This window comes from Campylobacter canadensis, assembly GCF_013177655.1.
Classification (GTDB): domain Bacteria; phylum Campylobacterota; class Campylobacteria; order Campylobacterales; family Campylobacteraceae; genus Campylobacter_E; species Campylobacter_E canadensis.
Genome location: NZ_CP035946.1, coordinates 1,730,145 through 1,845,487 on the forward strand (window position 1 = coordinate 1,730,145; position 115,343 = coordinate 1,845,487).

General features: G+C 28.3%; 108 protein-coding genes, 6 tRNA genes, 5 rRNA genes and 2 pseudogenes (2 of these 121 cut by a window edge). 46 read left to right on the top strand and 75 right to left on the bottom strand.

Annotation, left to right across the window (positions count from 1 at the left end):
- The 7 genes from CCANL266_RS08325 to CCANL266_RS08355 form a co-directional block, all read right to left on the bottom strand.
- Positions 1–12, bottom strand: partial view of an ABC transporter permease gene (locus tag CCANL266_RS08325; RefSeq protein ID WP_172233951.1) — the 5' portion only. The gene continues 1,272 nt to the left of window position 1, outside the view; only the first 12 of its 1,284 coding nucleotides appear in the window; it begins with the start codon at positions 10–12; its stop codon lies off the left edge, out of view.
- A 3-nt stretch (positions 13–15) separates the two neighbouring features.
- Complete coding sequence (locus CCANL266_RS08330; protein ID WP_172233952.1) at positions 16–1,422, bottom strand: Fe-S-containing protein; 1,407 nt, start codon at positions 1,420–1,422, stop codon at positions 16–18.
- A 41-nt stretch (positions 1,423–1,463) separates the two neighbouring features.
- Positions 1,464–2,000 (bottom strand): iron transporter, encoded by a 537-nt coding sequence (locus tag CCANL266_RS08335; RefSeq protein ID WP_172233953.1) that lies wholly within the window; start codon positions 1,998–2,000, stop codon positions 1,464–1,466.
- Positions 1,997–4,087 carry an FTR1 family iron permease gene (locus CCANL266_RS08340; protein ID WP_172233954.1) on the bottom strand — a complete coding sequence of 697 codons (2,091 nt, stop codon included), beginning with the start codon at positions 4,085–4,087 and terminating at the stop codon, positions 1,997–1,999. Before CCANL266_RS08340 ends, CCANL266_RS08335 begins: the two co-directional genes overlap by 4 nt.
- Positions 4,088–4,170: 83 nt before the next feature.
- Positions 4,171–5,532, bottom strand: coding sequence for a sodium-dependent transporter (locus tag CCANL266_RS08345; protein WP_172233955.1), 1,362 nt, complete (start codon positions 5,530–5,532; stop codon positions 4,171–4,173).
- 126 nt (positions 5,533–5,658) lie between these two features.
- Positions 5,659–6,663: a UDP-glucose 4-epimerase GalE gene (gene galE, locus CCANL266_RS08350; protein ID WP_172233957.1), complete on the bottom strand. Its 1,005-nt coding sequence runs from the start codon at positions 6,661–6,663 to the stop codon at positions 5,659–5,661.
- Entirely contained in the window at positions 6,660–7,946 is a 1,287-nt protein-coding gene (locus tag CCANL266_RS08355) for an adenosylmethionine--8-amino-7-oxononanoate transaminase (RefSeq protein ID WP_172233959.1), read from the bottom strand. The genes galE and CCANL266_RS08355 overlap by 4 nt, the downstream gene beginning before the upstream one ends.
- A gap of 27 nt (positions 7,947–7,973) precedes the next feature.
- On the opposite strand from CCANL266_RS08355, the gene CCANL266_RS08360 reads away from it, so the two are divergent.
- From CCANL266_RS08360 to CCANL266_RS08370, 3 genes are read left to right on the top strand one after another with little or no spacing between them, the layout of a single operon-like run.
- Positions 7,974–9,083: an aminotransferase class I/II-fold pyridoxal phosphate-dependent enzyme gene (locus CCANL266_RS08360; RefSeq protein WP_172233961.1), complete on the top strand. Its 1,110-nt coding sequence runs from the start codon at positions 7,974–7,976 to the stop codon at positions 9,081–9,083.
- Positions 9,080–9,679: a pimeloyl-ACP methyl esterase BioG family protein gene (locus CCANL266_RS08365; protein ID WP_172233963.1), complete on the top strand. Its 600-nt coding sequence runs from the start codon at positions 9,080–9,082 to the stop codon at positions 9,677–9,679. Before CCANL266_RS08360 ends, CCANL266_RS08365 begins: the two co-directional genes overlap by 4 nt.
- Complete coding sequence (locus CCANL266_RS08370) at positions 9,658–10,359, top strand: methyltransferase domain-containing protein (RefSeq protein ID WP_172233965.1); 702 nt, start codon at positions 9,658–9,660, stop codon at positions 10,357–10,359. Before CCANL266_RS08365 ends, CCANL266_RS08370 begins: the two co-directional genes overlap by 22 nt.
- On the opposite strand, the gene CCANL266_RS08375 is transcribed toward CCANL266_RS08370, so the two are convergent.
- The gene (locus tag CCANL266_RS08375) at positions 10,331–11,422 is read right to left on the bottom strand and encodes an amidohydrolase (protein ID WP_172233967.1); all 1,092 of its coding nucleotides are present in this window, start codon (positions 11,420–11,422) and stop codon (positions 10,331–10,333) included. The genes CCANL266_RS08370 and CCANL266_RS08375 overlap by 29 nt on opposite strands.
- Before the next feature lie 73 nt (positions 11,423–11,495).
- On the opposite strand from CCANL266_RS08375, the gene CCANL266_RS08380 reads away from it, so the two are divergent.
- Together CCANL266_RS08380 and CCANL266_RS08385 are read left to right on the top strand one after the other, a co-directional pair.
- The gene (locus tag CCANL266_RS08380; RefSeq protein WP_172233969.1) at positions 11,496–12,137 is read left to right on the top strand and encodes a hypothetical protein; all 642 of its coding nucleotides are present in this window, start codon (positions 11,496–11,498) and stop codon (positions 12,135–12,137) included.
- Complete coding sequence (locus tag CCANL266_RS08385; protein WP_172233971.1) at positions 12,134–12,592, top strand: YjiG family protein; 459 nt, start codon at positions 12,134–12,136, stop codon at positions 12,590–12,592. The genes CCANL266_RS08380 and CCANL266_RS08385 overlap by 4 nt, the downstream gene beginning before the upstream one ends.
- On the opposite strand, the gene CCANL266_RS08390 is transcribed toward CCANL266_RS08385, so the two are convergent.
- Genes CCANL266_RS08390 through CCANL266_RS08400 form a run of 3 tightly spaced genes read right to left on the bottom strand, consistent with a single transcriptional unit; the run spans position 12,589 to position 14,340 of the window.
- A complete protein-coding gene (locus CCANL266_RS08390) occupies positions 12,589–12,882 on the bottom strand; it encodes a metal-sulfur cluster assembly factor (RefSeq protein WP_172233973.1) in 294 nt (97 codons plus the stop codon). The two genes, CCANL266_RS08385 and CCANL266_RS08390, sit on opposite strands and share 4 nt — an antisense overlap.
- Positions 12,875–14,014, bottom strand: coding sequence for a hypothetical protein (locus tag CCANL266_RS08395; RefSeq protein ID WP_172233975.1), 1,140 nt, complete (start codon positions 14,012–14,014; stop codon positions 12,875–12,877). The genes CCANL266_RS08390 and CCANL266_RS08395 overlap by 8 nt, the downstream gene beginning before the upstream one ends.
- Positions 14,014–14,340: a hypothetical protein gene (locus CCANL266_RS08400; protein ID WP_172233977.1), complete on the bottom strand. Its 327-nt coding sequence runs from the start codon at positions 14,338–14,340 to the stop codon at positions 14,014–14,016. The genes CCANL266_RS08395 and CCANL266_RS08400 overlap by 1 nt, the downstream gene beginning before the upstream one ends.
- 121 nt (positions 14,341–14,461) lie before the next feature.
- On the opposite strand from CCANL266_RS08400, the gene CCANL266_RS08405 reads away from it, so the two are divergent.
- The gene (locus CCANL266_RS08405) at positions 14,462–15,346 is read left to right on the top strand and encodes an LpxL/LpxP family acyltransferase (RefSeq protein ID WP_172233979.1); all 885 of its coding nucleotides are present in this window, start codon (positions 14,462–14,464) and stop codon (positions 15,344–15,346) included.
- The gene (waaF, locus tag CCANL266_RS08410) at positions 15,343–16,233 is read left to right on the top strand and encodes a lipopolysaccharide heptosyltransferase II (RefSeq protein WP_172233981.1); all 891 of its coding nucleotides are present in this window, start codon (positions 15,343–15,345) and stop codon (positions 16,231–16,233) included. The genes CCANL266_RS08405 and waaF overlap by 4 nt, the downstream gene beginning before the upstream one ends.
- Here the strand turns inward: waaF and ribD are convergent.
- From ribD to ccoG, 6 genes are read right to left on the bottom strand one after another with little or no spacing between them, the layout of a single operon-like run.
- Positions 16,225–17,175 (bottom strand): bifunctional diaminohydroxyphosphoribosylaminopyrimidine deaminase/5-amino-6-(5-phosphoribosylamino)uracil reductase RibD, encoded by a 951-nt coding sequence (gene ribD / locus CCANL266_RS08415; RefSeq protein WP_172233983.1) that lies wholly within the window; start codon positions 17,173–17,175, stop codon positions 16,225–16,227. The two genes, waaF and ribD, sit on opposite strands and share 9 nt — an antisense overlap.
- A complete protein-coding gene (locus CCANL266_RS08420; RefSeq protein WP_172233985.1) occupies positions 17,168–18,502 on the bottom strand; it encodes a TolC family protein in 1,335 nt (444 codons plus the stop codon). Before CCANL266_RS08420 ends, ribD begins: the two co-directional genes overlap by 8 nt.
- Positions 18,495–21,632 (bottom strand): efflux RND transporter permease subunit, encoded by a 3,138-nt coding sequence (locus CCANL266_RS08425; RefSeq protein ID WP_172233987.1) that lies wholly within the window; start codon positions 21,630–21,632, stop codon positions 18,495–18,497. Before CCANL266_RS08425 ends, CCANL266_RS08420 begins: the two co-directional genes overlap by 8 nt.
- 2 nt (positions 21,633–21,634) lie before the next feature.
- Complete coding sequence (locus tag CCANL266_RS08430) at positions 21,635–22,777, bottom strand: efflux RND transporter periplasmic adaptor subunit (protein ID WP_172233989.1); 1,143 nt, start codon at positions 22,775–22,777, stop codon at positions 21,635–21,637.
- 54 nt (positions 22,778–22,831) lie between these two features.
- Positions 22,832–23,416: a TetR/AcrR family transcriptional regulator gene (locus CCANL266_RS08435; RefSeq protein ID WP_172233991.1), complete on the bottom strand. Its 585-nt coding sequence runs from the start codon at positions 23,414–23,416 to the stop codon at positions 22,832–22,834.
- Positions 23,389–24,732 carry a cytochrome c oxidase accessory protein CcoG gene (gene ccoG / locus CCANL266_RS08440; RefSeq protein ID WP_172233993.1) on the bottom strand — a complete coding sequence of 448 codons (1,344 nt, stop codon included), beginning with the start codon at positions 24,730–24,732 and terminating at the stop codon, positions 23,389–23,391. Before ccoG ends, CCANL266_RS08435 begins: the two co-directional genes overlap by 28 nt.
- Positions 24,733–24,850: 118 nt before the next feature.
- Here ccoG and rpsU point away from each other — a divergent pair, with 118 nt between their 5' ends.
- The 4 genes from rpsU to CCANL266_RS08460 are packed head-to-tail and all read left to right on the top strand — an operon-like array spanning position 24,851 to position 26,555.
- Positions 24,851–25,063 (top strand): 30S ribosomal protein S21, encoded by a 213-nt coding sequence (gene rpsU, locus CCANL266_RS08445; RefSeq protein ID WP_172233995.1) that lies wholly within the window; start codon positions 24,851–24,853, stop codon positions 25,061–25,063.
- A 43-nt stretch (positions 25,064–25,106) separates the two neighbouring features.
- Complete coding sequence (locus tag CCANL266_RS08450) at positions 25,107–25,541, top strand: helix-turn-helix domain-containing protein (protein ID WP_172233997.1); 435 nt, start codon at positions 25,107–25,109, stop codon at positions 25,539–25,541.
- Complete coding sequence (locus CCANL266_RS08455) at positions 25,541–26,095, top strand: Cj0371 family chemotaxis-regulating polar lipoprotein (RefSeq protein ID WP_172233999.1); 555 nt, start codon at positions 25,541–25,543, stop codon at positions 26,093–26,095. Before CCANL266_RS08450 ends, CCANL266_RS08455 begins: the two co-directional genes overlap by 1 nt.
- Before the next feature lie 37 nt (positions 26,096–26,132).
- Entirely contained in the window at positions 26,133–26,555 is a 423-nt protein-coding gene (locus tag CCANL266_RS08460; protein WP_172234001.1) for a methylated-DNA--[protein]-cysteine S-methyltransferase, read from the top strand.
- Positions 26,556–26,657: 102 nt separating this feature from the next.
- Here CCANL266_RS08460 and CCANL266_RS08465 read toward each other — a convergent pair.
- The 6 genes and pseudogenes from CCANL266_RS08465 to CCANL266_RS08490 all read right to left on the bottom strand — a co-directional run.
- A pseudogene (locus CCANL266_RS08465) lies at positions 26,658–26,822 on the bottom strand (type I restriction enzyme HsdR N-terminal domain-containing protein); the annotation flags it as partial.
- 32 nt (positions 26,823–26,854) lie between these two features.
- The gene (locus tag CCANL266_RS08470) at positions 26,855–28,927 is read right to left on the bottom strand and encodes a heavy metal translocating P-type ATPase (RefSeq protein ID WP_172234003.1); all 2,073 of its coding nucleotides are present in this window, start codon (positions 28,925–28,927) and stop codon (positions 26,855–26,857) included.
- Positions 28,905–29,453, bottom strand: a complete 549-nt coding sequence (locus CCANL266_RS08475; protein WP_172234005.1) for a hypothetical protein — start codon at positions 29,451–29,453, stop codon at positions 28,905–28,907. Before CCANL266_RS08475 ends, CCANL266_RS08470 begins: the two co-directional genes overlap by 23 nt.
- Positions 29,453–29,686, bottom strand: a complete 234-nt coding sequence (locus CCANL266_RS08480) for a hypothetical protein (protein WP_172234007.1) — start codon at positions 29,684–29,686, stop codon at positions 29,453–29,455. Before CCANL266_RS08480 ends, CCANL266_RS08475 begins: the two co-directional genes overlap by 1 nt.
- Before the next feature lie 10 nt (positions 29,687–29,696).
- Entirely contained in the window at positions 29,697–30,140 is a 444-nt protein-coding gene (locus CCANL266_RS08485) for a hypothetical protein (RefSeq protein ID WP_172234009.1), read from the bottom strand.
- Positions 30,130–30,435: a hypothetical protein gene (locus CCANL266_RS08490; RefSeq protein WP_172234011.1), complete on the bottom strand. Its 306-nt coding sequence runs from the start codon at positions 30,433–30,435 to the stop codon at positions 30,130–30,132. Before CCANL266_RS08490 ends, CCANL266_RS08485 begins: the two co-directional genes overlap by 11 nt.
- Positions 30,436–30,585: 150 nt before the next feature.
- Here CCANL266_RS08490 and CCANL266_RS08495 point away from each other — a divergent pair, with 150 nt between their 5' ends.
- From CCANL266_RS08495 to CCANL266_RS08510, 4 genes are read left to right on the top strand one after another with little or no spacing between them, the layout of a single operon-like run.
- Positions 30,586–31,362: a M23 family metallopeptidase gene (locus CCANL266_RS08495; RefSeq protein WP_172234013.1), complete on the top strand. Its 777-nt coding sequence runs from the start codon at positions 30,586–30,588 to the stop codon at positions 31,360–31,362.
- Entirely contained in the window at positions 31,359–32,270 is a 912-nt protein-coding gene (locus CCANL266_RS08500) for an SAM-dependent methyltransferase (protein WP_172234015.1), read from the top strand. Before CCANL266_RS08495 ends, CCANL266_RS08500 begins: the two co-directional genes overlap by 4 nt.
- Positions 32,271–32,312: 42 nt before the next feature.
- Positions 32,313–33,095 carry a bifunctional hydroxymethylpyrimidine kinase/phosphomethylpyrimidine kinase gene (gene thiD / locus CCANL266_RS08505; protein WP_172234017.1) on the top strand — a complete coding sequence of 261 codons (783 nt, stop codon included), beginning with the start codon at positions 32,313–32,315 and terminating at the stop codon, positions 33,093–33,095.
- A 39-nt stretch (positions 33,096–33,134) separates the two neighbouring features.
- Positions 33,135–34,067, top strand: coding sequence for a WYL domain-containing protein (locus tag CCANL266_RS08510; RefSeq protein ID WP_172234019.1), 933 nt, complete (start codon positions 33,135–33,137; stop codon positions 34,065–34,067).
- 50 nt (positions 34,068–34,117) lie between these two features.
- Here CCANL266_RS08510 and CCANL266_RS08515 read toward each other — a convergent pair whose 3' ends face one another.
- The 11 genes from CCANL266_RS08515 to gatC are packed head-to-tail and all read right to left on the bottom strand — an operon-like array spanning position 34,118 to position 42,491.
- A complete protein-coding gene (locus tag CCANL266_RS08515; RefSeq protein WP_172234021.1) occupies positions 34,118–34,984 on the bottom strand; it encodes a DMT family transporter in 867 nt (288 codons plus the stop codon).
- The gene (locus tag CCANL266_RS08520) at positions 34,981–35,349 is read right to left on the bottom strand and encodes a YraN family protein (RefSeq protein WP_396021662.1); all 369 of its coding nucleotides are present in this window, start codon (positions 35,347–35,349) and stop codon (positions 34,981–34,983) included. The genes CCANL266_RS08515 and CCANL266_RS08520 overlap by 4 nt, the downstream gene beginning before the upstream one ends.
- Positions 35,330–36,079 carry a shikimate dehydrogenase gene (locus CCANL266_RS08525; RefSeq protein ID WP_172234024.1) on the bottom strand — a complete coding sequence of 250 codons (750 nt, stop codon included), beginning with the start codon at positions 36,077–36,079 and terminating at the stop codon, positions 35,330–35,332. The genes CCANL266_RS08520 and CCANL266_RS08525 overlap by 20 nt, the downstream gene beginning before the upstream one ends.
- The gene (locus CCANL266_RS08530) at positions 36,069–36,836 is read right to left on the bottom strand and encodes an SPOR domain-containing protein (protein WP_172234026.1); all 768 of its coding nucleotides are present in this window, start codon (positions 36,834–36,836) and stop codon (positions 36,069–36,071) included. Before CCANL266_RS08530 ends, CCANL266_RS08525 begins: the two co-directional genes overlap by 11 nt.
- Positions 36,837–36,847: 11 nt before the next feature.
- Positions 36,848–37,393: a DUF1882 domain-containing protein gene (locus tag CCANL266_RS08535; RefSeq protein ID WP_172234028.1), complete on the bottom strand. Its 546-nt coding sequence runs from the start codon at positions 37,391–37,393 to the stop codon at positions 36,848–36,850.
- Positions 37,387–38,613: a serine hydroxymethyltransferase gene (gene glyA, locus CCANL266_RS08540; RefSeq protein WP_172234030.1), complete on the bottom strand. Its 1,227-nt coding sequence runs from the start codon at positions 38,611–38,613 to the stop codon at positions 37,387–37,389. Before glyA ends, CCANL266_RS08535 begins: the two co-directional genes overlap by 7 nt.
- Before the next feature lie 12 nt (positions 38,614–38,625).
- On the bottom strand, positions 38,626–40,107 hold the full coding sequence (lysS, locus tag CCANL266_RS08545) for a lysine--tRNA ligase (RefSeq protein ID WP_172234032.1): 1,482 nt from the start codon (positions 40,105–40,107) through the stop codon (positions 38,626–38,628).
- A 12-nt stretch (positions 40,108–40,119) separates the two neighbouring features.
- Positions 40,120–40,572, bottom strand: coding sequence for a Fur family transcriptional regulator (locus tag CCANL266_RS08550; RefSeq protein ID WP_172234034.1), 453 nt, complete (start codon positions 40,570–40,572; stop codon positions 40,120–40,122).
- A 3-nt stretch (positions 40,573–40,575) separates the two neighbouring features.
- Positions 40,576–41,136, bottom strand: a complete 561-nt coding sequence (locus CCANL266_RS08555) for a CvpA family protein (RefSeq protein WP_172234036.1) — start codon at positions 41,134–41,136, stop codon at positions 40,576–40,578.
- Positions 41,133–42,200 carry a type IV pilus twitching motility protein PilT gene (locus CCANL266_RS08560; protein ID WP_172234038.1) on the bottom strand — a complete coding sequence of 356 codons (1,068 nt, stop codon included), beginning with the start codon at positions 42,198–42,200 and terminating at the stop codon, positions 41,133–41,135. The genes CCANL266_RS08555 and CCANL266_RS08560 overlap by 4 nt, the downstream gene beginning before the upstream one ends.
- A 15-nt stretch (positions 42,201–42,215) precedes the next feature.
- Positions 42,216–42,491, bottom strand: coding sequence for an Asp-tRNA(Asn)/Glu-tRNA(Gln) amidotransferase subunit GatC (gatC, locus tag CCANL266_RS08565; protein ID WP_172234040.1), 276 nt, complete (start codon positions 42,489–42,491; stop codon positions 42,216–42,218).
- Between the two features lie 111 nt (positions 42,492–42,602).
- On the opposite strand from gatC, the gene CCANL266_RS08570 reads away from it, so the two are divergent.
- The 7 genes and pseudogenes from CCANL266_RS08570 to CCANL266_RS09850 all read left to right on the top strand — a co-directional run bounded on the left by CCANL266_RS08570 (position 42,603) and on the right by CCANL266_RS09850 (position 49,600).
- The gene (locus CCANL266_RS08570) at positions 42,603–43,112 is read left to right on the top strand and encodes a hypothetical protein (RefSeq protein WP_172234042.1); all 510 of its coding nucleotides are present in this window, start codon (positions 42,603–42,605) and stop codon (positions 43,110–43,112) included.
- Entirely contained in the window at positions 43,112–44,056 is a 945-nt protein-coding gene (locus CCANL266_RS08575; protein WP_172234044.1) for a hypothetical protein, read from the top strand. Before CCANL266_RS08570 ends, CCANL266_RS08575 begins: the two co-directional genes overlap by 1 nt.
- On the top strand, positions 44,053–44,664 hold the full coding sequence (locus CCANL266_RS08580) for a type III pantothenate kinase (RefSeq protein WP_172234046.1): 612 nt from the start codon (positions 44,053–44,055) through the stop codon (positions 44,662–44,664). The genes CCANL266_RS08575 and CCANL266_RS08580 overlap by 4 nt, the downstream gene beginning before the upstream one ends.
- A 35-nt stretch (positions 44,665–44,699) precedes the next feature.
- Positions 44,700–46,049 carry an FAD-dependent oxidoreductase gene (locus CCANL266_RS08585; RefSeq protein ID WP_172234048.1) on the top strand — a complete coding sequence of 450 codons (1,350 nt, stop codon included), beginning with the start codon at positions 44,700–44,702 and terminating at the stop codon, positions 46,047–46,049.
- Positions 46,046–47,479 (top strand): pyruvate kinase, encoded by a 1,434-nt coding sequence (gene pyk, locus CCANL266_RS08590; protein WP_172234050.1) that lies wholly within the window; start codon positions 46,046–46,048, stop codon positions 47,477–47,479. Before CCANL266_RS08585 ends, pyk begins: the two co-directional genes overlap by 4 nt.
- Before the next feature lie 138 nt (positions 47,480–47,617).
- Positions 47,618–48,421 (top strand): annotated as a pseudogene (locus CCANL266_RS09845) (cache domain-containing protein); the annotation flags it as partial.
- Positions 48,422–49,159: 738 nt separating this feature from the next.
- Positions 49,160–49,600: a methyl-accepting chemotaxis protein gene (locus tag CCANL266_RS09850; protein WP_425321185.1), complete on the top strand. Its 441-nt coding sequence runs from the start codon at positions 49,160–49,162 to the stop codon at positions 49,598–49,600.
- Positions 49,601–49,628: 28 nt separating this feature from the next.
- On the opposite strand, the gene CCANL266_RS08600 is transcribed toward CCANL266_RS09850, so the two are convergent.
- Genes CCANL266_RS08600 through phsA form a run of 6 tightly spaced genes read right to left on the bottom strand, consistent with a single transcriptional unit; the run spans position 49,629 to position 55,157 of the window.
- Positions 49,629–50,342: a sensor histidine kinase gene (locus CCANL266_RS08600; RefSeq protein WP_224323902.1), complete on the bottom strand. Its 714-nt coding sequence runs from the start codon at positions 50,340–50,342 to the stop codon at positions 49,629–49,631.
- On the bottom strand, positions 50,282–50,671 hold the full coding sequence (locus tag CCANL266_RS08605) for a hypothetical protein (RefSeq protein ID WP_172234054.1): 390 nt from the start codon (positions 50,669–50,671) through the stop codon (positions 50,282–50,284). Before CCANL266_RS08605 ends, CCANL266_RS08600 begins: the two co-directional genes overlap by 61 nt.
- Positions 50,664–51,314, bottom strand: a complete 651-nt coding sequence (locus CCANL266_RS08610; RefSeq protein ID WP_172234056.1) for a response regulator transcription factor — start codon at positions 51,312–51,314, stop codon at positions 50,664–50,666. The genes CCANL266_RS08605 and CCANL266_RS08610 overlap by 8 nt, the downstream gene beginning before the upstream one ends.
- The gene (nrfD, locus tag CCANL266_RS08615) at positions 51,315–52,286 is read right to left on the bottom strand and encodes an NrfD/PsrC family molybdoenzyme membrane anchor subunit (RefSeq protein ID WP_172234058.1); all 972 of its coding nucleotides are present in this window, start codon (positions 52,284–52,286) and stop codon (positions 51,315–51,317) included. It lies immediately after the preceding gene.
- Complete coding sequence (locus tag CCANL266_RS08620) at positions 52,279–52,833, bottom strand: 4Fe-4S dicluster domain-containing protein (RefSeq protein ID WP_172234060.1); 555 nt, start codon at positions 52,831–52,833, stop codon at positions 52,279–52,281. The genes nrfD and CCANL266_RS08620 overlap by 8 nt, the downstream gene beginning before the upstream one ends.
- Positions 52,834–52,835: 2 nt before the next feature.
- The gene (gene phsA / locus CCANL266_RS08625) at positions 52,836–55,157 is read right to left on the bottom strand and encodes a thiosulfate reductase PhsA (RefSeq protein ID WP_425321186.1); all 2,322 of its coding nucleotides are present in this window, start codon (positions 55,155–55,157) and stop codon (positions 52,836–52,838) included.
- Positions 55,158–55,190: 33 nt separating this feature from the next.
- Here phsA and CCANL266_RS08630 point away from each other — a divergent pair, with 33 nt between their 5' ends.
- The 9 genes from CCANL266_RS08630 (at position 55,191) to CCANL266_RS08665 (ending at position 62,519) form a co-directional block, all read left to right on the top strand.
- Positions 55,191–56,243, top strand: coding sequence for an iron-containing alcohol dehydrogenase (locus tag CCANL266_RS08630; RefSeq protein ID WP_172234062.1), 1,053 nt, complete (start codon positions 55,191–55,193; stop codon positions 56,241–56,243).
- A 255-nt stretch (positions 56,244–56,498) separates the two neighbouring features.
- On the top strand, positions 56,499–57,878 hold the full coding sequence (locus tag CCANL266_RS08635) for a cation:dicarboxylate symporter family transporter (protein ID WP_172234064.1): 1,380 nt from the start codon (positions 56,499–56,501) through the stop codon (positions 57,876–57,878).
- On the top strand, positions 57,865–58,176 hold the full coding sequence (locus CCANL266_RS08640) for a thioredoxin family protein (protein WP_172234065.1): 312 nt from the start codon (positions 57,865–57,867) through the stop codon (positions 58,174–58,176). Before CCANL266_RS08635 ends, CCANL266_RS08640 begins: the two co-directional genes overlap by 14 nt.
- Positions 58,169–58,900, top strand: coding sequence for a hypothetical protein (locus CCANL266_RS08645; protein WP_172234067.1), 732 nt, complete (start codon positions 58,169–58,171; stop codon positions 58,898–58,900). The genes CCANL266_RS08640 and CCANL266_RS08645 overlap by 8 nt, the downstream gene beginning before the upstream one ends.
- A gap of 277 nt (positions 58,901–59,177) precedes the next feature.
- Positions 59,178–59,951: a complement resistance protein TraT gene (locus CCANL266_RS08650; protein WP_172234069.1), complete on the top strand. Its 774-nt coding sequence runs from the start codon at positions 59,178–59,180 to the stop codon at positions 59,949–59,951.
- A gap of 158 nt (positions 59,952–60,109) precedes the next feature.
- Positions 60,110–60,298 (top strand): PH domain-containing protein, encoded by a 189-nt coding sequence (locus CCANL266_RS09620; RefSeq protein ID WP_224316228.1) that lies wholly within the window; start codon positions 60,110–60,112, stop codon positions 60,296–60,298.
- A complete protein-coding gene (locus CCANL266_RS09625; protein ID WP_224316227.1) occupies positions 60,276–60,548 on the top strand; it encodes an SHOCT domain-containing protein in 273 nt (90 codons plus the stop codon). The genes CCANL266_RS09620 and CCANL266_RS09625 overlap by 23 nt, the downstream gene beginning before the upstream one ends.
- A gap of 360 nt (positions 60,549–60,908) precedes the next feature.
- The gene (locus tag CCANL266_RS08660; protein WP_172234071.1) at positions 60,909–61,784 is read left to right on the top strand and encodes a phage head morphogenesis protein; all 876 of its coding nucleotides are present in this window, start codon (positions 60,909–60,911) and stop codon (positions 61,782–61,784) included.
- A 105-nt stretch (positions 61,785–61,889) separates the two neighbouring features.
- Positions 61,890–62,519, top strand: a complete 630-nt coding sequence (locus tag CCANL266_RS08665) for a phage tail tape measure protein (RefSeq protein WP_172234073.1) — start codon at positions 61,890–61,892, stop codon at positions 62,517–62,519.
- Positions 62,520–62,529: 10 nt separating this feature from the next.
- Here the strand turns inward: CCANL266_RS08665 and CCANL266_RS08670 are convergent, their stop codons facing one another.
- The 3 genes from CCANL266_RS08670 to CCANL266_RS08680 form a co-directional block, all read right to left on the bottom strand.
- Positions 62,530–62,907, bottom strand: coding sequence for a hypothetical protein (locus tag CCANL266_RS08670; RefSeq protein WP_172230878.1), 378 nt, complete (start codon positions 62,905–62,907; stop codon positions 62,530–62,532).
- A gap of 1,378 nt (positions 62,908–64,285) precedes the next feature.
- Positions 64,286–64,402, bottom strand: a 5S ribosomal RNA gene (gene rrf, locus CCANL266_RS08675).
- 222 nt (positions 64,403–64,624) lie between these two features.
- Positions 64,625–67,623 (bottom strand): 23S ribosomal RNA (locus CCANL266_RS08680).
- A gap of 411 nt (positions 67,624–68,034) precedes the next feature.
- Here CCANL266_RS08680 and CCANL266_RS08685 point away from each other — a divergent pair.
- Entirely contained in the window at positions 68,035–68,868 is an 834-nt protein-coding gene (locus CCANL266_RS08685) for a phage head morphogenesis protein (RefSeq protein ID WP_244948137.1), read from the top strand.
- 156 nt (positions 68,869–69,024) lie between these two features.
- Positions 69,025–69,654, top strand: a complete 630-nt coding sequence (locus CCANL266_RS08690) for a phage tail tape measure protein (RefSeq protein ID WP_172234077.1) — start codon at positions 69,025–69,027, stop codon at positions 69,652–69,654.
- A 10-nt stretch (positions 69,655–69,664) separates the two neighbouring features.
- Here the strand turns inward: CCANL266_RS08690 and CCANL266_RS08695 are convergent, their stop codons facing one another.
- The 9 genes from CCANL266_RS08695 to CCANL266_RS08735 all read right to left on the bottom strand — a co-directional run bounded on the left by CCANL266_RS08695 (position 69,665) and on the right by CCANL266_RS08735 (position 81,966).
- A complete protein-coding gene (locus CCANL266_RS08695; RefSeq protein ID WP_172230878.1) occupies positions 69,665–70,042 on the bottom strand; it encodes a hypothetical protein in 378 nt (125 codons plus the stop codon).
- A 1,378-nt stretch (positions 70,043–71,420) separates the two neighbouring features.
- Positions 71,421–71,537, bottom strand: a 5S ribosomal RNA gene (gene rrf, locus CCANL266_RS08700).
- A 222-nt stretch (positions 71,538–71,759) separates the two neighbouring features.
- A 23S ribosomal RNA gene (locus CCANL266_RS08705) occupies positions 71,760–74,758 on the bottom strand.
- A 711-nt stretch (positions 74,759–75,469) separates the two neighbouring features.
- The gene (locus CCANL266_RS08710; protein WP_172229949.1) at positions 75,470–76,429 is read right to left on the bottom strand and encodes a prepilin-type N-terminal cleavage/methylation domain-containing protein; all 960 of its coding nucleotides are present in this window, start codon (positions 76,427–76,429) and stop codon (positions 75,470–75,472) included.
- A gap of 329 nt (positions 76,430–76,758) precedes the next feature.
- Positions 76,759–77,817, bottom strand: a complete 1,059-nt coding sequence (locus tag CCANL266_RS08715; protein WP_172234079.1) for a PrpF domain-containing protein — start codon at positions 77,815–77,817, stop codon at positions 76,759–76,761.
- Positions 77,799–79,238 (bottom strand): DASS family sodium-coupled anion symporter, encoded by a 1,440-nt coding sequence (locus tag CCANL266_RS08720; protein ID WP_172234081.1) that lies wholly within the window; start codon positions 79,236–79,238, stop codon positions 77,799–77,801. The genes CCANL266_RS08715 and CCANL266_RS08720 overlap by 19 nt, the downstream gene beginning before the upstream one ends.
- Positions 79,239–79,240: 2 nt before the next feature.
- Positions 79,241–80,095: an isocitrate lyase/PEP mutase family protein gene (locus CCANL266_RS08725; RefSeq protein WP_172234083.1), complete on the bottom strand. Its 855-nt coding sequence runs from the start codon at positions 80,093–80,095 to the stop codon at positions 79,241–79,243.
- Positions 80,096–80,288: 193 nt separating this feature from the next.
- Positions 80,289–80,364: transfer RNA gene (locus CCANL266_RS08730), tRNA-Ala, on the bottom strand.
- Positions 80,365–80,457: 93 nt separating this feature from the next.
- A 16S ribosomal RNA gene (locus tag CCANL266_RS08735) occupies positions 80,458–81,966 on the bottom strand.
- A 1,262-nt stretch (positions 81,967–83,228) separates the two neighbouring features.
- On the opposite strand from CCANL266_RS08735, the gene CCANL266_RS08740 reads away from it, so the two are divergent.
- Positions 83,229–83,459 (top strand): hypothetical protein, encoded by a 231-nt coding sequence (locus CCANL266_RS08740; protein ID WP_172234085.1) that lies wholly within the window; start codon positions 83,229–83,231, stop codon positions 83,457–83,459.
- A gap of 971 nt (positions 83,460–84,430) precedes the next feature.
- The gene (locus tag CCANL266_RS08745; protein WP_172234087.1) at positions 84,431–85,234 is read left to right on the top strand and encodes a hypothetical protein; all 804 of its coding nucleotides are present in this window, start codon (positions 84,431–84,433) and stop codon (positions 85,232–85,234) included.
- 589 nt (positions 85,235–85,823) lie between these two features.
- Here CCANL266_RS08745 and CCANL266_RS08755 read toward each other — a convergent pair.
- The 6 genes from CCANL266_RS08755 to CCANL266_RS08780 all read right to left on the bottom strand — a co-directional run bounded on the left by CCANL266_RS08755 (position 85,824) and on the right by CCANL266_RS08780 (position 90,055).
- Positions 85,824–85,964: a hypothetical protein gene (locus CCANL266_RS08755; protein ID WP_172234089.1), complete on the bottom strand. Its 141-nt coding sequence runs from the start codon at positions 85,962–85,964 to the stop codon at positions 85,824–85,826.
- 231 nt (positions 85,965–86,195) lie between these two features.
- Positions 86,196–86,271 (bottom strand) — tRNA-Arg (locus CCANL266_RS08760).
- Between the two features lie 17 nt (positions 86,272–86,288).
- Positions 86,289–87,572, bottom strand: coding sequence for an MFS transporter (locus tag CCANL266_RS08765; protein WP_172234091.1), 1,284 nt, complete (start codon positions 87,570–87,572; stop codon positions 86,289–86,291).
- Positions 87,556–88,644 (bottom strand): diguanylate cyclase domain-containing protein, encoded by a 1,089-nt coding sequence (locus CCANL266_RS08770; protein WP_172234093.1) that lies wholly within the window; start codon positions 88,642–88,644, stop codon positions 87,556–87,558. The genes CCANL266_RS08765 and CCANL266_RS08770 overlap by 17 nt, the downstream gene beginning before the upstream one ends.
- On the bottom strand, positions 88,641–89,828 hold the full coding sequence (locus CCANL266_RS08775; protein ID WP_172234095.1) for a hypothetical protein: 1,188 nt from the start codon (positions 89,826–89,828) through the stop codon (positions 88,641–88,643). Before CCANL266_RS08775 ends, CCANL266_RS08770 begins: the two co-directional genes overlap by 4 nt.
- Positions 89,828–90,055: a hypothetical protein gene (locus CCANL266_RS08780; protein WP_172234097.1), complete on the bottom strand. Its 228-nt coding sequence runs from the start codon at positions 90,053–90,055 to the stop codon at positions 89,828–89,830. Before CCANL266_RS08780 ends, CCANL266_RS08775 begins: the two co-directional genes overlap by 1 nt.
- 79 nt (positions 90,056–90,134) lie before the next feature.
- On the opposite strand from CCANL266_RS08780, the gene moaC reads away from it, so the two are divergent.
- Genes moaC through CCANL266_RS08795 form a run of 3 tightly spaced genes read left to right on the top strand, consistent with a single transcriptional unit; the run spans position 90,135 to position 91,794 of the window.
- The gene (moaC, locus tag CCANL266_RS08785) at positions 90,135–90,608 is read left to right on the top strand and encodes a cyclic pyranopterin monophosphate synthase MoaC (protein WP_172234099.1); all 474 of its coding nucleotides are present in this window, start codon (positions 90,135–90,137) and stop codon (positions 90,606–90,608) included.
- Positions 90,586–90,840 carry an HP0495 family protein gene (locus tag CCANL266_RS08790; protein WP_172234101.1) on the top strand — a complete coding sequence of 85 codons (255 nt, stop codon included), beginning with the start codon at positions 90,586–90,588 and terminating at the stop codon, positions 90,838–90,840. Before moaC ends, CCANL266_RS08790 begins: the two co-directional genes overlap by 23 nt.
- A gap of 9 nt (positions 90,841–90,849) precedes the next feature.
- Complete coding sequence (locus CCANL266_RS08795; RefSeq protein ID WP_172234103.1) at positions 90,850–91,794, top strand: hypothetical protein; 945 nt, start codon at positions 90,850–90,852, stop codon at positions 91,792–91,794.
- A gap of 26 nt (positions 91,795–91,820) precedes the next feature.
- On the opposite strand, the gene CCANL266_RS08800 is transcribed toward CCANL266_RS08795, so the two are convergent.
- From CCANL266_RS08800 to CCANL266_RS08855, 12 genes are all read right to left on the bottom strand, one after another.
- Positions 91,821–92,789, bottom strand: a complete 969-nt coding sequence (locus tag CCANL266_RS08800; protein WP_172234105.1) for an iron-sulfur cluster assembly scaffold protein — start codon at positions 92,787–92,789, stop codon at positions 91,821–91,823.
- Position 92,790: 1 nt separating this feature from the next.
- Complete coding sequence (locus CCANL266_RS08805; RefSeq protein WP_172234107.1) at positions 92,791–93,975, bottom strand: NifS family cysteine desulfurase; 1,185 nt, start codon at positions 93,973–93,975, stop codon at positions 92,791–92,793.
- Between the two features lie 70 nt (positions 93,976–94,045).
- Positions 94,046–95,290, bottom strand: coding sequence for a homoserine dehydrogenase (locus CCANL266_RS08810; RefSeq protein ID WP_172234109.1), 1,245 nt, complete (start codon positions 95,288–95,290; stop codon positions 94,046–94,048).
- A complete protein-coding gene (locus CCANL266_RS08815) occupies positions 95,290–96,090 on the bottom strand; it encodes a hypothetical protein (RefSeq protein ID WP_172234111.1) in 801 nt (266 codons plus the stop codon). The genes CCANL266_RS08810 and CCANL266_RS08815 overlap by 1 nt, the downstream gene beginning before the upstream one ends.
- Position 96,091: 1 nt before the next feature.
- Positions 96,092–97,105 carry a hypothetical protein gene (locus CCANL266_RS08820; RefSeq protein WP_172234113.1) on the bottom strand — a complete coding sequence of 338 codons (1,014 nt, stop codon included), beginning with the start codon at positions 97,103–97,105 and terminating at the stop codon, positions 96,092–96,094.
- Entirely contained in the window at positions 97,095–97,784 is a 690-nt protein-coding gene (locus tag CCANL266_RS08825) for a TrmH family RNA methyltransferase (protein WP_172234115.1), read from the bottom strand. Before CCANL266_RS08825 ends, CCANL266_RS08820 begins: the two co-directional genes overlap by 11 nt.
- Positions 97,778–98,581, bottom strand: coding sequence for a 16S rRNA (cytidine(1402)-2'-O)-methyltransferase (gene rsmI, locus CCANL266_RS08830; protein ID WP_172234117.1), 804 nt, complete (start codon positions 98,579–98,581; stop codon positions 97,778–97,780). Before rsmI ends, CCANL266_RS08825 begins: the two co-directional genes overlap by 7 nt.
- Entirely contained in the window at positions 98,581–98,781 is a 201-nt protein-coding gene (rpmE, locus tag CCANL266_RS08835; RefSeq protein WP_172234119.1) for a 50S ribosomal protein L31, read from the bottom strand. Before rpmE ends, rsmI begins: the two co-directional genes overlap by 1 nt.
- 93 nt (positions 98,782–98,874) lie before the next feature.
- A tRNA-Asp gene (locus CCANL266_RS08840) sits at positions 98,875–98,951 on the bottom strand.
- Between the two features lie 23 nt (positions 98,952–98,974).
- Positions 98,975–99,050: transfer RNA gene (locus CCANL266_RS08845), tRNA-Val, on the bottom strand.
- Positions 99,051–99,052: 2 nt separating this feature from the next.
- Positions 99,053–99,131, bottom strand: a tRNA-Glu gene (locus CCANL266_RS08850).
- A gap of 22 nt (positions 99,132–99,153) precedes the next feature.
- Positions 99,154–99,229, bottom strand: a tRNA-Lys gene (locus CCANL266_RS08855).
- 141 nt (positions 99,230–99,370) lie between these two features.
- Between CCANL266_RS08855 and CCANL266_RS08860 the strand changes: the two genes are divergently transcribed.
- The 5 genes from CCANL266_RS08860 to CCANL266_RS08880 all read left to right on the top strand — a co-directional run bounded on the left by CCANL266_RS08860 (position 99,371) and on the right by CCANL266_RS08880 (position 104,397).
- A complete protein-coding gene (locus CCANL266_RS08860) occupies positions 99,371–100,687 on the top strand; it encodes an MATE family efflux transporter (RefSeq protein ID WP_172234121.1) in 1,317 nt (438 codons plus the stop codon).
- A gap of 104 nt (positions 100,688–100,791) precedes the next feature.
- Positions 100,792–102,219 (top strand): catalase, encoded by a 1,428-nt coding sequence (locus CCANL266_RS08865; RefSeq protein ID WP_172234123.1) that lies wholly within the window; start codon positions 100,792–100,794, stop codon positions 102,217–102,219.
- Positions 102,207–102,665, top strand: coding sequence for an ankyrin repeat domain-containing protein (locus CCANL266_RS08870; protein WP_172234447.1), 459 nt, complete (start codon positions 102,207–102,209; stop codon positions 102,663–102,665). The genes CCANL266_RS08865 and CCANL266_RS08870 overlap by 13 nt, the downstream gene beginning before the upstream one ends.
- A 92-nt stretch (positions 102,666–102,757) precedes the next feature.
- The gene (locus CCANL266_RS08875) at positions 102,758–103,282 is read left to right on the top strand and encodes a hypothetical protein (protein WP_172234125.1); all 525 of its coding nucleotides are present in this window, start codon (positions 102,758–102,760) and stop codon (positions 103,280–103,282) included.
- Between the two features lie 149 nt (positions 103,283–103,431).
- Positions 103,432–104,397 carry a WYL domain-containing protein gene (locus tag CCANL266_RS08880; protein ID WP_172234127.1) on the top strand — a complete coding sequence of 322 codons (966 nt, stop codon included), beginning with the start codon at positions 103,432–103,434 and terminating at the stop codon, positions 104,395–104,397.
- Positions 104,398–104,545: 148 nt separating this feature from the next.
- Here CCANL266_RS08880 and CCANL266_RS08885 read toward each other — a convergent pair whose 3' ends face one another.
- Complete coding sequence (locus CCANL266_RS08885) at positions 104,546–107,338, bottom strand: FAD-binding and (Fe-S)-binding domain-containing protein (protein ID WP_172234129.1); 2,793 nt, start codon at positions 107,336–107,338, stop codon at positions 104,546–104,548.
- Positions 107,339–107,447: 109 nt separating this feature from the next.
- Here CCANL266_RS08885 and CCANL266_RS08890 point away from each other — a divergent pair, with 109 nt between their 5' ends.
- The 3 genes from CCANL266_RS08890 (at position 107,448) to CCANL266_RS08900 (ending at position 111,706) form a co-directional block, all read left to right on the top strand.
- Positions 107,448–108,884, top strand: coding sequence for an acetyl-CoA carboxylase subunit A (locus CCANL266_RS08890; protein WP_172234131.1), 1,437 nt, complete (start codon positions 107,448–107,450; stop codon positions 108,882–108,884).
- A gap of 1 nt (position 108,885) precedes the next feature.
- A complete protein-coding gene (locus CCANL266_RS08895; protein WP_172234133.1) occupies positions 108,886–110,658 on the top strand; it encodes a biotin/lipoyl-containing protein in 1,773 nt (590 codons plus the stop codon).
- A 163-nt stretch (positions 110,659–110,821) separates the two neighbouring features.
- Positions 110,822–111,706 carry a beta-1,4-N-acetylgalactosaminyltransferase gene (locus CCANL266_RS08900; protein ID WP_425321187.1) on the top strand — a complete coding sequence of 295 codons (885 nt, stop codon included), beginning with the start codon at positions 110,822–110,824 and terminating at the stop codon, positions 111,704–111,706.
- Positions 111,707–112,050: 344 nt separating this feature from the next.
- Here the strand turns inward: CCANL266_RS08900 and CCANL266_RS08905 are convergent, their stop codons facing one another.
- The 4 genes in view from CCANL266_RS08905 to CCANL266_RS08920 are tightly spaced (at most 9 nt apart) and all read right to left on the bottom strand, a layout consistent with a single transcriptional unit that may run on beyond the window.
- Positions 112,051–113,025, bottom strand: a complete 975-nt coding sequence (locus tag CCANL266_RS08905) for an OmpA family protein (protein WP_172234137.1) — start codon at positions 113,023–113,025, stop codon at positions 112,051–112,053.
- Positions 113,012–114,094: a MotA/TolQ/ExbB proton channel family protein gene (locus tag CCANL266_RS08910; protein ID WP_172234139.1), complete on the bottom strand. Its 1,083-nt coding sequence runs from the start codon at positions 114,092–114,094 to the stop codon at positions 113,012–113,014. Before CCANL266_RS08910 ends, CCANL266_RS08905 begins: the two co-directional genes overlap by 14 nt.
- A 2-nt stretch (positions 114,095–114,096) precedes the next feature.
- Positions 114,097–115,143 (bottom strand): class II fructose-bisphosphate aldolase, encoded by a 1,047-nt coding sequence (gene fbaA / locus CCANL266_RS08915; RefSeq protein ID WP_172234141.1) that lies wholly within the window; start codon positions 115,141–115,143, stop codon positions 114,097–114,099.
- 9 nt (positions 115,144–115,152) lie between these two features.
- Positions 115,153–115,343 carry the 3' portion of a peptidylprolyl isomerase gene (locus tag CCANL266_RS08920; protein ID WP_172234143.1) on the bottom strand. Its footprint extends 628 nt past the window's final position, so only the last 191 of its 819 coding nucleotides appear in the window; its start codon lies beyond the right edge, outside the window; it ends in the stop codon at positions 115,153–115,155.

Consider the following 115,343-nt stretch of genomic DNA (forward strand, 5'->3'; position numbering starts at 1 on the left):
ATTTATAAACATTTTTTAACCTTGTAAGTACTGAATTAAATATGGAGCTTTTGCGTCTTGTTCTACATATTTATCAGGATTTTTCTTAAACTCATTAAAGCTCTCATCGCTTTCAAAATAATAATTTATTCCATTATATTGATAAGTTCTTTTTGCTTCTATATTTAAAAATTCTTTTTTGCTAACTGGGTCAATTACCTTTACTTCAACGATTTCACTAAAATAATTTTCTCCATTTTTTATATTTCTAATTTTTATTTTAAATAAATTATTTTCTTCATCAATCTCATATTCTAAAGGTTGTGGGTTGCATCCACCATTTTTTCCAACACTAGGTAAAAAAATTCTAACATTGCAAGCAACACAAAGTAGCTCATCATTTTTTAACACATAGCCTAAATCACCACAAATATTACAATAATCAAATACCGCTACAGGTGTAACCTTACCTTTAAATTTATTAATTATAAAAAATCTTATTTTCCTACCACTTGCACTTATGTAAGCATAACGGTGTAATTTGCCATCGCTTACTTCTTGTAAATTAAAAGTAAAATAATCTTTAGTATTTGGTGTAATCACCTTAGCTTCATCAATTGTTATTGGTTTTGAATCAACTAAATCATAAAATAAATTCACACAAATAGCGCTAATTGCTATAACAAAATATAAAGAAAAAAAGGCATTTATTTTATGATTTTTATAAATGGCTTTTCTGTATTCAATATCAAATTCACATAATTTTTCTGTATGTTTTGACCTTTGTTTTAAGCTTAATGCACAAAATACAAGCCCTAACAATAGCAACAAATAAGGATAAAATTCATAAAAATAATGACTTTTTGAAATATAGCTTAAAAGCGCTCCATCATAAAATATTTCATCAAAAAAATTTAATAAATCTCTTTTATACATAAATAAACACACAGAACTTAAAGCAATATTTATATATAAAATTGTTATTAATAATCTTATTAAAAATGTATTTTTTAAATATTTAAAAGCATTATAAAAACAAGCAAAAAATATTAACGCTATACACAAAGCTAATAGAATATATGCACAATTAATAACGCCTAAAGTATCAAGCAGTGAAGATTCAAATATTAAAAATCCATCGGATTTAAAATAATATCTCATAAATAACGACAAGCTCAATAAAAATAAACAAATACTTTTAAAAAGATTATTTTTTGCAAAAAGAAATAAAAATAAAGCAATAATTAAAATACAATTTGCGCTAAGTTCTAAATATCTAATTTGTTTTTCATAAGAAAAAATAAAATATGCAATATAAGCAAAAACAAAGCCTAAAACACTAGCAATAAGCGAAGAAAGAATATTATAATTTTTAGCACTATAAGCACAAAAAAAACTTAAAATAAAAACTTCAATAAAAAGATGAACAAAATAAATACTCACAAATTTTCCTTAAAGCAAGGCAAAAAAGCCTTGCTAGATTATTATTTATCAGGTGTACCTGTATATTTGAATTTATACTTTACACTAAAAGTATCAAACCATTTATCAACACCTGTTTCCTTATCAACATGGCGTCCAAAACCTTGTTTTTCAGGATTATCAATTACAAATACTAATTCATAATTACCAATTCCTGTATCCATTTTGATATTTGCACCATAGTGTGGGCCATCATCAGCTACCATTGGCATAAGTTTACCAACTTTAGTTTTACCATTATCGGTATTAGTTAATTTATAACCGATTGTTAAATATGGCATCCAAAATCCTTCAGGAAAACCATTTGGATTTTCTTTAAGTGCGTGAATGTCAGCTTCAAGGTGAATATCTGCTAAAGAAGCAGCTAAATCAATACCTCTTGGCTCCATTTCAATTGGCTGTAAATAAACAGCAGCTATTTCCATTCCGTGTAATTTGTAGCTTTCTGCTCCATCAATTGTTGGAATTTCAACTTCACCTGCAATAGCACTACTTGCTAATAAAGCACCTGCAACTAAACTAAACAATGTCTTTTTCATTGCCTAACTCCTTTTTTTGAATTTGATTTTGTTTGCATATAAAAAACTCCTATTAATACTAATAGAAGGATTATTGCCTGTAAGATAAGTGTTTCATAATACGGGTATAAGCCAAGCCAAGTTATAGCATCAAATTTAAAAGGTATAAGATGAAGAGTAATCACCTTTCCTTCCATAAGCTCCATAATACCCTTGCCTGTAAAAACAAAGCACATATAAAATATTATAAAAGATGTTATAAAGAAAAATTGTTTTATAGGAATTCTAATCGCTCCTGCTTTTAATAAAAAGTAAAGTATGATTAAAATTACAATACCTAAAGCAAGACCACCAAGAACTGCACTTAATCCACTTGCTCCTTTTGAATCAATTAATAAAGCTTGATAAAACAATATAGTTTCAGCGCCTTCTCTAAATACCGCTAAAAATACGCTCCACCATAAAGTTTTCGCACTTCCATTTGTAATTGCTTGTTTTGCTTGAGATTTAAGATTATCTGCATATTGTTTATTTCTTGCATTGCTAAGTAGCCAAAAGCCAACATAAAATAACAATACTACCGCTACAAGCATTGTAACACCTTCTATTAATTCACGACTTTGACCAGAATTGCTTATAAAATATGAAACTACAAAGGCTGTTACAAAAGATAACACAATACCTGTTAAAAGTGCTGAATAAGCTATATTTAACCTATCTTTATTACCACTTTGAATTATATATGAAATTATTGCAACTACAATTATTAAAGCCTCTAAACCTTCTCTTAAAATAATGGTTAAAGCAGATATAAACAAGAATAAAAAAGAAGCATCTTGTAAATTTGGTAATATTGAATCAATTAAATCGTTTAACTCATCAAAATTCTGTCTTAATTCATCTACACTTGCATTTGCTTTAATTAAAGCTACACCTTTTGAGAATTTTTCTTCAATTGAAAGCTTCACGCCTGAATTAATAGCACCGATTTTATTTTCCATTCCACTTGCTTCAAAAATATCTAAATATATATCTTGCAAGGTATTTATACTTGTTTTTGTAGCACTATCTTCGTATGTGTTTAAAAGATTATTAAGAGCAATTTTTATTTCATCAGCAACCTTGTTGTAATCTTTTGTATCACTTTGTGCTACATAATTTGGCGCATCGATACTTGCTATATAATCACTTTGAATATGAGTTAAAGCATCAAAAAGCTCATCTAATAGCCTATCACTTTCTTCCCTAAGCTCTTTTTCACTATATTTAGCTTCTCTAATGCTTGAGCCAAATTGTCTTAATTTAACACGCATATTTATATTTTTATAAGCATTTACAGCAATTTCAAGTTTAGAATTTACATAAAGTGTAGTTCTTGCATAAGCTATTTCATCTGCTGCTTTTGCATACTCGTTTTGTTTGTATAAAGCTATTGCTTCGCTAAATTTTTCATCAATTAAATCGTACATATATTGTAATTTATCATCAATAGCAGATGCTTGTTGTAAGGCATCTAAACTATCATAAACAACTTCTTGCATTTTAGGTTTTACAACTTCGTTGTTTTCTTCTTTTTTAAGCTGTACTAATTCTTGCTCGTTTTGCTCTTTACATTGAATACTTGCTTCTTCTTTGCTTGCACCAAACATCATTTGTGCTTCAATGCAAGAATTTAATAAATTTTTTCTTGCATTTTCTTCAGCTTTAACTTTATCGTAATTTGGGTCTGCTGCAACAGCTACAATTTTAAAGCCGTTTTGAATAATAGGAGTTACTTCATCTAAATCAAATTTCAATCCATCAATTAAAGCTTCAATTTTACTAAGCTTTTCACCCTTGCCGTAATATGAACGCAAAATAGTAAATTTACGCTCCATTAAATAGCCTTTACGACCTATGTTTCTACCTATTGGACCTTCCATATTTTCAAAATGCTGAAAATATGCTTCACTTGCAAGTTGTCTTGCCTCGCTAGCCTTATTTTGTTTGTAAAGCTCTACTGATTTATCTAATTTTTCAAAAATAATGTCTTTTTCTTTAAAATAATCAACATCATCTCTTGCAAATAAAGAAAATACTAAGGTTAAAATAAGAAATATTTGTTTCATTAAGATTACTCACTTTATGATTTTTTTGCGTGAATAATCTTAAGACAGTTTGGTTAATGAAAATTATTTTCAATCTTAAATATTTACTTTAAACCGTAAATAAAAATCGCTAAAATAACGATAGGAACAATAAATTTTACATAAGCATACCAAAGTAAAAAAAACTTGCTTTTTATTTTATTATCATTTGAAATTTCTTTTAAAACTTCATCTTTTTTTAATATCCATCCAACATAAATTGCACAAAAAAGTGCAGTGAGTACAAATAAAATATTTCCACTAATAAAATCAAATGCGTCAAAAATATTAAGATTAAAGATTTTTACATCATCTAAAACCCCGTAAGTTAGTATACAAGGTATATTACCTAAAATAAATATTCCGCCTAAAACTAAATTGATTGCTTTATTTTTACTCATTTTAAATTTTTCTTGCAAAACAGAAATAATTACTTGATAAATTGGTAAAGATGTTGTAAGTGCTGCTATTAGCAATAATAAAAAGAAAATAATTGCAAATATTGCTCCAAAGTGCATTTTAGAAAATACAATAGGAAGGGTTTTAAATACCAATGATGGTCCTGAATCAGGAGCCAAGCCAAAAGAAAATAAAGAAGGAAAAATCATAAATCCTGCTAAAACTGCTATTAAAGTATTTATAACTCCTGTAATTACTGCTGTATTTAGCATATTTTCTTTTTTATCTAAATAACTTGATAAGGTTATCATTACCCCAAAACCCAAAGAAAGTGCAAAAAACACTTGCCCTAAAACCGATAAAAACAATTCTGGAGTTATTTTTGAAAAATTAGGTTTAAGATAAAATTCTATGCCTTGCATTGCTCCATCAAGGGTAATATTTCTAATAACCATTGCAAAAAGGCATAAAAATAATAATGGCATTAAATATTTTACAAATCTTTCAATCCCATCAATAATACCCTTTCTTAAAATATACCAATTTATAACAACAAATAAAAAGGTAAAAATTCCTATTGCTAAAGGAGAATGCTCTATTGTTTTTTCATAAAATTCTTTTGTAATTTGCGCATTTAAACTTGAGTTTAAAACCAAGCCGCTATCGCTAAACATTCCATAAAAAATATAAATAATATAAGAAATAACCCAAGCACCAAGCACCATATAATAAGCCATAATCGCATAAGAACCTAAAAGTCCAGCATAGCCTATAAACGAATATTTTGAGCTTGTTCCTTTACAAAAAGCATCTACGCTATTTGTGTGTGCTCTTCTACCAATTACATTTTCTACTAAAATCATAGGAATTCCAATTAAAATCATGGCTATAACAAAGACTAAAACATAAGCACCACCACCATTTTGACCTACTAAATAAGGAAATCTCCAAGTAGCTCCAAAACCAATAGTAGCTCCAGCAACGGTTAAAATATAAGTTAATTTGTTAGTCCAAGTTTGTCTTTGCATAATTTATCCTTTGATGATTTTTTTAAAAAAGTTTTGATTATATAAAAATAAATAAATTTTTATTTAAATGTTGAGTAATTTGATGTTATCAAGAAAAAAATAATTAAGAATTTGAGTAAAAATTACTCAAATTCCCTTAATTTGCTTTAAAAATAGCTCCCATTCATAAGCACTCTTGCAAATTAATTTTATATCATCGTATTTTGCTTGCCATTTTGTAAGTTTTTTAATTTTATCGCAATTTGCAACTAAGCAATCAGGGTCTCCTGCTCTTTTGCCTGCTAGTTCAACATTAAAATCAACCCCGCTTACTTCTTTCATAATCTTAATCACCTCTTTAACGCTAGTTCCTTTTGAATAACCTACATTAAAATAATCACTTTTTTTGTTTTCTTTTAAATACTCATAAGCACAAAAATGTGCATTAGCTAAATCATCTACATGAATAAAATCTCTAATGCAACTTCCATCAGGGGTATTATATGTATCTCCGTATAAATACATTTTTTCTCTTTGTTTGCTTGCTGTTTGTGCGGCAATTTTTATTAGCAAGGTGCTAGGATTGTATTGCCCTAGTTTTGCTTGAAGCGATGCTCCTGCTACATTAAAATATCTAAGAGCTATGTAATTAAAATCTTGCTTACTATCGCTAAATTCTTTTAGCATCATTTCTCCAATTAATTTTGTGCTACCGTATGGATTAATAGGATTTTTAATATCATCTTCAAAAATTTCATCTTTAATTAAATTACCATAAGTTGCAGCAGAAGAAGAAAAAATAAAATTATTTATATTATGTAAATTAGCAAATTCTAATAATTTTACCATCTTGCAAACATTATTTGTGTAGTATTTTAAAGGATTTTGAGTGCTTTCAAATACTTGAGTATTTGCTGCAAAATGAACTATACATTCAATATTATTTTCTTTTGCTATTTTTTCTAAAAGATTATTATCCGCAAAATCTCCTTCATAAAAACTAAAATTGCTATTTTGTTTTAAATAATCAACTGCGTATTTTGCCCCTGTGCTAATATCATCAATCCCAACAACCTTATAACCTCTTTGCATAAAATTATAAGCACAAACAGAGCCAATATACCCAGCAACGCCAGTCATTAAAAATGTCATAAAATCTCCTTTAAAATTAAGTGTAAATTATTTATTACATAATCAATCTCATCATTATTAATTATGTAAGGCGGCATAAAATAAATAGTTTTTGCTAAAGGTCTTAATAATAAGCCTTTTTCTAAAGCTTTTTGCTTTATTAAGCTTGTAAAATTATTTATATTACAATCTACATCAAAGGCAAAAACCATACCACAATGCCTTAAATTTTTAACTTCTTTGTAGTTTAAAAATTCTTGCCACCTTTTAAAAATATAAGCGGATTTTATTTTATTTACATTAATAACATCTTCATTTTCAAAAATATCAAGCACCGCATTTGCACAAGCACAAGCCAAAGCATTTCCTGTATATGAATGAGAATGCAAAAAAGACCTTTTATAATCTCCATAAAATTCATCATACACACAATCTTTTAGCATAACAACACTAAGCGGTAAATATCCGCCGCTAATTGCCTTGCTTAAACATAAAAAATCAGGCACAATATCACTTTGCATATAAGCAAACATTGTTGAAGTCCTTGCAAAACCTACTGCAATTTCATCAAAAATAATATCAACATCATATTCTTTTGCCATTCTTACTGCTTTATTTAAATATTCAACCTTGTACATATTCATATTACCTGCACATTGAATTAAAGGCTCAATAATAAAAGCACTTATTTTATCTGCATATTTTTTTAAAATATCTTCTAATGCCTTTAAATACGATGAAAAATCGCTATCATTAAAGCTTGGCACTGGGGTAAAAATATTTTTAATTAATAAATCTTTGTAAGTATTTTTATAAATTCCAACATCGCTAATGCTTAAAGCAGCTATTGTTTCTCCGTGATAAGAATTACTTAAAGATAAAAATAATTCCTTTTTTTTGCCTTGTAAAAAATTTTTATGAAAACTCATTTTCAAGGCTATTTCAACGGCACTTGAGCCATTATCTGCAAAAAAACATTTTTGGAAATTATTATTATTAATTTCGCATAATCTTTTTGACAAATCAACAATTGGCTTATGTGTAAAACCTGCTAAAATGATGTGTTCTAGGCAATCAATTTGCTCTTTTAGCTTTTTACCAATATACTCATTTTGATGTCCAAAAATATTCACCCACCAAGAACTAATGCAGTCAATGTAGGCTTTATCATTAAAATCATACAAATACACGCCTTTTGCACTTTTTATAGGCAAAAGTTCTAAGAATTTATGCTCACTCATTTGAGTACAAGGGTTAAAAAGATATTTTAAACTAAGTTGTGAAACTACTTTATTTTTATCCATTTTCTAATTCTTTATAAAATAATTTTTATGGTAAAAAGTGTATTAGATGAATTAAAACAAAAAGCAAATTATAGAACTTTAAAAGAGTATAAAAAAGATGGCGATTATTTAATAATTAACAATGAAAGAAAGCTAAATCTTTCAAGCAATGATTATTTAAATTTAAGCTCTTTGCAAAAAGATTTTTTTAAAAATAATGAATATTTTAATTTAAGCTCTGATGCTTCAAGATTACTTTGTGGAGGAGATTATGTGCATAAAGATTTTGAAGATTATCTTAGTTTAATTTACAAAAAACAAGCTTTATTGTTTAATAGCGGGTATTGTTTAAATCTTTCTTGCATTAGTGCTTTAAGCAAGTTAAAAAATTCTCTTTTTTTGTGTGATAAAAACATTCACGCAAGTATGATTGATGGACTTATGTTAAATAATGCTAATTTTAAAAGATATAAACATTCAAATTTAGATGAATTAAAAGAACTTTTATTTTTAAATGCTAATAAATATGATTATATTTTTATACTTAGCGAAGCCGTATTTTCAATGGATGGAGATATTTTAGATATAGATAAATTAATACAATTAAAAAAAGAATTTAAAAATGTATATTTATATATTGATGAAGCTCATAGTATTGGTGTTTTAGGGCAAAATGGCTATGGGCTTAGTTATTTAAATGATGTTGATTTTTGTGTTTTAACCTTTGGAAAAGCTTTAGCAAGTAATGGTGCTGTGATGCTTTGTGCTGATATTTTTAAAGAGTATTTTATAAATACTGCAAGAAGTTTAATCTACTCAACTTCTATTAGCCCAATAATTGTTGCTTGGACTTTTTATTTATTCAAGCAATTAAAGAATTTTGATAATTTAAGACAAAATTTAAAAGAATTAAGCCTTTTAGTAAATGAAGAATTAAAAAGCAAATTCAAAATTGATGGCACTTTGCATATAAAAATGCTTAGATTAAACTCAAACGAAGAAGCTGATTTTTATGCAAAAAAACTATTTTTAAATTCTTATTATCTACCAGCTATAAAAAAACCCACTACTTTAATTCCATCTTTAAGATTTAGCTTAAAAGCTAATTTTACAAAAGAAGAAATATTAAAATTTTGCAAGGTGATTAAAAGTATATGAAAAGTATTTTTTTAAATCAAAAAAAGAATAAAAATTTAATCTTATTTTTTAGTGGTTTTGCTTGTTCGTTTAAGATGTTTGAGCATTTAAAATACGATGAATTTGATGTTTTGATAATTTATAATTATACAGATAATAATGCTGATTTTTTACATTTTTTAAAAGTTTATGAAGGCATTTATTTACTTGCTTTTTCAATGGGCGTTATGATAGCTTCTAAGATTAATTTTAATATAAATTTCATAAAAAAAATTGCAATTAATGGCTCTTTAGAAGGAATAGGACAAAAATCAATTGATGAAAGAATTTTTAAACTAAGCATAAAAAATTTTAATTTAGATGAGTTTTTAAAGGCTGCAAATTATTTAGAATTTAAAGAATTTTTAAACTACGACTTTAAAGAAGAATTAAAAAATATTTTAGCTTTAAGTAAAGAAAAAAGCTATCTTAAAAACTATGATAAACTAATTTTAAGCGATAAAGAGCATATTTTTAAAAAGCTAGAAAAAGAAGATTTTTACAAGCAATTGCAAAAAATCTCTTCATATCATTATTGTTTTAAGGATTTTAAAAGTTGGAAAGAAATAATTTTTTAAAAGCTAAAAATACTTATTTAAAAGAAGCCTTAATTCAACAAAATATGAGAGAACTTCTTTTTAACTTTTTAGAAAAAAAACATTACAAAAATGTCTTAGATATAGGCACAAATCAAGGCGAATTTGCAAAATTAATAAAAGAAAAAATTACTTTTAATTCTTTTGATTGTCTTGATATTAATCATAATGAAGAGTTTTTTTTAAATAGCGAGTTTAATTTTATTTGCAGTGATTTTTTAGCTTATGAAAGTTGTAAAAAATATGATTTAATAATTTCTAATGCTTGTTTGCAATGGCTTGATTTTAAAAAGGCAATAATTAAGATTAAAAAACTAGCAAATGATGATAGTGTAATTCTTTTAAGTACATTTTGCACTGGTAATTTATATCAAATAAAAGATTTTTTTAACATTAGCTTAGATTATTTAAGCGTAGAAAAAATACAAAATATAATAAAAAAATATTTTCCAAATTCTTATTGCTTTTGCAAAGATTACAAGCTTAGTTTTAAAAGTGCGATTGACTGCTTTAGACATCTTAAAAATACTGGGGTAACAGGATTTGCAAGAGTTAATCTTAATAAGCAAATCCTAAAAGATTATGAACTAAAATACAAAAACACTCTAAGTTATAAATGTGTTTTTATAATTATTAATCCTTCCTTAAATCAATATTCTTAATAAGCTCAAGCCATATATTTACACCATTATTAAGTGCATTTTTATTAATGCTCATATTTGGATGATGAAGACCAGGGGTGCAATCTACACCAAGCCCCATAAAACCTGCTTTTATACCTTTTTTAACAGGATAAAAGAAAAAATCTTCTCCGCCTAAAATATTTTTTTCTTTAAACACATTTTCTTCGCCTAAGATATTTACACAAGCTTTGTAGCATTCTTTAGCACATAAGCTATTAATTTGTGCTGCTACAATATCGTTTAAAATTTCATATTCATAAGTTGAATTATTAAAAGTAATCACTTTTGCAGCTTGTAATAATTTTTCTTTTAACTCTTGCATTGTTTTATTATCTTGCGCTCTTAAATCAAATACAATACTTGCTTTATCGTTAATTGAATTTGTTACTGCGTTATTTGCTACAAAACGAGTAACTTTAATGCTTGATGCTATGCTAGTATCTACATAAATCATTCTTGCTGCATTTATCAAAGCACAAGCACTATCAATAGCGTTTATGCCAAGATGTGGTCTTGCTGCGTGTGCGCTTAGACCTGTAATATCAAACTTAATAGCACAACTAGCTGCAAAATACATACTAGCAATGGCTTGATTACTTTGGCATTCTTGCTTTGGTCTTATGTGCATTCCATAAATTTCATTTACATCATCTAAAGCCTTATTTTCTATCATAAACAAAGCGCCCTTTCCTAGCTCTTCTGCAGGTTGGAATAAAAAGCGAAAAGATTTATTTTTAATTAAATTATTTTGCTTTGCAATTAAGGCTGCGTTTAAAAGCATAGCACTATGTGCATCATGCCCACAAGAATGAATTGCACAAATTTTATCATCAATATTATGTCCTAAAGCATCCATATCAGCCCTTAAAGCTACAACATAATCACTATTTGTAAGCTGTGCATAAAAGCCTGTTTGTCCAACTTCTTGTATATAAAAACCAGCCTTGCTTAATTTTTCTTTTAAATAAGCACTTGTTTTAAATTCACAAAAGCCAAGTTCGGCTAAATTGTGTAAATCTTCATAAAATTTAATTACTTGCATTTTTTCTCCTTTAAATTTCTTTAATTATTACTAAAATAAATTACCATTTAACATCTTTTAAACAAGGATTACTATGAAAAATGAATTTGTGATTGGTAAAGTAAAATTTAGCTCTTATCTTGCTTTAATTTTTCTTATTTTGTTTTTTTCTGGTTTGCTTTCAAAACACGATATTTTAAAAGCATTTGATTTTGCAACATTAAGCGGTACCTTTGGGCAAATAAAATTAAACGAATTTAGCTTTTCTTTTCTTGGCAAGGGTGGAGATGGTGCTAGGGCTGGATTTTTATTTGCCTTTTCATTAATTCCTGCAATTATGCTTGCTTTAGGCGTTATTGAATTAATGCAGCACTACGGTGCAATTAAAGCAGCACAAAAATTATTAAGCCCTATTTTAAGACCGATTTTAGGCGTGGCTGGACTTTGTGGAATAATTTTAATTACTGATTTACAAAGCACTGATGCTGGTGCTATTATGAGCAAACAAGCTTATGAAGATGAATTAATTGATGAAAAAAGTTTAATAATAATTGCTGCTTGGCAATATAGTGGAGCTGGGCTTATAAATAACTTTTTTGCTATAGGTGCAGCTATTATTTCGCATTTAAGTATTTTACCAATTATTATAATTATGCTTATGATAATTATGAAATTCATAGGAGCAATCTTTGTAAGAATTATGCTAAATACAATTTATAAAAAGGATTTTGCATGAATAAAAATCCATTAGATGTTTTTATTGAAGGGGCAAAAAAGGGTTTTAATATTGCTGTTTTTTCATTATTGCCTAATGTTTTAATGGCTTATGTGATTGCAAAAATGCTTACAATTTTAGGAATTATGCAATTATTAGCAAAGATTTTTTCTCCTATTATGAGTTTATTTTCTTTACCTGGAGAAAGCATTGCTGTTTTATTATCTGCTTGGCTTAGCGTTAGTGCTGGAGTTGGAATGCTAATTAGCCTTATTAGTGATAATTTATTAAACGATGTACAAATTAGCATTATAACCCCTGCTATTTTTTTAATGGGCGCACAACTTCAATATATGGGAAGATTATTAGGCGTTGCAGGAGTTAGAAAAAAATATTGGCCATTGCTAATGCTAACAAGTATTTTAAATGCCTTTATTGCTATGGGATTTTTAGCTTTTTATTTTAAAATAAGTTAAAAAAAGCTTAATTCTTTTTTTACCTCATCGCTTGCAAAAGATATTTCCCAAGCAGGTTCAAAAACTAAATTAATCTCGCAGCTATTAACGCCTTCTACGCTTAAAGCTGCGTTTTTTACCCAATCAAGTATCATCTCATGCATAGGACAAGATTTAGTTGATAAACTCATAGTTACAATACAATCTCCGCTATTAAACTCAACATTATAAATTAAACCAAGCTCTACTACGCTAAATCCTACTTCAGGGTCAATAACTTCATTTATTGCACTAATTATCTTTTTAATCATTTTTTTCTCCTTTGTATTTTATAAAAGTAAAAATATTTATCATATTAATAAAAAGCAAAAGCAAAAATATAAGCCAAAAATAAGCTAAAAAATCTTTAAAGAATAAAACACTAATAAAACAAAAAACATTAAGCAAAATACAAATATTTGCTAATTTTTCTTTTACCATATCAGTTAATAATGGAACTTTGCACTTACCAACAAATTTAGCTATAAAATGATACCAAATTAAAAAAGGTAAAATTTTATACATATGCGCAACTATAAAAGGTAGCAATACTCCAAAAATTAATGATAAAATTGCTAAATTATAATATTTTAAAAAACACAAAATACTAGTAAAAATCAAGCACAAAGCACTAAAAATAACATTTATATTCCAATAATCAAGCTTTTTTCTTACCCTATTTTTTAGCAAGATTAAAACCCAAATAGCAAAAACAATCATCGCTAAATATGCAAATATTGCTAAATGAAAAATCGCTAAAAAATATAAAATAAAAGATATTTTTACTAAGATTATAGGACTTTTATGATTTAAGCTAAACATAGGTAAAAGCATTAAAGCAGCACCCATTGAAGTAAAAAACACAAAACCAAGCATAAAATATATATGATAATACAAAAATATTTCATACTCAATTTCAATATATAAATTATAAAAAGCAAAAATACAAAAAGCAGCACAAAGCCCTAAAAATAAATATACAACAGCACAATATAAAAGCATTTGTGTAAGGTTTTTTATCTTATAAAAAGATAATAAAAATAAAAAAATAAAATAAAATAAAGCAATACAAATAAAAATAGCACTCTTAAAGCACAAAGAATAATTAGCGCTATAAAATCCATAAAGTAAAACACATATAAAAATATTAAAAATTAAAGCAAAAATTAAAGACATTTTTATGCTAATAAATGCTTTTTCATAGGCAACAGAGCTTAATTGATACAAACTTGCAATAATTACATTTAAAGCAAAGGCAGCAAAAAATGAATGTAAAAATGCTTTAAAATATGCCGAGTCTAAATTAAATTTAAAAAGTAAAAAAGAAAAAGTAAGTAAGTGCATTAATGCAAATACAAAATAAATTCCTACTAATTTAAACGGCGGCGCAAAAGAATTTAGCATTATTTATGGTCCTTGCAGCTTTCATCAAAATTAATTTTTTCTACTCCTTCTTTTTGGGTAAAAATTAATTCAAATATTCCATTTTCTTCAGTACTTTGTATATCAAAATAAGCACTAACACTTGGCAATAAACCCAATGGATTGCGATGATTGTGCATAATTAATTTTTGATTAGCTTTTAAATTATTTAAACCAACCCTTGCATTAATCATTGGTTCAGGTGGCATACAAGCACTACTATCAAAAGCTAAATACTCATCATTTTCATAAAACTTCACAGTGGCATTTTTTAATGAAACTTCTTTCCAAGATTTAAAATCAAACATATTTTCTCCTTTTTGCTGATATTATATTTTTTTACAAGCTTTTATTTTTGATTTAGGTCAAAAAAGATAAGAATTTATATTTTTGCGTTAAACTGCTTGAAAATTGTGTTTAAGGTTGATTATGAATATTTTTGCTGAATATTTTTATCTTTTTTTATTTCATATTTTTTCTTTTATTTTAAAATTTATTCCAAATAAAATTATTAGAATTTTTTCTATTTTATTGGCTAAAATTTTTTTTATTTTTAATAAAAAACATAAAAATATCATTTTAAAAAATATTGAGTATTTTTGCAAATTAGCAAAACAGCCACAAAGTAATCAAATTGCAAAAAAGATTTATGAAAAATTTATTTATTATATTTTTTTGATTATTAAAAATCAAAAAATTAATGAAAAGCAGCTATTAAAGCAAATTAAATTATTTAAAAACGATGAAGAATTTAAAGAACTTTTAGCAAAAAAAGAAAAAATCGTTTTTACTACCGCACATTTTGGCAATTGGGAGCTTTTACCGCCTGCAGTTGGGCTTAAATACAATGTAGAGCTTAGCATTGTAGGAAGGGCTTTAAAATCAAAAAAGATGAATGAATACTTAGTAAAAAATAGAAAAAAATTTAATGTAGGTTTTATAGATAAAAAAAATGCACTAAGAAAAATGCTAAAAGATATAAATAATAATAAATTAATAGGAATTGTAAGCGACCAAGATGCTTCTATTAAAGAAAGCAGTGAATTTTTACTTTATGGAAATAAAGTTACTCAAAGTAATGCCGCAAGTGTAATTGCAAAAAGGGTAAATGCTTATATCGTGCCTGTGTATATTTATGAATTTAATGGTGGCTTTTGTATTGAATTTTTAAAGGCGATTAATGCAAAAGATTATAGTATTGAAGAGCTTAGTTTTTATCAACTAGAATGTACTAAGAAAATGTGGGAAAAGCATATTAGTGAATATTTTTGGTTTCATAAAAGATTTAAAACTTTTTATGAGGATTTATATTGAAAATTTTTATTTATCTACCTAACTGGCTTGGTGATGCTACAATGGCTGCTGGAGCTATTAATTTGCTTAAAAAAACTTATAAAGAATGTGAGTTTGTTTTTTATGGCTCTTATGTTGCTTGTGCATTGTATGAAAATTTAGGACACACAATAATAGAAGATAAAAAAAATAGATTAAAACAATTTAAAAATATTAAAGAAAAATTTGATATTGCAATATCTTTTAAAGCGTCTTTTAGTTCAAAATTTCTTTTTTTATTTATAAAAGCAAAGAAAAAATTATTGTTTAATAAAGAAAAAGCAAAGCAAATTCATCAAGTATTAAAATATGCAAATTTATTAAAAAAATTAAATATAAATTACACTGAGCTTGATACAAGCCTAGCTTTTAAAAAATTAAAACAAAGAAATTTTATAGCAATAGCTCCTGGTGCAAAATACGGTAGTGCAAAATGCTATGAACCTAAATATTTTGCACAAATTGCAGCGAGTTTTAAAGGCTATAAAGTATTGCTTTTTGGCGTTAAAAGCGATGAAGAGATTTGCAAAAAAATTGAAGAAGAATTAAACAGATTAAATGTAAAAGTTATAAATCTTTGCTCAAAAACTAGCATAAAAAGACTTATTTTAGCCCTTAGTTCTTGCAAATACTTACTTGCAAATGATAGCGGTATAATGCATATTGGTGCTGCTTTAAATATTAGGGTGTTTGCTTTTTTTGGTGCTACAAACATCTTACAAACCAGTCCTTTTAGCAAAAACGCTCAAGTTTTTAGCCTAAAGCTTGATTGTAGTCCTTGCATGAAAAGGCTTTGTCCATTAAAGCACCATAATTGTATGAAGCAAATGACTGCGGACTTGGTTTTAAATAATATGAAATTAAGCTAATTCATAAAAACCATAATTCATATTTAAGGTACTAGAACTAAAAAGTCTTTTTAGTTGAATATCAGTTTTTAAGCTTGTAAAATCATTTGTATTTGCACTTAAGCCTTGTTGCAAAAAGAGCCAATCTATCTTATCTTTAAATAATTCAAAAGCATTAAAACCGCCTTCAATCATTATATTTTTTGCATTTAATTTTTTAATATCATCATAAAAATTATCAATATTATTTGAAAAATAAACCTCTCTTTTAGCCTTGTAAAAATTATAATCTTTATAAATAGAGCAATCTTTTTTTGAATAAATTAATAAATTCGGTGCTTTTTTACTACTTGAAAACCTTGCATCAAGCAAAGGATTATCACATCTAATTGTGTTTGCACAAAGCACTAATAAATCTAATTTTGAACGCATCTCGTGATAGTATCTTACACAATCTTCATCGCTGATTTTTCCTTGATTTGAGCCATTTAACGCAAGTGCCATTTTAAATAAAACAAAGCTTTTATTATTGCTCCAAGCCTTAAAAGGTACAATTAATTTAGCTGCTTCTTCTTTTAAAATTCCTTCTTTTACATTTACATTATTTGCTTGTAATTTTTTTTTGCCTTCTTGACTTTCATCGCTACAAGCATAAAATACATTTTTAATCTTTGCTTCAAGAATAATATCAACGCAAGGTGGGGTTTTGCCAAATTTTGAGCAAGGTTCTAAGCTAACATAAATACTAGCATCTTTTAGCTCATCTTTGCCATATTTTTCATAAGCTTGATTTATTGCTAGTCTTTCAGCATGAAAGCTTCCTGCACTTTTATGAGCTTGAATACTTAAAATTTTGCCATATTTATTTAATAAAACACAACCTACCGCAGGGTTTGGGTAGGTTAAAAATTGTTCTTTCCAAGCCGCATTAATGGCTAAGGACATATAAAATTCATCATTCATTATCAAACTTAATAGCACCAATTGCATTATAAGCATCAAGCGCTGCTAAAACTTTTGCTAAAAATAAATTATTTTGCTCCATTAAACTATTTTGAAGATTTCTTTCGCTATCTAAAAACTCTAAAAAGCTAATTCCGCCTTCATCAAATTCTGTTTTATTTAGGCTATAAATTTCTTTTTCATTCTCAATAATTTCATCATAATCTGCTAATTTTGTTGTAGCATTATTATATTTAATAATAGCGTCATTTACTTCATTTAAAGCAGTTTTTACAACTTTTTCATAAGTTAAAACGCTAATATCTTGAGTTAAATTAGCAACATTTAATTCTTGTTTATTTTTAGATAAATTAAATAATGGCTGTAAAATATCAATACCTAAACTTGCTGCAGGAGTAGCAAAATCAAAATCACTTGCCCCGCTAGTAATTCCAGCAGCTATGTTAAAGCTTGGAAAAAAACTTGCTTTAGCGATTTGAGCATTTTTATGAGCGATTTTTACATCTAAAATTGCCTTTGCAATATCAGGGCGATTTGTCATAATTTCACTTGGAATAGAGCTTGGCAAATCATAAGTAAAATAAATATCATCAGAATAATTTATTTGCATTGAAGTATTAAGCCCAAAAACTAGAATTTTTAAAGCATTTACATACAAATCTCTTTGCATAATTAAATCTTTTAATTGAGTTTGTATTTTGCTATATTGGTCCTTTGTTTGTAAGAATACTGATTTTGTAATTGAACCTACATTGTATTCTTCTTCTCTAAGCTTTAAAGTTACCTCATAGCTTTTTGCATAATTTTCTAGTATTTTTATATTTTTATTGCTATTTATTATATTAAAATATGTTTTTGCAATATTGTATGTTACAAGCTGTTTTGCACTTAATAAATCAAAAGTGCTTTTTTGTGCTTGAAGATTTTTAACTTCTTGTGCATTACTTAATTTTGAAAATAAATCAAGCTGATAAGACAATGATAATCCTAAATTTTCACTATTTTGTGCCTTACTTGAATCAAAAGTTTTACTTACACTTGCACCAGCTTTTGCATTTATGCTTGGTTGTCTATCTATTTTTGCTTGTTTTAAATAAGAATTAGCAATTTGCAAATTCTTAGCAGCAATTAATAAATCTTCGTTATTTAATAAAGCCACATCAAGTAAATAAGTTAGGTTTTTGTCTTCAAAAATATCTTTGTAATAAATACTAGAATGACTTACATTTTCTGTTAGATTACTTGGACTTTTTAAATTATAATCATTTACGCTGCAGGCAGTAAAAAATACTGCTGCGGCTAAAGATAAGGCTATTTTTTTATACATTTTTTTCTTTCCTTTTTTTTAATTTATCATTTAAATTTTCAAGTATGTAAAAGAATAGCGGAACAAATAAAATAGATATAGTTGATGCTAAAATTATTCCACCAATAAGACCTGTACTAAGTGCGTGTCTTGCTGCTGAACCTGGACCACTTGAAAAAACTAAAGGTAAAATACCAATACCAAATGCTAAAGAAGTCATAATAATTGGTCTAAATCTAAGCTTAGCTGCTTTTATAGCTGCATTAAAAGTATCTAAACCATTTTTATATTTTTCTTCCATTGCAAATTCTACAATTAATATTGCATTTTTTGCACTAAGACCTATTAATAATAAAAGTCCGATTTGAAAATATATATCATTTTCTGTACCTCTTAAATAAGTAGCTGCAAGACTTCCAAATACTGCAAAAGGTACTGCAGTAATTACAGCAAGAGGCATTAACCATCTTTCATATTGTGCTGCAAGAATTAAAAATACGAATACCATACCTAAAACAAAGGCAGTAGTTCCACTTCCACTTGCATTTACTTCTTCATACGAGCTTCCCGCCCAAGCAAAAGAATATTCATCAGTGTTCATAGTTTCATAAAAAACTTCTTGTATAGCCTTTAAAGCATCCCCACTTGAATAACCATTTTTTGGTGCTCCTGTAACATTTGCAGCTGGGAAAAGATTAAATCTCGTAACACTTGCTGCGGTTGTATTTGGCACTAAGCTTACAACACTAGCAAGGCTTACTTGTTGAGCATTTGAATTTTTCACAAAAATATTTTCAAGATTAGATTTTTTATTTCTAAATTCTTCATCACCTTTTATATTAACTTGGAAATTTTTACCTAAGGCTGTAAAATCATTTACATAAACTGAACCAAAAATAGAATTCAAGCTTGAATAAACACTTGAAAGACTTAAGCCTAAAATCTTAGCCTTATTTTCATCTACAATTATTTTATATTCTGGATAATCGGTGCTTAAGGTTGTTCTTACTTGAGATAATTCAGGGCGTTTATTTGCCGCTGCAACCATTACATCAATATCTTTTTTGATTTCTGCATAAGATTTACCACTTTTATTTTGTACATACATCTCAAATCCACCAGTAAGCGATAAGCCCATAATTGCAGGTGGGGTAAAGAAAAAGGCAAATCCATCTTTGCTAAGCCACATTTTTTTTACTAAGTCATTTGCAATACCAGCACTCGTTCCAAGCTCACCTAAATCTTTTCTATCTTTATAATCTTTTAAAGTAATAAAATTAATACCAGCATTTGGTAATAAAGCTGAACTTTCAACATCAAAACCATTTAAAGAAATCATATGTTCAACCGCTGGATAAGACTTAGCCACTTCATAAATCTTATTATTAAAAGCTACAGTTTTATCAATGTTTGAAGCTGAAGCAAGCTGTGATATTGAAATAATATAGCCTTTATCTTCGTTAGGCACTAAAGAAGTTGGAATTATTTTAACTAAGGCAAAAATTCCATAAAAGAAAATTGCAACCACAATCAAGCTAGGTATCACATGGCGTAAAACCTTTGCAACACCAGCTGAAAATATACTTGTACTCCAATCAAAAAAGTCATTAAATTTTTTAACTATAAAAAATGGTTTTTCTTCGTGGTCTTTTAAAAGCACACCACATAAAGCAGGTGTTAGTGTTAATGCAACAAAACCTGAAATACAAACAGAAATTACTAAGGTAATTGCAAATTGTCTTTGAATTTGACCTGTAAAACCATCTAAAAAAGATACAGGGATAAATACAGCTGAAAGCACTAACACAATAGAAATTACAGGGCCTGTTACTTCATCCATAGCCATTTTTGTAGCTTCTCTTACATCTTTTGTAATGCCACTTCTAAAAATACGCTCAACATTTTCTACAACAACAATAGCATCATCAACAACAATTCCTATTGCTAAAACTAAGGCAAATAAAGTAATAAGGTTTATTGAAAAACCAAATAAATATAAAAATGCAAAAGTTCCAAGTAAAGAAACAGGAACAGCAATTAATGGAATAATAGTTGTACGAATATTTTTTAAGAACATATACATAACTATTAAAACAAGCAAAATAGCCTCTGCAAATGTTTTTACAACCTCATTTATACTGTTTTGAACAAAGGTGGTTGTATCATAAGGTACTGAATAAGCAACTCCACTTGGGAATGTTTTACTTAATTCTTTTAATTTTGCATCAACTGCTTTTGCAACTACAATTGCGTTTGCACCTGATTTTAATTTAATCATCATTGGAATCATCGGTTGAGAATTTGCCCTACCTGCAAAAGAATAAGTTTTAGCTCCAAGCTCTACTCTTGCTATGTCTTTTAATCTTAAAATATTTCCATTTGGTAAAGCTTTTATTATTATATTTTCAAATTCTTGCACGGTGCTAAGTTTGCCTTTTGCACTCATTGAATATACAAAAGGTGCTACATTTTCTAATGGTAAATCTCCGATATTTCCTGTTGGATATTCTGAATTTTGTTCAGTTATAGCAGCGCTAACTTCACTTGTGCTAATTGAGTATTTATTTAATTTTGCACTATCAAGCCAAATTCTCATAGAATAATCTTTTCCTGCAATTACTTCAACATCGCCAACGCCTTCAACCCTTTTAAGCTCATCTGCAATATTTAAATTTACATAGTTATTTAAATAAATCTCATCTCTTGAATTATCAGGAGAATAAACACTTACTACTTCAAGTATATTTGAAGAGCTTTCATTTACATTTACACCTAATCTTTTTACAACATCAGGTAATTTTGCTTGAACGCTTTGAACTTTATTATTTACATCAATTAAAGCCTTGCTTGGGTCTTTACCAACTTTAAAATACACATTCATAAGCAATAAACCACTTGAGCTTGAATTGCTTTGGATATAAATCATATCTTCAACACCATTAATTGCATCTTCAAGCACACTAGCAACATTTTGCGATAATGTAGGCGCATCAACTCCAGTATAAGTAGCACTTATATTAATGCTTGGAGAAGTTAAATTAGGATACTCCTCAACCGCTAAACCTTTCATACCAACAATACCTGCTATTGTTATAATAATAGAAACAACAATAGCAAATACAGGTCTATAAATAAAGAATTTTGAAAACATTTTTATTCCTTAACTTCTTTAGCGCTAGCTTGCTTACTCATCATTGCTTTAAATTCAGCATCTGTTGCCACGCTTGCACCTGGGTAAATCTTTTTATAATTATTTAAAATTAGTTCATCTCCTACTTTTAATTTTGAATTTTCTGCACTAACTACTGCTATATTTTCATCATCAAAAATAGGATTTACATAAACTTGCTCTGCTTTATTGTTTTTCTTTACATATACATAATATCCGTTGATATCTTGTAATAAATTTTCTTTTTTAATCACAAAAGAATTATCTTTTGAAATATTATCAATTACTAAATTTACATAAGTTCCATTTTTAAGCGAATAATCAGTATTTTTAAATAAAGCATAAGCCTTTGAACTCGCTAACTCAATATCATTTGAAAGATATTCTAAACTTCCATTATATTCTTTATTATTTAGGCTAAAATGTGCCTTTGCGTTTGCAAAATCCCAATCTTTTCCGTTAAAGCTAAAATTTAAACTTGAACTATCAGGAATATAAAAAACTGCTTTTAAATTATCTTGGTTAATAATATTTACTAATTTTGTATTATTTGCAACTGCATAAGAGCCAACATCTACTAAACTATCTTGCACCAAACCACTAAAAGGCGCTTTAACTTCTGTATAATCAAGATTTAATTTAGCTAATTTTAAAGCTGAATTTGCCTTTGTTAAATTAGCCTTTGCGCTTTTATAATTTGCTAATTTGCTTTCATATTCTTTTTGAGAAATTGCTTTCTTTTCATAAAGACCAGCTGACCTTTCATAATCTGTTTTTGCATTTTCATAATTTGCATTTGCTACCTCAACATCAGCCAATGAAACATCATAATTTGCTTTTATTTGTTCATCATCAATTTTATATAAAACAGTACCAGCTTTTACAAAATCTCCATCTTTAAAATATATTTTTTTGATTTCACCTGAAATTTTTGGCATTATGCTTACATAATTATCTGCTTGTAAAGTAGCTGAATACTTATAATAAACCTTTGCATCTTCAGCTATAACCTTGCTTACATCAACTAAACTTGGCATAGCTGCTGCATTTTGTGCTGCTTTTTCATCATTGCAACCTATTAAAAAAACGCTTAAAGCTATTAAGCTTGTCTTTAATATTATTTTCATATAACTTCCTTAAAAAAATTTATGTGTAATTGTAATTAAAAAAGTAAATATTTCTTACTTAATCATTTTTAAAAACATAAAATTTACAAAAGAAATATGTTTATTAATTTGCTCTTCATCTAACTTTAATTTAGTGGTAAAAAATAAATCTAAAATATTAGAGCCCCTTAGCATACTAATATACATTTCAGCATATTTTTCACATAAAGCTTCGTCAATATCTAAATATTTTCTCAAAGCATTTGCAAAGGAATTTTCAAGAATTTTTTTATCTGCTTCATCGGCTTTTTGTTGAAAATCTTTGTTTTTATAAATTGCAACGCTAACTAATTTAAAAAATTTAAAATTAAAATCAGAGTAAAAAACCTTATAATATTCTTTAGAAAATACAAATAAAAATTCTTCTAAACTATTGTAATTATAGTCTTTGCTTAATTTAATTAGCATTTGTGTTTTTTCTTCAAAACAATACTCAACAGCTTTACAAAATAATTCATCTTTATTAGAAAATAATTTATAAATAGTAGCTAAAGAGCCACCATTTTTAGCGGTAATATCTAATAAATTTGTATTTTCATAACCTTTTTCAAGGAAAATTTCACTTGCTACTTTTAATATTTGTGTTTTTTTATCTTGCATAATTCTCCTTTAGGGTAAATAAATACCGTATCTTTTATTATATTTATCTTATCATCATCAGTAGCATAAGCTTTTAATTTTATATTTATATTTTTATCTTCTTTTAATGTACTATCACATCGTGCTTTTAAAACTAAAATTCTTGGAGTTTTTTCACCTGCTTTAATACTAAAAGCTTTTTTAGGTTTATGAATATAAATATTTTTATCATCGCTTAATATTTCAAGATAAAACTTATGTTCTTTTTTATCTGTATTTTGCAATAAAATTGAATAAGCATTAACAACTTCGTCTTTTTTAACACTATAAAGTTCGCTTGTTCTATTTATATTTAAAAGCATTGTTTCTTTGTGATTTGCTTTATAAATTAAACCCACTAATAAAATACTTAAAAATATTAAATACCCTATCGTTTTAGCTCTAAAATATTTAATCTTTTCTTTTTTAATAATTGCATTTGTACTATTCCAATTAATTAATGATGGGCGATTAAATCTACTTTGCACAACGCTACAAGCATCAGCACATTCAAGGCAGTTAATACATTCAAGTTGCATACCCTTTCTTATATCAATATGAGTTGGGCAAACTTTTACACAGGCTTCACAGGCTATACATTCTCCGCCTAAAGGCTTTTTAGTAAATTTAACTCCATCTTTATAAATTAAACCCCCACGACCTTCATCATAAATTACCATCTTTGTATCATTATCAAACATCACACTTTGTATTCTTGCATAAGGGCATAAATAAGCACAAAAATTTTCTTTAATATAAGTAATATCAAAGGTTATAAAAAGAGATAAAAAAAATACTATTCCCAGTAAAAGTAAATGTTCATTAGGATTTTGAATATAAGTAAAAAAATCTTCAGGCGGAATAAAATACCATAAAAAATTACTAGCTGCTACAAGAGAAATAAAATAAAAAAGCACAACGCTAAGTATTTTTTTTATAATATTATTTCTTATTGGATTTTGTTTATTTTTTCTACCTGCATATAATTTAAAAATTTTTGTTTGAATTATATCTCTATAAATCATTCTAAATAGAGTTTGAGGACATGCCCATCCACACCATACACGACCAAGTAAATTAGTAATAAAAAAAATAAAAACAAACATCATAATTAATAAAAACGGCATTAAATAAAGCTCATTTGTATTAAACGATACAAAAAATAAATGTAATTTTTGCTTATCAAATGATAATAAAAAGAAATGATTATTATTTATTCTTACAAATGGTAAAAGAAAAATTACTGCAGTGGCTAAAAAATATGTAAAAATTCTTTTTTTTAAATAATGTGTAATCATAATTACCCTCCAAATTTTTCACATTGTAGTATCAAAAATTAAACAATTTAATTAAATATTTACAATTTTTATATATTCTTAAGGCTTTTTATTTTCAACAAGAAAGGAAGTGATTTTCGTGCCTGGAATTAAAGTTCATCCAAACGAATCATTTGACGAAGCGTACCGTAAGTTTAAAAAGCAAACTGACCGTAACTTAATTGTAACTGAAGTTCGTGCTAGACGCTTTTTTGAGCCTATGACAGAAATTCGCAAGAAGCAAAAAATTTCTGCAAGAAAGAAAATGCTTAAGCGTCTTTATATGCTAAGACACTATGAAGCAAAATTATAATATCTAAAGGGCTTTTTAGCTCTTTAGTTTCTTTAGGATTAAGATGAAATTATCAGTAAATGATGCAGCTAAAGAATTAAATATAAGCAAAGAAGCAATCTATAATAGAATTAGAAGAGGAAGTTTAAAATCAGTAAAAGAAAATAATAAAACTTATGTGATTTTAGATGAGCAAGTACAAAAAGATAATACTCAACTTATCAATTCAGATTTAATCAATCAAATAAATCAATTAAAATTAGTTCATATTGAATTAAGAAATGAAATTGAGTTGTTAAAAAACCAGCTAAATACACCTGTAATTACAAAGGCAAAATGGCTGCTACTTAATGAATATTTATTAAAATTCAAAGAAAATAAAAGAGATAAAATAAGAAAATTTTTATTATCACAAATAGGAAAAAACAAAAAAATTAAAATTGAAAATAGTCAAATATTTATAAAAAATAAAAAACTATCTAAGATAAAGGATAATTAATGAATAAATATACCTTACAAATATCAGCAATAGCTTCTGGCTTACTTTTAAGCGCTTGTGGGGCGCAAGAAGAGCAAAAACAAGCTCAAGGCTCTTTTTTAATAATAGAAGAATACGCACCAAAACAATACAAAATTAAAGAAGAATTTCCTGCTGAAGAAACAAGAGTGGTTTTAAAAGAATTAAACGGGAATGAAAGAATTTTAAGTAAGGAAGAATTAGATGAAATTATAAAAGCAGAAAATGCAAAAATTGATAACAATTCAAGCTCACTTACTAATTCTTCAATAAGCTCAAGCCATTCTTTAGGAGAAGTTTTGCTTAGCTCTGTTGCTGGTGCGATAATTGGTAGTTGGATTGGAAATAAATTATTTAATAATTCTAATTTTGCAAATCAAAAGGCAAGTCATTATCAAAATCCAAGCGCTTATCAAAAAAGTGTGAATTCTTTCAATAAAACAAGCACAAGTTCAAAAAGTAGTTCTAAATCAAGCGGATTTTTTAAAAATTCTGGCTCAAGTTCAAGCTCAAAGACAGGCTCTTTTGGTTCATAATTATCAAAGCTTACTAAAAATTGATAATTTTAATATTTTGATTAAGGCAAGCAAAAAGGCCTTAATTAGCGTTGATTTTACACTTGATGATGAAATTGATTTTTATGAAAACGATTTAAGCAAAAGTGCAAAAAATGAGCTTTTAAAATACTTTTGTAAAAAAGATTTTAATTTTTTTAACCTTCCACTTGATTTATCACATTTAAGTATTTTTACACAAAATGTTTTATTAGAATTAAAAAATATAAATTACGCTGAATTAATAAGCTATAAAGAACTTGCACAAAGGCTAAATTCAAAAGCCTATAGAGCAGTAGGCACAGCTCTTAGTAAAAATCCATATTTGATTATCTTACCCTGCCACAGAGTGATAAAATCAAATATGCAAATAGGTAATTTTACATCAAATGTAAAAAATGCTAAAGAATTTTTAATTAATCTTGAAAAAGCTAAACTTTAATCATATAAATATTGTTGCAAGATTTTTAACACATTAAATACGAGTTTATTTTTCATTCTTTTTATCAATTATAAATATTATTTAATTCTTAAACTTTTAAAAAGAAGTAGTTTTATCGTGAATTTTTATTTCTTTTGGATAATTAATACTTTGGTTTTTATAATCTATTAAAAGTGTGTAATTATTGATTGTTTTTACATAATTTTCATTTTTATTTTTAAAGCCTAAGTTTTCTAAAACTTGTTTTAAATTATTTTTTGTAATCATCTATACCCCATTTTAACAATTATTACAAAACCTTAATTTAAGGCTTTGTAATTTTGCTTTAAAGAATTAATTAAAAGTGCTATTGTAGTGCCGTTGTGTGCTAGAGCTGTTGTACTTGGGTTTAAAATACCGCTTGCTGCTCCTAATAAAATAGCTGAATTTATCCATACCGTGCTTTTAAAATTCTTTTGAATTTTTTTCATTGTTTCATTAGCTAAAATCTTAGCATGTACAACACAAGAAATATCATCTTTTAATAAGGCAATATCAGCACTTGCCTTAGCAATATCAGCACCTTTTTGCATAGAAATTCCAACATCAGCTTGAACTAAAGAAGGCGCATCATTAATCCCATCTCCAACAAAGGCTATTTTTCTGCCTTCGTCTTTTAACTTTTTAGTAATTTGTGCTTTATCTTGTGGTAAAAGCTGTGCATAAACTTTATCAATTCCAAGCTCATTTGCAACACTAATTGCTCTATCATAAATATCACCAGTAAGCATAATTACTTCTTTTACACCATTTTGTTTAAGTTTTAAAATACTTTCTTTAGAATTAAACCTAAGCTCATCACTCATTGCAATTACACCTAATAATTGCTTAGCTTTTGCTATATAAAGCAAGGTAAGACCACTATTTAATAATTCATTAATTTTATCTTCATTTTTGCTAAAATCCACACCTTCATCATCTTCTAAAAAATGCCTTGAACCTATAATTACTTCTTCTTTATCAATGCTAGTTTTAATCCCGTGTGCAACAATAAACTCCACTTCTCCGTGATTAATATGAGAAAAGCCATTTTGTTTTGCTGCTTTTACGACCGCTTCTGCTACTGGGTGAAAATAATGCTCTTCGGCACTAGCGCTTAAATTTAATAAAGACTGCTCATCGTATTCTTTTACAAAAGAATAAACAGCTTTAACCTTTAAATCTCCGCTTGTTAGTGTTCCTGTTTTATCAAATACAAAGGTATCAACCTCGCTTAATCTTTCTAAAACTTGAGAACCTTTTAAAAGAATTTGTCTTTTTCCAGCATAAGAAATTGCGCTTTTAAAAGCAACTGGGGTTGCAAGTTTTAAAGCACAAGAATAATCAGCCTGTAAAACAGATGCAAGTGCGCTAGAGCCATTAAATAAATACGCAATTGCTGCTAGGCTAAGCGTAAATGGTACTAAAGAATTTGCTAAATTTACCGCCTTTTTTCCAATTTGCGATTTTTCTTCTAAGCAGTCTTTCATGTAATGCAAAATTTTTGCTGTGGTTGTATTTTCTCCAACTGCCTCTGCCCAAATTTTTATTCTACCTTCTTCAACTATTGTACTGCTTAAAACCCTATCTCCACGCTCTTTAAATACCGCATTAGCTTCTCCTGTCATACTAACACAATTTACATTTGCATCGCCATCTACAATATATCCATCAACTGCGATTGCTTCTCCTGTGCTAACTACAACAATATCTCCTATTTTTAATTCATCAGTAGACTTTTTTACAAGTTCGTTATTTTCTTCCACCCAAGCGTGTGTTAATTGCGGTTTTGCTAATTCTTTTACTAAATCATCGCTTTTTAAAACTGCACTTTCTTCAATATATTCGCCAATATTTAGCATAAAATTAGTACTATTTGCTGCTTTATAATCTTTTCTTAAAAGCGATACTGCTACTGCTGCTGCTTCTAAAACATGTGAAGTAAGCCCATTTTCAACTAAATCAAGCAAACCTTCTTTTAATAAAGGATATGAAGTAAGCAAACTTGCTTGCTTATCTAAAACAGGATTACTTGTATAAGAATTAGCTAAGGCTAATAAAGATGCGTAAATATTTGCCTTACTTGGTTTTTCTTTTTTATGCTTTAGTTTTACTAATTTATACTCATTAAAATAAGCACAAATTTTATTTACCTCATCTTCACTTATATCATCAATCTTGCTAAAACTAATACATTTTGCATTAAGCATAACGCTTATGAAAAATGATGGAAATACATTAGCAAAATCACTTACTAAAATATTAACATCAACACTTTCATTTAGTGAAAGCAAACGAATTCTTAAGCGTTTTTTACTGTAATGAATTACATTATTGCATTGAAGCTTTTGCATCTTCTACTTGCTCTTTAAATTCTTCTAATGCAGCACTTGTATAATTTTGCACCTTTGCAACTACTTTTGCTAAATTATCTTTTGCATCTTTATTGCATAAAAAATATGCAATTGTTCCGCCAATTAACATACCTTTAAATAAAGGGCTTGATAAAAAAGATGATGAATTATTATTTGAAAATAAATTACCTAAAAGCCCATTATTATTTGAATTGTTTTGGTTATTTTGATTATTGTTAGTATTTAAATATGGGTTTTGGCAATTTGGGCATAAATTTTGGTTTGTATTTTGGTTTGTATTTTGGTTTGTCATTTTATCTCCTAATGTATTTTTTAATATCAAAGCACTTGCTGCTGAAAGCAAGGCATTTTTATACTCACTCTTTGCAATACTGTTGCTAGTTGATATTGCAAGGTAACTCATAGCACCAGAATATAAAGATGAATTTAAATTCTGTGTGCTAAAAAAAGAATTTAAAGAGCTGCTTAAAAAATGGTCAGCTGGTAATCTATTTGAGCTAAGCATTATTTTGCAGCTTTTTTACTTTTTGCATTATTTTGTTGCGCTGCTTTTTCGCAAATACAAGGTAATTTAAAATTTTGAATTTTATTAATTGTGTTTTCTACACATTTTCCTGCACTTTTAGCAAAATTTTCATCTTTTAAAGAACTTAAATTTTCTTTAATTTTGTCTTTTTTTAAATATACACTAACACAAGTTGCACCTGCAATCGCACCTAATATAAACGGAATTGGCATTTTTGTCTCCTTATTTTATAATATCTTTTAACAAGGTATTTATAAATGAGTTGATATTAGGCTCATTTAAACCAACTAATCCTTCTTTTAAAGCTTTTTGGCTTTCATTTACACTACTTGCCCAAAGTCTAAAAATAAGGTCCTTACATTCACTATTTTTGCATAATAACGAAGCTTTTTTACATTCATAAACAATTTTTAACTCTTGTGCAAGAGCTAAAATATAAGCTTCTTCTAAACTAGCTTCAAAAACAAATTCATACTCATAATTAAACAAATCATTTAAAATAAGTCTTTCTTGCCATAATCTAAAAAACAACTCATTTTTAAATTCTTTATAAAAAAATTCGTACATTTTCACGCTTTTTAAGCATAGCTCATAAGCTTTTAAAACTTCACTAATTTGCAAATCTTGTAAAAAATCAGGATGAGAAATTTTAAGCTCAATCTTCAATGTTAAATTCCTTTAATGCTAATTTAATCTCATCTTCGTTTTTTGAATTTAACAAATTCTCAAAACTACTCATAGCTAAAAGTTTATCATCATATAAAATGGTGATTTTGCCTAATAACTTATTTACTTTTAAATCTAAAATGCCTTTAATGTTAAAAACATCATCTAAATTGATTTCATCTAAATTATCAAGCTCTTTTATCTTTGAACTTACATCAAGTCTAAGTCTTCCACTTGAATGATGTATTATCTTAACAAAAGGTAAAATATCATTTAACATTTTGCTTTTTTTCATTTTTTTCCTTTCTTTTTACGAGAGTGATTTTATTATCATAAACTTAAAATAAAATAAAATATGTATGATAATGATAATTAACAAATTATAAAATTTATAATTAAATCAAAAGTTGCTATTATAAAAATAATTATTTTTTAAAGGATAACAATGAAAAAAATTATATTTTTATGTCTTTGCTTAGAACTTTTTGCGCAAAATATTCAAAATGCAAAAAGCTATATTACAAAAGATGAGATTATAAAAAGTGAACTAAATTACACAAATTATTTTTTTAAAGACTATACTCTAGCAATTTTAGCACCTTTTTATAAGGCAAAATTAGGCGAATATGAAATTGAATACAAAAATGCTAAAAAACAACAATATACTCTAATTTTTGGAGAATATAAAAAAGAAAATATACAAATTACAAAGCCGCAAATACTTAAAAAAAATAAAAAAAACACAAATAGAATAAACAAAGAATTAAATGAAGCTAATCTAGTTTATAAAAACAGTGTAAAAAAAGCTTATTTAAATAAAAAATTTATCCTTCCAATAAATAGTAAGATTACAAGTGCTTATGGTAGTGCAAGATTATTTAATAATGAAGTTGTAAGCTATCATTCTGGCACTGATTTTAAAGCTGCAATTGGTACAAAAATTAAGGCTGCAAATGACGGTATTGTGGTTTTGTGTGCTGATAGAATTTTTGCTGGTAAAAGTGTAATAATTGACCACGGTTATGGAGTTTTTACTCAATATTATCATTTAAGTAAAATTTTAGTAAAAGTTGGCGATGAAGTAAAATTAGGCGATATCGTAGGTTTAAGTGGAGATACGGGCAGGGTTAGCGGACCGCATTTTCATTTTGGAGTTGCTATAAATGGTTTAAGTGTTGAGCCGCTTAGCTTTATTGAAGAAATTAATAAGTATTTAAAATGATTTTTTCTAAGTATTTTGATGAATGGAGTAAAAAATATTACTCTAGCTTTCAAAAAGTTGGCAAGCAAGGGGATTTTTACACCTGCGTTAGCGTTGGAGAATTATTTGCTTTTACACTTGCAAAGCACTTTGTAAATTTAGTAAAAAATAATGAGATAAAGCTACCTTGCGATGTGATTGAGATTGGGGCAAATGAAGGTTATTTGTTAAAAGATTTTTATACTTATTTAAAAGAAAATAATGAAGAGGTATTAAAAGATATTAATTTTTATATAATTGAACCATATGAAAAATTAAGACAAATTCAAAAGAAAAATTGTCAATTTGCTTTCAAACACATTTATTTGCACGAATTAAAAAGCAAAAACGCCTTTTTTCTAGCAAATGAATTATTTGATAGTTTTGCATGTGAATTGGTGCAAAATAATAATTTTGCCTTTATTAGCGAACATAAAATAACTTTTAAAGAACATAGCTTAAATCACGAAGTTGCTAATGAATTTTTAAAAAGTTATAAAGAATTTCAAGGCGAACTTTGCCCTAATATTTATGATTTTTTGTATTTTATAAAGCAAAAATGTGAAAAATTATATTTTTTATCCTTTGATTATTTTAAAAAACATAATGATTTTACAATTAGAATTTTCAAAAAACATAATTTATATTCTTTTTTTGAAGTAGATTTAAAAGAATTTTATGCAAATAGTGATATTACATTTAGTATTAATTATTATGAATTTATTTTTTATTTAGAAAAGCTAGGTTTTGCTTACAATGCAAAAAAACAAAGTATGGCTTTAATTGACTTTAAAATTAGTGATTTTACAAGCCCTAAACACCTTATGCAAATGAAAAATTTATTTTTTTCTTTTAGCGATAATTTTTATTGCTTTGAGTTTAAAAATTAATTGTAACATTCAAGGCTTTTTTAAAAAATTGAAGGAGAAAATATGAATGCAGTATTAACAATAGCAGGTAGCGATTGTAGTGGTGGTAGCGGACTTGAGGCTGATTTAAAAACATTTACAATGCATAATACTTTTGGTATGGTAATAGTATTAAGCGTGGTTGCGGTAAATACAAAAGGTGTTTATGGCTTTAGTCAAATGAGTGCTGATATTGTGCAAAAACAATATGATGCTGTTTTTGGCGATATTGTTCCAAAAGCTTTAAAAACTGGACTTATGGGAACATCTGAACTAATTAAAATTAGCATAGATAATTTTAAAAAATATAAACCACAAAATGTTGTTATTGACCCTGTAATGTTTGCAAAAAGTGGGGCTAGATTGATTAATGATGAAGATTTTAAACTGTACAAAAATGAATTTATTCAATATGCAGATATTTTAACTCCAAATAAACTTGAATCTGAATTAATTTGCGGTTTTGAGATTAATAATCTTGAAAGGCTAAAAGATAGTGCAAAAAAATTAATTGATTTAGGTGCAAAAAGTGTAATTGCAAAAGGTGGAAAATACTTTGATAAGGCGCTTGATTATTTTTACGATGGTAAAGATTTTTATGAGCTTGAAGGAAAATTATTAAATACAACAAATGACCATGGTGCTGGTTGTACTTTAAGCGCTGCAATTGCTGCAAATCTTGCAAATGGAATGAGTAAGCTAGACGCTGTAACAAAGGCTAAACTTTACACTCAAAATGCAATGGAATTTGCACCGAATTTAGGCGAGGGTAGAGGCCCTTTAAATCATATGTTTAATTTAAAATAAAATTCTTTGCTTTATGCAAAGAATTAAAAAGGAAGAAAAATGGCTAATTCCATTGATATTTTAATTATTTATTTTAAAATTTTAAAAGGTATATATGAGCATAAAGATGGAATTACTAGCGAGTATTTTATAAAAAATTTTCAACTTTCAAAACAAACCTTTAGTAAATATATCCAGCATATTTTATCTTCTGAATTTGGTGAATATATTTATGTTGATAAAAGTAAAAAAAATTACATATACAAACCTGCTTTACCTGATATTTCTGAAGTAATTAAATATTACAACGGAGATAAATACACTTATGATGAATTTTTAGCTTCACAAAGTGTTATAAGGTATTTAAATGAAAATAATGCCGAAGAAATATTAAACTTATTTAAAGAAAATTTTGTTGCAATAGATAATCCACTGCAAGATAACTTAATTAATAAAATGGAATTTGCTTTTATTAAACAATTGCTTCAAAGTAAAAGATTTAATTATAAAATTAATCTTATTTGTGTTGATACAACGATAAATGATGCTATTTTTTTAAAAATAATTTATAGCGATAAAAATTATTATGCTTTATTAAAACACAATAATAATATTTTTTTAAGAAGACTAGCATTTATAAAAGAAATTCAAAAATCAAAAAAATACTTAGTTAAAGATTTTCCAAGCGGTGTTGATATGAAAATTAAGGCTATGAGCAATTCTTTAAGTTTATATGATTGTCCAAGAAAAATTGCTCGCTTGCAAATAAGCGAAAATATAAGCAAATATTTTCAAGCTGATATGAAAAAATTTTTTAAAAGTCAAAAAATAATTAATAATTCTCCTTTACAAATAGAAATTGAATATACAAATTCTTTAGAAATTTTAAGATTTGTTAAAACTTGGCTACCTGATATTAAAATCTTATCCCCGCAAGAATTAATAAAAGAATATAAAAATAATTTAAAAGAAGCTTTAAAAGATTACAAGTAAAAAGCACCTACTTATAAATGTGCTTTTTGCTAAAAAGTTATCTACTAATTTTACTTTATCTTCATTGCAATAATTATGCTAAATAAAATAAGTACAAAACCAATTAATTGATAAAATAACAACGCACTGCCTAAAAAATAATAAGAAAATAAAGCAGCGCTAATTGGCTCTAGTGTGGCTATTATATTTGCTTTTAATGCTCCTATTTTATTTATTCCTAGCATAAACAAAGTAAATGCAAGTGCTGTACCTACTGTAATTATCATAATTAAGGCTAAAAGGGCTTTATAGTCTAAATCAAGCTTTATATTCCATATTTTAAGATAAATTCCAAAAACAATAGAGCTTAAAAGCATAGCATAAGCAAGAATTAAAAGTATGCTATATTCTTTACTAAGTCTTCTTGCGCTAAGAGAATAAAATACAACCCCAAAACTTGACAATAAAGCACTAATCAAAGCTTCTTTGCTTAATTTAAAAGAAGAAAAATCAGCATTAGTACATAAAAGCACAACACCAATAAACATAAAAAATACTGCTAATAGTTCATTTTTTCTTGCAAATCTTTTTTCTTTAATACAAAAAATAATCATAATAAAAATTGGTGCTGTGTATTGAAGTGCTGTTGCAATAGCTGCGTTACTTAGCTTAATAGTATAAAAATATGTATATTGGCACATAAAAATACCTAAAAAAGAAAAAATAAGTAAATCTCTTATATTTTCATAACTTAAAGCAATTTTTACACCTTTTTTGCTAAAAAATGATATTAAAAACAAAAGCAAAGAAGAAAAAAACAATCTTAAATCAATCAATATATTTAAATCAATTAGCTTATCTTTAAAAATAAATTCAGCGCAAAAACCACTAAATCCCCAGCAAACAGCACCCAAAATTACTAAAAAATATGCGTTCATATATAAATATTTTCTATAAAATTAATCTTATTATTATTGATACTTATTAAATCAATACAATAAGCATAATTTGCATAATCATCATTTTTTTGTAAAAAAACTTGTATTGTTTTTATAATTTTTTGCATTTTTTTATTATCTAATCTATATTCGCTTTCATAATTTATACTTGCTTTTACTTCAATAAAGTGTAAAATATCTTCTTTTATTGCTATTATATCAAGTTCGCCAAACCTACAAGAATAGTTCCTGTTTATAATTTTAAAGCGATTTTTTTCTAGCCATTTTAATGCTAAATCTTCGCTATTTTTACCAAAAATTAAAGAATTTAAACCTTGAATTTGTTTAAAAAATGATTTTTTCACTTTTTTTGACGAGTTCATCACTTATCTTTATATTATAAAAATATTCTGCTGCTAAGGCTGCTTGATATAAAAGCATTAGCTTTCCATCAATTTTAATTGCATTTTCAAAATATTCTAAAAAAACTGATTTTGTATAAAACAAATCATAAACAATCTTAGCTTTAGCTTTTAATTTATTTAAAAGCTCAATACTGCAAGGTAATTGCCCAGTTAAGCTAGAGCTAGTACAGTTTACAACTACATCAAAATTAAATTCATAAAGTTCATTTTCAACCTTACAAATAAAATCCTCTTTTTTACTACGATTAAAAACAGTAAAATCAATATTATTTTTCATTAAAGCATAAGCACAAGCCCTAGCCGCACCACCTACTCCAAGCAATAAAACTCGTTTAAAATCATAATTTTGCAATGCCTTTATAAAACCATAAAAATCTGTATTGTAAGCTTTTATAATACCATTGTCATTTACTATTGTATTTGCTGCTTTTATGATTTTTACCTCATCACTACAAATATCTGCATATTGTAAAACTTCTTCTTTAAATGGCACAGTTATATTTGCACCCTTTAAGCTTAAAATTCTATTTTGTAAAGATAAAGTATCTTCTAAATAAGCTTTATAATCATAGTTTAAATTAAATTCTTTAAACCATAAATTATGAATATGTGGAGATTTAGAATGAGCGATAGGATTACCTATCACTCCAAAACATAATTTATTTTGCACGATAAATAAAGGCGTCTTTCTTTACATTTTCTCTAATGTATTTTAAAGCTTCCTTACTATCGTTATAAGGACCAACAATAACTCTACTAATACCAGTTGTATCATCTTTTACAACTTTATAGTTTAAGCCTAGATTGTCTAGTTTTTTAATTTCATGTGAATTTAAATCAAGATTTCTTCCCGCATAAACTTGTATAAAGGTATTACCTGAATTTGATGGCTTATTTGCTGTTTGCACATTTTGTTTATTAGTTTGTTGTGCTTGTGTTTTTACAGGCTTGTTTGTTTGAATGCTATCAAAAGCTTGTTTTATATTATCTTTTTTATCAGCAACTTTTTCTTTTACTGCTTCTTTTACCACTTTAATTTCTTTTTGTTCTTCTTTACTTTGTGTTTTTTCAATTACATCTAAAATACCTTGTTGTTTGCTTTCTTCTTTTGCTTGTGGTAATTGAGTATTTATATTTGAATTATTTTGCTGAATTTTATTTGCTATTTCATTAAATCCGCTATCAACTTGTTCTTGTTTTACCGCTATATTTTCAAATACATCGTTATCATCTTTGCTTTCAAAATTTGTATTTATATTTTGTTGTGTATTATCACTCGTTGAATCTTGATTTAAAACTATTTTTACACCAATAGCAACCAATAAAACAACTATAATAAATAAAATAATTTGAAATATCATTTTTTTATGTTTGTCTTGTTTATTATCAGTTTGTATTAATAACTCATCAAATTTATTTTCTTCCATATAATCTCCTTTTACATATGTTTAGACCAAGCAGCGCCACGCTCTTTTTGATAAACCTCATATGGCAATGCTAAAATATTATATTCACGAGGTAAATCTAAAGTAGGAAAGACTCTCCATTCAACAGGCATTCTTTGTGCCATCATTGCAGATAATTTAGACGCTAATGCACAACCTTCACTAAAAGCAGTATGCCCTTTATGAATATATAAATGCAAATGCCCTCTTGTTTTACTTGTATAAGCAGTAAAATTAATAAAGCCCTCTTCTCTTAACATAAGTTGTGCTCTATGATAAAATCTTTCCGCATTTATACCATTGTAATCAAATACAATATTTTCAACCTTATCGGCAGCATTTATTAAATTATGAGCTACAACAATTTTACCTTCTGCGTGCTCTTTCATTATTTGCGGAGATAAATACTCGTTAATTCTTTCAAATTTATTATATAAAATTCTACCTTTATGCTCTATTTTACTTACAATATTATCTCGTTTTATAAAATAGTGAGAATTTATAATCTTAATTAAAGCTAAATCATTTGAGCTTAACATTTTAAATCCTTATAAAGTGGGTATTTATTACATAATTTTTTACTTTCGTTTCTTACATCTAAAATTATTTTTTCATCATTAATATTGCTTAAAACCTTATGAATCATCTTAGCAATTTCTTTCATATCATCTTCATTCATACCACGAGCGCTTAAAGCTGCGGTTCCTAATCTTAATCCGCTTGTTATAAAAGGTGAGCGTTTTTCATTTGGAACTGAATTTTTATTTGCTGTAATTCCTGCTTTTTCTAAAGCAATTTGCGCATCTTTTCCACTAAAAGAACAATCGCTAAAATCAAGCAATAAAAGGTGGTTTTGAGTTCCACCACTTACTAATTTATAACCATAATTTTTTAATTCATTTGCTAAAACAGCACAATTATCAAGCACTTGTTTTGCATAAATTTTCCACTCTGGTTCTAAATTTTTTGCAAAACCAACTGCCTTTGCTGCTATTAAATGCATTAAAGGTCCGCCTTGAAGATTAGGAAAAATAGCACTATCAACTTTTTTAGCTATTTCTTCACTATTTGTCATAATTATTCCACCACGAGTTCCACGAAGTGTTTTATGAGTGGTTGATGTTACGATATGTGCGTGTGGAAATGGACTTGGGTGTAAATTAGCTACCACTAATCCTGCAATATGAGCAATATCTGCTAATAAATATGCTCCTACTTTATCAGCAATCTTTCTAAATTTTTCAAAATCAATGATTTGCGAATAAGCACTAGCACCACAAACTATCAATTTTGGCTTAACTTCCATAGCGATTTTTTCTATATTTTCATAATCTAAAAAACCATTTTCATCAACACCATAGCCATAACTTTTATATACTTTACCACTTGCATTTACTTTGCTTCCATGTGTTAAATGCCCACCAGCACTTAAATCCATACCTAAAATTACATCATTAGGGTTAATTAAGGCTGCAAAGGCTGCTTGATTTGCTTGAGAGCCTGAGTGTGCTTGAACATTTGCGTAATTACAATTAAATAATTTTTTACATCTATCAATTGCTATTTGCTCTATTTCATCAACTATTTCACAGCCACCATAATATCTTTTAGCTGGGTAGCCTTCTGCGTATTTGTTTGTAAGTACACTACCTGCAACTTGCATTACTTCAGGATATGTAAAATTCTCACTTGCTATCATCTCAAGGTTTTCATCTTGCCTTTTAAACTCTTTTTTTATTAAATCAAAAATCATATCCATCTTTTTCTCCTTTTAGTTTTTTGGTCTCATTGCAGGAAATAATATTACATCTTTAATTGATTTTTTATTTGTTAGCATCATTACAAGTCTATCAATTCCAATTCCTTCTCCTGCAGTTGGTGCCATTGCGTGGGCTAATGCGGTTACAAAATCTTCATCCATTTCGCAAGCTTCGTCATCTCCTGCTTTTTTTGCTTCAACTTGAGCTAAAAATCTTTCGTATTGGTCAAGCGGGTCATTTAACTCATTAAAACCATTTGCTAATTCTTTACCAGCTATAAATAACTCAAACCTTTCTGCTATATTTTCATCCTTATCGCTTCTACGGCTTAAAGGGCTAATTGATACAGGAAAATCTGTAATAAATGTAGGATTTATAAGTTTGTCTTCTACAAAAGCATCAAATAATTCTGAGTATAATTTACCTAAATCATAATTAGAATTTACACTAACTCCTACGCTTTTTAGCTTTTCAATAATTGCATTTTTATCGTTTAAAATATTTTCATCAATATTGCCTATTTGTATTAAAGCATCTTTATAGCTTATCTTTTTAAAAGGCGTACTAAAATCAATTTGCTTATCATCATATTCAATTATGGTATCTAGGTTTAAGTGTTTTATTAATTTGCTTAATAAATCTTCAGTTAAAGCCATTAAATCATGATAAGTGTGATAAGCCCAGTAAAACTCAATTGTTGTAAATTCAGGATTGTGAGTAAGGTCCATTCCTTCGTTTCTAAAACATCTATTTAGTTCAAAAACCGCCTCAAAACCACCAACAATTAATCTTTTTAAAAATAATTCAGGAGCTATTCTTAAAAATCTATCTACTCCTAAAGTATTATGATGGGTAATAAAAGGTCTTGCGTTTGCTCCACCTGCAATTTCGTGCATCATAGGAGTTTCAACTTCTAAAAAGCCTAAATCTTCAAAATATCTTCTAATAAAAGAAATAATTTTACTTCTATTTACAAAATCATTTCTTACACTACTATCCATTATCATATCTAAATAGCGTTGGCGATATCTACTTTCAATATCTGTTAAGCCGTGAAATTTTTCTGGTAGAGTGCAAATGCTTTTTGTAACCAATTCTAAACTTTTAGCGTGAATTGAGAATTCACCTTTTTGCGTTACAAAAGCAAAGCCATTAATTTTAATAATATCACCAACATCAATGAATTTTTTAACATCACTAAACCATTCATCGCCTAAATCATTTTTATTAAAATATATTTGAATACTCTCACTAAAATCTTCAATATTTGCAAAAACAGCCTTTCCGCCATCTCTTAAGAATTTTACTCTTCCTACTAATTCACAAAGTTCTTGTGCCTTTTTTTCTTCTTGCTCTTTTATATAAGCAAATTTTTCTTTAAAATCCTTTATCATCATATTTTTACTAACAAAATGAGAATAAGGATTTATTCCCTTTTTTCTTAATTCTTGTAATTTTGCAATTTTTTGCTGTTCTAGTGGGTTTTCAAACATTAATTTATCTCCTTATTTATTTTTTTGACAATCAGAGCAAGTTCCATATAACTGCATTAAGTGTGAAGACAATTTAAAATTATGCTCTTTTGCGATTTTAATTTGTCTATTTTCAATTGTATCATCTTGAAATTCAATAATTTTTCCACAAGTTTTGCAAATCATATGGTCGTGGTGTGGCTTATTTGCTAATTCAAATTTTTTACCTTCAGCTCCTAGTGAAATTGAGGTTACCATACCTGATTCTTCTAATAAATTTAAAGTTCTATAAACCGTTGCAATACCTATACTAGCACCAGAATCCATCTTTTTTAAAGCGTCATTAATTTCATCAGGTGTTGAGTGTCCTTCTTGATGATATAAATATTTAAGCATATTTTCTCTTTGAGAAGTATATTTTAAGCCCTTGCTTTTTAAAATCTTTTTAAACTCATCTAACAAAACATCATATTCTACATTTTCCATATTTTACTCCTTAAATGAAATTTGTTGTAATTTGTCTTTATCTAATTTTAATTCGTTTTTTTCTAATATTTCATTAACAGAACTAACCTTTGCTAACGAAGAACCAACTGCTAATAAAGTAGGATACATAAAAGAATCTTTTAAAGTCTCAGCTACTTTTTTATTTAACACAGGTATATTACTTATTGTAGTGATTATAATTGAAATAATAATAAAAATTTTTGCTACCCCAAATAAATAACCACAAATTTTATCAATCATACCTAAACCGCTTAACTTAACTAGTTTAGAAATAAAAATACCAGCAATGATAAACAAGCACCATATACATAATAATATTATCACAAAACCAAATAAAGTTAGCAATACTTCATTATCACTTTTATAAATATGTTCTTTTATTAATTGCCCTGCTGTACTTGCGTTTTTGGTGCTTAAATAAACACCAAAAACTATACCTGCTAAACCAAAGCCTTCTCTTACAAGTCCACGCCATATACCATTTATAGCCAAAACAAACACAATAGCTAAAACAGCAAAGTCAAAAATTAAAGAATGATTCATATTAAATTCATCAATTCATTGTAATTTGTACTATATCTTAAAGCTAATTCTCTAGTAATGTAATTAGCCTTTACCGCTTCAACTAAACTTTGAGTTTGTGTTCTCATACCTGTTGCTTGTTGATTTAACTGCATTTGCGAATAAATCTGATGATTTTTATTTTCACGAATTAAATTTGCAATAGCAAAGTTATTAATTAAAATTTCGTGAATCGCAACACGGCCACCGCCATTTCTTGGAATTAAGCATTGTGAAACAATAGCGTTAAGAGAGAATGAAAGCATATTTCTAATTTGCTCTTGTTCGCTTCCTTCAAAGCTATCTACAATACGGTTAATGGTTTGTGCTGCTGAGTTAGTATGAAGTGTTCCAAAAACTAAGTGTCCTGTTTCAGCAGCAGTAATAGCAGCTTCTATTGTTTCTTTATCTCTCATCTCACCGATTAAGATAATATCAGGGTCTTGTCTTAAAGCTGATTTAAGCGCATTTTTAAAGCTTTTAGTATCTATATCAACGTTTCTGTATGAAAAAATTGATTTTTTACTTTGGTGCATAAATTCAACTGGGTGTTCAATTGTTAAAATATGCTTTCTTTCTGTTTGATTAATTTCATTTAACATAGCAGCTAGTGTTGTTGATTTACCACTACCTGTTGCTCCTGTTACTAAAATTAAACCTTTTTCTTTTTTAATTAATTCTTTAAAAACTGCAGGAGATTTTAACTCATCAAGGCTAGGAATGGTATCAGGAATCATACGAAAGGCTGCTGCAAGCTTGCCTTCTTCCACATAATAATAGTTTCCCCTAAAACGACCAACCCCTCTTACAGGATATGCAAAATCTAATTCTTTTGTCTCTTCTAAAGAAGCTTTTTGAGAATCTGAGATAATGCTATAGCAAGAATTTTTAATTACATCTGGTGTTAAAATATCAAATTCTAAATCCGTTAAAACACCGTGTATTCTTATAATTGGTCTTTTTCCTGGAACTAAGTGTAAGTCTGAAGCGTTATTTTCTTTCATAAACGCTAAAAGTTCATTCATTTCTAGTAATTGATTTTCCATACTTTCTCCTTAAAACTATTCTATAATCTTTGGAACTTTAAAAAAAGTTTCTTCTTTGCTAGGTGCGTGATTTAAAACATCACTTATTATATTAGAATTTTTTGCTATGTCTTCTCTTAAAGGTGTAAAAGAAGAATTTTCAATATTAACTGACTTAGTATCAACTGAATTTAAAATTTCAACAAAATTTAAAATATCATTAAAATCATTTATCATCTCATCTTTTTGAGAATCATCTAATTTTAATGCACTAAGTTTTTCTAAGCGATTAATTAAGATTTTATCTACCATAAAAAGCCTTTTAATTTTAGTAAAAATGACTATTATATATAATTTTTATAGATTTAGATTAACAAAAAGCAGTTAAAATATTTTTTTAAACAATATTTTAAGGATTAATTAGTGAAAGAAAATTCATACGCATTTGATGAAATTAGTATTAGATTAGAAAGATTTTTTAGAAAATATAAGTTTTTTATAATTGTTTTAATAGTATTATTCTTGGCTGTTAGTATTGGTATTTATGTAAATAACAAAACAAAAGAAAATAATTTTTTAAAGGCAAATGAGTTATTTTTAAAACTAGAAAAAAATTATAATGAAGATGAGCTTAAGCAATTAAAATCTTTAAATTCTAATTTATATTTAGCTTTAATTATGAATGATGATAAATATAAAAAAGAATTAAGCGAATTTAAGCCTACAAACGAAGATGCATTACTTATTCAACTTTATGAAAGTAGAAATTTTCAAAGTGAAATATTTTTAAAAGATATAAAATTATTAAATCAAGCTTATGCTTTATTGCAAGAAAATAAAATCACTCAAGCAAAAGATATTCTTGAACTTATTCCTACAAATTCAATATTTTATCAAGACGCACAAAGATTAAAACACTATCAAGGAAAATAATGAAAAAATATATTTTTATCTTATTGGCAATATTTTTCACTGCTTGTTCTGCTTCAAAACAATATTACAAACCAGAAGATTTCATTAAATTAAACTCAAGTTCATACAAAAAAGAAAAAGAAGATAAAAGTCTAAAAAATTACAAGCTAGTAAATCAAAGTGATGATTACAAAATATATTGTGATATTAAAGGAAATTTAAAATTATTTAAAAACAATGAAGAAATTTTAGATTATGATTTTAATTCCTTAATAGTATCAGCTAGTCTTAAAGATAATATTCTTGCTTTGCTAAGTGCAAATAATGATATTTATGTATTTGATTTAGACAATGAAGAATTTATTTATACCCAAAGCAATGCCTTAGCTACTGGCGTTATAAAAAATAATGTTCAACCTATTTTTATGAATAATATAATTATTTTTGCTACTTTAGATGGAAAACTAGCCTTGATTGATTATGAAAATAAGCAAAATTTAAAAAATATTAGCGTAGGGAATTTAGATTTTTTTAATAATATTATTTATTTAGATGCAAAAGATGATGAAGTAATCGCAGCAAGTTCTAGCAAATTGCTTGTACTTTCTCAAATTGCATCTGCAAAATACAATATAAAAGAAAAATTATTATCTATTAAATATGTTTTAAGTGATTTTAACAATATCTTCGTAGCTACAAGCGATGGAAGCATTATAAAATATGATATGTCTTTACAGCAAATTAGCACAGCAAAAGAAAAATATGCAAACTATGTTGCATTTATACAAAATGAAAATAAGTACCTTTATTTAGCTGAATATTTAGGATATGTAATAAAATACGATGAGAATTTAGAAAAAATTAAAGTGTTTAAACTAAATAATGCAGGAAAAGTAAAATCACAAGTATTTTTTGATAGTAAAGATAGTATAATTTTTAATTTGAAAAGATATATTTTAAAATGATTTTAGTTGATATTGGAAATACCACCGCTTGTATTTATGAAAGTAATAAAGCTCATAGAATAAATATTAGCGATTTTAATCCAAAAAATATTAGCAAAAAAGCTTATTATATTTGTGTTAATCCAAACTATTCTATCTTGCCAGATAATTATATAAACCTTGAGCCTTATTTTAAATTAAATAGCGATTATTTAGGTCTTGGGGTTGATAGAATTGCGGTTTGTTATTGCATAGAAAATGGTATTATCGTTGATGCTGGTAGTGCAATAACAGTTGATAAAATGCAAAATAATAAACATTGCGGTGGTTTTATCTTGCCAGGACTTAATGCTTACTTAAACGCTTATAAAAATATTTCTTCAAGACTTGATTATCAATTAAATACAAAGATTGACTTAACATTGTTACCAAACTCTACAAAAGATGCGATTTCTTATGCAGTATTAAAAAGTATTATTTTAAGCATTAGCGAGTTTGCTCAAAATCAAACCATTTACCTAACTGGCGGTGATGCTTGCTACTTAAATCAATACTTTAAAAATGCAATCAATGAAAAAGATTTAATTTTTAAAGGAATGCTTAAGTTAATTAGTAGTTTAAAATTATGAACTAAATTATAATAATTTTATTAAAAGGATTGGAAATGACACAGCATTTTGATGTTATTGTAGTTGGTGGCGGTATAAGTGGTGCAGCGCTTTTTTATGAATTGAGTAAATATACAAATGTAAAAAAAGTTGCTCTTATTGAAAAATATCACGCTCTTAGCACCTTAAATTCAGCAGGTACAAGCAATTCACAAACAATTCACATAGGTGATATAGAAACAAATTATACCTATGAAAAAGCAAGCAAAGTAAAACCTAATGCGGATATGATTATTAACTATGGCAAACTTGTAAATGCGCAAGAAGTTTTTATGTATTCGCATCAGAAAATGGCTTTAGCAGTCGGTGAAGAAGAATGCGAATTTATGCAAAAAAGATACGAAGAATTTAAAGATTTGTATCCATATATTAAATTTTTTGATAAAGAAAAATTAAAAGAAATAGAGCCTAAAATTGTTGAAGGTGCAAAAGGCGGCGATAGACCAGAAAAAATAGTAGCAATGGGTGCTTTAGCAGGAGATACTTACACAACAGTTGATTTTGGAAAAATGAGTGAAAGCCTTGCTAAAGAAGCGCTTAAAGCAAATGAAAATAACCAAATATTTTTTAATGAAGAAATAGTAAATATTTATAAAAAAGGCGATGAATTTCATTTAAATAGTGCGAGTGGTGCTAGTTTTAGTGCAAATTTTGTTGTGGTAAATGCAGGAGCACATTCTTTATTTTTAGCACACAAAATGGGTTATGGGCTTGATTTTGCCTGCTTACCTGTAGCAGGTAGTTTTTATTTAACTAAAAAACATTTATTAAATGGTAAGGTTTATATGGTGCAAAACCCTAAATTACCATTTGCTGCTTTACACGGCGACCCTGATATTTTATGTGATATGAATACAAGATTTGGACCAACAGCCTTATGTTTGCCTAAGCTAGAAAGATATCACGGACTTAAATCTTTACCAGAATTTTTTAAAACCTTAAGGCTTGATTCAACTACAATTAAAATCCTACTTGATTTAATGAAAGATAAAACAATAAGAAATTATATTTTATATAATTATTTATTTGAACTTCCATTTTACAACAAAAAACTTTTTGTAAAAGATGCTAGAAAAATCGTTCCAACCTTAAGTACTGATGATATTTATTATGCAAAAGGTTTTGGTGGAGTACGCCCACAAGTGCTAAATAAAACTGAAAAAAAATTAATGCTAGGAGAAGCAAGTATTAATCCAGGCGGTGGAATAATCTTTAATATGACCCCATCTCCAGGTGCAACAAGCTGCCTTGGCAATGCTTTTAGAGACTTAAAACAAGTGTGCGAATATTTACAATTAGAATTTAATGAAGCTTTATTTAATAAAGAATTAAGGGGGCAAGAATGAAAAAAACAAAAATTATAGCAACACTAGGACCAGCAAGTGAAAATAAAATAAAAGAATTGATATTAGCAGGAGTTAATGTTTTTCGTCTTAACTTCTCTCACGGCACAAGAGATTATCATTTAAAAAACTTGCAAAATGTAAGAAAAATCTCAAAAGAACTTGGTAAAAATATAGGTGTTTTACAAGATATTTCAGGACCTAAAATCAGAGTTTTAGAGCTACCTGAACCCTTTTTGCTAAAAAAAGATGATAGATTAGATATTTATAAAAGCACAATAAATGCACAACAAATATCTAATAATCATTATAAAGTTAGTACAAATTACAATGAAATTTTATCTTTAGTGAAAAATGGTGAATTTATATTTTTATGTGATGGTTCAATTAAAATTGAGGTTGTTAATACTAATGATGAGTTTATTGAATGCAAGGTGCATAATGAAGGTAAATTATCATCTAATAAGGGTATTAATTTTCCAAATACTAAGATAAATATTGATGTATTAACTCAAAAAGATAAAGATGATTTATTATGGGGTATGCAAAATGAGGTTGATTTTGTTGCTATTTCTTTTGTACAAAATGCTTATGATATTAAAAACGCAAAAGAAATCTTAAAAGATAGCAATATCTCTATTTTTGCAAAAATAGAAAAATTTGATGCGGTAGAAAATATTGATGAAATTTTAAATGTTAGCGATGGAATAATGGTTGCAAGAGGAGACCTTGGTATTGAAGTGCCATTTTTTAAAGTGCCAAATATTCAAAAAGAATTAATCAAAAAAGCAAATGAAATAAGCAAACCTGTAATTACCGCTACACAAATGCTTTTTTCGCTTACAAATTCTAAAAGTGCAACTAGAGCAGAAATTAGCGATGTTGCAAATGCGGTTTTAGACGGTACTGATGCTGTTATGCTTAGCGAAGAAAGCGCAGTAGGAATTGACCCTGTAAATGCAGTAAATATAATGAGTGCGACTATTATAGAAGTTGAAAAGGCTTATAAATATAATAATTACGAACATATTAAAAAAGATATGACCGATACAATAGCAGCAAGTTCAGTGCATTTAGCAAATGATATACAAGCTGATGCTTTAATTTGTCTTACAAGCAGCGGAGCTAGTGTTAAAAAAATCGCAAGATATAGACCAAAAACAAAGATTATTACAATGAGCCATTGTGAAAAAACACTAAAACAATTAAGTATTAATTGGGGTATTGATACGGTTTTAATGGTTGATAAAGCAAATAGCTTGCACGAACTTTTGCACAATTGCGTAAGACAAGGTATTAAAAATAATATCTTAAATATAAATCAAAAATATGTTGTAACCGCTGGCTATCCTGTAGGTAAAACAGGTAGTACAAATTTAATTCGCATACTTGAAAACGAGCAAATTGAGTATTATTTAAATCTACAATCTTAAAGCAAATTCTTTTTAGAATTTGCTTTTAACTTAGACAAATCCATACTTTTATAAATATACATTTAATCAGTATTTAAGTTTTTTATAAAAATTAATTTTTATAATAATATTTTTTTATTTTTATTTAAAGGACAAAGTATGAAGTTAAAGAACAAGATTCCTTTGTTAGTAGGAATACCTCTAATTTTATGTTTCATTGTGCTTGGAATAGTAAGCTACAACACATCAAAATCAAACTCTCTTGAAGATTCAAATGCAACTCAAAAGGTTACACTTGATACTGCAATGCTTTATATAGATTCCTTTTTTAAAGCAAAAAAAGAATTCATTGCAGAGTTTGCAAGCATTATGCAAAAAATCAACCTAGATAGCGATAATGCTATTATTAGCACTTTGGAAAACACTTATGGTTTATCTGGCTTTAAGTCTGGTTTATTTTATGTTAGAAGCAGTGATGGTAAAGTTTTTTACAAAGAAAATAAAAACAAAACTACAAGTATTATCACCGATACTGATTTTAGAAAAACAAGTTGGTATATAGACACTCTTAAGCAAGGGGTTTCAAATATAGGCGATGATGTTTGGTATGATGAAAGAAGTAAAACAATAGTAGCAACTATTTCAGCTCCTGTAAAAGAAAATGGGCAAATAGTAGGAGTAGTTGCGGGTAATGTTTTGCTTGATGAGATGAAAAAAAATGTTTTATCTGTTAAAACAAATCCGACTAGTGCTATTTTTGCTTATGATAGAAGAGGCTTATTTGTAATACACGAAAACCCAAAAATGCAATTACAAAAAAATGATGTAATACAAATTGTAGATAGTCAATATCAAGCACTTAAAAAATCTGGAGAAAAAAATAACACAGGAAAAATCATACCTATTACATACCATTTTAATAATGCCGATAAAATTGCTGTGTGCCAACATAATGAGCATTTAAATTGGACAATCTGTAATACAAATGAATTTAAAGATTTTGAAGAAGAGCTAAATCAAATTCTAAAACAAAATATCATACTTTTTTCAATTTCTTTAATTGTAATTTTAGGAATACTTTTTACCTTAGTAAAATACTCATTAAAACCAATAGAATTAATTCAATTTGGCTTAAGAGAAGTTTTTGAACTTGTAAATCATGAAAGAAGCAATGCTAGTAAAATTGAACTTAATACTAGTGATGAATTTGGCGATATGGCAAAGGCAATCAACGAAAATATTGAAAAGACCATTAAAGCAGTAGAGCTAGATAGAAAGGCTGTAGATGAAAGCGTTAGAGTAGCTCATGCAGTAGAGCAAGGAGATTTAACAATAAGAATAGACTCTCATCCTGCAAACCCACAATTAATTGAGCTTAAAAATGTATTAAATGAAATGCTAGAAAAATTAGAAGAAAACATAGGTGCTGATATTGTAAGAATTGATAAAATTTTTGAAGAATACTCGGTAAATGATTTTAGAAATCACTTAGAAAACGCTTATGGTAAGGTTGAAGTAGCTACTAATTTGCTAGGCAATCAAATTAGACAAATGTTAAAAGAAAATCTAAATAAAGCTCAAATTCTTCAAGACAAATCAAAGGCTTTAAAAGACAGTATGAACGCTATTAATAATAGTGCAAGAGCACAAGCAAATAGCCTTCAAGAAAGTGCAGCTGCGGTTGAGCAAATGAGTGCATCTATGCAAGCAGTTAGCCAAAAATCAAATGAAGTTATTAAAAACGGCGAAGATATTAAAAATGTAATCACCATGATTAGAGATATAGCAGAGCAAATTAACCTACTAGCATTAAATGCGGCTATTGAAGCAGCTAGAGCAGGAGAGCATGGAAGGGGCTTTGCGGTTGTTGCTGATGAAGTTAGAAAACTAGCTGAAAACACTCAAAAATCACTAACAGAAATTGAAGCAAGTGTTAATGTTTTAACTCAAGGAATAAATGATATGAGCGAAAGCATTAAAGAACAAACTCAAGCTATTTCTCAAATTAACGGAGCAATTAGTGAAATTGATGAATTAACTAGAGAAAATGTAAATGCAGCAGATGCTACAAATAAAATCGCAAATGAAGTTGATGAATTATCAAATATCGCTGTAGAAGAAGTTAGAAAAAATAAATTCTAAGATTTTGCCCTTTTTTGGGCAAAATTTTTTATTCTTTATCTAAAATTAATTTTTTATATTCTTTAAATTCATAAATAAATAAAGCACCATTTTTAATGTTTTTTGCTTTAAAATTAATCTCATTTTTAAGACAAATATTTTTTACAATATTAAGCCCTATTCCAAAACCACCTTGATTTTGATTTTGTCTTACATAACGATTAAAAATCTTTTTTGTGTCTTTAATGCCTAAACCATTATCATAAATCAAAAAATATATTTTATCAAACCTTTTAAAAAGTCTAATTTTAAGCTGATTTTTTGTGTATTTTATTGCATTTGATAGATTATTATCTATTATTCTATTAGCTTGAATTTTATTTAAAAATATATACAAATCATCATCAATTTTAATATCGCTTTTAATATTTTTTAACTCTAAAATAGTATGAAATTGCGCTAATCTTTGCTTTAATATTAAACTAAAATTTATTTTTTCATTTTCATAGCTTGAATAAGGATTTTTTATAAAATATTCCACATCTTCATAAGTAATTTTCATTTGGTTTAAGGCTGCTTTTAATCTGCTTTTTTGAACACTTTCATCTAGCATAGAAACATTTAAAATTGCTACTCCTAAAGGAGTTTTTAATTCGTGCATTGCATCGTTAAAAAATGTATTTATAGTATCTTTTTGATATTTTAGATTTTTAATATTATTTTTATAAAGCAAATAAAGTAAAGAAAAAAATATAAAAAACAAAAAAGCAAAAAATAAAAAAGCAAAAAATATATTTTTAAAGCACTCACACTCGCTTGAAATAATATAATCTTGATTATTTTTCTTAAATTTATAATAAATCCTATCACCATCTTTATAAAAATAAATTCTTTAGGTAATTTATAAGTACAATTAAGCTCTAAAATACAAAAATCTAATCCGTTAAAATCATTGCTATTACTTGCTTTTACGAGATTTAAAAAACTTAAATTAATATCATTGTTTTTCTTAGTTTCTAAAATAAAAAAAGCTTGGGTAAAAAATATTACAAAGGCAAACACGATAATCAAAAATTCAACTTTTTTACTCATTAATTTTATACCCAAAACCCCTTTTTGAAAGTATAAAATTCTCATTAGTTTTTGCTCTAATTCTTCTAATATAAACCCTAATATAACTTTCATCATTTTGCATATTTACTAAAGTAAAAAGCTCATCAGCCTTACAAAATCTAGTTTTATTTAATAATAAATATTCAATTATATTAAGCTCAATTAAGGTTAAATCAATTATTTTATCATCTTGTTTTAGAATTTTATTTTTAAAATCATAAGAATAATTATTTTTTAAATAAAATAAATTATTAATATCAGGGTAAAAATGACTTAAAAGCTCGTTTATTCTAAATTTTAATTCATCTAATTCAAAAGGTTTTTTAAGATATTCATTACAGCCTAATTCATAAGCTTTTTTAATGCTATTTATATCAGATAACGAAGTCATCATCATAATAGGAGAAGTTATTTTTAATTCTTTTATATATTTTAAAACTTCAAAACCGTTAGTGCCAAACAATTTTACATCTAAAATATATAAATGAAAAAAAGTGCTTGCGATTAATTCACAAGCACTATCAGCGTCTGCTAACAAAGTAACTTCATAATTTAAACTTGTTAAATAATCTTTAATACTACTTGCATATAAAAAATCATCTTCAAGTAATAAAATCTTCATCTAAACTCCTATGCAAACTTGCCCAGCATAAACAATAAAAAATCTAAGCAACACAACTCCTATTAAAACACAAATAGAATTAATTATAATAAATACAGGTTTATAAGTATGATTTTTAAGCACGGTAAAAGCAATTATAACAGGCATTAAAAGCCCAACCGCAAAAACACCGCACCAAAATAATTTTGAATAAAATTCGTGATTAAATATTAATTTAAGAGAAATCAAGCTATCTCCTCCATTATAAAACATACCTACAAAAAGTAAAAGCAAAATAGGAATTTCTAGCAATATAGCCCTTAAATCAAGCACTAATAAATATTTTATATTTTCCTTATTTAGCTGTGCTTTAAAACAAAATAAACCCAATAAAATATTTGCAGCAATAGCGCTAGAAAAGCCTGAAACTAAAAATAATAATGGCAAAATTGGAGTATTCCATAAAGGCACTTTAGAAATCGCACTTAATAAAAATCCCGTATAAACTCCAACGCAAAGTGCTAAGAAAAATAAAATATATTCAATGTTTTTTGAAAATCTAGCAAAATTTCTAATTAAATTTACAATAGGAATTAACATTTTAAATAAAGCAATATTTTTAATCTCCCTTTCAAAGATTATTAAAGCATATAAAAATGCTAGTGGGGTATAAATAAGAAGGCACAAAACCCCAATACTCATAACTGAAGTAAAGTTATATTTTATTAATAACAAATAAAAACTAAGCGGTTTTCCTAAATCAATTATTAAAAGCAAAAGCCCTATGCTAATGCTAAGCGGGGCTGTAATTGCACCTGCTCTTACCATAGCGTCCCAAATACTATTTGTATTACTTTCGTGCTTGTTAAACTTAACTAATAATGAAACCATCACGCTACCTGCACTAAGTCCTGCTAAAAATAAATAAATCGCTATTTGCCAAGGCCAATAAATTTCATTATATTGAGCTAGGCTTCCTGCCATATTATTCATAATAACCTCCTTTTGTATTTTTTATAAAGCCTAGTTGTGGTTTTGTATTAAGGTGTGCTTTTTTAAATTCTACTACCTTGCTTGCGAATATTTGCTTTATTTCTTTGCTGCTAGTATCTGCAAAAATTAAAGCATCAGTAGGACATACACTAACACAAGCTGGAGTTGCGCCTTTTCGGTTTGGATAACAAAAGGTGCATTTATCAACCGCCTTTGTAATAGGATTAATAAATCTAGCATTATATGGACACGCTAAAATGCAGTATTTGCAAGATACACATAATTTCTCATCAATTAATGTTATTCCATTTGCTAATTTAAAACTAGCCCCAGTAGGACATACGCTAACACACGGGCTATCTTCACACATTACGCAGCTTATTCTTTCAAAATCTGTTTTAAGATTTGGAAAAACTCCCTTCATTTTTGCATGAACTTGCACTCTAAAAACCCCTGCTGGAATATTATTTTCATTTTTACAAGCAACGCTACAAGCTGCACAACCTATACATAAATTTTCATCATGAATCATTACATACTTTTTCATCTTTATACCCTTTTAATATCTACACCTATATTTGTAACCATCGTATTACATATATGACCACTTTTTGAACCTAATAAAATGCTATCATTTGCACCAACTTCGTGAATGTTTTTAAGTGCTGGAGTAATGCGACCAAAACCGTGATAAATAAATAATGTATCAGGTCTAATTCCTTGCGTAAGCATAAGTTTTACTTTGATTTTGCCAAATTCATTTTCTAAATAAACAAAATCTCCATCATTAAAGCCTAGCTCTTTAGCTCGTGTTGTATTTATCCACACAGGACTTTCACTCATTAATTCATTTAAAATAGGAATGCTTTGAGTATGAGCGTTTGTATGAATTGGAGTTTTGCCACTTGTTAAGCAAAACTCATATCCTTTAAATACATCAAAATCAATTGTATTTAAAGAACCGTGAGCTGGAAACAACTTTTCAACCCTATCAATAAACAATTCAATTTTTTTGCTAGGAGTTTTAAAAGAAAGCAAAGAGCTTAAATTCCCATCGTTATCAATTTTGTTTTTAATTTGTGGATAAGTTTTAGCAAATTCTTTTATCGTTTCTGGCTCTCTTAGATAAATACTTGGCACTTTATAAGTTACAATACCATCTTTTTTAAGTTTTGCAAGTAAATCTACATTGCCTTTAGCTTGAATCATTCTATATTCATTTATTGTTTTGTAAGTATAAGGCTTATCAATTTTCATAATACTTGCAAGTTCTCTAAAAATATCAAAGCCGCTTTTTGTATCGCCAATAACTTCTACAGCTTTATTTCTCATATAATATCCATTGCCGATACTTAAAATACTTTCATCTCTTTCTAAATACGAGCTTTCAGGCAAAACAACATCAGCAAAATTGCTAAAATCATTTAAATAAATATCAATACTTACTATAAAATCTAGCTCATTTATAGCTTTTAAGCTTTCATTTACATTTGCTACATTTACTAAATGATTAAATCTTGTATTAACCCAAGCCTTAATTGCATATGGCTTTTTACTTAAAATCGCAGGTGCGATATCCATTAACACTCCGTGTTTTCTTGAAACAAAATAATTTTTACATCCTTTTTCACCTGCACCATCAATTCTAGGAGTGTTAGGGATTACAAACATTTTGTTAGGATTATCAAGTGTTGGATAAATATTTTCACCTATTATCTTATTTAAATTACTTGCGTTTTTACTAGTGTGAATTCCGCCCTTTTTTTCATAATTTCCCATTAAAGCATTTGCTATTGCGATGGCTCTTGTGCGTTGATATTCTGCATAAGTTGTAGTTGTTTTATGCCCCCAATCTATTATAACCTTAGGCGCAGCCTTATAAATTTCATCAGCAATTCGCTCAAGCGTATCAGCACTAATTCCAGTTATACTTTCTTGCCATTTAGGGCTTGTATCTTTTACACTTTTTTTAAGCTCATCAAGCCCAATGCAATACTTATTTACAAATTCCTTATCATATTTTTCGTCTCTTAGCCAAATATGAATTAATGCCATTAAAAATGCCACATCAGTTCCTGGTTTTATAGGCAGCCATTCATCAGCCTTAGCAGCCACAACGCTAAATCTAGGCTCTAAAACTAATAATTTTGTATTAGGATTTGCTGCAAATTTTGCTAATTTTTTTGTATCGCTAATTACTAAGCCTTCAAATAAATTATGTCCAAAATTTACAATATATTTTGCATTAGCAAAATCTCTTGATAAAGCTCCACCATAAGTATGCTCTAAAACCATATTATAAGTTATCGGGCAACTTGAATAATGTGAAAATATATTAGGACTGCCATAAGCACAAGCAAAATTGCTCATATGAGTATGAGATTCTCCTGCTTTGCTTGTAAAAATCACACTTTTTGCTCCATATTTTTCTTTTATTTCATTTAATTTAGTTGCAACTAAGCTTAAAGCCTCGTCCCAACTAGCTTCACGCCATTTATTTTCCCCTCTTTTGCCAACTCTAATTAAGGGTTTTATTAAACGATTTTTATCATAAAGCTGATTAATTCCAGCCCCGCCCCTTGCACATACGCTTGTTTTGTTTGCACCAAATTTTAAATTACCATTAATAAATATCCCTTTATCATCTTTAACGCTTACTTCAATAGGACAACGAGTAGAACACATTTCACATATTGAAAAAACACTTTTTTTATTTCCTAAATTAATAGCATTTGCACTTAATTTAGGGCTAATACAGGCTAATGAGCCTAAAAAGCCGATGTTTTTAAAAAATCTCTTCTTATCATTTTCACTCCTTTTTTGATATTGTAAGTAAATTAAAGTGAAATTAATGTGAAATAATATTTTTATAAGATATACTTTTTAAAACTTAAAGGAGAAAAAATGAAAGAAAATATAACTTTTACAAACACTTATGTAGATGAAGATATTAGTTTAGCTTTAAAAAACAAGCTTAAAGATTACACAAATATTTTAATTATAAGCGGCAAAACAGCTTATGAAAAAAGCAAAGATAAAATAGATTTAAGAGCAAAAAATGCGGATATTTTTTATGTAAAAGAATGCTCTTATAAAATAAATAATGATATTTTATCTAAACTTACTTGTAAATACGAACTTGTTCTTGCAATTGGTGGTGGAAAGGCTTTAGATTGTGCTAAATATATAGCAAATAAACTAAAAGTAAAAATAATAAGCATACCAAGCATAGCGGCTACTTGTGCTGCTACTTCTACTTTATCGGTTATGTATGATGATAATGGGGTGTTTTGCGATATTGTTTTATATGATGATATTGACATTGAGTGTTTTATTGACTTAAGCATTATAAAAAATTCTCCTACTAGATACTTAATAGCAGGAATAGGCGATACAATAGCAAAATGCTATGAATTTAATTTAAAATATGAATACGCAATCAAAAATAATGAAAATATTGATTATTCTAACACCTTAGGCAAAGCCTGTGTTAGCTTATGCAAGGATTTAAATCTTAATTTTGCACAAAAAGCATTGCAAGATTTTAATATTAATTTAGAATTTAAACAAGTTGTAATGTCAATAATCTTAAACACGGGCTTAGTTTCAAGAATAATAAAATTTGATTACAACGGAGCCTTAGCTCACGCAACTTGTTATGCAATTAGCATCTTCCCTGAAATTGAAAAAAATTTTTTACACGGAGAATTAGTAGCCTTTGGTATTTTAGTTCAACTTCTTTTAGAAGATAAATTAGAAGAATATGAAAAATTATGCAAGTTTTATAAAGAAATTAATCTAGCTTGTAAAATAAGTGATTTTATTGATATAAATAAATTTAAGGAAAAAATCAATGAAGTTGTGGATTTTATTTTAAATACTAGTGATGCAAAATATTTAATTAAAGCAGGTTTTAATTTAAATGAAGAAAGAGTAAAAATGGCACTTTTAAAATAAAAAAGGAGAATTTTTAACTTTTTTAAAAACATTTTTGCATAAAATTAAATTTGTGCAAAAAGACAATAAGCAATGAAGCTCTTTGTAGATATTTTGCTTTTTAGAATTTAATAAGCTTAAAATGCTTTATTGTAAAATCATATAAAGTCTATTTTGCTTTGTTTTGTGTAAATGGTGCTTGGTATAATTTAGCTAAAACAAAATTATACTAGCTGTAAATCTTAAATTTTAATTAGTTAATTAAAAGGAGAAAAAATGCAAGAATTTTTTATGAAGTTTTTTAACTTTTCTGAACCACTTGCGATTTTATTTTTGTTTATTTATGCTGGAATTTGCTTTTTACTAAATAGACTTTCATACAATGTAAACCTTTCAACTAGAATGATGGTAGCCTTGGTAATAGGGTTACTTTTTGGCTTTTTAGCGCAACTTAGCGCTGCTTTTCCAGATAAAAGCACTGATGTACTTTGGCTTGAGCAAGTTAGAATTTGGCTAGCCTTTGTAGTTAGTATTTTTGTTTCATTATTAAAGCTTATGATTGTGCCTATTGTATTTTTTGGTATTTCATCATCTTTATTAAATATTGATAATAAAATAAAAATTAAATCTTTACTAGCTAGGTCTGTTTTTTGGTTAATCTTTACTAGCGTAATTGCTAGTTTAATTGGAGTATTTTTAGGATATATATTTAATCTAGGTGCTAGCGAATTAGTAGAAAGCACAAAAAGTTTAAAAGAAAGTAGAACTCTAAGTGCAATCTTATTAGGTTTAATGCCGCAAAATATTTTAAAAGCAATGAGTGAAAATAACATTGTAGGTGTTATTTTAGTTGCATTTTTATTTTCTATGGCAGCAAGAAAATTAGCGCTCAAGGAAGAATTTAAAGAAGCTTTTAATACTTATAAAACTTTAATTTTATTTATTAATAAAATAATAATGAGTGTTGTAAATAGCATAATTACTATTATGCCTTATGTAATTGTTGCTATGATTGCAAATGTATTAATTGCAAATGGTTTTAATGCTATTAAACAAGCAGGGTTATTTATAATATTAACTTATGTTGCAGGAATTTTAATGCTTTTTGTATATGCAATATTATTACTTTTACATGGCTTAAATCCTATTAGCTTTTACAAAAGAGTGTTTCCTAATTTATTAATTGCATTTACTTCTCGTTCATCTGCTGGAGTTTTACCGATTACAATTAGTACTTTACAAAAAAAATTAGGCGTCAGTGAAAACACTGCAAATTTCACTGCTGGGCTTGGAGCTACGATAGGTATGTGCGGCTGTGCTGGTTATTATGTTGGCTTGGTAGCAATTTATTTGCTAAATAGTGTAAATATACCATTAAGCATTTCTTATGTTATTTTAATAGCAATAATTACAATAATAGGCTCATTAAGCATAGCTGGAATTCCTGGAATTGCTATTGTGGCTGCTTCAATTATGATAACTGGTTTAGGTTTAGAACAACACTTTTATTTACTTGCTGTTGTTTTAGCAATAGACCCTATTATTGATATGGTAAGAACAATGAGCAATGTAAATGGGGCGTTGTGTGCAGCGGTTTTTATAGATAAGGAAGAAAAAAATTTAACAACATTTAAGGAAAATTATGAAAGAGATTGATTTTAATGATTTTAAAGCTTTAAAAGATGAAAAAGCCATTGTTTATTTTGGTGCAAATTGGTGCAGAGATTGTAAATTTGCTAAACCAATTTTGCAAGATTTAGCAAAAGAATTTAAAGATATTTGCTTTTATGAAGTTGATGTTGATAAAGATGAAAACATAAGAGATTTAATGTCAATTCGCCATATACCGACAATTTTATTTTTGCATAATTTGCAAGAATTCTCGCAAAGATTAGTTGAGCCAAAAAGCAAAGATGAAATTTACAAGCTTGTTTTAAACTTAAATAATGCTTGAAAACATAAGCTTAAATGCTATTTTAAAATATAAAAAAGTGCTAATTTTTTCTAAAGATGAAAAAGTTAGCGACTTTTTAAGTCTCTTAGCAAAGGCTTACGAAAATAAAAGGATATTATTTATTAGCAACTATATTTTTAACGCAAACAATATTTATCATTGTGATATTTTTAATGCTAAATTAGAAAAAATATTAAAAATTGCTTGCAAAAAAGTATTTTTAAAACAAATATATCCTTTTGATTTAATAATTATTGACAACCTTGCTTTTGTAGATAAAAAAATTATTGCTCTTTTAAATAAAATCAATATTCATTTAATTTGCACTAGCTATGAAAGACAAAACTTATTTATGCTAAATGCTAAAATTGCACATTTTTACTATCAAAAAAATACAATTTATTTAAAATCTAAAGAATGTATTTTTAAATACAACTTAATTGAGAAAAATATAAAATGTAAGAATATTTTTAAAGCGAATAAAATTAATTTTAATTTAGATGATGAAGTTGAGTTTTATTTATCTTGCATAAAACAAGGCTTTAAATTTAGAGATTTTAGAGCAAAAAGAAAGTATGAATTTACAAAATTAATATCAAATTATCAAATTAATAATTTTAAACACAAGACTATGTTTAAAAAAGATTTTTTTGACTCTAAAGAGCTTTTTTATAATTTTTATCCTAAATCAAAACTTTTGTGCAAGACAAAAATTTATTCATAAAACGAAATTTTTTTAAGATAAATACATATTTTAGTTTAAAAAAATTAGACAGATACAATCAGTCATAAATTTTTAAACTAAAAGATAACAAAAATTAAAAAAATTATAAAAATTTAAGAAATTTTCAGTTTAAATTAAGCTTTTTAGGGATATTATTCGCAACATCTTTGCATTGATAGTCGTGGCAAAATAGCCATTCAAGATTAATCTTAATAATTTTTATGAAAAAACATTTTTTTTGGTTAATTTAAGTAACGAATAATTAAGGAGAAAGTATATGAAATCAAGCGTTAAAATTATTTTAAGTAGCATTTTAGCTGCAACTTTATTAACAGGCTGCTTAACAATGTCTTTACAAACAAGTTCAACTATGACAAAAAGTATTTTTATTGACCCAGTGGCAAAAAACAAAAGAATTATTTTCTTAAATATTAAAAATACAAGTGGGCACGATGTTAATTTAGAACCAAAGCTAAGAAATGCTCTACTTGCAAAAGGTTATACAATAGTTGATGACCCTGATGCAGCTACGTATATTTTAAGTACAAATATTTTATATTGTGATAAAAAGCAAGAAAATAATGTTGGTAAAGGTGTAGCTGCTGGTGCAGTTGGTGGTGCGGCTGTTAGCGGATACAATGGCGGTGGTGCTGGTGGCGTTATTGCAGCTGGTGCAGCTGGTAGTTTAGTAGGTGGACTTATTGGAAAATTAACAGAAGATACAATTTGGCAAATGCAAGTTGATATCAACATTAAACAAAGAGCAAACGGTAAAGTATTAACATCTAATCAAAATGTAAGCGGACAAGCAAGTGTAAAAGATAGTAAAGCTACAGGCTTTATTAACTCTTTAGGCGGAGATGTGCGTGGAACAAAGGTTGGACAGTTTAATTCCAATCAAGTTGATACAGCAAATCAAACCTATGAAAGTAATTTTATTGAAAAAAGTACAATTATCTTTGCAGAAGCAGTTAAAACAGGTTTAAAACTACCTGAAGCAACACCTATTTTAGAAGATAAAATTGCAGGACAAATTGCAGGATTGTTTTAATCTTATTGTAACTTAAATTTAAAAAGCTTTTAGAATATTAAGAATATTTTAAGAGCTTTAAAAGCTGATTTTGGCTAAGCTTAACAAAAGGAGTTTAAAATGGCAAGTTTAAAAAAATCAAAGCACAAATCTCAGATTTTTCAAATGCAAAAGGCATAATGAATAAAAAAGAAATCAAAGCATTACCAGAGATTTTATGGCAAGATGAGGTGGTAAAAAAAGCTTGTAGTGGTGCATATAAGCTTGATATTGGTTTATTAGTAGCTACAAACAAAAGAGTAATTTTTATTAGCAAGACTTTATTTAGCTTAAAAGTAGAAGATTTTGCATATAATAACTTCAATTGAATACAGCACAGGTATGATTTTTGGCGATATTGTTATATACGCTGCAGGAAATAAAGCTAAGATAAAAGATATAGATAAACACGATGCAAAAGATATGGCTGAGTTTATTAGAGCTTTTATTTCTAATAATAGTGAAAACGAATTTGATTTAACAAAAGAAATTGAAAAACTAGCAAAGCTAAAAGAACAAGGTGTAATAAACGACGATGAATTTGCACAAATGAAAGCTAAGCTTATTGCTAAAATGTGATTTGACAAATAAGTTTAAATGAGTTAGAATATCACATAAAGATAGTTAATGTTATTTAAGGAACCTGTATAGATGGCACATAATAGCTTGGCATAACCAAGTGAAAACTCGGGGCTCTAGTCACTTAAATAACTAAGCCATCTCTATCTTTTTTGATAAATCACTTTACCTATGTTTAATTCTTTAAAATATTCTTCATTTTCACTTAAAAACATAGTTTTATTATTTATCACATCGCCTTTTTTATCAATTAATAATTTTTATTTTTGTACTTAGACTTTAGCTAGAGCTAAGTTTTATTTTACATTGTTACCCAACTAAGCTCATTTATCATAAAATAATATTTATCAAACCCATAATATGAATGAAACGCAGTTAAAAAGCGATAAACCTTATTTAAGATATGTCGCAGTAGGAGATTATAAAACTAGACCAAAACATCAAGTTTTTCATAATACAGTTTTGCCAAAAGATGACCCTTTTTGGAAAAACAATTATCCACCAAACGGGTTTAATTGCAGATGTAAAGTCCAAGCATTAAGTGAGGCAGAAGCCCAAAATTACGGCATAGGTAGAAAATCACTATTAAATCCTGCAGAAAAAGGATTTAATTTTAATCCTATTCAACCAGACAATACACTTTTTGTAATTCTTGAAGATAAAGTCAATTCTTTACATAGTGATATAAAAAATAAAGCTAAAACTATTATGAATAATGCTTATCGTGATTATGCTAGTCATGAAGAATATTATAAGAAAATAAAAGCTGGATACGATGAGTTTAAACCCCAATACGATGAGTTTATAAACCAAAGATTAAAAGAATTAGGACTAGAAAAAACAAATGAAGATATAGAAGAAGAGTTTAAGACAAAAATTATGGATATAACAAAAAAATTAAGCGATAGGGAACATGCTTTTTTGAAAATTGGAGATTTCAACGGGGCTGATATTTTTATAGATAAGTATCAAATCGCAACTCATTTAAAACACCATGATATTACACCACAAGATTACGCATTAATTGATAGGATTGTAAAAAATGGCGAAATAATAAAACAAAACGAAACAACAAATCCAAACAAAACCTTTATATATAGTATTCTAGGTAAACGATATAGGCTTATTTTAAGAGCCGATAAAGGTAGATTTTTAGTTGATAGTTTGATTTTTGATAGTGAGAAATTGGGCGGGCAGGGAAGACTAACTAATCGCAAGGTTGATAAGACCTTTTAAAGCCTCAGCAAATTCCCTAGAAGCGCTTTAAACCCCTCTATAATTACGCCTATCTAGCGTAAAGTTAAAGGTATTGTAAATAAATAATATTAAGGAGAGCTTAAAATGGGCTTGGATTTAGGAATAGGCATAAAATTAGCTTTTGATGGTTTTAATGGCATTAGAGATAAACAAACTTCTTTAAAAGTGCTTGGTCGTGTAGCAAAGCTAAGTGCTGATGATATGAATAAATTAAATGCAAGTATTACTAAGCTTAACAAACTTGATATAAAAACAAAATTAGCAAGTAAAGAGTTAAAAAATTTTAAAGATGAACTAAGTGGCAATTTAGCCCGAATTGGTGCTTTAGCTGTTCCTGTAAAATTAGCTGGAGATTATGAAAGTGCTTTAGCTGATTTTAATAATGCTGCTAAGCTTGATAATGCAGGGCTTAAAGAAATGAATGAATATTTTTTAAAGCTAAGCAATCAAGTAAATATTTCTAGTAAAGAATTAGCAAATTTAGGGCAAAACATAGCAAAAATGGGTGTTCCTAAAAACGATTTAAAGGACTATTTAAGCACAGCATCTAAGCTTCAAATGGCTTTAGGATTTAGTACAGATGAAACAAGCCAAATGCTAAGTACTTTAAATACTCATTTTTTAATAATAATCAAACTTATTAAAAACACTAAAAACTATTTATTTTTCTTATCTTTTTTAGTACTAATCTTTTATTTTTTCTTATCTTTTTAGCATTAATCTTTTATTTTTTCTTATCTTTTTTAGCATTAATCTTATTTATATTATCTTGATGCTTTTGCTTTATTTTTCTTTCTTTTTCTTCTAGCTTAGCTTCTTGTGCTTTTAGTTTATCTTTAGCCTTAGTTATCTTTTGCATTTCATAAGAATGTTTTTCTTCTTCTTTTATTTGTCTTAAACTTGTGTTATCTATTAAGCCATTATTACAATTACTTTGTATTCTTTCTTTTAAAGAATTTAAATAAGTAAGCTTTTCTTGATTTATCTTTTTAGCTGATTTAGCCTTTGTGATTTGATTATCTATTTTAGTTAATTCTACATTACATTCTGCAGCAAATAAAGTTATGTAACTTAAGCAAAAAATACTTAATATTTTTTTCATCTTGTCTTCCTTTTGTTTAAAATAAATTATATTATATTTATAATTTATAAATTTATTGTAATAAAAAAAGTATTTTTTTATATAAATTCTAAAAGATAAAAAATAGCTTGTTTATTTTATTATTAATAAGCATTACATCTGTTATATTAAGTTTATTTGCTATGTTTTTTGGATTTTTATTTAAACTTTGCTCCTTTATTTTTATTTATTATTTGCTTTTGTTTTTTTATTTGTAGTGTTTGTTTTTGTTTGTTGTTTGTTTTTTTGTTTGTAGCATTTATGTAGGTGTTTGTCTAGGTATTTGCTTTTGCGATAAGATTATTTCCTTTAAATACTCGTTATTACTTGCATATATATCATTTATTATATTTTGTACTTGATTTTGTAAGTTTTACTTTTTTGATTATATTATCTTTATAAATTAGCTTTTTATATTAGTATGAGATTTTACTTACTGCTATTGTGTTTTTTTAATGATTTCATCTTTATAGGTTGGATTTTCATCTAAGAATTTTATTAACTCATCATTATTCACGCTCTATACTCCTTTAATTTTTAAAAGAGTTTAGCCTTTTGTAAAATTTAGTTTTAGTGCTATAATCTTTAAAAAAAAGAGATTATAAAAAATATATATCTTAACCTTTAATTAAAAAGCTAAAATAATATGAATTTTATTTAAGCAATCTCATACAATCTCATACAATCTCATACAATCTCATACAAAAACATTTAGCATATAAATATAAAAACACATAATTAAGCTAAGTAAAAAACCTTATATTAATCCTTAAATTAAGTAAAGAAGTTAAGCTAATATGACTATTTATAATTTTTGTATTTAATAGTCTTTGTTTTCATTAAATAATCTAAACTTGATAAAGAGCTATTTATATATTGTCCTATTAATATCTACTTTTTAATACATAATAATTCATCTTTTAATACTTTTAATGTACTTAATATCTTTTAATATACTTAATAACTTTAAAAACTTTAATAGCTTAGCTTATTAATAATAAAAAACAAAGTAAATTCTTATACACTTTAATAAACATAAATAAAGTATAAAAATTAAGAGCTTAAATAATAAAAATAATAAAAATAATAAAAATAATAAAAATAATAAAGATAAAAATAAAACAATAAGACAAAGATAAAATTACTAAAGATAATTTAATAATTTTGTAATTTCACAATAAAATTAACCAAGATATTTAATCCAATAAAAACAAGTAAAATTATACAAGGAATAAAGATAAAAATAAAACAATAAGACAAAGATAAAATTATTAAAGCTATTAACAATAAAAACAAATAAAAACGATTATAAAAAGTAGATAAATAATAAAGTCTAAAAATAAAAAAAAGAATATTAACAAGTCTGCAACGAGTTACTTTCCCCATGCCAGTAAGGCGTAGTATCATCACCCACAATGTGCTTAGCTTCTTGGTTCGGGATGGGACAAGGCGTTTCCACATTTGTATAATCACAGACATTGTTATTTAAATCTATTCACAAGTAATAAACTTAAATAACAATGTAAGAGCAAGTAATCAACTTCTTACTAAACTTTTTAAAGCTAAAAGTGATGCAGTTATTTTAAAGGAGAGCTAAAAGAACGACTAAGACTAGACTTTGTGTCTGCCAAAGGAGTTCAACGACGCTATCGTTTAAAAAACAAGTCAATTAAAACCTTAGCAAGGAAGTAATGCTTATAAAGATAAGCGGACGGTCTATTAGTATTGGTCAGCTAAATGCCTTTCAGCACTTACACACCCAACCTATCAAGCAGCTAGTCTTGCTGCGACCTTAAGAGAAGATTCATCTTAGAGTTGGCTTCGAGCTTAGATGCTTTCAGCTCTTATCACTTCCAAACTTAGCTACGCTGCGATGCTCTTGGCAGAACAACAGCTACACCAGTGGTTTGTTCAACCCGGTCCTCTCGTACTAGGGTCAAATCTCTTCAATCTTCTTACGCCCACGGCAGATAGGGACCGAACTGTCTCACGACGTTCTGAACCCAGCTCGCGTACCGCTTTAAATGGCGAACAGCCATACCCTTGGGACCTGCTCCAGCCCCAGGATGCGATGAGCCGACATCGAGGTGCCAAACCTCCCCGTCGATGTGAGCTCTTGGGGGAGATCAGCCTGTTATCCCCGGGGTACCTTTTATCCTTTGAGCGATGGCCCTTCCACACAGAACCACCGGATCACTAAGACCGACTTTCGTCTCTGCTTGATGTGTTTATCTTGCAGTTAAGCTGGTTTATGCCTTTATACTCTACAAACGATTTCCAACCGTTTTGAACCAACCTTTGTAAGCCTCCGTTATTTTTTGGGAGGCGACCGCCCCAGTCAAACTACCCACCAGACATTGTCCTATATGAGGATAACTCATACTAGTTAGCTACCCAAATAAGAAAGAGTGGTATCTCAACAGTGGCTCATAATAAACTGGCGTCTATTACTCAAAGCCTCCCACCTATCCTGCACATTCTTATCCAAGTAGCAGTGTCAAGCTATAGTAAAGGTCCACGGGGTCTTTCCGTCTTGCCGCGGGTAGGAGGAATTTTCACCTCCACTACAATTTCACTGGATCCCTCTTTGAGACAGCTCCCATCTCGTTACGCCATTCATGCAGGTCGGTATTTAACCGACAAGGAATTTCGCTACCTTAGGACCGTTATAGTTACGGCCGCCGTTTACTCGGGCTTCGATCAAGAGCTTCGCTAATGCTAACCCCATCAATTAACCTTCGAGCACCGGGCAGGCGTCACACCCTATACATCCTCTTACGAGTTAGCAGAGTGCTGTGTTTTTGGTAAACAGTCGGGAGGGACTCTTTATTGTAAGTTTCCTTGCTTTCGGAGTAAATCCTAATACAAGGCTAACCACACCTTATACCGAAGATACGGTGCTATTTTGCAGAGTTCCTTAAAGAGAGTTCTTCCACGCGCCTTAGAATACTCATCCCACCCACCTGTGTCGGTTTACGGTACGGGCAACATTATCTAAACTTAGAAACTTTTCTTGGCTCGACGGCATCAGCAAATCTTTCTTCCATCCGAAGACTTCAAAAATCCCATCAGTTCTCGGTGTATTCTTATACGGATTTTCCTGTATAAGCACCTACGACCTTAGACTAGCACTTCCATCAGCTAGCTTGCTTAGCCCTAAGCGTCCTTCCATCGCACAATAATGTTGGTATTGGAATATTAACCAATTTTCCATCGCATACCCCTTTCGGACTTTGCTTAGGACCCGACTAACCCTACGATGACGAGCATCGCGTAGGAAACCTTGGGTTTACGGCGTTAATGATTCTCACATTAATTATCGCTACTCATGCCTGCATGCTCACTTCTATACGCTCCAACGCTCCTTACCGGTACATCTTCAACGCATATAGAACGCTCTCCTACCACTTGCACTTAACTCTAAGTACTTTTTATTTATTCTAGCTCTTAGTATTTTAAAGAATAAGACTTTAAAGTAAAGCTTTTTATTAAATAATTAGAGTTAAGTGCAAGTCTACAGCTTCGGTACTTATTTTAGCCCCGTTATATTTTCCGCGCAAAATCACTAGACCAGTGAGCTATTACGCTTTCTTTAAAGGATGGCTGCTTCTAAGCCAACCTCCTGGTTGTTAAAGTAACTTCACATCGTTTTCCACTCAAATAAGATTTAGGGACCTTAGCTGGTAGTCTGGGTTGTTCCCCTCTTGACGACGGATTTTATCACTCGCCGCCTGACTGCTGTGATTACACTATAAGTATTCGGAGTTTGATAGGGTTTGGTACATTGGTGTATGCCCTAGCCCATTCAGTGCTCTACCCCTTATAGCTACTACACAACGCTATACCTAAATATATTTCGGAGAGAACCAGCTATCACGAAGTTTGATTGGCCTTTCACCCCTATCCACAAGTCATCCGGAGCCGTTTCAATGGCCGTCGGTTGGGTCCTCCACTAGCTCTTACACTAGCTTCAACCTGCTCATGGATAGATCACTTCGTTTCGGGTCTGCAGCATCTGACTTAATGCTCTATTAAAACTCGCTTTCGCTACGGCTTCGCGTTTGCTTAACCTTGCCAGACACCACAACTCGCAGGCTCATTATGCAAAAGGCAGTCCATCACACTGTATTGCTACATAGTGCTCTGAATGATTGTAAGCAAATGGTTTCAGGTTCTATTTCACTCTGATCACCTCAGTTCTTTTCACCTTTCCCTCACGGTACTTGTGCACTATCGGTCAAATAGTAGTATTTAGGGTTGGATAGTGGTCTACCCAGCTTCAGACAAGATTTCACGTGTCTCGCCCTACTCAGGATACTGCTAGGTATAAAAAAGATTTCATATACGGGAGTATCACCCTCTACGCTTTTGCTTTCCAGCAAATTCTACTATCTCTTTTAAGTCCATATTGCAGTCCTACAACCCCCAGTGCAAGCACTGGGTTTGCCCTCTTACGCTTTCGCTCGCCGCTACTAGCGTAATCTCTATTGATTTCTTTTCCTGTAGGTACTAAGATGTTTCAATTCCCTACGTTAGCTCCATTAGTGGTAATATATATCTCTATATATTGGGTTGCCCCATTCAGAAATCTACGAATCAAAGCCTCTTGACGGCTCCTCGTAGCTTATCGCAGTCTAGTACGTCTTTCATCGCCTCTATTTGCCAAGGCATCCACCATTCGCTCTTTATAGCTTACCTTTATATAATGTTTAAATATTTTTCATAAGAAATATATTTGCATGCATTATTGTTATTTTTTATTCTAAAACGCATTACTTCCTTGCTAAAGTTTTCTTAATCCAAGACGGAAAGCATTTGCTATTTTATATACTAGTAAAAGAATATATAAAATCGTGTCAGCAAAAGTTATAAACTTTTAAAACTTATTAATAAAGATTAAAAGTGATTAAGTCTTTAACAAGAATATGAAATTGTTTTACTTGCTTGTGACTCTTAACATTGATATGTAAAATAACTTATTTTATAACATTTAAAGTATTAATAAAATTGGATTTTTTATTTAATTTCTTTATCGTTAAAAAACATAAAGATGAAATAATACATTTTTAAGCTTAAAAAATACTTAAATATATAAAAAATATTTTTATAGTGTTTTATGGTGTTTTATTTTTGGAGGTGTTTTTTTGGCGGGGGGGGGTGATGGGTGATAAGCCATATTTACGCTATGTAGCAATTATGGATAATAGAGTAAGAGATAGCCACAAAGCCTTTCACGGACTTATTTTACCTAAAGAGCATTCTTTTTGGCGTAACAATTACCCACCGAATGGTTGGGGTTGTAGGTGTAAAACACAAGTATTAAGCCTTGATGAAGCTAAAGCACTTGGTTATAAAGAAAATGTTAAAGATAAAAGAAGCTCATTAAATGCTGCGGTGCGTGGATTTGATAATAATCCTATTGAGCCAAACAATGCTTTATTTAAAGTATTAGAAGAAAAGGTAAAAAGTGCCCCAGAAGAGCTAAGAGAACAAGCTAAAAAGATAATGAATAGCGCTTTTAAAGACACGCAAGAACATACAAAACGTTATAGTGCGATAAAAGATAGGTTTGATTATCATCAAAAACTTATGAAAGCAAAGGGGTTAGCACCGCTTGAGTATAAAAAATTTATTAATCATAAGGTGGGTAATTTTGATGATAAGCAAAAAGCTAAAAGAGAGCAAAATCTAATTAAATTATGCGAATATAAGGGTAAGGGGGTATTTATTGATGAATATCAAATCGCAAATCATTTTTATCATACAAATATAGGTGCGGTGGATTATTCGCTAGTGCCACAAATATTAAAAGGTACAGATGAAAAAGGAAATAAAGCACATTCTATAGTTTATAAAAACATTCTTGGATTTAAATATAAGCTAGTTATAAAAGATACAAACGGAAAAATATATGTTGAATCACTTACAAAAGATGGAGAATGATGGGTAGCTGGGGTCAGATAAAGGAATGCCTTGTGAGCGACACATTAATACCCTGCATAAACGCTTATCTTTTACACATTAACCCCTTAACTTTCATAGGCGCTACCTATGTAAAGGTAAAGGGCATTATAAATAAACATTATTAAGGAGAAATTAATGGATTTACAGTTTGGCTTAGGGCTAAAGTTAGCCTTAGGTGGATTTGATAAGCTAAAAACCCAGCAAGAACGCTTAGAAAAGCTTGGAAAGATAGCAAAGCTTAGCACGGATAAAATGGATAAGCTAACAAAAAGCATAAATAAGCTTAACCGCCTTGATATAAAAGCAGGACTTGCTCGTGAAAAATTACAAGCATTTAAAAATGATTTAGGCAAAAACATTGCTAAAATGGGTGCTTTAGCTGTTCCTGTAAAATTAGCTGGAGATTATGAAAGTGCTTTAGCTGATTTTAATAATGCTGCTAAGCTTGATAATGCAGGGCTTAAAGAAATGAATGAATATTTTTTAAAGCTAAGCAATCAAGTAAATATTTCTAGTAAAGAATTAGCAAATTTAGGGCAAAACATAGCAAAAATGGGTGTTCCTAAAAACGATTTAAAGGACTATTTAAGCACAGCATCTAAGCTTCAAATGGCTTTAGGATTTAGTACAGATGAAACAAGCCAAATGCTAAGTACTTTAAATACTCATTTTTTAATAATAATCAAACTTATTAAAAACACTAAAAACTATTTATTTTTCTTATCTTTTTTAGTACTAATCTTTTATTTTTTCTTATCTTTTTAGCATTAATCTTTTATTTTTTCTTATCTTTTTTAGCATTAATCTTATTTATATTATCTTGATGCTTTTGCTTTATTTTTCTTTCTTTTTCTTCTAGCTTAGCTTCTTGTGCTTTTAGTTTATCTTTAGCCTTAGTTATCTTTTGCATTTCATAAGAATGTTTTTCTTCTTCTTTTATTTGTCTTAAACTTGTGTTATCTATTAAGCCATTATTACAATTACTTTGTATTCTTTCTTTTAAAGAATTTAAATAAGTAAGCTTTTCTTGATTTATCTTTTTAGCTGATTTAGCCTTTGTGATTTGATTATCTATTTTAGTTAATTCTACATTACATTCTGCAGCAAATAAAGTTATGTAACTTAAGCAAAAAATACTTAATATTTTTTTCATCTTGTCTTCCTTTTGTTTAAAATAAATTATATTATATTTATAATTTATAAATTTATTGTAATAAAAAAAGTATTTTTTTATATAAATTCTAAAAGATAAAAAATAGCTTGTTTATTTTATTATTAATAAGCATTACATCTGTTATATTAAGTTTATTTGCTATGTTTTTTGGATTTTTATTTAAACTTTGCTCCTTTATTTTTATTTATTATTTGCTTTTGTTTTTTTATTTGTAGTGTTTGTTTTTGTTTGTTGTTTGTTTTTTTGTTTGTAGCATTTATGTAGGTGTTTGTCTAGGTATTTGCTTTTGCGATAAGATTATTTCCTTTAAATACTCGTTATTACTTGCATATATATCATTTATTATATTTTGTACTTGATTTTGTAAGTTTTACTTTTTTGATTATATTATCTTTATAAATTAGCTTTTTATATTAGTATGAGATTTTACTTACTGCTATTGTGTTTTTTTAATGATTTCATCTTTATAGGTTGGATTTTCATCTAAGAATTTTATTAACTCATCATTATTCACGCTCTATACTCCTTTAATTTTTAAAAGAGTTTAGCCTTTTGTAAAATTTAGTTTTAGTGCTATAATCTTTAAAAAAAAGAGATTATAAAAAATATATATCTTAACCTTTAATTAAAAAGCTAAAATAATATGAATTTTATTTAAGCAATCTCATACAATCTCATACAATCTCATACAATCTCATACAAAAACATTTAGCATATAAATATAAAAACACATAATTAAGCTAAGTAAAAAACCTTATATTAATCCTTAAATTAAGTAAAGAAGTTAAGCTAATATGACTATTTATAATTTTTGTATTTAATAGTCTTTGTTTTCATTAAATAATCTAAACTTGATAAAGAGCTATTTATATATTGTCCTATTAATATCTACTTTTTAATACATAATAATTCATCTTTTAATACTTTTAATGTACTTAATATCTTTTAATATACTTAATAACTTTAAAAACTTTAATAGCTTAGCTTATTAATAATAAAAAACAAAGTAAATTCTTATACACTTTAATAAACATAAATAAAGTATAAAAATTAAGAGCTTAAATAATAAAAATAATAAAAATAATAAAAATAATAAAAATAATAAAGATAAAAATAAAACAATAAGACAAAGATAAAATTACTAAAGATAATTTAATAATTTTGTAATTTCACAATAAAATTAACCAAGATATTTAATCCAATAAAAACAAGTAAAATTATACAAGGAATAAAGATAAAAATAAAACAATAAGACAAAGATAAAATTATTAAAGCTATTAACAATAAAAACAAATAAAAACGATTATAAAAAGTAGATAAATAATAAAGTCTAAAAATAAAAAAAAGAATATTAACAAGTCTGCAACGAGTTACTTTCCCCATGCCAGTAAGGCGTAGTATCATCACCCACAATGTGCTTAGCTTCTTGGTTCGGGATGGGACAAGGCGTTTCCACATTTGTATAATCACAGACATTGTTATTTAAATCTATTCACAAGTAATAAACTTAAATAACAATGTAAGAGCAAGTAATCAACTTCTTACTAAACTTTTTAAAGCTAAAAGTGATGCAGTTATTTTAAAGGAGAGCTAAAAGAACGACTAAGACTAGACTTTGTGTCTGCCAAAGGAGTTCAACGACGCTATCGTTTAAAAAACAAGTCAATTAAAACCTTAGCAAGGAAGTAATGCTTATAAAGATAAGCGGACGGTCTATTAGTATTGGTCAGCTAAATGCCTTTCAGCACTTACACACCCAACCTATCAAGCAGCTAGTCTTGCTGCGACCTTAAGAGAAGATTCATCTTAGAGTTGGCTTCGAGCTTAGATGCTTTCAGCTCTTATCACTTCCAAACTTAGCTACGCTGCGATGCTCTTGGCAGAACAACAGCTACACCAGTGGTTTGTTCAACCCGGTCCTCTCGTACTAGGGTCAAATCTCTTCAATCTTCTTACGCCCACGGCAGATAGGGACCGAACTGTCTCACGACGTTCTGAACCCAGCTCGCGTACCGCTTTAAATGGCGAACAGCCATACCCTTGGGACCTGCTCCAGCCCCAGGATGCGATGAGCCGACATCGAGGTGCCAAACCTCCCCGTCGATGTGAGCTCTTGGGGGAGATCAGCCTGTTATCCCCGGGGTACCTTTTATCCTTTGAGCGATGGCCCTTCCACACAGAACCACCGGATCACTAAGACCGACTTTCGTCTCTGCTTGATGTGTTTATCTTGCAGTTAAGCTGGTTTATGCCTTTATACTCTACAAACGATTTCCAACCGTTTTGAACCAACCTTTGTAAGCCTCCGTTATTTTTTGGGAGGCGACCGCCCCAGTCAAACTACCCACCAGACATTGTCCTATATGAGGATAACTCATACTAGTTAGCTACCCAAATAAGAAAGAGTGGTATCTCAACAGTGGCTCATAATAAACTGGCGTCTATTACTCAAAGCCTCCCACCTATCCTGCACATTCTTATCCAAGTAGCAGTGTCAAGCTATAGTAAAGGTCCACGGGGTCTTTCCGTCTTGCCGCGGGTAGGAGGAATTTTCACCTCCACTACAATTTCACTGGATCCCTCTTTGAGACAGCTCCCATCTCGTTACGCCATTCATGCAGGTCGGTATTTAACCGACAAGGAATTTCGCTACCTTAGGACCGTTATAGTTACGGCCGCCGTTTACTCGGGCTTCGATCAAGAGCTTCGCTAATGCTAACCCCATCAATTAACCTTCGAGCACCGGGCAGGCGTCACACCCTATACATCCTCTTACGAGTTAGCAGAGTGCTGTGTTTTTGGTAAACAGTCGGGAGGGACTCTTTATTGTAAGTTTCCTTGCTTTCGGAGTAAATCCTAATACAAGGCTAACCACACCTTATACCGAAGATACGGTGCTATTTTGCAGAGTTCCTTAAAGAGAGTTCTTCCACGCGCCTTAGAATACTCATCCCACCCACCTGTGTCGGTTTACGGTACGGGCAACATTATCTAAACTTAGAAACTTTTCTTGGCTCGACGGCATCAGCAAATCTTTCTTCCATCCGAAGACTTCAAAAATCCCATCAGTTCTCGGTGTATTCTTATACGGATTTTCCTGTATAAGCACCTACGACCTTAGACTAGCACTTCCATCAGCTAGCTTGCTTAGCCCTAAGCGTCCTTCCATCGCACAATAATGTTGGTATTGGAATATTAACCAATTTTCCATCGCATACCCCTTTCGGACTTTGCTTAGGACCCGACTAACCCTACGATGACGAGCATCGCGTAGGAAACCTTGGGTTTACGGCGTTAATGATTCTCACATTAATTATCGCTACTCATGCCTGCATGCTCACTTCTATACGCTCCAACGCTCCTTACCGGTACATCTTCAACGCATATAGAACGCTCTCCTACCACTTGCACTTAACTCTAAGTACTTTTTATTTATTCTAGCTCTTAGTATTTTAAAGAATAAGACTTTAAAGTAAAGCTTTTTATTAAATAATTAGAGTTAAGTGCAAGTCTACAGCTTCGGTACTTATTTTAGCCCCGTTATATTTTCCGCGCAAAATCACTAGACCAGTGAGCTATTACGCTTTCTTTAAAGGATGGCTGCTTCTAAGCCAACCTCCTGGTTGTTAAAGTAACTTCACATCGTTTTCCACTCAAATAAGATTTAGGGACCTTAGCTGGTAGTCTGGGTTGTTCCCCTCTTGACGACGGATTTTATCACTCGCCGCCTGACTGCTGTGATTACACTATAAGTATTCGGAGTTTGATAGGGTTTGGTACATTGGTGTATGCCCTAGCCCATTCAGTGCTCTACCCCTTATAGCTACTACACAACGCTATACCTAAATATATTTCGGAGAGAACCAGCTATCACGAAGTTTGATTGGCCTTTCACCCCTATCCACAAGTCATCCGGAGCCGTTTCAATGGCCGTCGGTTGGGTCCTCCACTAGCTCTTACACTAGCTTCAACCTGCTCATGGATAGATCACTTCGTTTCGGGTCTGCAGCATCTGACTTAATGCTCTATTAAAACTCGCTTTCGCTACGGCTTCGCGTTTGCTTAACCTTGCCAGACACCACAACTCGCAGGCTCATTATGCAAAAGGCAGTCCATCACACTGTATTGCTACATAGTGCTCTGAATGATTGTAAGCAAATGGTTTCAGGTTCTATTTCACTCTGATCACCTCAGTTCTTTTCACCTTTCCCTCACGGTACTTGTGCACTATCGGTCAAATAGTAGTATTTAGGGTTGGATAGTGGTCTACCCAGCTTCAGACAAGATTTCACGTGTCTCGCCCTACTCAGGATACTGCTAGGTATAAAAAAGATTTCATATACGGGAGTATCACCCTCTACGCTTTTGCTTTCCAGCAAATTCTACTATCTCTTTTAAGTCCATATTGCAGTCCTACAACCCCCAGTGCAAGCACTGGGTTTGCCCTCTTACGCTTTCGCTCGCCGCTACTAGCGTAATCTCTATTGATTTCTTTTCCTGTAGGTACTAAGATGTTTCAATTCCCTACGTTAGCTCCATTAGTGGTAATATATATCTCTATATATTGGGTTGCCCCATTCAGAAATCTACGAATCAAAGCCTCTTGACGGCTCCTCGTAGCTTATCGCAGTCTAGTACGTCTTTCATCGCCTCTATTTGCCAAGGCATCCACCATTCGCTCTTTATAGCTTACCTTTATATAATGTTTAAATATTTTTCATAAGAAATATATTTGCATGCATTATTGTTATTTTTTATTCTAAAACGCATTACTTCCTTGCTAAAGTTTTCTTAATCCAAGACGGAAAGCATTTGCTATTTTATATACTAGTAAAAGAATATATAAAATCGTGTCAGCAAAAGTTATAAACTTTTAAAACTTATTAATAAAGATTAAAAGTGATTAAGTCTTTAACAAGAATATGAAATTGTTTTACTTGCTTGTGACTCTTAACATTGATATGTAAAATAACTTATTTTATAACATTTAAAGTATTAATAAAATTGGATTTTTTATTTAATTTCTTTATCGTTAAAAAACATAAAGATGAAATAATACATTTTTAAGCTTAAAAAATACTTAAATATATAAAAAATAAAAAATATTTTTATAGTGTTTTATGGTGTTTTATTTTTGGAGGTGTTTTTTTGGCGGGGGGGGGATAATTATGTATGGTGTTAAATAATACATATAAACTAAGATATAAACTAAGATATAAACTAAAATATAAACTTAAATATATTAGTTAAGGGCTAAAAATAATAAAAATAATAAAAAGATTAAAAAACCAAGCAAGTAAAATAAAGAAGTAAAAATAATTATAAGCAAATAAATTAAAAAACATTTATACTAACTTAATTTCTTTTCTTAGATATAAAAATAAATTAAAAACAATCTAAATTAGCTTAATTAAAATTAATACATTCGCTTTTATCTACTATTTTAGAAAAACCTATGTAATTAAGCTTTATGCAAATATAATCATCCTTGCTTGAAAGTTTTATATAATAGTGCTGAATACTATTAAAATCATATATATTACTTGATAAATTACCAAATTCATTAAAATAAATCGTACTAGTTTTTTTAATTTTTGCTTTATTATCATAATAATAAAAAGCAGCTTTAATAATATTTGCACTTTTACTTAAATTAGCTCTTGGGGTAAATAAGCTTTTATCTATACTAACTCCACTAAAAGGAGCTGCTATTAATAAGCTTTTATTTATATAATCTTTTACTATTTCATTTTTATCAGGATTAGAACTTGACTTACCAGCTTTGTCTGCAAAGATTGTATAGCCTATTTCTTTATTTTTAGAACAAATATATTTTTTGTATTTTGCATTATAAGTATTTGCTATACAATGAAACCTAAGTCTAAAATATTTTTTCTTATAATCATCATTATTTGCTCCATCATAAAAATCATAACTTAAAGCATTTATTTGTGCATACTTAATATCATTCATCAAAGCTCTTGCACTTTCTTCTAAGCTATTAATACTATGTATTTTAGATAATGCAACACTTGATAAGATTGCTATTATTACAATAACTATAACTAATTCTAAAAGGGTATATGCTTGTTTGTTATGTGTGAAGTTGTTTGCTTTGTTATTTAAAACCTTATTTAAGTCTTTATACTTGCCTTTGTTTGTGTTTAAAACTTTGCTTATATTTGTGTTTTTTATTTTATTGATACTTGTTGTATTGATAGTTAGTTTTTTGATAGATTTTGTATTAATATCTTGCTTGTTGATATCTTGTTTATTAATATCTTGTTTGTTGATATCTTTTGTATAAAAAGAATAAATAAGAAATGAATTTATGAAATTATTATTATATTTTTTAATGCTTAGCATAGATATTGTTACTTAACCTTTATTTTTATTTTATGTTTTTTAAATATTTTATATGATATTAGTAAAATAAATTAATGTAAATTAAATAATTGTATAAAAATAAAAGTTAAAGATGATGGGGGGGGGTGCATATAATTATTCTTTAATATCTAATTTTAAAGCTTCTTTATAGCTTATAATGAAGCTTTTAGCTTACACCATAGCTAATACTAAAATAACTGCTATAAAATAGAATTAACTTAAAAGTAAAACTAAATACAATAAACAATATAATTAACAATAAGAAATACTTTATATTTTCTTTACTTTAATTATAATTTTATTTAAAGCTAAATTCTAGCAATTCCACGCATTATCATTCTAGCACTTCTATTAATTCCTACAGATACAACAACGCCATTTTGTACTTTAACTTTTACTTCTACAATGCCTTTTAAATGCTTAATTTTTACTATGTTTTCACCATTTTTTATTTTAAAAGCGCTAATTTTTTGTGCTAAAGAATTAGGCAAAGCTATAGCAGCAGCAATAGCAAAGAATGCACTTGCAGGGCAGCTTTTATGAATATTATAAGCACTTAAAACTCTTACTTCAATATCTGCTTCATCACTATTTAAAAGCGCTAAAACTCTTGGAATTACAGGACTTGGAGCTAATTTTGCAAGTTTAGTAGAATTTTCTTTTACTTCTACTAAGCGAGAAAAAATATCTGCACAATTTAGCCTTTCATAATTATAATTTGCATGAATTTCTAACTCTTTTGCATCTACAAGAGTAAAAATATTTATACAATCTATTACTTCAACATAAGTATTTTTACCATCTACTATTATTTTACCACTTGTTAAAAGACTTGGATGAATGTCTTTTATATCTATACTAATTTTACTTGAATGCGATTTTACACCTGCGATTTCATACTCGCCAATAGGATTAAAATTACCAAATTTATCACTTTTTAGCGTAATTTGTATAATTTTATTAATATTTTTTGATTTTAAGTAAAGCAAAATTGTTGAATTTGGCTCTTTTGCTTTCATATCAAGCACAAAGGCAGCTACAGCAGCAACAATATTTCCACAAGTACCATCATTGCTACACGTTGGCGAACAAGCGCCAATTTGATAAAATTCCCAACTAGCATCTACACTCTTATCATCAAAATCAATTAGACAAACTTTATTGGTACTTGAAATTCCTCCGCCAAGTCCATCAATAGAATTAGCATTTTCATTATCAATTAAACGCTTTAACACAGTTTCAAGGCTAATATTTAGCCTTTTTGCTGCATTTTCTACTTGCTTACGAAGACACATAAGCCCTCTACTAGTACCACCTCTATAAACACTAACTTCTAGCTCATTGGCTTTTAAAATACTATTTTCCACCAAACACCACCCACAAATAAAATAATTACAAAACTAATAAGTGCAACCATTGTGCCTGTTAGCCACCATTCTTTTACATTATTGTATCCTGCACCAAATATAATCGGGGCTGCTGGACCACCGTAGTGAGTGATAGCTCCACCAAAGCTATTTGTTGCTGCTAACACAAAGCAAAGCGTAAGCACATCTGCTCCAGCAGCCTTAGCAAGTAACAAAAATACTGGAAAAATCGTTACTGCATAAACAGTTGCAGATGCAAATAAATAACGAATAAAAATACTGATTAATCCTATAATTACGACTGCTAAAAATGCGTGATCTTTAAAAGTAAGTGTGCCTTCAAGTAAAGCACCAAGCCAAGTAAAAAAATTATGCTCTTTTAATAAAGTAGAAAGACTCATAATCCCACCAAACCAAAAAAGAGTGCTAATAGCTTCTTTACTACTTGCTATATCTTCCCATTTAATTACACCAGTTAGCACTGATGCACACATTGCTGCAAGAGCAACTGCGGTTGCATTAATAGAAATTTTAAAACCCATTGCATTTAAAATACTTGGTAAACTCCAGCCAAGAAGAGCTGCAATAAAAATCACAATTAGCATAATTTCACGATTAGTAATTTTTCCAAGTTTTGCAAGACCTTGGCTAGCAATTGCTTTATTATCAATCTTTTTTACATCTGGACGAATAAAAATATATGTAATAATTGGTACAAAAAGTAAACAAATAATTCCTGGAACTACAAGCGCAAGAGCCCACATTCCCCAATCAAGCCCTAAATTAAAATGTGTATTTATCGCACTAATTACCAAAAAATTACTAGCTTGTGCTGTAGCAAAAATAAAACTAGTTACCTTAGTACTCATATAAGTATTACAAGCTAAATATGCACCAGCACGGTTTGCTTCGCCACTTTTATTTGGATTTAAATTATTTGCAATTGAGTTTATAATTGGAAAAACTATTCCACCAGCTCGTGCTGTATTGCTAGGAGTTGCGGGTGAGATAATTAAATCCAAAAAGCTAGTTACATAGCCAAGGCGAAGAGTGGATTTGCCTAGTGCATTGATTAATAAATAAGCAATCCTTGCTCCTAAGCCTGTTTTTGTAAAGGCAATTGAAAGTGCAAAGGCGCTTATTATAATCCAAGTTGTAGGACTTGCATAGCCACTTAATGCTGATTGAGTTGCTTTTTTTGCACCACCTAATTCAGCTCCTAAAAAAAGTGCAACGCCAGTAACTGCAGTTGCTAACACAATAGCATTTGGTACTGGTTTAAACACTAGTCCTAAAATCGCTGCTATATAAATAGCAAAAAGCACCCATGCTGCATAACTTAAACCCTTTGGAACTGGTAAAATAAAGGCAAAAATAAAGGGAATTAAAAGTAAAATTATTGTAATTATTATCTTTTTCATTTTTATGCCTTATAGCGATTTTGCATTTTTATATATTGGCTAAGCTTAGTAATTTCACCTCGCTCTTTCATAGATATCATAAGATGTTCTGCATCTTTTGTACTACCTGTTTGTTTTATATGATTTAATAGATTTTTTACGCCAAAAATAGCTGCTTTTAAGGTTGCATTTGCGTATAAAACGATGTTGTAGCCCATTTTTTCAAGTTCATCGTTTGATATAATCGGACTCTTACCTCCTTCAACCATATTTGCTACGGTGTAGCAATCTAACATTTTTGGGATTTGTATCATTTGCTCTATACTTGTAGGTGCTTCTACAAATAAAATATCAGCACCTGCTTCTTTATATAAATTTGCTCGTTCTATCGCACTTTCAAAGCCTTCAATTGCAATTGCATCTGTTCTTGCAATTAGCAAAGTATTGCCAATGATTGCATCTTTTGCAGCTTTAATTTTTCCACACATTTCATCACTTGTTATAATTTTTTTACCATCAAAATGCCCACAACGTTTTGGTAAAACCTGATCTTCAAGTTGAATAGCTGCTGTGTTAATTTTACTAAATTCTTTTGCTGTACGATAGACATTTAACGCATTTCCATAACCATTATCAATATCAGCAATTACACTAATTTCTACTGCGTCAATAATTCTTTTTGTGTTTTCTAGCATTTCACTCATGCTAACAAGTCCAATATCTGGATAGTTAAAATTCATATTTGCCATTCCAGCACCTGTTGCATACACTGTTTTAAAACCTGCTAATTCAATAAGATGAGCAATAAGCGCATTTGTTGCACCTACTGCGGTAATTAAGCCGCCATTTTTAAGATTAGAAATCAATAAATTTTGCATGAAAACTCCTTAATGTTAAATTATCATGCAATGATACCCCCCCCCTTAAAAATAACTTAAAGATATTTATTGTGAATTTAAAAAAATAAGATCAACAAAGCAATAAGTTCAAATGAAAGCCTATAATCAAGAATATAAAATAAAAGTATTGAAAGTAAATAAAAATAAATAAATAAAAATGGTGGAGAATAAATGGTGGAGAATAGCGGGATCGAACCGCTGACCTCCTGCGTGCAAGGCAGGCGCTCTCCCAGCTGAGCTAATTCCCCTTAAAACAACATCAACATTTCAACCTTTGATATCCAAACAAGGACAAGAGATAAATGAATACTCTTTTGTGAGAAAGAGTATTTGTACTCTAGAAAGGAGGTGATCCAACCGCAGGTTCTCCTACGGTTACCTTGTTACGACTTCACCCCAGTCGCTGATTTTGCTGTGGACAGTAACTATTTTAGTATTCTGGCTTAAAGCACAATCAACTCCCATGGTGTGACGGGCGGTGAGTACAAGACCCGGGAACGTATTCACCGTAACATAGCTGATTTACGATTACTAGCGATTCCGGCTTCATGCTCTCGAGTTGCAGAGAACAATCCGAACTAGGACATATTTTATAGATTTGCTCCATCTCGCGATATTGCGTCTCATTGTATATGCCATTGTAGCACGTGTGTAGCCCTAGGCATAAGGGCCATGATGACTTGACGTCGTCCACACCTTCCTCCTCCTTGCGAAGGCAGTCTATTTAGAGTGCTCAGCCAAACTGTTAGCAACTAAATACGTGGGTTGCGCTCGTTGCGGGACTTAACCCAACATCTCACGACACGAGCTGACGACAGCCGTGCAGCACCTGTCTTATGGTTCTAGCAAGCTAGCACCCTCTTATCTCTAAAAGGTTCCATAGATATCAAGCCTAGGTAAGGTTCTTCGCGTAGAATCGAATTAAACCACATGCTCCACCGCTTGTGCGGGTCCCCGTCTATTCCTTTGAGTTTTAATCTTGCGACCGTACTCCCCAGGCGGTATGCTTAATGCGTTAGCTGCATTACTGAAATGACTAGCATTCCAACAACTAGCATACATCGTTTAGGGCGTGGACTACCAGGGTATCTAATCCTGTTTGCTCCCCACGCTTTCGCGCCTTAGCGTCAGTTAAGTTCTAGCAGATCGCTTTCGCAATTGGCATTCTTAGTAATATCTACGGATTTTACCCCTACACTACTAATTCCATCTGCCTCTCCCTTACTCTAGACTATCAGTTTCTTAAGCAGTTTAATGGTTAAGCCATTAGATTTCACAAAAGACTTGATAATCCGCCTACGCGCCCTTTACGCCCAGTGATTCCGAGTAACGCTTGCACCCTCCGTATTACCGCGGCTGCTGGCACGGAGTTAGCCGGTGCTTATTCTTACAATACAGTCAGTATTCTTCTTGTAAAAAAGGAGTTTACGCTCCGAAAAGTGTCATCCTCCACGCGGCGTTGCTGCTTCAGGCTTTCGCCCATTGAGCAATATTCCCCACTGCTGCCTCCCGTAGGAGTCTGGACCGTGTCTCAGTTCCAGTGTGTCTGATCATCCTCTAAGACCAGATATGCGTCATAGCCTTGGTAAGCCATTACCTTACCAACTAGCTGATACAATATAGCCCTATCCCTTACCGAAAAACTTTCCCACCTTAACTTATGTTAAAGCGGAGTATAGAGTATTAGCAGCCATTTCTAGCTGTTGTCCTCTTGTAAGGGGCAAGTTAGCTATACATTACTCACCCGTGCGCCACTAATCCGTCTAGCAAGCTAGACTTCATCGTTCGACTTGCATGTGTTAGGCACGCCGCCAGCGTTCACTCTGAGCCAGGATCAAACTCTCCATAATTTTATGAAGTGTTTAAAAGAAATGCTATTAAATAAATAATAGCTTTTGTAACTAGCTCTTGATCACTTGTTTAGATATCAAAGATTGACGTTGAAAAATGTTTTAACAAAAATAAATAAAAATAACGATATTTAATAACAATAATAAAAGTAATAAAGAAAATTAAAAACTTTTTATAAAGCTTTGTTTATGGCTTATATATTAAGTTAATTTGATTTATTCTTTCTATGGTTAAAAAACATAAAGATGAAATAATACATTGTTAAGCTTAAATAAAGCTTAACGATTAGGAATTTTAAAGTGATTGGTAGAAAATATTGAAGATAGTTCTAAAAACAATATTTAACTGCTTTTCAAATTTTAATTTATCTTGGCAAAATCACGATATTTAATGAGTTAAAAATTGCATTAATAGCTCATTATTTGCATTTTTCATATAGTGAAATTATGAATTTAAATATAAAAGATTATCTTGAGTTTTTAGAAATTAGCTTAAAAATTGCTAAGAATGTTTAATCTTAAAAAAACAATAAATAAAGGTTGTAATGTAAAGTATTAAAGAAAAAAGCACAAAAAATAAAGCGATATTAAAAAAACTTGCTAAATAATCATCACTTAAAAAAGAAAGCAAGGAAGCGACAAAAACACCGAGTGTTAAAAAGGCTTTAAAAACAATTTTAAAGTTTTTTAAAAAGAATATTTTAGCGTTTAAATCATCTATTTTTTTCATGAAATAGATTTTACAATAAAAAGGAAAAATATGCAAGATTTAGGATTTAGCTTTGGCATTTAAAGGTTTTAAAGAATTTACTAAAAATACGGATGCTTTGAAAAAATTGTAAGAATATGAGTATGGTTGCAGATGTTAATAAGACTACAAGAATTGCCAATGAGTTATTAATAAGCTATATCAAAATTACAAACAATGCATTCTAGTTGATTTTATAACAATTTTAAACGATTTAGAGCCTAATATTGTGTTTGATAATGAAATATAAGATGAAGTACTCTTAAATCCAATAAAAAAGAATATTTATACGCAAAGAATGTTTTTCAATAGCACACGAGATAAGATACTAGCTTTTGCACTCTAAAGATAAAATAAGGTATAAAAAAGATATATAAGAATTAAAAAGCTTTTACAGCAGAATTATTATTAGCTTTTGATAAAGTAGTAAAACATACTCATAGTGGCTTTGAAATTGCATCTTTTACTAGCATTTCAAATATTTATTATAATTTTGTAGCTAATAGGCTTATGTATGGAAAATAATCCAAATAATTTTTTAAACACTCAAGCTATTATAAATAATACTGCTAGTGAATATTTAAATAATTCTACATTACTAAAAACCAATAAAATTGATTGGAAAAACACTGCAGCAAAACAGTGTATGCATTTTTACCAAAAGTATTCCAAGTTACTTATCAATAGCAATTTTTGTAATTTTACGCTATTGCAAGAAAGAAATGACATTGTTTTAGTTTTATGATAGATTAGTATTAATACTTGGCTATGTTTTTTCTCAAACTAACAACTTAAGATAATGTTTGTTAAAATTAAAATACTTACCATTTTTGCTTAATATGTTTTTTACATTTTGTTTATTATTACATAAGTAACTAAAAATATTGAAATAAAAATTGCTATCATTTGCATATCGCTAATAACAATATATTTAGGTATTAATGAAAATATCACACCTAACAATAAAAAGTTAGGAAAATTAGTTTCAGAATCTAAATTCTGCTGTTTTCTTTTTCTAATTTTAGTGTAAATACCTCATCAGCTAACTAAATTAATTTATCTCTATCAACCATATAACGAAGCCTTATATTTATACTATTTAAAAATACACTTTTGCAGCTCTTGTGCTTTTTTGTCCTATTTTTGTTACGATAATATGAATTAGCTTTGCCAATACTTGTATGAAATCTATTTGTATTAATCAACTTTTTACTCATTACAAACGAGCATTTAAAAACCAAAACTTCATTATTCCAATTTTTATCATTTTTTTACATTAGTCTATATTTATTATTTTAGCACAAACATTCATCCTTTACCTTTTCTACTTTTATAAATCAATATGCAAGTAACAATAAAAATCATAACTAAATCTAAGACTATTTTTATTCCTTGCTAGGTAAAACTATAAAAGAACTTGGTGTCTCTAAAGTATTTACCTTTTTTTGCTAGAAGTACCTTTAAAGCCATCCTAAGAGTTTTGCTATCCAGTAAATGAGTTGTAAAACCAAAACTAAAATCTGCAGAACTTTAGTCATTTTTACTCCTTTCTATTTAATTTTTAAGAGTTAATTATTTTATAATTTTTATAATCTAATTATACATTTTTTTATAATAAATATTAAGTCTAAATATGTTTTTTATAATTATTTTTTATTAAAAATAAAATTTTTATGTATTTTTTGCTACAATAACTAAAACTAATAAGGGTATTAAATGGATATAAAAACATTTGAAAAAAAATTAAACGAATTAAATCTTACAAAAAAAGAATTTGCAAATATGGTCGGAGCTGTTTATAATGGTGTTGTTAATTGGAATACAAAGGGTGAAACGCCTAAATGGGTAGATAGCTGGCTTGAAAATTATGAACAACAAAAAAGTTTTAATAATCTTGTAAATGAAGTAGAAAAATACACAGTTAAAGAAATAAAAATGAACGATATAAAAGAACTTTTAAAACAAAAATACTTAATGTTAAATTTAAGAAAAACTCAAGATTGTTTAAAGCTAAACTATCAATATCATCAAGTAAAAATTAATATTTATTTTGATTATTATGAAAATACTTTCAATTTATTTCTTATATTAAGTTATGAAAAATCTTATTATTTTACACCGATTAATATTGATAATCTAATAGTAAAAAACCCTTATTTAAATGATGTTCCAAAAGAGATATTAGGACAAATATTAGATAATGGCAGTCTAAAAGATTTTTATGATAATATGAGAGAACATATGATACACGATGATGTTCAAAAAAGTGATTATGAAGATTATGAATTTAGAAATGGTTTAAAATCTAATAAAAATGAAGATAAAAATCCATTTTTATCTCATTTAAGAAAAACACCCATGTCAGAAAACCATTTAAATTTCTTAAACACTCAATTTAATATTTCAAAATATATTTTACAAAAAATAAAAGCAAAAGGATATACTATAGTAACTACTGCAAATTTTTCAGAAAGAAAATCTCTCACTTTGATTTTAAATAATTGTGATATAAAGCTTTAGTTTTGCTAGTTTTTATAAAAAAAGATTGAGAGTTTCGTTTACTGCCATCATTAAAGGCTATACTCAACCTTTCTTTGCTTATCTTTCAAATTTTACACTTAGTTATTATTTTTTAGCAACCTTTAGCTTGTTTGTTACACTTTCTGAATTAAAAAACTTACTTTTAGTGCAAATCTTATTACCTTCTCCCCAATAGACCTTTTAGCGTGTTTTGTGTTTGTTAGTTCTAAACTTTTACAAACATCATTAAAGCAAAATAATGGCTCATTAAATTCATCTTTTGCAGCTCTAATTAAACTGATTGTTTAAAACTTCTAAAAATTCTACCATCTTTAACTCCTTTTGATATAATATGAGTTAGCATAATGTTAAGCTGTGTGTGGGGCAGAGCGCCCCCTTATCGCTTTGCTACGAGTTTGCCTTAAACCATAGTAAAATGATTTGCGAGATTACATAAATCAAGGTTGAGAGTTTGATTAAAAAATCTAGCTTTTTCATTATGCTTTCTTCTTTTACTTATTAAAATATACTTTTAATTAAAAATAGCAAATAAGCTATAAAATTAAAAAATTCCATAGCTAAGCTGCTTTTAATAAAAAGAAGTTAAAACTTTAATAATATTAAGTTTGTTATTTAATTTAATAAGCATTGCATGAAAGCCGTGTGGGATAAATTTATATTTATTTATTCCTTCACATCTTAAAATCATTCTTAAAGTATTTTCACTCATAAAAAGTTATATTTAACATTTAGGAAAAATACATTTTACTGTAAAATAATGCTCTTTAAGATATTTTAAAATAGTGATTGCTTGGGTATTTAAAGGTAAATAAAAAGTTTTTCATTTTCATATCTTCGCTGCTTATTAATAATTAATTTTATATCATTATTTGTCATTTTAAGTCCCTATTTTTTATCTACAAACAAGCCTAATTTTGATAAAAAAAGGGAAAAATATAATTGGTGCGCTAGGTAGGAGTTGAACCCACAACACACAGATCCGAAGTCTGTTGCTCTATCCATTGAGCTACTAACGCATAAAAAAGATGTAATATTACATCTTTTTAGCAACTAAGCAAGCACAAATATATGCGATAATAGAAATTATAAATAAATAAATTCCACCACTAATTTGCAATAAAATACTATTAGTTTTACTAGCCATAATGTGCATTTGTGCTAATAATACAGGAATGTACGCACCTGCGATAGCATAAGCTAAATTGTATGAAAAACTAATTCCACTAAATCTAACCTGTACTGGAAAGCACTCCGTCATTATTAAAGGAGTGAAATTCATAATTCCTGCAAAATAACAAGCTATAAGATAAGTAAGTGTGTATAAAATTAAATTTTTATGCGAGTATAATTCATAAAAACAAAGTAAAGAAAAAACACCCCAAAAAATAGCAAAAACCTTGCAAACTCTAGAAATACCAAAATGATCAGACAATGCCCCTGTGCTAATGCAGCCAATCATCATAAATAATATTCCGCCCATTTGCAAACAAGTATTTATAATAGGTTCAATTTGCAAAACAGATTTTGCAAAATTTGGAACGATTAAAACCAAAACAACAACACAAGCTGTTAATACCCAAGTAATTAGCATAGAAATAAAAATACCCTTTTTATGCTCACTAAAAACCTTTTTTATAGGTAATTCTTCTAGCAAATCGCTTTCTTTCATCTTTTTAAAAATTGGGGTTTCGCTTAAAAATCTTCTTAAATAAACTGAAATTATCCCGAAAATACCGCCTAAAGCAAAAGGAATTCTCCACGCCCATTCTTTAAGCTCTGCTTCGTTAAAAATAAGCTGCATAATGATTGAAACAATAGCTCCAAGTAAAATTCCACCAACCACACTAGAAGTAAGCAAGCCAATATAAGCTCCCTTAGAATGTTCAGGACTATGCTCTCTTACAAAAACCCAAGCACCTGGTAACTCCCCGCCAATTGCAATACCTTGGCAAAGACGAACTAAAACTAAAAAAATAGGTGCAAAATAGCCAACCTGTGCAAAAGTAGGTGCTAAAGCAAGTGCAAATGTAGGGATTACCATCAAAACAATGCTTAGCATAAACATATTTTTTCTACCAAATTTATCTCCAAAATGAGCCATAATTACTCCGCCAAAAGGACGAGCAACATAAGCTGCTGCAAAGGCACCATAAGTATTTATAAGCTGCCATTCTTGCGATAACTCTTTTGGAAAAAAATGTGTCATAAAATAACTTTGAAAAAACACAAATATAATAAAATCATAAAATTCTAAAGTTCCACCTAAAGAACTTAAACCAAGAGTTTTTATCTCTTGCCTACTAAAACCTTGCTGCATAACTCTCCTTGTATATTTTTTTTCTTTGTTCTGTTAAATCTTTATAAGCTTCATTTATAATATTTGTAATTGAATGTTTAAGGCTATAAGGCTTTGATACACCAACCGCTAAACGCAATTTAATACCATTTATAAAATAATGTCTATAAACTTCTTTTTTAATTTCGTTGATTATATTTTGTGCCATATCTTCATCTTCATCACTGATAAATAATAAAAACTCATCTCCACTCCAACGAGATAACAAATATTCATAATTTATACAATTTTGCTTAATAATGTGTGAAAAATCTATTAATATTGCATTTCCGTATTCGTTACCGTATTCTTCGTTTATATTTTGAAGATTTGTAATTTCAAAAATAGCTATTATCACACTTGAATCGTTTTCATCACTGGCATATTCAAATTTAATATTTACTATATCTAAAAATGAGTATTTGCTTAAAGTATTTGTTAAAGTATCATTGCTTACTAAACGCTCTAAATATAGTTTTCTATTTTCATCATTTAAATACTTAATAACCTTATCAAGCTGTATGCAAAATTGAAGAATAAAAATACCAATAATTGCAAAAATACCATTAACAATATAAATATTAAACTGCCCAAGTTGTCCGTAAAAATGCTCTGTAAAAAAATATAAACAAAAATAAATAGATAAATGCACTAAAGGAAAAAAGAATATAATCTTACTAAACTGTCTAGCATTTAAATAATAAAACGGCATTAAGGCTAAAATATAAAAATCAAAACCCCAGCCCCAACCTAAATTGCTTACTATAATTACATTTATTAGCAAAGTCTCAAGCTGAAAAACATACCAAAATCTATATCTTGCCCTTACTAAAGAAGCGTTATCTTCTACTATTATATTTTCTTTCTTTGCTTTTTTTAGATTTTTATTTTTTATAACAATTAAGGCTATCATACTAAGTAAATAACAAGCACCTGAAATAGTGCAAGTAAGTGCTGCACTATCGTTATTATAATTATAAAGCATAGCAGCACAAGTAAATCTAGCAACCGCTATCCAAGCTAATAAAAATAATGTTCTTAAAATTGATTTCATCTATCTTCCGTATCACAAAAAATTAAATATTCATAACCTAACACATCATTATCGTATTTTAAATGCACTACTTCATTTATTTTATCAAGCAAATTTCTTGGCTTATCTTGTAGATTAATTAAAGGATAATGTTTTGCTGCAACTCTTAAAAAGATATTGCTTCTATTTTTTTGATTTTGCTTTATTTGTGTATTAAAATACTTAATTATGTTTTCTAGCAAAAGATGGGCTAATTTATTATTTTGCTCAAATACTGCAATAAAATTGCATTTTTCCCATCTTGAAATATATTCATAATCTTTTATGTATAATTTTAATAAAAATACAAATTCTTTAAAAATTTTATCTTGAATGTGTGAATCAAATTTATAAACAAAATTATTAATTTCATCTTTAAAAACTATCTCAAAAAAACATACATTTAAGTGTTTATATTCTTGATTTTTATTGTTTAAAATATTGCTTATAAGTGCCTTTTTTTCATAAATATCAAAAAAACTTTTTTCATTTTGAATATCTTCTTGACTTGAGCTTTCAAGAGTGATTTTTTCAATAATATCAATAGATTTAATACCAATTATGTAATTTGCTAAAATACAAATACTAGCATAAATTAAAACAGAAAAAACATAAAGCAAATCAGTCTGCAAACTTTGCACTTGATGTTTATGCAAGTGATATAAATCATAATAATTTACACAGTAAAAAATAGCAACATTAAAAATTAAGGTTATAAAAGAAGCTAAATATCTTTTTTTAATATTATCAATATAAATAATAAATGATAAAGATACAAGCATTAAAATATATACATTAAACCCACTTGCAATACCGTGAATAATTACATTAGAAATAGCAATACTTAATACTATAAAATAACTACTAATTAAGCATATCCAATCATAATATTTTGATAATAATCTTTTTTTTCTATAAACTAATAAAACATAGCAAATTACAATATCAATAAAATACACAAAGGCAATTTTATATTCTCTTGCAAATAGCATTAATATGCTTAAAGTACAAACGCTAATACCAAGCATAATTATAAATACAACATAAAGCCTAGTTAGCGTTAAATTGTGTTGTTTTAAATCAATAATAGTATCGTATAGCTCTTGAATTAGCTCAACTTTACTTTTACTTAATTCTATTGCTTCGTAATTTTGTCTTCTTTGCATTAGTCTTCACTAAATTCATAATCATCATCATCGTAAGAATTTGTATCGTAAAAATCAAATTCCTCACCTTCAAGCTCTTCTAAACTTTCTAAATCTTCTTCATTTAATTCATCATCAAAATCTTCAAATTCATCTAAAAAGTCGTCTTCTAAATCATCTAAATAATCATCATCTTCTAATAAATCATCTTCTAAAATTTCTTCTAATTCTTCATCATTGTAAGCCATTTTTAACCCTTAATTAAAATCAAAAACTCATAATATACCATTTTTTTATAAGATAGTAGTTAAAAAAAGGATAAAAATAATGAATTTTTCACACTTAAATGAAAAAAATAAACCGATTATGGTAGATGTAAGTACCAAGCAAATAACTAAAAGACTAGCAATTGCTAGTGGTAAAATAACTATGAACAAAGAAGCTTATTTAGCTGTTATTAATCAAAGTGCTAAAAAAGGTGCTGTTATTAATACAGCCATTGTTGCGGCAATTATGGGTGCAAAAAAAACTAGTGATATAATACCAATGTGCCATCCGCTTAATTTAACTAAGGTAGAAGTTGATATTAGCGCTAATGAAAAAGAATATTCATTTACCTTACAAGCTAGTGCAAGTCTTGATGGTAAAACTGGAGTTGAGATGGAAGCTTTAAGTGCTGTTAGCATAGGCTTACTAACTATGTATGATATGCTAAAGGCTATTGATAAAACAATGATAATTAGTGATATAAAATTATTACAAAAAGAAGGTGGTAAAAGTGGTCAATTTAAACGAGATTAAGCAAGATGTTAAAATAGAATATCCTTGCAATTGGCAATATACGGTTATTTTGGATAAAGGTGTTGATTTTTCTGAATTTATCAAAGAATTTAATTTAGAAAAATTTAGTGTAACAAATAGTAAAGAAAGTAAAAATTATAAAAGTTATATTTTAACAACAAAGGTGCAAAATGAAGCACAAAGATTAGAATTATTTTCTTTGCTTGGAAAAAAAGCCAAATTTGTTTTATAAGGTGGAAAAATGGAATTTTTACAATGTTATGAAGAAATTTTAAAAGAAATTCAAAATAATAAAAGCTTAGAAGAAATATTTAAAAGCTATTCAAGTAAGCTTATAAAAGAAAATAAAGATAATAATGAAAATAAAAATATCTTATTAAAAGCTTTAATTAGAGCAAGTATGTATGAGCAAGAACAAGAATTAAAATCTTTAAGTATAGAATTAGATAAACTGCAAAATACAATTAAAACTAAAGAAAATCAAATGCACGCAAGTATTAATAATAATTTTGATATTTTGTTTTCTTTATCTACAAGCCAAATTCAAAAAGATTATTTAAATGAATTAATGATAAAAGAAAATAGCTCTACAAAATTATTGTACGATGTGGCTTTAAATGCTTTTTTAAATATATTAGAAAGTGCTAATTTAATAGCTCAAAGAAGCTTTTTACTTTCTCAATTTTTACTTATTAATTCTTTAGAATATTCTTCTTTTAATAAAGATAAAATTATAAATAATGCTGATTCTATTTTACAAGCTGCTTTTACTTTAGCAAACGAGTGGCAGTCTTTTGCAAATGATTTAATTGTAAATACAATAAATGGGCTTTTAGAAGGAATTTTTACAATCTTAGAAAAATTACAAGAGCAAATTGATTTACTTGCATCAAGCGAAGAAATTAATCTAGCAACAAATTCTTTAATAAATCTTGAAAATGATTTTATAATTTTATTAAAAAGAAATATAAACAACGAATTAGCAGGGCAAATTCTAAATCAAGTTTTACATACAAAATTTGATACTTCCTTTGCCAAATTCTCTCGTTTAATTAGAGAAAATAAACAAAAATTAAATTTAAAATTAATTAGCATACATAATTTAGAACAAGATGCAAAAAAAATATATAAAAACTTTGATGCTAAAAAATTAGCTAATGATTTATTAGGTAAATTAAAAAAATAAACTAAAAGGCTTTTTGCCTTTTAGTATCAAACAGGAATTACACGAATACTTGAGCTAAGTTGCTCTTGTAGTATATTTTCAATAGCGTATAAAGTTCCACCGCTACCACTAGCACAGCCACTACAAGCACCTAAATAACGGATATAAATATCTATCATTCTATCAGCGCCTTTTTGAATATCAATAACTTCTAAATCTCCGCCATCCATATGCAACATTGGACGAATTTCTCTATCTAGCAATTCTTCTACCACTTTTAACTGTTTTACAACTGTTAATTCATCAAAATTATCACTAAATTCACTTTTTGCAAGGCGTTCTTTATCCATTTGCGCTCTTGTTTCTGCAAGAATATCAACTAAATAATATTCTCTTTTTTCATGCCCACCAGGTCTTACACAGGATTTACAAAAAGCTCCTGCTTTAGTGTATTGAGTAATTTCCTCCACGCTTTTTAAGTCATTTAGCCTAATAACTTCTTTTATAGTTGCTAAAGATACCCTAGCGCACTCACATACTATAACCTCGTTTTCAAAATCTTCTGGATTTATACCTTTATACTGTGCTGCTGCTGCTTTAATAACATCATACGCCATTACACTGCAGTGCATTTTTTGAGGTGGAACTGCAGGGGTGTTTGGCTCATCTCTCATAGCAAATTCCACATCAATATTTGTAATTTTTACCGCTTCATCAACAGTTTTACCAATGCAAAGCCCTGCCATTGTATCACTACTTGCAATAGCTGTTCCACAACCAAAAGACTTAAACTTAGCATCAACAATCACATCGTTTTTCTCATCTACAAGCCAATAAAGCCTTACTGCGTCTCCGCAGCTTTCAGCACCAAAATCAGCCACTATTAATCTAGTTCCTGTTTTTTGCGCATCTTCTAATGTTAATTGCCCCATATGTTTAGGGTTATTCATTAAATCTTGAACCTTTTGTGAATATTCATCCCAAATTGAACCACTTATTAAATTCTTTTTTGCCATTTTACATCTCCTTTGGGCTGTAAGCGTAAGTGCTTGAAATTTCTCTTAATCTGTTTGCAGCTTTTTTTATTTGTTCTGCTGCAAAATCTATTTCATCTTCTGTATTAAAACGGCTTAAACTAAGTCTTAAAGCTGTGTGTGCTAAATCAGGTGCAGCTCCTATTGCTTCCATAATCGGATTGCTTTCAAGAGCTTCTGAAGCACAAGCACTGCCCGTACTAGCTGCTATACCATTTTTGTTTAAATCCCAAAGCATAGCCTCGCCTTCAACACCTTTAATACTTGCTAAAATAGTGTTTGGTACACGATTATCTCTATTGCCAATAACACTAACATCGTCTATTTTTAAAATCTCATCTTCAAGCTTATCTCTTAATTTGCGAATATGAGAATTTTCATAATTTAGCATAAGATTAGCTAATCTTAAAGCCTCTGCCATTCCTACAATTCCTGCTACATTTAGCGTTCCACTTCTTCTTCCGCCCATATGTTCTCCACCGTGCAATAAAGAAGTAAGTTTTAATCCTTGCCTAATATAAAGTCCGCCAACTCCTTTTGGACCGTGGAATTTATGTGCTGAAAAAGAAGCATAATCAACTCCGACTTCTTTAAAATTTACTCTAATTTTTCCTACTGCTTGAGTTGCGTCAGTATGAAATAAAGCATTGTGTTCGTGAGCAATACTTGCACATTCTTTTATTGGAAAAATCATACCAGTTTCATTATTTGCCCACATAATATTTACTAAAGCAGTTTTATCGCTAATTGCATCTTTTAAATCTTCTACATTACAGGTACCTTCGCTATTAACAGGTAAATAAGTAACCTTTACTCCTAATTTTTTTTCTAAAAAATTTAAAGATGCTAAAACAGCTGGGTGTTCTACGCTTGAGGTAATAATTTCATTTTTTTCTTTGTTTAAAATTTCATCAAAATAAATACCTTTCATAACCCAATTTATACTTTCAGTTGCACAAGAAGTAACTATAATATCATCAAGTTCGCTTGCGCCTAAACCATCATATAATTTATTAAGCGCTTCATTTAAAGCCTTGTGTGTTGCTTGGCCAAAACGATGTAGTGAATTTGGATTTCCATAAGTTTGTTGTAAAAATGGTTGCATTAAATTAAAAACTTCTGGGTCTATCATCGTTGTAGCGTTATTATCTAAATAAATTTCACGCATTTTTTATTCCTTTCTTTAATAAAAGACAAAAATAATCTTTTTTCAAATAATAATTATTTTTGTTAAATGATTACTCTTCAATTCTTATTAAATTTATTTTATCTTTAATAAAAGAACATTTTTCTAACTTAGAAATAAGCTTATTTATAGCTATTTCACTAGCTTTATGAGTAATAATAAAAATATTTTTTTCATCTTTAGAATTTGCTCTTTGCATTAATGAATCGATGCTTATGTTTTCATCGCTCATAAAACTTGCGATTTCTTTTAAAACACCTATTTTATCTAAAACCTTCATTCTTAAATAATATTTTGTAACTATATTTTCTTTTTGTAAAATAGCCATATTGCTTTTAGTTTCATAACCTAGCATTTTTCTATTTTTTCTTATATTAATTTGCATTAAATCGCTTAAAATAGCACTAGCAGTTTGCTTACCACCAGCACCAGCACCATAATAAAGACTATCTCCTAAAGCATTATCATCAATTAAAATTGCGTTTTTTGAATAATTTACTGAAGCTAAAATATTATCTTTACTAATAAAGGTAGGATGCACTCTTAATTCTAAAAAGCCATTGTTTTCCTTTGCTATTGCTAATAATTTTATGCAATAATCAAATTCCTTTGCAAAATAAAAATCTAGTTTATCTATATTTTCAATACCTTGAACTAATAAATTTTCTTCTTTTGCATCAACTCCATAAGCTAAAGATGCTAAAATATTTAACTTATGCGCAGCATCAAAACCGCTTACATCTAAATACGGATTAGCTTCTGCGTAGCCTAATTCTTGTGCCATTTTTAAAGCATCGTCGTAATTTAAATTGTCATTTTGCATTTTAGTTAAAATAAAATTACTAGTTCCATTTAAAATAGCTTTAAGGCTTAAAAATCTATTTGCGCTAAGTCCTTCTTTGATAATTTTAATTATAGGAATCCCACCTGCAACACTGGCTTCATATCCAAAATATTGACCGTCTTTTAAAGAATTCTCAATACTAGCTTTATGTTTTGAAAGCAAGGCTTTGTTAGCTGTAACAATATGCTTATTTTTATCTAATGCTTTTTTTATATATTCATACGCACTATCAACTCCACCTATTAATTCACACACAACATCGCAATCGCTATTTATAATTTCATTAATATCTGTGCTTTGCTTGTAAGGGCAATCGCTTTTAAAACTTTTAACTAAAACATAAGAAATTTCAATATATTCGCCTATTCTTTGCTTAATTAATTCTTTGTTTTCTTCAATTAATTGTGCAACCCCTCTTGCAACAACTCCATAACCTAATAACGCTATTTTCATTAATTTACCTCTATGTTTAATCCGTGTTTTATGTTATCAAGAGTGAATAAATCACTTATATTTACAAACTTACAATTATAAGGCACATTTATTGTTAAACTTTTTGTTTTATTTTCTTGAGAATATGCCTGAATTAAATTTAAATTCTCATCTAAAAATTCTATTTTAGGATACCAAATATCATAATCTGAAGCACTAATTATAAGCTGTTTTACATCAACTAAGCGTATAAAATAATCTTGTAAAGGTTTGCTTAAATTAAGGCTTTTATTATCTTGATTATCTAGTATAAAATCAGCATTCAAAACTGCTTTATTAAAATCTAAATTATAAATAAAATTAGAACCATATCTATAAATATCATCAATAAAAACATTCATATTTTTAAGCTCATCATACACCAAGCCAATGTCAATAGCATATTTTGAATTAATATTAAAACTAATGCTAATATTATCATCTACTCTATCAAAAGAGCTTATTTCATAATAATTTACTCCAATTTGCTCAAAAACAATTGAAATTATTTTAAAAAATAAAGTAGCATTTGCCTTTGTGTTAAAGGTTAAAGATATATTTTTTGCATTAGCAAAATTATACTGCAATAAAGAATTCATTTTTAAAATCTGATTAATCGCTTTAATATCAGCTCTGTTATTTATCATATACGAATCTTTTGCAAATAACAATTTTAATTTTTCAATTTTACTATCATCATTTACTAACTGCTTTGCTATTTCAAAACTACTCTTTGCATTTACAAAAGTAATAAAGCACAAAATTATACATAAAATACGCATTTTACTTACTCATTTTATCTATTTTATTAAATTCTACACGAGTTAAAAACTCAACTTTATTATCCTTAAATATCAAATATCTACCGTCTTTATTAGCAGGAATTTCAATTTTATTTTGATTTAAATATAAATCATAATTATTTTTTCCTAAAAATATTAAAGAATTTGTATTTAGCTCTATTTTCTTTTCTAAAAGATAGTTTTTGTTAATTTTTTCATTTAAATCTTTTATGCTCATCCAAATTTTTTGATGCGGGATTATTACTAAAACATTATCTTGTGTAGTTACTTCTACTTTTTTTTCTTCTTGTTTTTCTTCTTGCTTTTCTCCTTGAATTTCGCTTTTATTTTCAGCTAATTCTTCTGTGTTATTAGCATTTTCTTTCTTTTCTTCATCATCTATTTTTTGCGCTAAATTCTCTTGTGTTTGATTTGTATTTTGAGTTTCATTTACGCTTTGTGTATTTTCTTCTTTGTTTTGTTGATTTTGCTCTTGAGAATTTATTTTTTCATCATTTTTTTTTATTGCTTCTTCGCTTAAATTATTTTCTGTTTCTTCAATTTGATTTTTAAGTTCTTCTTTATTTTCTTCTACACTATCTTCTTTACTAACATTGCTTATGCTTATATTTTCTTGAGTTTTTTCATAATTTTGATTTTGGTTTTCTATAAAATAATAAATCCCAACTGCAACAACACATAAAAATACTAAAAGTATAAAATAGCTAATAAAGCCACTAGATGACCTAGAATTAGAATTGTTATAATGCAATAACACAGGTTGAATTTTTAATTTATGATTATTAGTATCTACTCTATGACTTTCATACTCTTGCTTAAAATCAGTAAAATCTACATTAAATTCTCTTTGTAAAATTTTAAGATTCATATAAACATTAACATTAGCCAATTTCTCAAAATCTTTATCCAAAATCGCTTTTATATTATGCTCATCTAATTGAGTTTTTTTAGCAATTTCTTTTAATGGTATCTGTCTTAATTCTTCAATTTCCATTTATAATCCTATCTGCTAAAATAGCAAAAGCATTGCTTACATTTAAGCTGTCAAAATCATTACTCATTTTAATTTTAACCTCATAATCGCAGCTTTTAATTATCTTATTTGCTAAACCTTCGCCTTCACTACCTAATATTAGCACATTTTTGTCTTTAAATTGCATATTTTTATGGCTAATTGCATTTTCGCTATTATTTGCACAAATAATATTAAATCCTAACTGCCTAAATTCATTAATCACGCTCATAATATCTTGACTTTTTGCTAATTTAAAATCAGCTAAAGCACCAGCACTACTTCTTAAAATTGCACTTAAATTTACATTATTTTCACAACAAATCGCACCGCAAAAACCTAAAGCATAAGCACTTCTTACAATAGCTCCAATATTTCCAACATCGCTTAAAGCATTTAAGACAACTATATTTTTTGCTTTTTTTAACTCTTTAATATCACAAAATTCATAATCATCAACTAAGGCTAAAAAACCTTGATGATTAGCTCCTTTTGCTAAGGCTTGAGCCTTTAAAAAATCTAATTTTGTAATTTTTTTACCACTTTTTTGAATTAAGGCAAAGGTTTTTTTATCGCATTCCTTTGCTAAATAAATCTCTTGTATTTTATCTTTGTGCTTATTTAAATAATAAAAAAACACTTGTTTTCCGTATATCAACATTTTAAACTCTCATAATTTTCTTTTATACTTTTATTATTAATTTTGCTTAATAATTTTGCTTTAATTTTAGGTGCAATATCTAAACACAATATATCTTCTTGGCATATTCTTGCAATATCGTTAGAATTTTCATTATTAATAATCACAACCCATTCTCCATTAAGATTTTCATTTTTTAAACTTTGGGCTAAAAAAGCTGCTTTATTTTTAAAATGTTTTTCGTGTAGTTTTGTGATTTCTTTTATTAAAAACAATTCTTTATCGGGATTGATTTTTGCTATTTGATTTATTAATTGCTCAATTCTACTTGGCGCTTCATATAAAATTACTGGGTAATTTAAATTCATTACATTTATTAGCTCGTTTTCACGATTTTTTTTAATATTTAAAAAACCATAAAAAATAAATTGCTGTTTTAAAAATCCACTTTTAACAATAGCACACAAGGCCGCATTTGCACCTGGTAAGACATAATATTCAATATTATTTTTTTGTGCGTATTGCACTAAAACACTACCTGGGTCGCTTATTGCTGGCATTCCTGCATCACTTAAATATGCACAAGTTAAAGAAAAATCAATTTTAGAAAAATCAAATTTATTTTCATTATGAGAGTGTAAGGAATAAAAAACTTTATTTTTAAAAGCTAAATTAAATCTCTTTTCTAATAAATTAAGAAGACTTTTGCAAATCCTTACATCTTCACAAAATATAATATCACTTTCTTTAAGAATTTCTAAACTTCTAAAAGTAATATCACCTAAATTTCCTATAGGAGTAGGAATAAAATAAAGCATTATTGCATAGAATATTTTTTCTTAAATTTCTCAACTCTACCAGCAGAATCAACAATTTTTTCACTACCTGTAAAAAACGGATGGCAGTTTGAACAAATATCTACTCTAAGTTCAGCCTTATTTGACTTTGTAACAAAAGTATTGCCGCAAGCACAAGTTACGGTGCAATCTAAATAATCTGGATGAATATCTTTTTTCATAACATATCCTTTTTTGAAAATAAAAAGCTGTGATTATATAAAATCAATTTTAAAATTACTTTAAATAGCTAAAAAAATTTGAAAAATTTTAAATGGCGCGGCGGACGGGGCTCGAACCCGCGACCTCCGGCGTGACAGGCCGATATTCTAACCAGCTGAACTACCGCCGCACCTAAATTTAAATATAAAGGAGTGGTGGTCGCTATAAGACTCGAACTTATGACATCCACCTTGTAAGGGTGGCGCTCTACCAACTGAGCTAAGCGACCGATGGCGACCCTTGAAAGATTTGAACTTTCGTTACCAAACAGAGAGATTGGCGTCCTGAGCCAAAACTAGACGAAAGGGTCAAACCCTAAAGAGTAAAAAAAATGGTGTCCTGTGTTGGATTCGAACCAACGACCCCTTCATTAAAAGTGAAATGCTCTACCGACTGAGCTAACAAGACAAAATGAAGTTTGTTAAAAAACATAAAGGTTGAATAATAGCTTGTTTAACTTAAATAAAAATTAAAATTACTTATTTTCTTGTATTTTTTTATTTTAAATAAAGATTATCAAAATAAATTTTTTATGTTAAAATAAAAATTATGAATAAAGAATTAGATTTTAAAAAATTAACAATTAATACATATTTTGAAATGTTACTAAGATTTTTTTCAATGATTATAAATACTGTTATGATTAGCAGGTATGAAATAACATTGCTTGCAGCTATGAGCTGTGCTAATCAAATTTTTATACTAAGCTCAAGTTTATTTACTTTTTTTGCTGTAGGCTCTAGTATTTATATCACACAAGCTTTAGGAGCAAAAAAGTATAATTTAGCAACAAAGGCAAGTCATATTGCTTTATTATTTAATCTAATTTTAGGCATAATTTTATTTATTTTTATAAATTGCTTTGCTGAATTTTTATTAACAAGCTTGAATACACCTAAAAGTATATTTTCTTTATCATTAATGTACTTAAAAATTATAAATTATGTTATTTTAATTGATTGTATTAATATTGCTTTTTCTTCTATTTTAAGGTCTTATGCAAAAACAAAAGAATTAATGTATGCTTCTTTTTTTATGAATATAATTAATATTATTTTAAATGCTTTATTTTTGTATTATTTTGAATTATCCTTACTTGGTGTTGCAATTTCTAGCGTAATTGCTAGATTATTTAATCTCTTTTTTTATCTTTTTGTTTTTTTTAAAATTGCAAATTTAAAATTATATTTAAAACTATTTTTTAATAGCGATAAAGAAATTTTAATAAAGATTTTAAAAACAGGTTCTTTTAGCGCTTTAGAAAATATTTGCTATTCTTTTGAATATATTATTATTTTATCCTTTATAGCTTTGCTTGGTGAAAGATATCTTAGCACTCAAAGTATATTTTTCCAGCTTTTATTCTTTGTTTTTACTGCAAGTTTAGCCTTAAGCGTTGCAAATGAAATTATAATTGCAAGAATGATTGGTGCAAATAAAATGCAAAAAGCATATTTACATACTTACAAAGCATTAAAAATAGCCTTAATTATAAGTTTAATTTATTCTTTAATATTATTTTTATTAAAAGAAAAACTTTATTTGCTTTTTAATCTAAATAGCGACTTAATTAATATAATTTCAAGTCTTTTTTATCTTTTATTTTTTTTAGAATTTGCAAAGGCTTTTAATATAGTTTTAAGCAATGCTTTAAAAGCCAGTGCTAAAACTGATTTTTGTTTTTATCTTAGCCTTATTTCAATATGCTTTGTTTGCATACCTCTAGCTTATTTTTTTACACAAATTATTGATTTTAAATTATTTGGAATTTATCTTGCATTTTTATGCGAAGAATGTTTTAAAGCTTTATTTAATTTATTAATGTGGCATAGTAAAAAATGGCAAAAAAGTAAATTAATAAATTAATTTTATTAAATAGAAAAAAAATTTTAAATAATAATTTTTATTATTTACTAAAAAATATCTTTTTATAATTATTATTTTCTCTTTAAATCAAAAAAGGAGAGAAAATGAAACAATTAACAACAGATTTTGGTAATCCAATCGCATCTAATCAAAACTCACTTAGTGCGGGTGAATTAGGACCACTTTTATTACAAGATTATCAGCTAATAGAAAAATTAGCTCATCAAAATAGAGAAAGAATTCCAGAGCGTGCAGTTCATGCAAAAGGAAGTGCTGCTTATGGTGAATTAGTAATTACTGAAGATATTTCAAAATACACTAAAGCAAAAGTTTTTCAAAAAGGTGAAAAAACTCCATTATTATTAAGATTTTCAACCGTTGCAGGCGAAGCTGGTGCAGCCGATGCTGAAAGAGATGTGCGTGGCTTTGCGATTAAGTTTTACACAAAAGAAGGCGTGTGGGATTTAGTAGGAAACAATACTCCAACATTCTTTTTAAGAGATGCTTATAAATTCCCTGATTTTATTCATACTCAAAAGCGTAATCCTAAAACTCATTTAAGGTGTGCTAATGCTGCTTGGGACTTTTGGACACTTTGCCCTGAAAGTTTGCACCAAGTAACAATTCTTATGAGTGATAGAGGAATTCCTGCATCATATCGTAATATGAACGGCTATGGTTCTCATACTTATTCATTTATAAATAGTAATAATGAAAGATTTTGGGTTAAGTTTCACTTTAAAACCAAGCAAGGAATTAAGTGCTTAACAAACGAAGAAGCAGAGCAAATAATAGCAAAAGATAGAGAATCTCATCAAAGAGATTTATATGAAAATATTGAAAAAGGTAATTTTCCTAAATGGAGTGTAAAAATACAAATTCTAAGCGAAGAACAAGCAAGTAAATTAGAATTTAATCCTTTTGATTTAACAAAGGTTTGGCCTCATAAAATAGCGCCTTTAATTGAAGTTGGGGAAATGATTTTAAATAAAAATCCACAAAATTATTTTAACGAGGTTGAACAAGCTGCATTTAGCCCTAGCAACATAGTTCCTGGAATTGGCTTTAGCCCTGATAAAATGCTTCAAGCAAGAATTTTTTCTTATCCTGATGCACAAAGATACCGCTTAGGTGCAAATTATCATCAACTACCTGTTAATCGTGCAAAAAGCGAAGTAAATACTTATAATGTTGCTGGTGCTATGAATTTTGGTATTGGAGATAATTTAGTAAATGGTGCTTATTACGAGCCAAATACTTTAGGTGGAGCGGTTGAAAATGAAATGTATTTAGAACCTGATTTAGTAATAAAAGGTAATGCAAATCGCTACAAGGCTGTAGATAATGATTATTACACACAACCAAGAAATTTATTTAACATTATGCCTGAAGATGAAAAGCAAAGATTATTTAAAAATATTGCAGCTTCAATGCAAGGTGTAAAAGAAGAAATAATAAATAAAGCATTAAAACATTTTGAATTAATTCACCCTGATTATGCTAATGGAGTAAAAAAAGCATTATGCAAGTAAGCAATGAAGAATTAGCAAGATATGATGAGTTATGCAAAATGGCTTGCAATTTTGCAAGAAATAATGAAGTAAATCAGCTTTTATCAATGATAAAGGCTGGTTTTTGCGTTGATTTTAAAGATTATCGTGGAAATACTCTTTTAATGCTTGCAACATACAATGGCTCTTATGAATGTGCAAAAATGTTACTTGAACACGGCGCACAAGTGGATTTAAAAAACGATAAAGGGCAAACTCCTTTAGCAGGGGTTTGTTTTAAAGGAAATTTACAAATGGTAAAATTGCTCGTAGAAAACGGGGCAAATATTAATGAAAATCAAGGCTTAGGAATGACTCCTTATTCTTTTGCTTTGATGTTTGCAAAAAAAGATATTATTGAATATTTAACAAAACAAAAACCAAGTTTATTTAAAAAACTCTTCTTAAAATTAATTAAAATTTTCTAAGTGCTAATTTTTTTAGCACTTTTTATTTGAGTCTTACTTAAATGGACTTATTTTTTTTAAACTCCGATTTTAATTTACTTAAGGAGTTTTAAATGAAAAAAATATCAATTTTAACAATATTAAGTTCAGCACTTTTAGCTGCAGGTCCTTTTGGTTTAGAGCTTTCAAAAAGCACAATTGATGATGCTTTAAATGTGCTAGATTGCAATAAAGAATACTCAAAATCACAATTTATTGATGGCGTTTATAAAAACAATGGTTATTATTTAGAATTTAATAATTGCAAAATGATGGATAATATAAGCACTCTTGTGCTTGGTTTTAATGATGATAAGGTTTTAGAATATGCTGCTATTAGCTTTAATAATAAAGATAATTTTAAAAATCTAAAACAATCTTTACAATCAAAATACAAAATAACTTCAAGCGTTGAACCCTTTGTAGGAGATAAAATTGTTGAATTTAGTGATAAAAATCAAATCATTAAACTAGAAGCAATGCATATGAGTTTTTCTCTTAGCCTATCTTATTACACTAAGGATTTTGAAGTAAGAATAAACAAAGCATTAAAAGAAAAAGAAAGAAAAAAGCAAGAAAAAAATACAAATATGCTTTAAAAATTATTTTCAGTCTTACATAAACGGACACAAAATAAATAAACTTTAGCATTTTTACCCCCCTTTAATATTTTTGAAGTTTAGTTTAAGTTAGGGGGGGGGTATTATTAATAATAGCATTTAAAATAAATATATTCTAAGGATTAAAAATGGCAAATAAAACTGAATTAAATTCTTTATTAAATCAAATAATTAAATTAATTTATGAAGCTAAAGACGAAGGAATAACAGGGGTTAGTTTATGCAAACGCCTAAATACAAACAGACAAAAATTCAACTACCATATTCAACAAATCCTAAATGTACATCAAAACAAGCTAATAAGATTAAAACAAGGCAAAACGCATTTATATAAAATAAAAGAAGATATTTTAGAAGAGCATATAAAATATTTTAACGACTGCAAACATAGTTACGAAGAGCTAATAATTAAAAATTATTACAAAAGCATTTCAAACGAAGAAAATAAAAAAATATGTGAATATGAACTAAATAGGCTTAATGAAAAAAGTTATTTAGATTTTAATAAAAGTTTTTTTATGCTTGATAATCCTTTTTTAGATAGTGATTTAAAACTAAAAGAATATATGTTAATTCAAACCTTATTAGAAGCAAAAGAAAAAAGATATTGTGTTAATTTAAAAATGAAGCATAGCCCTGAAATTAACAATGCGATTTTTTTAATGATAGTTTATAGCGATAAGAATTTTTACGCCCTAATAAAAGAAGAAGAGCAAACGAATTTAAAAAGAATTAGTTTTATTGAAAGTATTAACATTAGCACAAAAAGACATTATTTTGATGAGTACGATAGCGTTAAAAGAAAACTAAGCAAAATGAATAATTCTTTAAGTTTGTATGATGTAGAGCCTAAAATAGCTATTTTACAAATACACAAATCAATAGAAAAATATTTTCAAGATGATATGAAAAACTTCTTTAAACATCAAGTTATAAAAAGCTACAATCCGCTAACAATAGAAGTAAAATACACAAGAGATTTAGAAATTTTAAGATTTGTTAGAACTTGGCTGCCTTATATAAAAATCATACAACCAAGCTCTTTAATTACAAAGCATTTACAAAGCTTAAATCAAGCAATAAAAGATTATTAAGGTTTAAGCTAATAAAACTAACTTTATTTTATATACACAAATGCAGTACTTTTTGTAAATATAGCCTAGCTATCTTTAAAATATACAAGATAGCTCTTTAATTACAAAGCATTTATAAGCTTAAATTAAGCAATAACATTTATTAAACTTAGCTTAGCTCGTCTAATAAATATATTATATTTTCACACTTAATATTTGTATTAAAAGATATTCCAAGCTCACAGGTGCTTGAAGTAGAATAAATCTTTTTTACCTTCTTAGTAGAAAAATATTCTGTAAAATCTTCTAAGGCGCTTTTATTTAACTCTGGTCTAATAAAGCCTTTATTGCCTGCAAAAGCACAACAAAAAGTGTTTGTATGCTCATAAATATTTGCCTTTGTGCAACTTTTTGCTATTGTTTTAATATCGCTAGTCCAATTATTTTTTTTACTAGCACAAACTGAATAAATCCCTATGTTTTCATCAATTGCTCTAATTTTTAATTTATGTAAAATATGTTTAACTATGTAGCTTTGCATATCCATAATTTTTAATTTTTTAAATTCTGGATATTTTTTTAAATTATCAAGCATTTGAGCGCTACAAGCACTATGGTCGCTTACAATAATTATTCTTCCATCTTTACTTGCCTTTAACAAAGAAGTTAAACTTTTTTTAGCAATATCAAACATATCTTTTTTTAAAGAATAATCCTTAAAAGCCTTAGAACAACATAATTCTTCAATATCTTCTGGATAAATACAATTTATCTTAGCCTTCTTGCATAAATTCTCAAAAACTTCTTGAATACTCTTATTTTTTTCAATCTTAAAAAGCCTATTTAAACAAGAACTAAAATAAACAACATTATTAGTAAAATTATAATCTTTGCTATTTAATTTATAATCATTTGCATTTAGCATATTTGTAGGCAAAATAGCTGTTTTAAAAATAACATTAAAAGCTATTGAAGTTTGGCTTAAAAAATCTTTTTTATTTAACCAATTTACCACCTTTAAAGCTTTTTTTGTATAAAAACTTGTTGTTTTTAAATTTTGTGCGATTTTATTTGCTAAAAATAAGCCCTTTGAATGAGAATTTTTATATTCATCAGCAATATTTGCACTATTAATCTCTAACGGACAAGCACTAGCACACATAGAACATTGTGCGCAAGTATTTATTGCATAATATTCATAATCTTTTAATAATTGTTCTAATTGCTCTTGTTCTTCTTTATTTTTAGTATTTAGTTGCTTTAATCTAGCTATTTCTTTTTTTACCGCTATTCTTTGTCTTGGACTTAGGCTTAAATTTTTGCTAGGGCATACTTTTTCACAAAAACCACACTCCATACAATATTGCAAATATTCATCAATTTCATGCGAAGGTTTTAGATTTTTAAGATGAATTTGCCTATCATCGCTAATAATAACATCAGGGTTAAATAAATTTTTACTATCAAAAATATTTTTTATTTTTTTATTTATTTCATAAGCTTTTTTGCCCCATTCCATCTCAACAAAAGGAGCCATCATACGACCAGTTCCGTGTTCTGCTTTTATGCTACCATCTAACTTGCATACCATCACTGCTAAATCATCAATAAAATTTGCAAAATTCTTAGAAGATTTTTCATCATCTAAAACAACACTAATTATAAAATGCACATTAAAGCTCAAAGCGTGTCCAAAAATAATACCATTAAAATTATGTTTTTTAAATAGCATTGATATTTCATTAATACCTTCTTCAAAAGTCTGCATTGTAAAGCAAACATCTTCGGTAATTATTGTACTTTTTGCCTCTCTTTGCTTTGCACAAATTGGCAATAAAGCCTTTCTAACCTTCCACCAATTTTCACAAATTTTCTCATCATAAGAAAAATTAATTCCAAACAAATCATTAACTACACTAAGAGCCTTTGTAATAAATTGCACATTTTTTTCTAATTGCTCTTTAGAATTTGATTCTAATTGCACTAAAATACAGCAATTTCCTTCTTTAATATCATTTAATTGCTCTGGCATATCTTCTAAATGGCTAACTGATTTTAAACAAGCATAATCCATAAGCTCTGCTGCACTTACTTTATTTTTATTTTCTGCAAGAATATTAACAGCCTTTGCAGCTAGGCTTAAATTCTTATAAAAAATTAAAGCACAAGTCTTATGAAAATAATCATCAACCAAATAATATTCCACCTTGCTAACAAAGCCTAAAGTCCCTTCAGCACCAATAAAAATATGATTTAAAATATCAACTATATTGCTAAAATCACTCAAAGCATTAATGCTATAACCTGTGGTGTTTTTGATTTTATATTTTCTTTCAATGTTTTTTACTAGCTCTTCATCTTGTATTATTTCTTCTCTTAAATTATATATTTTATTAACCATATCTGAATGAGTATGCATAAAATAATTTACATTATCTTCATCACTTGTATCTAAAATATAACCGTCATTTAAAATTACCCTAATTGATTTTACAGTATGATAACTATTATAAGACACTCCACAACACATACCGCTAGAATTATTAGAAAAAATTCCACCAATACTTGCATTATTTAAGGTTGCTGGGTCTGGTCCTATTTTTTTATTTAAATGCTTAAGTGCTATATTAGCATCAGCACCAATTACAGCACAAGAACAACTTATATAATCGCTACTTACTTTAATATCTTTCATTTTATACATAGTTAAAACAAGTACGCTATTTGAACAGGCTTGTCCGCTTAAGCTAGTTCCTGCACCTTTAAAAGTAAGAGCTATATTGTATTTATTACTTAGTTTTATAATCTTACAAACTTCTTCTTCGTTTTTTACCTTTAAAACTAATTTTGGAATATATCTATAACACGAAGCATCAATACTATGAGCAAATCTTAATATGTATTTATCATAAAGCCTATCGCCTAAGAATTTCTTACATTCTTTTGCAAATTCATTTAACATAAACACTCCTTTAGTTTAATATTTAATAAATGAATAGTAATTTATTAAGTTTAAAAAATATTAAAAAATTAACTCAACTTTTAGTAAAATTATAAAAAAAGGAGGCAAAATGATAAAAAAAGTTCTAATAGCAAATAGAGGCGAAATAGCAGTAAGAATAATAAGAGCCTGTAGGGATTTGCACATAAAAAGTGTTGCAATTTATACAAAGCCAGATGAGCATTGTTTGCATGTAAAAATAGCAAGTGAGGCTTATTGTATTGGTAATGAAGCAATAAAAGGCTACCTTGATGCACAAAAAATAGTACAAATTGTAAAAGAGTGCAAAGCAGATGCAATACACCCAGGATATGGCTTTTTAAGTGAAAATTATGAATTTGCAAAATTAGTAGAAGATTCAGGCTTAATTTTCATTGGACCAAAGGCTGAAGTAATTAAAAAAATGGGTAATAAAAACATAGCAAGAGAATTAATGCAAAAAAATGGAATTCCAATCGTTCCAGGCACAAAGGCTTTAAATAATTGCAGCATAGAAGAAATAAAAGAAAAAGCATTAAAAATTGGCTATCCTGTAATTTTAAAAGCTAGTGGCGGTGGAGGTGGTAGAGGAATTAAAGAAGTTTGGAGTGAAGAAAAATTAGAAGAAAGCCTTGAACACTGCAAAAAAGAAGCTAAAGCTTATTTTAATAACGATGAAGTTTTTATGGAAAAGCTAATTGAAAATCCAAGACATATTGAATTTCAAATTCTAGCTGATAATTACGGCAATATAATTCATTTATGTGAAAGAGATTGCTCAATTCAAAGAAGACATCAAAAAATTATAGAAATCGCCCCAAGCCCTTATTTAAGCGAACATTTAAGAAAAATAATGGGTGTAAGTGCCATTGCAGCCGCAAAGGCAGCAGGTTATACAAATGCAGGAACGGTAGAATTTTTACTTGATGATTACAATAGATTTTATTTTATGGAAATGAATACAAGAATTCAAGTAGAACACGCAGTTAGCGAAGAAATAACGGGCGTTGATTTAGTAGTAAGGCAAATTCGCTATGCAGCAGGAGAAATACTTGATTTAGAACAAAGCGATATAAAGCCATATGGTTTTGCAATTGAAGCTAGAATTAATGCTGAAAATGTATGGAATAATTTTAGCCCAACACCAGGCTTAATAAGTGCTTATTATCCTGCCTTAGGGCCATCAGTTAGGGTTGATAGCCATATTTATAAAGATTATGTAATTCCACCTTTTTATGATTCACTAATAGCAAAATTAATAGTAAAAGCAACAAGTTATGATTTAGCAGTAAATAAACTAGAAAGAGCTTTGGAAGAATTTTCTATTGAAGGTGTAAAAACAATAATTCCATTTTTATTAGCAATCGCAAAGAGTAGAGAATTTAGAAAAGGCTTTTTTGATACAAGTTATGTAGAAAATAATATGCAAAAATTACTAGAAAAAATAAAAAATGATGAAAAAACAAATAAAGATGAAAGCATAGCAGCAATAAGCGCAGCATTAAACAAACATTTAAAAGGAGAATAAAATGGCTAAAAAATTTATAGATGTAATGGATACTAGTTTTCGTGATGGCTTTCAATCAGTGCTTGGAGCAAGAGTTTTAAGTAAAGATTATGAAAGCGCTATTAAAGCAGCAAAACAAGCAGGGATTACCCATTTTGAAATGGGCGGCGGTGCTTTATTTCAAAGTATGTATTTTTATGCAAATGAAGATGCATTTTCAGCTATGCGTAGATTTAGACAAATCGTTGGAGATGAAGCAAATCTTCAAACTCTAGCAAGAGGCATAAATACAGTTAGCCTTGAAACAGGCAGCAAAGAAATAATACAACTACACGCAAAATTATTTGCAAAATATGGAGTTAGCACCATTAGAAATTTTGATGCTTTAAATGATGTAGAAAACCTAAAATATAGTGCAGAGCAAATTACAAACTATGGCTTAAAACACGAAGTAACAATAACAATGATGCACCTAAATAGCAATAAAGCTCACGATTGTGCTTTTTATGAAAAAATCTTAAAACAAATTCTAAAAGAACAAATCCCTTTTACAAGCATTTGTTTTAAAGACGCAACAGGTACAAGCAGCCCTCAAAAAGTTTATGAAACAATAAAAATGGCAAGAAAATTATTACCAAGCGATACTCATATTAGATTGCATACTCACGAGAGTGCAGGAGTAAGCGTAGCTTGTTATCTTGCTGCTATTAAGGCTGGGGCTGATGGCATTGACCTTGCGGTAGCACCTTTTAGCGGTGGGACTAGTCAGCCTGATATTTTAACAATGATGCACGCTTTAAAAGGAGAAAATTATAATTTAGGCGACTTTGAAGAAGAAAAAATAAGAAAATACGAAGAAGTTTTTAAAGAATGTATGAAAGAATATTTTATGCCGCCTGAAGCAAGTAGAGTAAATGCTTTAATTCCATTTTGTCCTATGCCTGGTGGAGCACTAACAACCAATACTCAAATGATGAGAGATAATAATCTTTTAGATAAATTCGAGCAAACAATAGAGCAAATGCAAGAAGTAGTAGAGCTTGGAGGCTATGCAACTAGCGTTACTCCTGTTAGCCAATTTTATTTTCAACAAGCTTTTAATAATGTACTTTTTGGTAAGTGGGAAAAAATTGCAGAAGGCTATGGAAAAATGGTTTTAGGTTATTATGGTAAAACCCCAATTAAAGCAGATAAAAAAATAATCCAACTAGCAAAAGAACAACTAAAGCTAGAAGAAACAACAAAAAGCGCACTAAGCATAGCTGATGCTGATGAGACAAAGTCTATTAAATATCTAAAAAGTATTTTAGAAAAAGAAAATCTAAGCACAAGCGATGAAAACATCTTTATATTAGCAACTTGCAAGGAAAAAGGTTTGGCCTTTTTGAAAAACGAAGCAAAGCAAAATATTAGAAAAATATCATCAAACATTCAAACAATAAGCCCAACAAAACAAAATGATACACCAAGCTTTTATGTAGTTAATGTAAATGGAAATAAATACAATGTAGAAGTTTGCCCTTGTACAAATGATTATAAAATACAAGAACAAAAACCAACACAAAATACTAATATAAATAAAGATAAAGCCGTGCTTTCAAGCATTCCTGGAAATGTATTTAAGGTCTTAAAAAAAGAAAATGAAACAGTAAAAAAAGATGAAGTTTTATTTATTTTAGAAGCGATGAAAATGCAAATTCAAGTTCAAGCGCCTTGTGATGGAGTACTTTTAAAAATATTTGTAAAAGAAGGCGATGTTGTTGAAAATGAACAAGCCTTAGCACTTTATAAATAATTTACATTTTAGCTAAAAGAGTTTTTGCTTTTTTAGCTTTTTTTTAATTTTTCAATACATTTTTATAAGACTTGTTGTATGAATTTTACTTTTTTGTGTTTGTAAAAAAGTACAAGCTAAAAAATATTATTAAACTTACATTTGTATTATCAAGTATTTTTACATTAAAATTCAAAAAGGAGTTGTATTGAAAACAAATTATGATGAAAATGAAAATAAAAGTCCGCTTAATCCTTGGGCATTTATTAGAGTTTGTAACGAAGATATTACATTAAAAGCTAGTCTTAATTCTATTCTTGGAGCAATAAAGCGTGGTGTTATAGCCTATAACGATTGCACGGATAATAGCGAACAAATAATCTTAGAATTTTGCAAACAACACAAAAGCTTTATTCCTGCAAAGTACCCGCATAATATAATAAACACTTACTTAAATCGTACTGATGGGGGGGGGGGCTGGAAGCTATTTAAAACACAAGATGATTATATACAATCTGGTATAGATTATAAAAACTTAACACCATTAGAAAATCGTTTAAGCACATATTACAATTTTGCTTTAAGCTTTATTCCAAAAGATGAATGGTTTATTAAAATAGATTGCGATCATATCTATGATGCACAAAAACTTAAAGAATGTTTTAAATTAATTACAAATGATAATCAAGCTGTATCAATACCTAGGGTAAATGTTTTAATAGAAAATGAGCAAATTTATGTAGATTTATATAACAATAATAACTTTTTAAGAGATGTAGGCGATCATTTATTAATTAAAAATAAAAATTTAAGTTTTTGCGATGCTGGTTTTTCAAAATTAATAGAAGCTTATAATTTACCTAAAGAAATAAAAATAATTAAAGGTGTGCAATTAAATAATATTCATTTTCCATATCTTAAAAAGAATAGAGCTTACTCTCACGCTAAATTAATAAAACTAGAAGAGCTTTTAGCAAGCGAACTAGCAAATAATCCTATGATAAATAAGCAAATTTTATCAAAAGAATTTATTATGAATGCTTACAAACAATTTAATTTTGCTAAGTAATTTATAAAAAAATATTACACGCTTAGTAAAGGTTTAAAGAAAATAAACTAAAACTTAGCGTGTAATTTTATTTTTAGTAAAGCTAAGTAGATTTTTGTTTTAGCAGTAACTAATGTTTTGATATTTAATTTTTAACAACTATAAAATCATATAAATTTATACTTCATCGCTTCTAATAATAAGCTTTTCTAAGCTTTTAGTATTTATTGCATATACAAAATAAAAAGCTCTTTTTACATAAAAAATATTATTTAAAAATTATAGTTATAAAACTAAGAGCTTTCATTTATTTTACAAACTTTTTTGTATTTATTTTATAAAGTTAATATCATTAAAAAGGCTATTTATTCGCCAATAGCCTTTTCAAAATTACTTGTAGCAGCTTTATTTGTAAATAATAGTTTAATTTCTATTCTTCTGCTTGCTTGTTTGTCTTCCTTGCCATCTTTTATAATAGGTTCATTATAGCTTTTGCCAACCGCTTGAAGAAGTTTTTCTAGCTTTGCATTTTTATTAAAACTATGAATGAATTTCATAATTTCTAAGGCACGCTTTTGCGATAACTCAAGATTGTAAATATAACTACCGCTGCTGTCTGTATGCCCTTCTATTATTATAGCCTCAATATTTGCTAAAATCTCTGGACTGTTTAAAATAGCTGTAAAATATTTACTCAAAGTCTCTTTTAACTCTTTTTTTGCATCTTCTTTAATGCTAAATTCATCACTGTCAAAAAGCACACTAGCATTTAAAGATATACTACCCGAGTTTATATCAACTAAGATTTGTTTAGATAATTTATCTTGCAAGGCTGTAATTAATTTACTTTTATTATTTTTTAACTTATCATATTCAATTTTAAAAGATTGTAATTTTTTACTAATTTCTTCTAATTGCTCATCTTTTGTATTAATATCTTTATTGTTTTCTTCTAATTGTGCAAGCAGGGCTAAAATTTGCGCATCTTTTTCATCAACATCTTTTAAAAGCTCTTGGTTTTTTTCATTAACCTCATCAATACTTAAGGTTAAATCCTTTACATAATCATTAATTTGAATATTTTTATCTTGCTCTAAAAGCAATGAATTGTTAGCTTTTTTAAGCTCATTTTGTAATTTTTCTAAAAGTTGTTCTTTGTTAAGAATTAAGGCTTTTGATTTATCTAAACTAGCCTTTTCGCTCATTAAAGCATCTTGAGTAAAAATGTATTTTAAAATAATAGCACTAAGCAATAAAATAAATACAAATAACAATCCTGCCATTAAATCAGCATAAACTATCCAAAAGCTTCCGTTTGAATTTTCATTATTCTTTTGCATTATTTAATTGCTCTATTACTTTTAAAGTTTGTTTGTTTAAAATCTCTGCACTTTCTTTTAAACTTTTTACAATGGTTTGCTCTTGCATAGTTTCTAATTCTTTTTTAAAGCTTTCAAAAGAACTTGCCATTTCATTTTTTAACGCTTTCATTTTACTTACACTTGCATCAATGTCTTTTGTAAATTCGTTTAATCTTGTGCTGATAACTTGATTATTGTTATTGCTTAATTCCAAGCTTTTTTGTGCTAAATCAGTATGAATTTTTGCAATTTTTTCAAAGGATGAAAAAAGCTTTGAAAAACTACTAAATTTATCATTATGCAGCCTTGCTAATTCACTAAAGAATGTATTATCGCAAAGTTGTTTAATTAAAACATAATTTTGCTCCATTAAATCATGTTGCTTTAATAAACTTACCCTTTCAAGCTCTTCTTTGCTCCAAAAATATTTTTTACTTGCTAATTTAAAATGAAGTTTAAAAGCATTTATCTTTGAAATACCAAGTCTTGAAAAAAACATCCACCAAATAGTTAAAAAAATTCCATAAATTGACACATAAAAAGCAGTTGCAATACCACTTAAAAGTGAGCTTATTTCATTTTCTAAAGCACTTGAATTTGAACTTGCAAAATCAGGCATTGAAAGCGCAATGCTAATAAAGGTTCCTAAAATACCAAGCATAGGAAAAACAGCACTAGCAATATAGCCAAAAGAAAGTGGCTTTATTTTATAGACAAAATCATCTAAAAACCAATCAAAATCAGCATTTGCCTTTACTTCTTTTCCAATACCTAAGGAATTATTTTTTATAAATTCTTTAAGTTCGTTTTCAAAATTAGTAGAATTTTTTTTAATTTTTGCCCACACATAATATTCATTTTGCGGGGCAAAAAAGATAGCGAAAAAAAGCAAAATACCGCACATAATAATAGTATGCAAAGGCATTCTTAAAGAAAAAATTTCTAAATAAGCTAAAAGTGCTAAAACATAAACTACAACAGGGATAATTAAAATAAATAAAAAGGCAGCAAATACGCCTTTATGCTGATTTTCGCTAACTTGCTGCACTTTTAGTTCCTATTTAAACAATTTAATTCTTTAAATGCTTGCATTAATCTTGCTTGCATAGTTTTTTCACCTGCATTTAGCCACACTCTTGGGTCGTAATATTTTTTATTTGGCTTATCATCACCTTCTGGATTTCCGATTTGCCCTTGTAAATATCCATGATTTTTACTTTCATAATTTCTAACACCATCCCAAAATGCCCATTGAGTATCTGTATCAATGTTCATTTTAATAACCCCATAGCTAATTGCCTCTTTTATTTTTTCTGCTTCGCTGCCACTACCACCGTGGAATACGAAATTTAAAGTCTTTTTACCCTTAGCTAAAAATTCTTGACAATTTTTCAAAATAATAGGCTCTAAACGCACATTTCCTGGTTTATAAACTCCATGCACATTACCAAAAGATGCTGCTATTGTGTAATTACTACCGATTTTTGCTAAACGCTCATGCGCCTTTGCTACATCAATTGGCTGGGTGTATAATTTTGCATTATCAATATTTGTATTATCCACCCCATCTTCTTCTCCACCTGTGCAACCTAGCTCTATTTCGATGCCTATTTCAAGCTCATTAAATTTTTTAAAATACTCGCATGAAAGCTCTATATTTTCTTCTAAACTTTCTTCGCTTAAATCAAGCATATGAGAACTAAAAAGCGGCTTTTTATGTAAATCATAAAATTCTTTATTTGCTTTTATTAATTCATCAATCCAAGGTAAAAGTTTTTTTGCTGCATGGTCGGTATGAATAACTACAGCAACGCCATATTCTTTAGCAACTTCGTGAATATATTTTGCACCTGCAATAGCGCCTAAAACAGGATTGTTTAAAGTCTTGCCACTAAAAAAAGCTGCTCCACCATTACTAAACTGAATAATAATAGGTGAATTTGCTTCTTTTGCTGCGCTTAAAGCTGCATTAATTGAGTTTGTACCCACAACATTTACCGCAGGAATTGCAAACTCATTTTCCTTTGCATAGGCATATAATTTTTCTAAATCTTTTCCATAAACAACGCCTGCTTTTAAAAAATCAAAAACGCCCATTTTTTATCCTTATTTCATTTTTAAATTAGCATCTTTTAACATTTTTTCTGTTTGAGCTTTTAATAATTCTTGTTGTTTTTGGTTTCTTAAACCATTATCAATACTTGCTCTTGCTTCTTCAAGTGAGCCTTGTCTTTGCTCTTTTATATCCTGTGTCATTATTATATGATAACCAAAATTTGATTTTACAGGAGCTGAAA

Excerpts from the sequence above, each read along its gene's own strand:
- CCANL266_RS08335 (WP_172233953.1), bottom strand. The coding sequence starts at position 2,000 with ATGAAAAAGACATTGTTTAGTTTAGTTGCAGGTGCTTTATTAGCAAGT.
- CCANL266_RS08340 (WP_172233954.1), bottom strand. The coding sequence starts at position 4,087 with ATGAAACAAATATTTCTTATTTTAACCTTAGTATTTTCTTTATTTGCA.
- CCANL266_RS08345 (WP_172233955.1), bottom strand. The coding sequence starts at position 5,532 with ATGCAAAGACAAACTTGGACTAACAAATTAACTTATATTTTAACCGTT.
- galE (WP_172233957.1), bottom strand. The coding sequence starts at position 6,663 with ATGACATTTTTAATGACTGGCGTTGCTGGGTATATTGGCTCTGTTTGT.
- CCANL266_RS08355 (WP_172233959.1), bottom strand. The coding sequence starts at position 7,946 with ATGGATAAAAATAAAGTAGTTTCACAACTTAGTTTAAAATATCTTTTT.
- CCANL266_RS08360 (WP_172233961.1), top strand. The coding sequence starts at position 7,974 with ATGGTAAAAAGTGTATTAGATGAATTAAAACAAAAAGCAAATTATAGA.
- CCANL266_RS08365 (WP_172233963.1), top strand. The coding sequence starts at position 9,080 with ATGAAAAGTATTTTTTTAAATCAAAAAAAGAATAAAAATTTAATCTTA.
- CCANL266_RS08375 (WP_172233967.1), bottom strand. The coding sequence starts at position 11,422 with ATGCAAGTAATTAAATTTTATGAAGATTTACACAATTTAGCCGAACTT.
- CCANL266_RS08380 (WP_172233969.1), top strand. The coding sequence starts at position 11,496 with ATGAAAAATGAATTTGTGATTGGTAAAGTAAAATTTAGCTCTTATCTT.
- CCANL266_RS08385 (WP_172233971.1), top strand. The coding sequence starts at position 12,134 with ATGAATAAAAATCCATTAGATGTTTTTATTGAAGGGGCAAAAAAGGGT.
- CCANL266_RS08390 (WP_172233973.1), bottom strand. The coding sequence starts at position 12,882 with ATGATTAAAAAGATAATTAGTGCAATAAATGAAGTTATTGACCCTGAA.
- CCANL266_RS08395 (WP_172233975.1), bottom strand. The coding sequence starts at position 14,014 with ATGCTAAATTCTTTTGCGCCGCCGTTTAAATTAGTAGGAATTTATTTT.
- CCANL266_RS08400 (WP_172233977.1), bottom strand. The coding sequence starts at position 14,340 with ATGTTTGATTTTAAATCTTGGAAAGAAGTTTCATTAAAAAATGCCACT.
- CCANL266_RS08405 (WP_172233979.1), top strand. The coding sequence starts at position 14,462 with ATGAATATTTTTGCTGAATATTTTTATCTTTTTTTATTTCATATTTTT.
- ribD (WP_172233983.1), bottom strand. The coding sequence starts at position 17,175 with ATGAATGATGAATTTTATATGTCCTTAGCCATTAATGCGGCTTGGAAA.
- CCANL266_RS08420 (WP_172233985.1), bottom strand. The coding sequence starts at position 18,502 with ATGTATAAAAAAATAGCCTTATCTTTAGCCGCAGCAGTATTTTTTACT.
- CCANL266_RS08425 (WP_172233987.1), bottom strand. The coding sequence starts at position 21,632 with ATGTTTTCAAAATTCTTTATTTATAGACCTGTATTTGCTATTGTTGTT.
- CCANL266_RS08430 (WP_172233989.1), bottom strand. The coding sequence starts at position 22,777 with ATGAAAATAATATTAAAGACAAGCTTAATAGCTTTAAGCGTTTTTTTA.
- CCANL266_RS08435 (WP_172233991.1), bottom strand. The coding sequence starts at position 23,416 with ATGCAAGATAAAAAAACACAAATATTAAAAGTAGCAAGTGAAATTTTC.
- ccoG (WP_172233993.1), bottom strand. The coding sequence starts at position 24,732 with ATGATTACACATTATTTAAAAAAAAGAATTTTTACATATTTTTTAGCC.
- CCANL266_RS08450 (WP_172233997.1), top strand. The coding sequence starts at position 25,107 with ATGAAATTATCAGTAAATGATGCAGCTAAAGAATTAAATATAAGCAAA.
- CCANL266_RS08455 (WP_172233999.1), top strand. The coding sequence starts at position 25,541 with ATGAATAAATATACCTTACAAATATCAGCAATAGCTTCTGGCTTACTT.
- CCANL266_RS08470 (WP_172234003.1), bottom strand. The coding sequence starts at position 28,927 with ATGCAAAAGCTTCAATGCAATAATGTAATTCATTACAGTAAAAAACGC.
- CCANL266_RS08475 (WP_172234005.1), bottom strand. The coding sequence starts at position 29,453 with ATGCTTAGCTCAAATAGATTACCAGCTGACCATTTTTTAAGCAGCTCT.
- CCANL266_RS08480 (WP_172234007.1), bottom strand. The coding sequence starts at position 29,686 with ATGCCAATTCCGTTTATATTAGGTGCGATTGCAGGTGCAACTTGTGTT.
- CCANL266_RS08490 (WP_172234011.1), bottom strand. The coding sequence starts at position 30,435 with ATGAAAAAAAGCAAAATGTTAAATGATATTTTACCTTTTGTTAAGATA.
- CCANL266_RS08495 (WP_172234013.1), top strand. The coding sequence starts at position 30,586 with ATGAAAAAAATTATATTTTTATGTCTTTGCTTAGAACTTTTTGCGCAA.
- CCANL266_RS08500 (WP_172234015.1), top strand. The coding sequence starts at position 31,359 with ATGATTTTTTCTAAGTATTTTGATGAATGGAGTAAAAAATATTACTCT.
- thiD (WP_172234017.1), top strand. The coding sequence starts at position 32,313 with ATGAATGCAGTATTAACAATAGCAGGTAGCGATTGTAGTGGTGGTAGC.
- CCANL266_RS08510 (WP_172234019.1), top strand. The coding sequence starts at position 33,135 with ATGGCTAATTCCATTGATATTTTAATTATTTATTTTAAAATTTTAAAA.
- CCANL266_RS08515 (WP_172234021.1), bottom strand. The coding sequence starts at position 34,984 with ATGAACGCATATTTTTTAGTAATTTTGGGTGCTGTTTGCTGGGGATTT.
- CCANL266_RS08530 (WP_172234026.1), bottom strand. The coding sequence starts at position 36,836 with ATGGAAGAAAATAAATTTGATGAGTTATTAATACAAACTGATAATAAA.
- CCANL266_RS08535 (WP_172234028.1), bottom strand. The coding sequence starts at position 37,393 with ATGTTAAGCTCAAATGATTTAGCTTTAATTAAGATTATAAATTCTCAC.
- glyA (WP_172234030.1), bottom strand. The coding sequence starts at position 38,613 with ATGGATATGATTTTTGATTTAATAAAAAAAGAGTTTAAAAGGCAAGAT.
- lysS (WP_172234032.1), bottom strand. The coding sequence starts at position 40,107 with ATGTTTGAAAACCCACTAGAACAGCAAAAAATTGCAAAATTACAAGAA.
- CCANL266_RS08550 (WP_172234034.1), bottom strand. The coding sequence starts at position 40,572 with ATGGAAAATGTAGAATATGATGTTTTGTTAGATGAGTTTAAAAAGATT.
- CCANL266_RS08555 (WP_172234036.1), bottom strand. The coding sequence starts at position 41,136 with ATGAATCATTCTTTAATTTTTGACTTTGCTGTTTTAGCTATTGTGTTT.
- CCANL266_RS08560 (WP_172234038.1), bottom strand. The coding sequence starts at position 42,200 with ATGGAAAATCAATTACTAGAAATGAATGAACTTTTAGCGTTTATGAAA.
- gatC (WP_172234040.1), bottom strand. The coding sequence starts at position 42,491 with ATGGTAGATAAAATCTTAATTAATCGCTTAGAAAAACTTAGTGCATTA.
- CCANL266_RS08575 (WP_172234044.1), top strand. The coding sequence starts at position 43,112 with ATGAAAAAATATATTTTTATCTTATTGGCAATATTTTTCACTGCTTGT.
- CCANL266_RS08580 (WP_172234046.1), top strand. The coding sequence starts at position 44,053 with ATGATTTTAGTTGATATTGGAAATACCACCGCTTGTATTTATGAAAGT.
- CCANL266_RS08585 (WP_172234048.1), top strand. The coding sequence starts at position 44,700 with ATGACACAGCATTTTGATGTTATTGTAGTTGGTGGCGGTATAAGTGGT.
- pyk (WP_172234050.1), top strand. The coding sequence starts at position 46,046 with ATGAAAAAAACAAAAATTATAGCAACACTAGGACCAGCAAGTGAAAAT.
- CCANL266_RS09850 (WP_425321185.1), top strand. The coding sequence starts at position 49,160 with ATGCAAGCAGTTAGCCAAAAATCAAATGAAGTTATTAAAAACGGCGAA.
- CCANL266_RS08605 (WP_172234054.1), bottom strand. The coding sequence starts at position 50,671 with ATGAGTAAAAAAGTTGAATTTTTGATTATCGTGTTTGCCTTTGTAATA.
- CCANL266_RS08610 (WP_172234056.1), bottom strand. The coding sequence starts at position 51,314 with ATGAAGATTTTATTACTTGAAGATGATTTTTTATATGCAAGTAGTATT.
- nrfD (WP_172234058.1), bottom strand. The coding sequence starts at position 52,286 with ATGAATAATATGGCAGGAAGCCTAGCTCAATATAATGAAATTTATTGG.
- CCANL266_RS08620 (WP_172234060.1), bottom strand. The coding sequence starts at position 52,833 with ATGAAAAAGTATGTAATGATTCATGATGAAAATTTATGTATAGGTTGT.
- CCANL266_RS08630 (WP_172234062.1), top strand. The coding sequence starts at position 55,191 with ATGAAAGAAAATATAACTTTTACAAACACTTATGTAGATGAAGATATT.
- CCANL266_RS08635 (WP_172234064.1), top strand. The coding sequence starts at position 56,499 with ATGCAAGAATTTTTTATGAAGTTTTTTAACTTTTCTGAACCACTTGCG.
- CCANL266_RS08640 (WP_172234065.1), top strand. The coding sequence starts at position 57,865 with ATGAAAGAGATTGATTTTAATGATTTTAAAGCTTTAAAAGATGAAAAA.
- CCANL266_RS08645 (WP_172234067.1), top strand. The coding sequence starts at position 58,169 with ATGCTTGAAAACATAAGCTTAAATGCTATTTTAAAATATAAAAAAGTG.
- CCANL266_RS08650 (WP_172234069.1), top strand. The coding sequence starts at position 59,178 with ATGAAATCAAGCGTTAAAATTATTTTAAGTAGCATTTTAGCTGCAACT.
- CCANL266_RS09620 (WP_224316228.1), top strand. The coding sequence starts at position 60,110 with ATGAATAAAAAAGAAATCAAAGCATTACCAGAGATTTTATGGCAAGAT.
- CCANL266_RS08660 (WP_172234071.1), top strand. The coding sequence starts at position 60,909 with ATGAATGAAACGCAGTTAAAAAGCGATAAACCTTATTTAAGATATGTC.
- CCANL266_RS08665 (WP_172234073.1), top strand. The coding sequence starts at position 61,890 with ATGGGCTTGGATTTAGGAATAGGCATAAAATTAGCTTTTGATGGTTTT.
- CCANL266_RS08670 (WP_172230878.1), bottom strand. The coding sequence starts at position 62,907 with ATGAAAAAAATATTAAGTATTTTTTGCTTAAGTTACATAACTTTATTT.
- CCANL266_RS08690 (WP_172234077.1), top strand. The coding sequence starts at position 69,025 with ATGGATTTACAGTTTGGCTTAGGGCTAAAGTTAGCCTTAGGTGGATTT.
- CCANL266_RS08695 (WP_172230878.1), bottom strand. The coding sequence starts at position 70,042 with ATGAAAAAAATATTAAGTATTTTTTGCTTAAGTTACATAACTTTATTT.
- CCANL266_RS08710 (WP_172229949.1), bottom strand. The coding sequence starts at position 76,429 with ATGCTAAGCATTAAAAAATATAATAATAATTTCATAAATTCATTTCTT.
- CCANL266_RS08720 (WP_172234081.1), bottom strand. The coding sequence starts at position 79,238 with ATGAAAAAGATAATAATTACAATAATTTTACTTTTAATTCCCTTTATT.
- CCANL266_RS08725 (WP_172234083.1), bottom strand. The coding sequence starts at position 80,095 with ATGCAAAATTTATTGATTTCTAATCTTAAAAATGGCGGCTTAATTACC.
- CCANL266_RS08740 (WP_172234085.1), top strand. The coding sequence starts at position 83,229 with ATGGAAAATAATCCAAATAATTTTTTAAACACTCAAGCTATTATAAAT.
- CCANL266_RS08745 (WP_172234087.1), top strand. The coding sequence starts at position 84,431 with ATGGATATAAAAACATTTGAAAAAAAATTAAACGAATTAAATCTTACA.
- CCANL266_RS08755 (WP_172234089.1), bottom strand. The coding sequence starts at position 85,964 with ATGAGTGAAAATACTTTAAGAATGATTTTAAGATGTGAAGGAATAAAT.
- CCANL266_RS08765 (WP_172234091.1), bottom strand. The coding sequence starts at position 87,572 with ATGCAGCAAGGTTTTAGTAGGCAAGAGATAAAAACTCTTGGTTTAAGT.
- CCANL266_RS08770 (WP_172234093.1), bottom strand. The coding sequence starts at position 88,644 with ATGAAATCAATTTTAAGAACATTATTTTTATTAGCTTGGATAGCGGTT.
- CCANL266_RS08775 (WP_172234095.1), bottom strand. The coding sequence starts at position 89,828 with ATGCAAAGAAGACAAAATTACGAAGCAATAGAATTAAGTAAAAGTAAA.
- CCANL266_RS08780 (WP_172234097.1), bottom strand. The coding sequence starts at position 90,055 with ATGGCTTACAATGATGAAGAATTAGAAGAAATTTTAGAAGATGATTTA.
- moaC (WP_172234099.1), top strand. The coding sequence starts at position 90,135 with ATGAATTTTTCACACTTAAATGAAAAAAATAAACCGATTATGGTAGAT.
- CCANL266_RS08795 (WP_172234103.1), top strand. The coding sequence starts at position 90,850 with ATGGAATTTTTACAATGTTATGAAGAAATTTTAAAAGAAATTCAAAAT.
- CCANL266_RS08800 (WP_172234105.1), bottom strand. The coding sequence starts at position 92,789 with ATGGCAAAAAAGAATTTAATAAGTGGTTCAATTTGGGATGAATATTCA.
- CCANL266_RS08805 (WP_172234107.1), bottom strand. The coding sequence starts at position 93,975 with ATGCGTGAAATTTATTTAGATAATAACGCTACAACGATGATAGACCCA.
- CCANL266_RS08810 (WP_172234109.1), bottom strand. The coding sequence starts at position 95,290 with ATGAAAATAGCGTTATTAGGTTATGGAGTTGTTGCAAGAGGGGTTGCA.
- CCANL266_RS08815 (WP_172234111.1), bottom strand. The coding sequence starts at position 96,090 with ATGCGTATTTTATGTATAATTTTGTGCTTTATTACTTTTGTAAATGCA.
- CCANL266_RS08820 (WP_172234113.1), bottom strand. The coding sequence starts at position 97,105 with ATGGAAATTGAAGAATTAAGACAGATACCATTAAAAGAAATTGCTAAA.
- CCANL266_RS08825 (WP_172234115.1), bottom strand. The coding sequence starts at position 97,784 with ATGTTGATATACGGAAAACAAGTGTTTTTTTATTATTTAAATAAGCAC.
- rsmI (WP_172234117.1), bottom strand. The coding sequence starts at position 98,581 with ATGCTTTATTTTATTCCTACTCCTATAGGAAATTTAGGTGATATTACT.
- rpmE (WP_172234119.1), bottom strand. The coding sequence starts at position 98,781 with ATGAAAAAAGATATTCATCCAGATTATTTAGATTGCACCGTAACTTGT.
- CCANL266_RS08860 (WP_172234121.1), top strand. The coding sequence starts at position 99,371 with ATGAATAAAGAATTAGATTTTAAAAAATTAACAATTAATACATATTTT.
- CCANL266_RS08865 (WP_172234123.1), top strand. The coding sequence starts at position 100,792 with ATGAAACAATTAACAACAGATTTTGGTAATCCAATCGCATCTAATCAA.
- CCANL266_RS08875 (WP_172234125.1), top strand. The coding sequence starts at position 102,758 with ATGAAAAAAATATCAATTTTAACAATATTAAGTTCAGCACTTTTAGCT.
- CCANL266_RS08880 (WP_172234127.1), top strand. The coding sequence starts at position 103,432 with ATGGCAAATAAAACTGAATTAAATTCTTTATTAAATCAAATAATTAAA.
- CCANL266_RS08885 (WP_172234129.1), bottom strand. The coding sequence starts at position 107,338 with ATGTTAAATGAATTTGCAAAAGAATGTAAGAAATTCTTAGGCGATAGG.
- CCANL266_RS08890 (WP_172234131.1), top strand. The coding sequence starts at position 107,448 with ATGATAAAAAAAGTTCTAATAGCAAATAGAGGCGAAATAGCAGTAAGA.
- CCANL266_RS08895 (WP_172234133.1), top strand. The coding sequence starts at position 108,886 with ATGGCTAAAAAATTTATAGATGTAATGGATACTAGTTTTCGTGATGGC.
- CCANL266_RS08905 (WP_172234137.1), bottom strand. The coding sequence starts at position 113,025 with ATGCAAAAGAATAATGAAAATTCAAACGGAAGCTTTTGGATAGTTTAT.
- fbaA (WP_172234141.1), bottom strand. The coding sequence starts at position 115,143 with ATGGGCGTTTTTGATTTTTTAAAAGCAGGCGTTGTTTATGGAAAAGAT.